Annotated in this window: 107 protein-coding genes, 1 tRNA gene, 1 other RNA gene and 1 pseudogene (1 of these 110 only partly in view); 38 read left to right on the top strand and 72 right to left on the bottom strand. The window is 59.4% G+C overall.

What is annotated here, in order from left to right; all coding sequences use genetic code 11:
* Window positions 1-628 carry the beginning of a D-tagatose-bisphosphate aldolase, class II, non-catalytic subunit gene (locus tag J9788_RS22475; protein ID WP_046899031.1) on the bottom strand. 656 nt of this gene lie to the left of the window's left edge, so only the first 628 of its 1,284 coding nucleotides appear in the window; the start codon lies at window positions 626-628; the stop codon falls past the left edge of the window.
* Between the two features lie 23 nt (window positions 629-651).
* A complete protein-coding gene (gene agaR, locus J9788_RS22470; RefSeq protein ID WP_004931804.1) occupies window positions 652-1,425 on the bottom strand; it encodes a transcriptional repressor AgaR in 774 nt (257 codons plus the stop codon).
* Window positions 1,426-1,925: 500 nt separating this feature from the next.
* On the opposite strand from agaR, the gene J9788_RS22465 reads away from it, so the two are divergent.
* Window positions 1,926-3,146 (top strand): MFS transporter, encoded by a 1,221-nt coding sequence (locus tag J9788_RS22465; RefSeq protein WP_182265324.1) that lies wholly within the window; start codon window positions 1,926-1,928, stop codon window positions 3,144-3,146.
* On the opposite strand, the gene J9788_RS22460 is transcribed toward J9788_RS22465, so the two are convergent.
* The 3 genes from J9788_RS22460 to J9788_RS22450 all read right to left on the bottom strand — a co-directional run bounded on the left by J9788_RS22460 (window position 3,143) and on the right by J9788_RS22450 (window position 5,483).
* Entirely contained in the window at window positions 3,143-3,304 is a 162-nt protein-coding gene (locus J9788_RS22460) for a hypothetical protein (RefSeq protein WP_182265325.1), read from the bottom strand. The two genes, J9788_RS22465 and J9788_RS22460, sit on opposite strands and share 4 nt — an antisense overlap.
* Before the next feature lie 23 nt (window positions 3,305-3,327).
* Window positions 3,328-3,438: a YmiA family putative membrane protein gene (locus tag J9788_RS22455; RefSeq protein WP_370576372.1), complete on the bottom strand. Its 111-nt coding sequence runs from the start codon at window positions 3,436-3,438 to the stop codon at window positions 3,328-3,330.
* 392 nt (window positions 3,439-3,830) lie between these two features.
* Entirely contained in the window at window positions 3,831-5,483 is a 1,653-nt protein-coding gene (locus J9788_RS22450; RefSeq protein ID WP_182265326.1) for a multidrug ABC transporter permease/ATP-binding protein, read from the bottom strand.
* A 378-nt stretch (window positions 5,484-5,861) separates the two neighbouring features.
* Here J9788_RS22450 and J9788_RS22445 point away from each other — a divergent pair, with 378 nt between their 5' ends.
* Window positions 5,862-6,413, top strand: a complete 552-nt coding sequence (locus tag J9788_RS22445; protein WP_046899029.1) for a tyrosine-type DNA invertase — start codon at window positions 5,862-5,864, stop codon at window positions 6,411-6,413.
* A 219-nt stretch (window positions 6,414-6,632) separates the two neighbouring features.
* On the opposite strand, the gene J9788_RS22440 is transcribed toward J9788_RS22445, so the two are convergent.
* The 17 genes from J9788_RS22440 to J9788_RS22360 all read right to left on the bottom strand — a co-directional run bounded on the left by J9788_RS22440 (window position 6,633) and on the right by J9788_RS22360 (window position 25,421).
* A complete protein-coding gene (locus tag J9788_RS22440) occupies window positions 6,633-7,316 on the bottom strand; it encodes a response regulator transcription factor (protein ID WP_182265327.1) in 684 nt (227 codons plus the stop codon).
* 45 nt (window positions 7,317-7,361) lie between these two features.
* Complete coding sequence (locus J9788_RS22435) at window positions 7,362-8,057, bottom strand: response regulator transcription factor (protein ID WP_046899027.1); 696 nt, start codon at window positions 8,055-8,057, stop codon at window positions 7,362-7,364.
* A gap of 59 nt (window positions 8,058-8,116) precedes the next feature.
* Window positions 8,117-8,644, bottom strand: coding sequence for a fimbrial protein (locus J9788_RS22430; protein ID WP_227414648.1), 528 nt, complete (start codon window positions 8,642-8,644; stop codon window positions 8,117-8,119).
* 61 nt (window positions 8,645-8,705) lie between these two features.
* Entirely contained in the window at window positions 8,706-9,764 is a 1,059-nt protein-coding gene (locus J9788_RS22425; protein WP_227414649.1) for a fimbrial protein, read from the bottom strand.
* A gap of 7 nt (window positions 9,765-9,771) precedes the next feature.
* A complete protein-coding gene (locus tag J9788_RS22420; protein WP_182265328.1) occupies window positions 9,772-12,321 on the bottom strand; it encodes a fimbria/pilus outer membrane usher protein in 2,550 nt (849 codons plus the stop codon).
* A 106-nt stretch (window positions 12,322-12,427) separates the two neighbouring features.
* Window positions 12,428-13,105 carry a molecular chaperone gene (locus J9788_RS22415; protein ID WP_046899025.1) on the bottom strand — a complete coding sequence of 226 codons (678 nt, stop codon included), beginning with the start codon at window positions 13,103-13,105 and terminating at the stop codon, window positions 12,428-12,430.
* An 87-nt stretch (window positions 13,106-13,192) separates the two neighbouring features.
* Window positions 13,193-13,714: a fimbrial protein gene (locus J9788_RS22410; protein WP_046899024.1), complete on the bottom strand. Its 522-nt coding sequence runs from the start codon at window positions 13,712-13,714 to the stop codon at window positions 13,193-13,195.
* A 480-nt stretch (window positions 13,715-14,194) separates the two neighbouring features.
* Window positions 14,195-14,743, bottom strand: coding sequence for a tyrosine-type DNA invertase (locus J9788_RS22405; RefSeq protein WP_044030581.1), 549 nt, complete (start codon window positions 14,741-14,743; stop codon window positions 14,195-14,197).
* 543 nt (window positions 14,744-15,286) lie between these two features.
* Complete coding sequence (locus J9788_RS22400; protein ID WP_182265329.1) at window positions 15,287-15,529, bottom strand: acyl carrier protein; 243 nt, start codon at window positions 15,527-15,529, stop codon at window positions 15,287-15,289.
* An 11-nt stretch (window positions 15,530-15,540) separates the two neighbouring features.
* Window positions 15,541-16,803 (bottom strand): beta-ketoacyl-[acyl-carrier-protein] synthase family protein, encoded by a 1,263-nt coding sequence (locus J9788_RS22395; protein WP_182265330.1) that lies wholly within the window; start codon window positions 16,801-16,803, stop codon window positions 15,541-15,543.
* Between the two features lie 2 nt (window positions 16,804-16,805).
* Window positions 16,806-18,185: an efflux transporter outer membrane subunit gene (locus J9788_RS22390; protein WP_241427923.1), complete on the bottom strand. Its 1,380-nt coding sequence runs from the start codon at window positions 18,183-18,185 to the stop codon at window positions 16,806-16,808.
* Window positions 18,182-20,140 carry an ABC transporter permease gene (locus tag J9788_RS22385; RefSeq protein WP_182265331.1) on the bottom strand — a complete coding sequence of 653 codons (1,959 nt, stop codon included), beginning with the start codon at window positions 20,138-20,140 and terminating at the stop codon, window positions 18,182-18,184. Before J9788_RS22385 ends, J9788_RS22390 begins: the two co-directional genes overlap by 4 nt.
* On the bottom strand, window positions 20,130-21,317 hold the full coding sequence (locus tag J9788_RS22380; protein ID WP_241427922.1) for an efflux RND transporter periplasmic adaptor subunit: 1,188 nt from the start codon (window positions 21,315-21,317) through the stop codon (window positions 20,130-20,132). The genes J9788_RS22385 and J9788_RS22380 overlap by 11 nt, the downstream gene beginning before the upstream one ends.
* Window positions 21,295-23,412, bottom strand: coding sequence for a peptidase domain-containing ABC transporter (locus J9788_RS22375; protein WP_182265332.1), 2,118 nt, complete (start codon window positions 23,410-23,412; stop codon window positions 21,295-21,297). The genes J9788_RS22380 and J9788_RS22375 overlap by 23 nt, the downstream gene beginning before the upstream one ends.
* A 19-nt stretch (window positions 23,413-23,431) precedes the next feature.
* Window positions 23,432-24,376 carry an ABC transporter gene (locus J9788_RS22370; RefSeq protein ID WP_182265333.1) on the bottom strand — a complete coding sequence of 315 codons (945 nt, stop codon included), beginning with the start codon at window positions 24,374-24,376 and terminating at the stop codon, window positions 23,432-23,434.
* Window positions 24,376-25,041 (bottom strand): DsbA family protein, encoded by a 666-nt coding sequence (locus J9788_RS22365; protein WP_046899017.1) that lies wholly within the window; start codon window positions 25,039-25,041, stop codon window positions 24,376-24,378. The genes J9788_RS22370 and J9788_RS22365 overlap by 1 nt, the downstream gene beginning before the upstream one ends.
* A 176-nt stretch (window positions 25,042-25,217) precedes the next feature.
* Entirely contained in the window at window positions 25,218-25,421 is a 204-nt protein-coding gene (locus J9788_RS22360; RefSeq protein WP_046899016.1) for a DUF4762 family protein, read from the bottom strand.
* 425 nt (window positions 25,422-25,846) lie between these two features.
* Here J9788_RS22360 and J9788_RS22355 point away from each other — a divergent pair, with 425 nt between their 5' ends.
* The 3 genes from J9788_RS22355 to lldD all read left to right on the top strand — a co-directional run bounded on the left by J9788_RS22355 (window position 25,847) and on the right by lldD (window position 29,856).
* A complete protein-coding gene (locus J9788_RS22355) occupies window positions 25,847-26,767 on the top strand; it encodes a LysR family transcriptional regulator (RefSeq protein ID WP_046899015.1) in 921 nt (306 codons plus the stop codon).
* Window positions 26,768-27,090: 323 nt separating this feature from the next.
* Window positions 27,091-28,674: an L-lactate permease gene (locus J9788_RS22350; RefSeq protein ID WP_182265334.1), complete on the top strand. Its 1,584-nt coding sequence runs from the start codon at window positions 27,091-27,093 to the stop codon at window positions 28,672-28,674.
* A 42-nt stretch (window positions 28,675-28,716) separates the two neighbouring features.
* A complete protein-coding gene (gene lldD, locus J9788_RS22345; protein ID WP_033632193.1) occupies window positions 28,717-29,856 on the top strand; it encodes an FMN-dependent L-lactate dehydrogenase LldD in 1,140 nt (379 codons plus the stop codon).
* 1 nt (window position 29,857) lies between these two features.
* Here the strand turns inward: lldD and J9788_RS22340 are convergent, their stop codons facing one another.
* Window positions 29,858-30,667 carry a MoaF C-terminal domain-containing protein gene (locus J9788_RS22340; protein ID WP_046899013.1) on the bottom strand — a complete coding sequence of 270 codons (810 nt, stop codon included), beginning with the start codon at window positions 30,665-30,667 and terminating at the stop codon, window positions 29,858-29,860.
* A gap of 36 nt (window positions 30,668-30,703) precedes the next feature.
* A complete protein-coding gene (locus tag J9788_RS22335) occupies window positions 30,704-31,969 on the bottom strand; it encodes an MFS transporter (protein ID WP_241427921.1) in 1,266 nt (421 codons plus the stop codon).
* Window positions 31,970-32,639: 670 nt separating this feature from the next.
* Between J9788_RS22335 and J9788_RS22330 the strand changes: the two genes are divergently transcribed.
* Together J9788_RS22330 and J9788_RS22325 are read left to right on the top strand one after the other, a co-directional pair.
* A complete protein-coding gene (locus J9788_RS22330; RefSeq protein ID WP_182265335.1) occupies window positions 32,640-33,557 on the top strand; it encodes a TIGR03571 family LLM class oxidoreductase in 918 nt (305 codons plus the stop codon).
* A 157-nt stretch (window positions 33,558-33,714) separates the two neighbouring features.
* On the top strand, window positions 33,715-34,146 hold the full coding sequence (locus J9788_RS22325; RefSeq protein ID WP_046899010.1) for a VOC family protein: 432 nt from the start codon (window positions 33,715-33,717) through the stop codon (window positions 34,144-34,146).
* Window positions 34,147-34,152: 6 nt separating this feature from the next.
* Here J9788_RS22325 and J9788_RS22320 read toward each other — a convergent pair whose 3' ends face one another.
* Entirely contained in the window at window positions 34,153-35,697 is a 1,545-nt protein-coding gene (locus tag J9788_RS22320) for a BCCT family transporter (protein ID WP_182265336.1), read from the bottom strand.
* Between the two features lie 158 nt (window positions 35,698-35,855).
* Here J9788_RS22320 and betI point away from each other — a divergent pair, with 158 nt between their 5' ends.
* Entirely contained in the window at window positions 35,856-36,452 is a 597-nt protein-coding gene (gene betI, locus J9788_RS22315) for a transcriptional regulator BetI (RefSeq protein ID WP_046899008.1), read from the top strand.
* 9 nt (window positions 36,453-36,461) lie between these two features.
* Here betI and J9788_RS22310 read toward each other — a convergent pair whose 3' ends face one another.
* Window positions 36,462-38,231, bottom strand: coding sequence for an ABC transporter ATP-binding protein/permease (locus tag J9788_RS22310; RefSeq protein ID WP_046899079.1), 1,770 nt, complete (start codon window positions 38,229-38,231; stop codon window positions 36,462-36,464).
* A 181-nt stretch (window positions 38,232-38,412) separates the two neighbouring features.
* Here J9788_RS22310 and J9788_RS22305 point away from each other — a divergent pair, with 181 nt between their 5' ends.
* Entirely contained in the window at window positions 38,413-39,270 is an 858-nt protein-coding gene (locus tag J9788_RS22305; RefSeq protein WP_046899007.1) for a GyrI-like domain-containing protein, read from the top strand.
* 34 nt (window positions 39,271-39,304) lie between these two features.
* Here the strand turns inward: J9788_RS22305 and actS are convergent, their stop codons facing one another.
* The gene (gene actS / locus J9788_RS22300) at window positions 39,305-40,060 is read right to left on the bottom strand and encodes an amidase activator ActS (RefSeq protein ID WP_033644792.1); all 756 of its coding nucleotides are present in this window, start codon (window positions 40,058-40,060) and stop codon (window positions 39,305-39,307) included.
* 149 nt (window positions 40,061-40,209) lie between these two features.
* On the opposite strand from actS, the gene J9788_RS22295 reads away from it, so the two are divergent.
* The 6 genes from J9788_RS22295 (at window position 40,210) to J9788_RS22270 (ending at window position 46,016) form a co-directional block, all read left to right on the top strand.
* Entirely contained in the window at window positions 40,210-40,779 is a 570-nt protein-coding gene (locus J9788_RS22295; protein WP_004931723.1) for an HdeD family acid-resistance protein, read from the top strand.
* 136 nt (window positions 40,780-40,915) lie between these two features.
* Window positions 40,916-41,254, top strand: a complete 339-nt coding sequence (locus J9788_RS22290) for a hypothetical protein (RefSeq protein WP_033644790.1) — start codon at window positions 40,916-40,918, stop codon at window positions 41,252-41,254.
* A gap of 259 nt (window positions 41,255-41,513) precedes the next feature.
* Window positions 41,514-42,128: a 2OG-Fe dioxygenase family protein gene (locus tag J9788_RS22285; protein WP_223524591.1), complete on the top strand. Its 615-nt coding sequence runs from the start codon at window positions 41,514-41,516 to the stop codon at window positions 42,126-42,128.
* Entirely contained in the window at window positions 42,125-43,357 is a 1,233-nt protein-coding gene (locus tag J9788_RS22280; RefSeq protein WP_046899006.1) for a cysteine desulfurase-like protein, read from the top strand. Before J9788_RS22285 ends, J9788_RS22280 begins: the two co-directional genes overlap by 4 nt.
* A 149-nt stretch (window positions 43,358-43,506) precedes the next feature.
* Entirely contained in the window at window positions 43,507-43,854 is a 348-nt protein-coding gene (locus J9788_RS22275; RefSeq protein WP_227414653.1) for a hypothetical protein, read from the top strand.
* 164 nt (window positions 43,855-44,018) lie between these two features.
* A complete protein-coding gene (locus J9788_RS22270; protein WP_046899005.1) occupies window positions 44,019-46,016 on the top strand; it encodes a choline BCCT transporter BetT in 1,998 nt (665 codons plus the stop codon).
* A gap of 168 nt (window positions 46,017-46,184) precedes the next feature.
* Here the strand turns inward: J9788_RS22270 and J9788_RS22265 are convergent.
* From J9788_RS22265 to prfB, 3 genes are all read right to left on the bottom strand, one after another.
* Window positions 46,185-46,258 (bottom strand) — tRNA-Gly (locus tag J9788_RS22265).
* 147 nt (window positions 46,259-46,405) lie between these two features.
* Complete coding sequence (lysS, locus tag J9788_RS22260) at window positions 46,406-47,923, bottom strand: lysine--tRNA ligase (RefSeq protein WP_004931697.1); 1,518 nt, start codon at window positions 47,921-47,923, stop codon at window positions 46,406-46,408.
* 9 nt (window positions 47,924-47,932) lie between these two features.
* Window positions 47,933-49,031, bottom strand: a protein-coding gene (gene prfB, locus J9788_RS22255) for a peptide chain release factor 2 (RefSeq protein WP_099783420.1) whose coding sequence is annotated in 2 segments (ribosomal slippage) — window positions 47,933-48,955 and window positions 48,957-49,031 — 1,098 coding nt in all. Because the reading frame shifts where the segments join, the coding sequence is not laid out codon by codon here.
* Window positions 49,032-49,295: 264 nt separating this feature from the next.
* Here prfB and J9788_RS22250 point away from each other — a divergent pair.
* Together J9788_RS22250 and J9788_RS22245 are read left to right on the top strand one after the other, a co-directional pair.
* Complete coding sequence (locus J9788_RS22250; protein WP_095099094.1) at window positions 49,296-49,682, top strand: type II toxin-antitoxin system RelE/ParE family toxin; 387 nt, start codon at window positions 49,296-49,298, stop codon at window positions 49,680-49,682.
* Window positions 49,675-50,019 (top strand): DNA-binding transcriptional regulator, encoded by a 345-nt coding sequence (locus J9788_RS22245; RefSeq protein WP_046899002.1) that lies wholly within the window; start codon window positions 49,675-49,677, stop codon window positions 50,017-50,019. The genes J9788_RS22250 and J9788_RS22245 overlap by 8 nt, the downstream gene beginning before the upstream one ends.
* Before the next feature lie 51 nt (window positions 50,020-50,070).
* Here the strand turns inward: J9788_RS22245 and recJ are convergent, their stop codons facing one another.
* The 3 genes from recJ to xerD are packed head-to-tail and all read right to left on the bottom strand — an operon-like array spanning window position 50,071 to window position 53,453.
* Window positions 50,071-51,804, bottom strand: a complete 1,734-nt coding sequence (gene recJ, locus J9788_RS22240; protein ID WP_182265337.1) for a single-stranded-DNA-specific exonuclease RecJ — start codon at window positions 51,802-51,804, stop codon at window positions 50,071-50,073.
* Window positions 51,805-51,810: 6 nt separating this feature from the next.
* Window positions 51,811-52,527 carry a bifunctional protein-disulfide isomerase/oxidoreductase DsbC gene (dsbC, locus tag J9788_RS22235; RefSeq protein WP_042785306.1) on the bottom strand — a complete coding sequence of 239 codons (717 nt, stop codon included), beginning with the start codon at window positions 52,525-52,527 and terminating at the stop codon, window positions 51,811-51,813.
* 26 nt (window positions 52,528-52,553) lie between these two features.
* Window positions 52,554-53,453, bottom strand: coding sequence for a site-specific tyrosine recombinase XerD (gene xerD / locus J9788_RS22230; RefSeq protein WP_033644935.1), 900 nt, complete (start codon window positions 53,451-53,453; stop codon window positions 52,554-52,556).
* 106 nt (window positions 53,454-53,559) lie between these two features.
* Between xerD and fldB the strand changes: the two genes are divergently transcribed.
* A complete protein-coding gene (gene fldB, locus J9788_RS22225; RefSeq protein WP_033635825.1) occupies window positions 53,560-54,078 on the top strand; it encodes a flavodoxin FldB in 519 nt (172 codons plus the stop codon).
* A gap of 65 nt (window positions 54,079-54,143) precedes the next feature.
* Here fldB and J9788_RS22220 read toward each other — a convergent pair whose 3' ends face one another.
* Both J9788_RS22220 and sdhE read right to left on the bottom strand, forming a co-directional pair.
* Window positions 54,144-54,566, bottom strand: a complete 423-nt coding sequence (locus tag J9788_RS22220; protein ID WP_046899001.1) for a protein YgfX — start codon at window positions 54,564-54,566, stop codon at window positions 54,144-54,146.
* Window positions 54,547-54,813: an FAD assembly factor SdhE gene (sdhE, locus tag J9788_RS22215; RefSeq protein ID WP_019455657.1), complete on the bottom strand. Its 267-nt coding sequence runs from the start codon at window positions 54,811-54,813 to the stop codon at window positions 54,547-54,549. Before sdhE ends, J9788_RS22220 begins: the two co-directional genes overlap by 20 nt.
* 320 nt (window positions 54,814-55,133) lie before the next feature.
* Here sdhE and ygfZ point away from each other — a divergent pair, with 320 nt between their 5' ends.
* Entirely contained in the window at window positions 55,134-56,126 is a 993-nt protein-coding gene (ygfZ, locus tag J9788_RS22210) for a tRNA-modifying protein YgfZ (protein WP_099783413.1), read from the top strand.
* Between the two features lie 38 nt (window positions 56,127-56,164).
* Here the strand turns inward: ygfZ and J9788_RS22205 are convergent, their stop codons facing one another.
* Complete coding sequence (locus J9788_RS22205; protein ID WP_046898998.1) at window positions 56,165-56,662, bottom strand: DUF2165 family protein; 498 nt, start codon at window positions 56,660-56,662, stop codon at window positions 56,165-56,167.
* Window positions 56,663-56,812: 150 nt separating this feature from the next.
* The gene (locus J9788_RS22200) at window positions 56,813-57,487 is read right to left on the bottom strand and encodes a hemolysin III family protein (protein WP_033644772.1); all 675 of its coding nucleotides are present in this window, start codon (window positions 57,485-57,487) and stop codon (window positions 56,813-56,815) included.
* A 183-nt stretch (window positions 57,488-57,670) separates the two neighbouring features.
* Between J9788_RS22200 and J9788_RS22195 the strand changes: the two genes are divergently transcribed.
* Complete coding sequence (locus J9788_RS22195; RefSeq protein WP_033644771.1) at window positions 57,671-58,279, top strand: HD family hydrolase; 609 nt, start codon at window positions 57,671-57,673, stop codon at window positions 58,277-58,279.
* A gap of 40 nt (window positions 58,280-58,319) precedes the next feature.
* Here the strand turns inward: J9788_RS22195 and rbsK are convergent, their stop codons facing one another.
* The 12 genes from rbsK to J9788_RS22135 form a co-directional block, all read right to left on the bottom strand.
* A complete protein-coding gene (gene rbsK, locus J9788_RS22190) occupies window positions 58,320-59,246 on the bottom strand; it encodes a ribokinase (protein WP_046898997.1) in 927 nt (308 codons plus the stop codon).
* Window positions 59,243-60,151: an allose kinase gene (gene alsK, locus J9788_RS22185; protein ID WP_046898996.1), complete on the bottom strand. Its 909-nt coding sequence runs from the start codon at window positions 60,149-60,151 to the stop codon at window positions 59,243-59,245. Before alsK ends, rbsK begins: the two co-directional genes overlap by 4 nt.
* Window positions 60,152-60,161: 10 nt before the next feature.
* Window positions 60,162-60,833, bottom strand: a complete 672-nt coding sequence (gene alsE / locus J9788_RS22180; RefSeq protein ID WP_033644765.1) for a D-allulose 6-phosphate 3-epimerase — start codon at window positions 60,831-60,833, stop codon at window positions 60,162-60,164.
* Window positions 60,834-60,863: 30 nt separating this feature from the next.
* On the bottom strand, window positions 60,864-61,898 hold the full coding sequence (locus J9788_RS22175) for an ABC transporter permease (RefSeq protein ID WP_094144081.1): 1,035 nt from the start codon (window positions 61,896-61,898) through the stop codon (window positions 60,864-60,866).
* A gap of 10 nt (window positions 61,899-61,908) precedes the next feature.
* Window positions 61,909-62,895 (bottom strand): ABC transporter permease, encoded by a 987-nt coding sequence (locus J9788_RS22170; protein ID WP_025304132.1) that lies wholly within the window; start codon window positions 62,893-62,895, stop codon window positions 61,909-61,911.
* Window positions 62,888-64,405 carry a sugar ABC transporter ATP-binding protein gene (locus J9788_RS22165; protein WP_046898994.1) on the bottom strand — a complete coding sequence of 506 codons (1,518 nt, stop codon included), beginning with the start codon at window positions 64,403-64,405 and terminating at the stop codon, window positions 62,888-62,890. Before J9788_RS22165 ends, J9788_RS22170 begins: the two co-directional genes overlap by 8 nt.
* 2 nt (window positions 64,406-64,407) lie before the next feature.
* Window positions 64,408-65,391, bottom strand: a complete 984-nt coding sequence (locus tag J9788_RS22160) for a substrate-binding domain-containing protein (protein ID WP_025304134.1) — start codon at window positions 65,389-65,391, stop codon at window positions 64,408-64,410.
* A 48-nt stretch (window positions 65,392-65,439) separates the two neighbouring features.
* Complete coding sequence (locus J9788_RS22155; RefSeq protein WP_033644759.1) at window positions 65,440-66,258, bottom strand: DeoR/GlpR family DNA-binding transcription regulator; 819 nt, start codon at window positions 66,256-66,258, stop codon at window positions 65,440-65,442.
* Between the two features lie 380 nt (window positions 66,259-66,638).
* A complete protein-coding gene (locus tag J9788_RS22150) occupies window positions 66,639-66,956 on the bottom strand; it encodes a BrnA antitoxin family protein (protein WP_046898992.1) in 318 nt (105 codons plus the stop codon).
* Complete coding sequence (locus J9788_RS22145) at window positions 66,919-67,242, bottom strand: BrnT family toxin (RefSeq protein WP_072056098.1); 324 nt, start codon at window positions 67,240-67,242, stop codon at window positions 66,919-66,921. Before J9788_RS22145 ends, J9788_RS22150 begins: the two co-directional genes overlap by 38 nt.
* A gap of 77 nt (window positions 67,243-67,319) precedes the next feature.
* The gene (locus J9788_RS22140) at window positions 67,320-67,679 is read right to left on the bottom strand and encodes an SDR family oxidoreductase (RefSeq protein WP_182265482.1); all 360 of its coding nucleotides are present in this window, start codon (window positions 67,677-67,679) and stop codon (window positions 67,320-67,322) included.
* Between the two features lie 97 nt (window positions 67,680-67,776).
* Window positions 67,777-68,010, bottom strand: coding sequence for a hypothetical protein (locus J9788_RS22135; protein WP_033644758.1), 234 nt, complete (start codon window positions 68,008-68,010; stop codon window positions 67,777-67,779).
* Window positions 68,011-68,199: 189 nt separating this feature from the next.
* Between J9788_RS22135 and J9788_RS22130 the strand changes: the two genes are divergently transcribed.
* The 3 genes from J9788_RS22130 to J9788_RS22120 are packed head-to-tail and all read left to right on the top strand — an operon-like array spanning window position 68,200 to window position 70,809.
* A complete protein-coding gene (locus tag J9788_RS22130) occupies window positions 68,200-68,859 on the top strand; it encodes a response regulator (RefSeq protein WP_033652176.1) in 660 nt (219 codons plus the stop codon).
* 4 nt (window positions 68,860-68,863) lie between these two features.
* Entirely contained in the window at window positions 68,864-70,282 is a 1,419-nt protein-coding gene (locus tag J9788_RS22125; protein ID WP_182265338.1) for an ATP-binding protein, read from the top strand.
* Entirely contained in the window at window positions 70,282-70,809 is a 528-nt protein-coding gene (locus J9788_RS22120) for a GNAT family N-acetyltransferase (RefSeq protein ID WP_052759969.1), read from the top strand. The genes J9788_RS22125 and J9788_RS22120 overlap by 1 nt, the downstream gene beginning before the upstream one ends.
* A gap of 9 nt (window positions 70,810-70,818) precedes the next feature.
* On the opposite strand, the gene J9788_RS22115 is transcribed toward J9788_RS22120, so the two are convergent.
* The 8 genes from J9788_RS22115 to J9788_RS22080 form a co-directional block, all read right to left on the bottom strand.
* Window positions 70,819-71,784, bottom strand: coding sequence for a zinc-binding alcohol dehydrogenase family protein (locus tag J9788_RS22115; RefSeq protein ID WP_046898985.1), 966 nt, complete (start codon window positions 71,782-71,784; stop codon window positions 70,819-70,821).
* Window positions 71,785-71,892: 108 nt separating this feature from the next.
* Complete coding sequence (gcvP, locus tag J9788_RS22110) at window positions 71,893-74,772, bottom strand: aminomethyl-transferring glycine dehydrogenase (protein ID WP_015378983.1); 2,880 nt, start codon at window positions 74,770-74,772, stop codon at window positions 71,893-71,895.
* 92 nt (window positions 74,773-74,864) lie between these two features.
* Window positions 74,865-75,251 (bottom strand): glycine cleavage system protein GcvH, encoded by a 387-nt coding sequence (gcvH, locus tag J9788_RS22105; RefSeq protein ID WP_025304150.1) that lies wholly within the window; start codon window positions 75,249-75,251, stop codon window positions 74,865-74,867.
* Between the two features lie 46 nt (window positions 75,252-75,297).
* Window positions 75,298-76,395: a glycine cleavage system aminomethyltransferase GcvT gene (gene gcvT / locus J9788_RS22100; protein ID WP_004931631.1), complete on the bottom strand. Its 1,098-nt coding sequence runs from the start codon at window positions 76,393-76,395 to the stop codon at window positions 75,298-75,300.
* Between the two features lie 506 nt (window positions 76,396-76,901).
* A complete protein-coding gene (gene ubiI / locus J9788_RS22095; protein WP_182265339.1) occupies window positions 76,902-78,104 on the bottom strand; it encodes an FAD-dependent 2-octaprenylphenol hydroxylase in 1,203 nt (400 codons plus the stop codon).
* A gap of 78 nt (window positions 78,105-78,182) precedes the next feature.
* A complete protein-coding gene (gene ubiH / locus J9788_RS22090) occupies window positions 78,183-79,361 on the bottom strand; it encodes a 2-octaprenyl-6-methoxyphenyl hydroxylase (protein ID WP_182265340.1) in 1,179 nt (392 codons plus the stop codon).
* Between the two features lies 1 nt (window position 79,362).
* A complete protein-coding gene (pepP, locus tag J9788_RS22085) occupies window positions 79,363-80,679 on the bottom strand; it encodes a Xaa-Pro aminopeptidase (RefSeq protein WP_049240090.1) in 1,317 nt (438 codons plus the stop codon).
* 55 nt (window positions 80,680-80,734) lie between these two features.
* On the bottom strand, window positions 80,735-81,313 hold the full coding sequence (locus J9788_RS22080) for a YecA family protein (protein WP_046898981.1): 579 nt from the start codon (window positions 81,311-81,313) through the stop codon (window positions 80,735-80,737).
* Between the two features lie 319 nt (window positions 81,314-81,632).
* Here J9788_RS22080 and zapA point away from each other — a divergent pair, with 319 nt between their 5' ends.
* The 3 genes from zapA (at window position 81,633) to J9788_RS22065 (ending at window position 82,846) form a co-directional block, all read left to right on the top strand.
* The gene (zapA, locus tag J9788_RS22075) at window positions 81,633-81,962 is read left to right on the top strand and encodes a cell division protein ZapA (RefSeq protein ID WP_004931621.1); all 330 of its coding nucleotides are present in this window, start codon (window positions 81,633-81,635) and stop codon (window positions 81,960-81,962) included.
* Window positions 81,963-82,003: 41 nt separating this feature from the next.
* Window positions 82,004-82,186: non-coding RNA, 6S RNA (ssrS, locus tag J9788_RS22070), on the top strand.
* A gap of 51 nt (window positions 82,187-82,237) precedes the next feature.
* On the top strand, window positions 82,238-82,846 hold the full coding sequence (locus tag J9788_RS22065) for a 5-formyltetrahydrofolate cyclo-ligase (protein ID WP_046898980.1): 609 nt from the start codon (window positions 82,238-82,240) through the stop codon (window positions 82,844-82,846).
* A gap of 48 nt (window positions 82,847-82,894) precedes the next feature.
* Here the strand turns inward: J9788_RS22065 and serA are convergent, their stop codons facing one another.
* A complete protein-coding gene (serA, locus tag J9788_RS22060; protein ID WP_046898979.1) occupies window positions 82,895-84,133 on the bottom strand; it encodes a phosphoglycerate dehydrogenase in 1,239 nt (412 codons plus the stop codon).
* A gap of 292 nt (window positions 84,134-84,425) precedes the next feature.
* Window positions 84,426-85,082, bottom strand: coding sequence for a ribose-5-phosphate isomerase RpiA (rpiA, locus tag J9788_RS22055; RefSeq protein WP_025304157.1), 657 nt, complete (start codon window positions 85,080-85,082; stop codon window positions 84,426-84,428).
* Between the two features lie 204 nt (window positions 85,083-85,286).
* On the opposite strand from rpiA, the gene J9788_RS22050 reads away from it, so the two are divergent.
* The gene (locus J9788_RS22050; RefSeq protein WP_004931613.1) at window positions 85,287-86,180 is read left to right on the top strand and encodes a LysR family transcriptional regulator ArgP; all 894 of its coding nucleotides are present in this window, start codon (window positions 85,287-85,289) and stop codon (window positions 86,178-86,180) included.
* Between the two features lie 48 nt (window positions 86,181-86,228).
* Here the strand turns inward: J9788_RS22050 and J9788_RS22045 are convergent, their stop codons facing one another.
* Together J9788_RS22045 and argO are read right to left on the bottom strand one after the other, a co-directional pair.
* Complete coding sequence (locus J9788_RS22045) at window positions 86,229-86,960, bottom strand: oxidative stress defense protein (protein ID WP_031300626.1); 732 nt, start codon at window positions 86,958-86,960, stop codon at window positions 86,229-86,231.
* Window positions 86,961-87,081: 121 nt separating this feature from the next.
* On the bottom strand, window positions 87,082-87,699 hold the full coding sequence (gene argO / locus J9788_RS22040; RefSeq protein WP_004931603.1) for an arginine exporter ArgO: 618 nt from the start codon (window positions 87,697-87,699) through the stop codon (window positions 87,082-87,084).
* Between the two features lie 212 nt (window positions 87,700-87,911).
* Here argO and J9788_RS22035 point away from each other — a divergent pair, with 212 nt between their 5' ends.
* Window positions 87,912-88,610 (top strand): RluA family pseudouridine synthase, encoded by a 699-nt coding sequence (locus tag J9788_RS22035; RefSeq protein WP_182265341.1) that lies wholly within the window; start codon window positions 87,912-87,914, stop codon window positions 88,608-88,610.
* 7 nt (window positions 88,611-88,617) lie between these two features.
* On the opposite strand, the gene J9788_RS22030 is transcribed toward J9788_RS22035, so the two are convergent.
* Window positions 88,618-89,157, bottom strand: coding sequence for a DUF2058 domain-containing protein (locus J9788_RS22030; RefSeq protein ID WP_046898977.1), 540 nt, complete (start codon window positions 89,155-89,157; stop codon window positions 88,618-88,620).
* Between the two features lie 316 nt (window positions 89,158-89,473).
* Between J9788_RS22030 and J9788_RS22025 the strand changes: the two genes are divergently transcribed.
* Window positions 89,474-90,451, top strand: coding sequence for a DUF1852 domain-containing protein (locus J9788_RS22025; protein WP_033644742.1), 978 nt, complete (start codon window positions 89,474-89,476; stop codon window positions 90,449-90,451).
* Window positions 90,452-90,476: 25 nt separating this feature from the next.
* Complete coding sequence (locus tag J9788_RS22020; protein WP_033644741.1) at window positions 90,477-91,508, top strand: methionine synthase; 1,032 nt, start codon at window positions 90,477-90,479, stop codon at window positions 91,506-91,508.
* A gap of 162 nt (window positions 91,509-91,670) precedes the next feature.
* On the opposite strand, the gene J9788_RS22015 is transcribed toward J9788_RS22020, so the two are convergent.
* On the bottom strand, window positions 91,671-92,780 hold the full coding sequence (locus J9788_RS22015; protein WP_182265342.1) for a DJ-1/PfpI family protein: 1,110 nt from the start codon (window positions 92,778-92,780) through the stop codon (window positions 91,671-91,673).
* Between the two features lie 597 nt (window positions 92,781-93,377).
* Here J9788_RS22015 and J9788_RS22010 point away from each other — a divergent pair.
* Window positions 93,378-94,727 (top strand): MFS transporter, encoded by a 1,350-nt coding sequence (locus J9788_RS22010; RefSeq protein ID WP_046898975.1) that lies wholly within the window; start codon window positions 93,378-93,380, stop codon window positions 94,725-94,727.
* Between the two features lie 82 nt (window positions 94,728-94,809).
* Here J9788_RS22010 and mscS read toward each other — a convergent pair whose 3' ends face one another.
* On the bottom strand, window positions 94,810-95,676 hold the full coding sequence (gene mscS / locus J9788_RS22005; RefSeq protein ID WP_015378992.1) for a small-conductance mechanosensitive channel MscS: 867 nt from the start codon (window positions 95,674-95,676) through the stop codon (window positions 94,810-94,812).
* 204 nt (window positions 95,677-95,880) lie between these two features.
* On the opposite strand from mscS, the gene J9788_RS22000 reads away from it, so the two are divergent.
* A complete protein-coding gene (locus J9788_RS22000; RefSeq protein ID WP_033644737.1) occupies window positions 95,881-96,549 on the top strand; it encodes a DUF1345 domain-containing protein in 669 nt (222 codons plus the stop codon).
* A 222-nt stretch (window positions 96,550-96,771) separates the two neighbouring features.
* Here J9788_RS22000 and fbaA read toward each other — a convergent pair whose 3' ends face one another.
* The 4 genes from fbaA to J9788_RS21980 all read right to left on the bottom strand — a co-directional run bounded on the left by fbaA (window position 96,772) and on the right by J9788_RS21980 (window position 101,490).
* Window positions 96,772-97,851, bottom strand: a complete 1,080-nt coding sequence (gene fbaA / locus J9788_RS21995; protein WP_025304179.1) for a class II fructose-bisphosphate aldolase — start codon at window positions 97,849-97,851, stop codon at window positions 96,772-96,774.
* A gap of 116 nt (window positions 97,852-97,967) precedes the next feature.
* Window positions 97,968-99,131: a phosphoglycerate kinase gene (pgk, locus tag J9788_RS21990; RefSeq protein WP_025160206.1), complete on the bottom strand. Its 1,164-nt coding sequence runs from the start codon at window positions 99,129-99,131 to the stop codon at window positions 97,968-97,970.
* A gap of 70 nt (window positions 99,132-99,201) precedes the next feature.
* Window positions 99,202-100,218 (bottom strand): erythrose-4-phosphate dehydrogenase, encoded by a 1,017-nt coding sequence (gene epd / locus J9788_RS21985; RefSeq protein WP_004931582.1) that lies wholly within the window; start codon window positions 100,216-100,218, stop codon window positions 99,202-99,204.
* A gap of 312 nt (window positions 100,219-100,530) precedes the next feature.
* Window positions 100,531-101,490, bottom strand: coding sequence for a LysR substrate-binding domain-containing protein (locus J9788_RS21980; protein ID WP_182265343.1), 960 nt, complete (start codon window positions 101,488-101,490; stop codon window positions 100,531-100,533).
* An 82-nt stretch (window positions 101,491-101,572) separates the two neighbouring features.
* Between J9788_RS21980 and J9788_RS21975 the strand changes: the two genes are divergently transcribed.
* The 5 genes from J9788_RS21975 to J9788_RS21955 all read left to right on the top strand — a co-directional run bounded on the left by J9788_RS21975 (window position 101,573) and on the right by J9788_RS21955 (window position 108,286).
* Entirely contained in the window at window positions 101,573-102,658 is a 1,086-nt protein-coding gene (locus J9788_RS21975) for a tartrate dehydrogenase (RefSeq protein ID WP_046898971.1), read from the top strand.
* Window positions 102,659-103,022: 364 nt separating this feature from the next.
* On the top strand, window positions 103,023-104,633 hold the full coding sequence (locus J9788_RS21970) for a BCCT family transporter (protein WP_046898970.1): 1,611 nt from the start codon (window positions 103,023-103,025) through the stop codon (window positions 104,631-104,633).
* Window positions 104,634-104,659: 26 nt separating this feature from the next.
* The gene (locus J9788_RS21965; RefSeq protein ID WP_046898969.1) at window positions 104,660-105,784 is read left to right on the top strand and encodes an aromatic ring-hydroxylating dioxygenase subunit alpha; all 1,125 of its coding nucleotides are present in this window, start codon (window positions 104,660-104,662) and stop codon (window positions 105,782-105,784) included.
* A 46-nt stretch (window positions 105,785-105,830) separates the two neighbouring features.
* The gene (locus J9788_RS21960) at window positions 105,831-107,279 is read left to right on the top strand and encodes an NAD-dependent succinate-semialdehyde dehydrogenase (protein ID WP_046898968.1); all 1,449 of its coding nucleotides are present in this window, start codon (window positions 105,831-105,833) and stop codon (window positions 107,277-107,279) included.
* 41 nt (window positions 107,280-107,320) lie between these two features.
* The gene (locus J9788_RS21955; protein ID WP_072627026.1) at window positions 107,321-108,286 is read left to right on the top strand and encodes a PDR/VanB family oxidoreductase; all 966 of its coding nucleotides are present in this window, start codon (window positions 107,321-107,323) and stop codon (window positions 108,284-108,286) included.
* A gap of 30 nt (window positions 108,287-108,316) precedes the next feature.
* On the opposite strand, the gene J9788_RS21950 is transcribed toward J9788_RS21955, so the two are convergent.
* The 3 genes from J9788_RS21950 to J9788_RS21940 form a co-directional block, all read right to left on the bottom strand.
* On the bottom strand, window positions 108,317-109,387 hold the full coding sequence (locus J9788_RS21950; RefSeq protein ID WP_182265344.1) for an ABC transporter ATP-binding protein: 1,071 nt from the start codon (window positions 109,385-109,387) through the stop codon (window positions 108,317-108,319).
* Entirely contained in the window at window positions 109,380-111,149 is a 1,770-nt protein-coding gene (locus tag J9788_RS21945) for an iron ABC transporter permease (protein ID WP_033644727.1), read from the bottom strand. The genes J9788_RS21950 and J9788_RS21945 overlap by 8 nt, the downstream gene beginning before the upstream one ends.
* 78 nt (window positions 111,150-111,227) lie before the next feature.
* Window positions 111,228-112,316, bottom strand: coding sequence for an ABC transporter substrate-binding protein (locus J9788_RS21940; RefSeq protein ID WP_033644933.1), 1,089 nt, complete (start codon window positions 112,314-112,316; stop codon window positions 111,228-111,230).
* A 570-nt stretch (window positions 112,317-112,886) separates the two neighbouring features.
* Here J9788_RS21940 and brnQ point away from each other — a divergent pair.
* A complete protein-coding gene (gene brnQ, locus J9788_RS21935; RefSeq protein WP_182265345.1) occupies window positions 112,887-114,209 on the top strand; it encodes a branched-chain amino acid transport system II carrier protein in 1,323 nt (440 codons plus the stop codon).
* A 69-nt stretch (window positions 114,210-114,278) separates the two neighbouring features.
* Here the strand turns inward: brnQ and J9788_RS25285 are convergent.
* Window positions 114,279-114,351: pseudogene (locus J9788_RS25285) on the bottom strand (transketolase); the annotation flags it as partial.

Here is a 114,351-nt window from a genome sequence, read left to right as displayed (position 1 = left end):
CCTTTTGCCAGGCGATACGGTGTGTTTCCAGGGTTTGCGCCACCGCCTGCGGCGTGGTGACCTGCAGGCCCGCCAACGCCTCCTGCGCACCGCCCGGTACCGGCACCTCGGTGCCGATCACATAGACCGGCGCTTCGCCACCGCTCTGCGCCCAGGCGCGTTCCGCCACCGCGCACAGGCGCGCCGCACGCTCGGCGACCGCCGCATCACCCAAGGGCGAGGGATCGCCGGCGCACGACATGGAACAATCGAGATGAATTTTGCGAAATCCGGCGCGAACGTAATCGTCGATCAACGTTTCCGCCAGCGTCATCGCTTCCTGAGCCGGGCGATCTTGCCAGGCGTTGGGCCCCAGATGGTCGCCGCCCAGCCACACGCGCTCGCGCGCCAAGCCAACCTCATCCGCCAGACGCCAGAGCGCATCGCGGAACTGGGCCGCCGTTTGGCCGGTATAGCCGCCGAACTGATTGACCTGGTTGGAGGTCGCCTCCACCAATACCGGCGTGCCGCGGCTTTTAGCCTGCCGCAGCGCGGCCTTCAGAACCCAGGGATGGGCGGAACAGACGGAAAAAATCCCGACCGGCATACCGGCCTTGTGCTGCTCGACAAGCTGTAACAACTGCTGCATGAAGCCCCCATGCAGGCGCCGTGCTACCGATCGGCGATGATGACCTCTACGCCCAGCTCGGTTAACGCCCGCTCGTAATCGTCCGGAAGACGGCTGTCAGTGATCAGCCGATGGATTTGTCCAGCTTCGCGAATCATGCAAAAGCTCTTGCGACCGAATTTGCTGGCATCCGCCACTGCGATAATCTCGCGCGCCACCTCGCACATCACGCGATTGAGGTGCGCTTCACCGGGGTGAGGCGTGGTGATGCCGGCGCTCAGATCGAACCCGTCGACGCCTAAAAACAGCTTGTCGAAGCGGTACTGACGCAATTGCTGCTCGGCAGCCGGACCATAGAGCGAGTAAGAGTTGCGGCGCACGCTGCCCCCCAGCACCATGACTTCCACCCCGTCGTTTCCTGAAAGCTCATAGGCAATGTTCAGCGCATTAGTCATCACCACTAGATCGCGCCGCCCCTTCAGGAACGGCACGATCTGCGCGGTGGTTGAACCGGAATCGAGGATCAGCGCATCGCCGTCGCGCACATAGCCGGCCGCCGCGTTGGCGATCAGCGTTTTGACATCGCGATTCAACCGCCCTTTGTCCCGCAGCGGCCGATCGAAAGCGAATTGCTGATTGAGCATTGCGCCGCCGTAAGCGCGCAGCGCACACCCTTTTCGTTCCAGAAAGCGCAGATCGTTGCGGATCGTCACCGTGGATACTGCAAACTGTTTGCTGAGTTGCTCCACGCGCACGCTGCCGTGCTCGCATAACAGATCGATGATGTGTTCACGTCGCTTTGCGGTATTCACTGGCATGAGCTGCGGTCCTCAGGTTTCCGGCATCGCCGGGGAGAAGATGGCTTTCGCTCTACTGCGCTGGCATTACAGCAAAGCGAAAGCAATGAAATTGTGATCGGGCTTACAGCCCCGTTTTAGCAAAAAAACCGCCAAAAAACCTTTCGAATCGAAACGAATCGAAAAGCCAAAAAATGGAATGGGTGAAAAATGAAATGCCATGACGAGCGCGAACGCCGGAGAGCAGCCGCGCCGGCGGCGGCAGAAGTGAAAGCGCTGCAGACCCCGCCCTGCGCCATGACTTTTAGTTCACTCAGTGACCAGGATCACATAATGGGAATTATCCTGCAGCCGGCGGGAATCAGCCCTCTCCATCCCGCCGGCCCCCCTTGTCAGCGCGAGCCATCTTCCCTACACTTGCGATCAGATATCGGCTCCTTGTCGGTACGTAAGCGTTAACGTCAATCAACGCATCACGCCATGCAGCGCTGATTGTCTGCATGCCCTGGTGCGAGGAACTCATGCCGCAACCCGCTTCATCTTCATCATCCATCGCGACCCCGCGTCGCCGTTTACATCGCCCTGTTCTGCTGATCGTCGGCATCATGCTGATCGCAGCTAACCTGCGCGCCGCCCTCACCAGCGTCGGCCCGCTGCTGGAACAGATTCAGCAACAGCTGGCGTTGTCCGCCACCGCAGCCGGCCTGATCAACTCACTGCCGCTGATCCTGTTCGCCATCCTCTCGCCACTCACCCCGGCGCTGGCGAAACGCATCGGCATCGAACGCACCCTGGGTTTAGCCCTCGCGCTGCTGGTTTGCGGCATCGCGCTGCGTTCCCTGCCGCAAGACGCCATGCTGTGGCTGGGAAGCGTTCTGATCGGCGCCGCCATCGCCTTCGCCAATGTGGTGCTGCCAACGCTGGTGAAAAGAGATTTTCCTCATCGCGCCGCCGCGATGATAGCGGCCTATGCGGCGGTGATGTCACTGGTCGCCGCCATCGCCTCCGGTCTGGCGGTGCCGCTGGCTTCCCTGGCCGATCTCGGCTGGCGCTTCTCCTTGCTGTGCTGGGGATTACCTGCGCTGTTGGCGCTGCTGGTGTGGTTGCCGCAGCTGCGGCGCTCCGCCACACCCGTCGCTAAAGAGCCGCAGCCGACGGAGCCGCAACGCTATCGCTCTCCCTGGGGCAGCGCGCTGGGCTGGCAAGTGGCGATGTTCATGGGGCTGCAATCGATCGCCTTCTACACCATTATCGGCTGGTTCAGTGCCTTTGCCGTCAGCCACGGCGCCTCAGCCCAGCAGGCGGGCTTCGAGCTGTTCGTTTATCAGGTGGTGGCGATCGTCGCCAACTTTGTCATGGTGGTGATTTTGCCGCGGGCGCGCGATCAGCGGGCGATAGCGCTGGGCAGTTCTCTGCTGATCTTTATCGGCGTCGGGGGATTATTGGTGCAACCCGCCAGTTCACTGGTGTGGCTGACGTTTGCCGGGTTGGGAGCGGGGAGTTCGCTGGTGCTGGCACTGTCGTTCTTTGGATTGCGCAGTCAGCATCATCATCAGGCGACGCTGCTGTCGGGCATGGCGCAATCCGTCGGTTATCTGTTGGCCGCGCTGGGACCCACCTTATTCGGCCTGTTACACGATCTGACGGAAGGCTGGCGCTGGCCGTTGATCGCTCTGCTATGCCTGACCGTCTTGCAAATGCTGTTCGGCGCGCTGGCCGGCCGCAGCCGCGTGATCGGCTAACGTCGCTGAGCGATGGGCCGCGCCGCTTCGGGGGCGGTATCCTGCCATAAATCTTCAATAAAGGCGCGCTGCTCATCGCTCAGCACCCATGAAGGCGGAATTTTTGACTGCGCGCGACGCTGAGCGCCCTCACGGTTTTTAGCCTGCTTCTTGTTCACGAATCGTCTTCCTGCTTAACCTGCTAACTCAGTAACCAGTAAATCACGGCAGCGGTTAGCAGCCAGAACAGCCCACTAACGATAAACACGCCTAGCCATGCTTTACGTTTGATATTTGGTCCATCCTTGCTCACCACAGCGCCCCTAACCAATAGATTAAACCATTCAAAATAAAATTATTGATACATTTCAACGATCAATAAAGTCGTTTTTTCCTATGGAAATTTAAAAAAACTCTGCTGCCCATAGATCTGCATTGCCGTATCAGCCAGAACGGCACCGTGGATATCACTGTTATCGGCAGGCGAGAACGTGTTTTGATAGGCGAACGAATGCGCAGTGTGCCACACCTCTAAAGGTCAAAATTAAACCACTGGTAAACAATTAAAACATCAATTATTTGACTGGTCGTAAGCCAAATCGGCAGCAGACAGCATTGGATGAGGGAGAGAAAATGAAGCGACGCACTGAAATAATGCGGGGGCGAAGCGCCGGCCCGTTTTGGTCTGGCACGGGCCGACGTAAGTTAACCGATTCTGCTGACGGAATCCCGGCTGGCGTGTTCACGCTCGCTGCCGGTCAACTCGCGTAAATGGCCTGAGCGCATCTCCAGCAACCGATCGGCGTGTTCGAAATAGTGATCGTCATGGCTGATGGCGAACACCGTTTTGCCCAACGCGCGCAGCGCCGGCAACAGTTCGCGATAGAAAATGCGCCGGAACTGCGGATCCTGATCGGCGGCCCATTCATCCAACAGCAAAATATCGCGTTGTTCCGCCACCGCCAGCAACAGGGCCAGACGTTTGCGCTGCCCCTGCGACAGTTGCGGGTTGGTCACTCTGGCGCCGTCGAACTGCAATTTGCTTTTCATATTCAACCGTTCAAGCCAATGCGTGACCAGCGCTGCATCAGGTTCGCCGCCTTCCGGTCCTTGTAAACGATCGAACTGATGAAAATCGGTGAAAATCGCTGAAAACAGCCGGCGATAGTCCGGCATATCCGCCGCGGTCTGTGCGACGCCATCCAGAACGATGTGCCCGCTTACCGGCCGATACAACCCGGTCAACAGCATCGCCAGCGTTGACTTGCCACTGCCGTTGCCGCCGATAAGAAACACCAGCTCACCGCGCCGCAGCGTCAGATTGAGCGGCCCGACGGTAAAACCGGGCTGTTGTTCCGCATCTGCATAGTGAAAAACCACGTCGCGCAGCTCCAGCGTCTGCCAGGAACGGCCAACGGCGGCTGGAAACCCCGGCTGATACTCGGCCAAACGCAGCGCTTTCAGCTTGTTGAAGGCCACTTCGGCGCCGACCAGCGTCGGAAACGCCCCCACGGCCTGCAGTAAGGGCGTGCGCAAGAACAGCAGCGTCAGCGAGTAGGTCGCGGCCACCGTCGAGTCCGCCCATCCCAAACTGTTGGCCATAAAGAACACCAGCCCGATCGCCCCCAACATCATGATGTTTGACCAGTTGAGCGCACTCAAATGGAAGGTATCGGCGCGAATGATATGGTAGCGATAGGCTTGCGCGTCGGGCTGATAGGCCTGCTCGTATAACGCCTGAGCCCGTTTGCGGTTCAACGTCAGTTCCTTACGGCCATCAATCACCGATTCATAACGATGATAGAGACGCTCTTCTGACTCGCGCAAACTGGCCATATGGCGATAAACCCGTGACACCAGGCAACCGCTGCCCACCACGGTCACCGCCACCCAAACCGCCGTGACCGCCAGCATTTTCGGCGATAGCCACCCCAGGTAGGCCGCTGCCCCCAGGGTCAAAATCACCCCTTGCACCAATTCGGGCAAGCGCACGAAGGCGATGGTGATATTGCGGATGTCACTGGACAGACTGGCCAGCAATGAGGCGCTGCCTAACTGTTCGAGGCGCTCGATCTCGGTATCCAGAATGCGCTTCACCAGTTGCCCACGCAGCCGATAGACGAAGTAATGGCCCAATGTGGTCAGCGCCAGCTGTGAACCCAGCGTGACCGCTATCAACAATGCCAGCAGGGCGAGAAACATCGGCAACACGGCCAATGGGTTGCCGCTGACGTCCATCAGATATTGATTGATAAAAGCAATGATACCGATGCCTAAACCGGCGCTGGCCATGGTCAATGCCATAACCGCCAGAAATGGCCAACGATACTGCCGATAAACCACCCGTAGCAGTTCCATGAAAAAACCTCTGAAGTCGCGATCTGGCAGGCATTGTAAGCGGCGCGAGAATGAGATCAAGACGAATTCTCATCACAGCTTATCAAGCACCGATATGAGAGAGAGGATATCTCATGGCTGTCTGACGGATGGAAACTCTCCATGGGGCTCTTACAGAGATGCTAAATATTCGCTAATTAAATAGCCTCATGAAAAAAAAATTAAATAATCATATAAAAAACAATATATATTCACTTGAAAAATGAAAAAATAGAAAAGATAAAAAAACCATCTATTAACAAATGAAATTATTTATTTCCTTTGCTGCCAATTATGCTCCAATGCTTTAATAAAACTTCATGATAGAAATCACCAACATCAAAGATGCAGGAAAGAAAAATGAAAAAAAGGAAATTTCTCAGTCAGGTTGAAATTGAGCAACTGATTGCCGCCGTGCATGAGGGGAAAAATAGCATTCGAGATCGTTGTCTACTATTAATGTGCTTTATTCACGGTTTGCGGGTTAGCGAACTGCGTGCTTTGCGCCTGGAGGATATTGATCTTACCTCTAATCGGATCCATATATCCCGACTGAAAAACGGGTTTTCCGTTCAGCATCCGATCCAACCGCGAGAACGGCAGGCGCTGTTACATTGGTTGACCCAGCGGACGAGCTATCCTGATGCAGAGGCTCCATGGTTATTCCTGTCGCGCCACGGCGGACAAATCTCACGTCAGCAGCTGTATCGATTAATGAGAATGTATGGCGAAATGGCCGGTATTAGCGTTCAGGTTCATCCTCACATGCTACGACACTCCTGCGGCTACGCGCTTGCAGATAACGGGGTCGATACGCGCTTGATTCAGGATTATTTAGGGCACAAAAATATCCAGAATACGGTGATCTACACCGCAACCAATGTAGAGCGATTCCGCACGATCAGCATTTAATTTTACGATGTAAATAACGATGCAGGCACTCATCTTCTTTTAACGTGCGCATCGAGTACGGTAAAAAATATCGGATGGGAAAATGCAGCCCGGCACGCCAACAACGCTCTAATTCAGCACTATTCCAACGCCGAGCTGCTTTCATCCACCCGCCCAGGGGACACTTGTTTGATTATTTTTCAACGCCCAGACTACCGGTTTATACCCTGTCATTAACGATTAAGTCCCCTTTGACCACTTCCCGCCAAATTGTCGCGTAATATTGCCGTGCAATGAAAACAGTTCACTGTCATTCTTCACCTGCAGTTTGCGCATGGCACTGCATTTATGCGCGCTGATCGTCTTGATGCTGCGGCGTTGCAATTCGGCGATTTGCCGCAGGCTCATGCCGTTGAACAAAAAGGCCAACACATCAGTCTCGCAGCGAGTCAGCTTTCGGGTGAACACCTCATCTCCGCTAACCGAGGGGGCCAGAAAAGTCCCTATCTGTGGGCTCAACACTCGCTCCCCAAGCAAGACCCGATTAAAAAACTCCGCCACCAGCGGCAAAGCGTCATCCCTGGCGACGATGCTGACATTGGGCTGAGACAACAATCGCCCCAACTCTTCTGCATTACGGCAACGGGTATAGGCAATCACCCGTAATTCGGGCAGTTGCGTACACAGGGCCAGCAACGCTTCCCTGCCCTTAGCGGTCGTCTCATCTTCACCGTCCAGTTCGGTAATCAGCACGTCGGCCTGCTGATAGACCACGCTATCCACCACCGCACGTACGCTGGTTTCCTTTACGACGACTTTTACCTGGGTTGGCAGCGTTTTTAAAAAACTGGCCAACCCTTCCAGCGTCAATGGACATCTGTCCATTAATGCTATGTTCAGCGGTTGCTGACGCCATAAATGCATAATCTGCTCCTATGCTTGCTTGCCCGCGAGACCTCGTGCGCTTGCCTAGCGAACCAAGGATGAACCTTGCGCAGCCATCCATTTCCCCTGAAGATACAGTTCCCCATCGCTGTGAAACCCCAGCTTCAACATCGCATTGCGTTTATGGGTGCTGACGGTGCGGATATCACGGCACATGGTCAGCGCCACATTGGTCACGCTCTTACCGGAAAACAGTTGGGTCAACACATCCAGTTCCTTCGCCGTCAGCGGTTTATCGGCGCCAGCCTCATGCAATTGACGTTGGCGTACCCGGTGGCTGAAGCTGCAACTGCCCGTCAGGACTTGCTGAACACAGTGGGTCAATGCAATAGCCGGTTCCTGCTTCAGCATCAGGCCGCGAATACCGGAAGCGATGAGCTGCCGCAACAACCTCGGTTCATCCAATGCCGTACAAATGACAATCGCGGTGTCCGGCGAGTTTTCCCGCACCTCGGCGATCAGCTTGAATCCCTCCAATACCGACTCTGATTGTCCACACAGCTCCATCACCAATAAACGATGCGGATGTTCAGTCAATAAGGCTCTCAGTTCCACCAGATTCGCCACCTGCCGAATGTTGCCAGGTTGGAGACCGCAGGATTCAATCAGCCGGTTTCTCATCCCCAGAGCCGTCATGGCGCAGGGTTCCATGACAGCCACGGCACCCGCCGCTTCATTGCCCGCCGCCAAGGTCATTCCATCGGGATAATTGATTTTCATATCATCACCTTAACTCTGTCGTTAGCCTTCCGCCCACGCTGGCCCTTTTGTCCCATTGCCTACTGATAGACAAAAGTGACCTGCAGAGCGCCGTCTATTGAACCAGGCGTCGATCCGCCATGGGTGCTGTATGCCCGCGCCCGCAAATTGAATTTGGCTTCATGCGTCGCCTGGTTAACTGACTGGGTCATGTTCTTGCCATTACCCAGATTTGCTCCCTGGTTGTCTTGCAATTCAATTTGTACCCGACGAGAACTGCCGGTGCTTTTGTATAAGCTGGTGCTTTCCTCAGCGACGGTTCCGCTGAAGGTCGCGACAACCGACGTGGTGGTGCTCGGGCAGTTTTTTAACGTCAGGGGGAACTCCACCCAAGGGCTGAAGGCGCCGGAGGTCGCCAGCGTGGCGGCGGAAATATCGTCCCCCAGATTGACCGTAACGCTAGCGTTCGCACTGTCGATTTCGCAGGGAGCAGCTTTAATGTTGCCGGAAATCACTATTTTCGATACCGCTTGTGCCGTCGGGATCGTCAAAATCAACATGCTGCTCAGCACCAGGTTGCAGCCAAAACGATTAAACATTTTCACCATAATCTGTTCCTTCTCGTTAAACGCAGGGGCCCGCCCACCCCACTGCCGTTGAAATATCCGTTTATTGGATTTCTGCCTGAATGGTCGCCGTGGCATTGAACTTGCCCATCGCAGGCGCCTTCCCGGTGGTATTGATGGGATAGACGCTGATCCCGGTTCGCCCTGACTGACTCGGGTATTGAAAATCGACCGGCAACCGGCCGTTTTGCGGTGCAATCGGGTTGCCAAACAGATCCTTTATCATCACCCCGATGCTGTCGTTGCTGGTCTTCAGCGCCTCGGGCATGTTGCCGTCGGCTTCGCCGCGAAATGACAGGCTGACTTTGACGCCATTGGAAATGTTGCTACAAGCCAGCGTCAGCGTTTTCTCATGCGGGGTGAAGCGGGACGGCATCGCCCCTTTGGTTTGAAAGTCCGTGGTCAGGATATCGCCGAAATCCACCGTCACCGTCTGAGGGCTGATTTCGCAGCTTTGCGGCACGGTGACGGTGCCGCTCATTGAGACGGTAGACACCGCCACATCACTGCTCACACCGCTCACGACCGAGACATAAGTTTCCACCAGTTTGGTGCTGGGTATCGTCGTCACCCCCACGAAAGGACGGCGGAAATAGAGATGGATTCGCCCTTTAGCGCCGCTGTTATAAGGTGTACTGGCGCAGGACTCATCATCGCCATCCATATCGGTCTTTTTATTCGACTCATTCTCAAACGGTGCGGCGATATACTCTTCGCGGTAGCCCGCCACGTACACTTCACTGGCGACGCCCAGATATTCATTCAGCGCGTAATAGGTTAGTCCCCCCTCACTGAATACCTGGTCACTCAGCAGTACTTTGGCGGTTACGTAAGACGCCGTACGATACTGGCATTCACACTCAACCAGATAGGAGCCGGCCAGATTCCATTTACCGCCGTCGGCGTTCTTGATAATTCGCCCCGCCATGTTTTGAGACGGATCAACCAATTTCGGCGAGAAAACAAATGAGAATCCTTTAGTGCCGGATTTCGGCTTGCATTGCCCAAAAACGGCCTGCGCTTGCTGAGCGTACAGCATCATACTCAGCAGCAATCCCCCGGCGCTGACCACACGTTTAATAGATATTCCCTTAACCATCATATGCACCTTATAGACACTGCCCATTCACGAGGCGTATACCGCCGCTCTCAGGCTGATTAGCCAATTGATAGTTAGCCTGACATTGCTGAGCGGCATCATTGCCCCACTTAACCAGCAGCCGGCCACTCTCCGCCATGCCGGCCAAATAAACCTGCCCACCATCGCCGACAATGCTGCCCTTATCGGAAGGGCTGTTGAGATCGCTGACGGTGGCGCCGAAGGGCACCGGATCACCGCTACGCGTCAGCAACGTCAGCAACACTCGGGCTCCGACATCTGGATTGAAGCTGGCGCGCACTACGGCGCCGCGAGTTGGAATCACCGTTTGGCTGCTTAGCGTCATGTCGACATCCTCGGCGAAAGACTCACCGTCCAGCCCGACGATATTGCGCCGGTAAGGCGTCAGATAAGGGACAACCGCATAGCCACGCCAGTCCGTGCTGACCCCGGTCTGGTTCAGGACATCGATCCCTGCGGCGCCAGGTGCCTGCACCAACGCCACCGTATCGCCCAGCGGCTGCGACAACGTGACGCCGTTTTGGTGCACCAGCACACCGCCCTGCACGCCGTAGTTCACCTGCCGGCGATGGCGCTCGTAGCCATAGCCCAGGTTCCACTCGGCGAGGGCGCCTTTATAATCCGCCTGAATATTCCCGTTCGCCCCCACGCCCCTGCCGGTATAACCTTGGCTGATGCTGTAGTTCAGGTTGTCGCCCGGCAGAGCAGTACCGCTCAACCCAAGGTTGTTGCTGGTGGCGCCATTGCGGCTGGCGTTCATGCCGTAGGTGGCGTAGCTGCCCGGCAGCCATTTGCTGAGCGGCACGCTGACGTTGAAGGCAACGATGTGATCGCGGATATTGCTGTGGTTGCCGTTGCTGTCGTAACCATTTTGGCTGAAGGTATAATTCAGCCCATAACTGATGGCTTCCCAGCTGTTGTTGTAGCTGAGGCTGACCGACTGCGAGCGGCGATTGTCATTCCAGTAATCCTCGTTAAACAGGCTGAGCGACAGCGTTCCGCCCAGATCCCACAGGCTCTGGCTCATCGTCAACTCGGCTCGGCTCTTTTTGCGGTCGTTATAGACAGCACTGTTGCCACCGTAACTCTCCAGCGCCTCTTGCAGGTTATAAAAACCGCGCGTGGAATAGCGGTAGCTGGCCAAGCTGAAGTTAGTGCCGGTTTCAATGAAGTTTTTGCCGTAACGCAGGCGCCATGATTGCCCTTGCTCTTTCGGCCGAGTTTCCTGCTTGGTCCATGCCTGAGTGACATCTGCGGACAGCGCCCCCACCGCCCCCATGTTCTGCCCCCACCCCAGCGCCAGAGACTGGTACTTACTGGCCGCCTGCACGCCGCCATACAGGGTAGCTCCCCACGGCAAACCGTAGATGCCGGTGGCCTGGCTGAACGGACGTTCATCAACGCCGCCACCGTATGAACGGTATTTCCCGCTGGTCAGGCTGTATTTGAAACGCCCTTCGCGCTGAAGCACCGGCACCACAGCATAAGGCACCACGAAATGTTGCTCCTGCCCGTCAGCCTCGCGCACGCTGACGTTCAGATCGCCGCTGCCGCCCGTGGGGTACAGATCGGTAATTTCAAACGCACCCGGCGGTACATAGCTTTGATAAATCACGTAGCCGTTTTGCCGGATCACGATTTGCGCGTTAGTGCGCGCAATCCCGCGCACCACCGGCGAGTAGCCCTTCATGCTGTCCGGCAGAATGTCATCTTCAGAAGCCAATTGCCCACCGCGGAACTGTACGCTGTCGAACACCTCGCTGGACGTTGTGCTGTCCCCCAGCGTCAGGCGGCTTTGCAACGCAACAATATCGCGCTGCAGATAGGTATTGATTGAACGCCAGGATGAAGCACCGCCGGTGTAGTGATTCCAGATGGAATAGTTACGCAAACGCCAGGCGCCCCAGTTAATGCCCGAGCGCAAATTGAGGTAATAGTTATTGTTGTTCTGCCGCTGCGTGTCGCGCATCTGACTATTGGCGCCGCTGAAGTTGTAATTGACCAATAACGCGGGTATGCCGGAATCCCATTTATCCGGGGAGACATAATCGCGTGCATTCAAGCGCAATGCCGCCTGAGGAATGCTTAGGTTCAGTCTCAACTGATTGAACTGGAATACTGCAGAGGCCTGTGGAATGGCCTGCGCCAGGTTGACGCAGCTATCCCCAGGCACCATCGCTGGGAACATAGCCACCCTCACGCCTAGCTCAGCCCATTTTTCCGTGCTGAAACAAGGCTGCAGCGTTTGCTTACCATCGGCTCTCGGCATCAGCTGGAACTCGACGTCAAGGCTGTCGATCTGTTCTCCGTTCAAGTAAAGATCGACCCGATAGCGCCCGGGCGCCTGGCTGCTGTTCTCTTCAAATACGGAGAGGTCGGCGCCACGCAGCGCCGGATTATCAATCTCCAGCAGCGCCGGGTTAAAGTAATCGCGCGCATGCGCTGCACCGATTGGATAAAGCAGTGCCACCTGGCAAGACATCAAACCGGCCAGAATCGATCGGCTCCCTGGTAAACCAATGCAATTCGGGTTATTCATCCTTTTAACTCCCTGTCCCGATTGGCTTAGCCCGTCGAAAGCTCAGGTAAGCCGAACGCCGGCCCCGGCGTACTCCGGAGCCCAAAAAACACGCATCGCTGCCCGGCTATAACGTGCCAGTAAAAGTCTGGCCGGTTCCGCCATAGTCGTTGATGATTTGCCAGCTCAGGCTGCCGCCCCCAGCGTGCGCCGTCGGCAACGGAAAACTGGCGGTAGCTTGCGGCGCGACCATGGTGTTGCCGGTAATGGCGCTGCCGTTCAGCTTCAAATTAAAAAAAGTGAGGTAATAGGGAGAAGGATTGGTCACCTGCAGCCGGTCGCCGCTGCGCCGCCATGTCACTTTACCGGCCGCCTCTTCCGGATTGCCAACCAGCCCCTGGGGACGATAAATCAACTTGATGCGGGTCTTGATCGCAATTTGCAGCGTGTTCTCTTTCTTTTCCACCGAAGGGATTGCCTTCACATTCAGCCAATACAGCGATTCTCTGTCCGTCGGCAAATTGCCGCCCGCACGCACCACGCGCAACAGGTTATTTTGGCCGCCGTCCAAACGAAACAACGGCGGCGTGATGATAAAAGGCGCTTTAACGCTGTCGCCCTCTTGCCCATCGACCCAAGATTGGATCAGATAAGGCACCGCATCCGGATTATTGATATTCAGTGCAGACTCTTTTTTGCCGCCATCGTAAATCAGACGTGTCCCACCCACGATCACGCCGGCCTGTACCGGAGTCCAAAGCGCCATCAATAACGCTGCCGCCAGCGCAAAATATCCCGCTTTCATTTTGTTACCTTCCCCGATGGATAAAGAGCCAGAGGCGCAGCCTCTGGCCCAGTTTTCTAACGCTTACGCCAGAATGACGACGTGAATTTACTGATAAACGATGGTGAAGTTGGCGGTGGCGTTCGCGCTACCGACAGAGACTGTGTCGTAAGCGAAGTAGCGCGCCACAAAGCCCAGAACGTTGTCTTTGTTCTCTGCCAACGTATACACGCGGGAATCGTTGCCGATGTTGAGTACGTTGCTGCCGTCATCCAGCAGCTGTACGCCAATGCCGCCTGCCACTCCAGCGGTGCCGGCGCCGGTCAGTTGCAGAAGCCCGGACTGCCCCTGCACCTGCGTGCCGTCAAAGCGTACGGTCGCCCCGGTGACGGTGGCCGGGCAGTTTTTCAGCACCAGGTTGAATGCTTTGGCACCGGCAGTTTTAGACAGGGTGAACGCATCTTTAGCGATTTTGCCCAGAGCAACCTGCTTGTTCTGGGAATCCGGATCGACGGTGCAAGACTGATCGGTGATGGTACCGGTGATATTCAGCGCGCCGTCAGCGGCAAATACAGAGGTGGTAAATGCAGACGCGGTCAATACAGCTACAGCCAGCAGATTCTTTTTCATCCTACTTTCCTTAAAATTATGCAAAACATGCATGGTTTTATTTCCGACATATCCTTAATGTCATTCCTTTTATTTAGTTCCATGAATGTAAAGGGCCTTAGCCAGACTGATTAGTGGCTTCGGACTTATTCACCCAAACGATTCATTTTGAACTAAAGTGACTCCTTTGGCTTTTAAAACCAAAAAAAATATATTTAACAGAATTTAAAACCAACTTGATAACAAATGGACAATAAATCAGACTAAAAAACCAAGGTGTAAACTCAATGATTTAAATCTGCGGATCTTTGATTAGGATTTTGCTTAGATGAAGAGGTGGGGTTCGACAAGAAATAAAATCACAACACACTGTTTTTAAAGGCAATTAACCTTTGTTCGGGAAAGAGAGCATAGGAATATTGACATTGTTTTTACGCGTCCTTACAGTATGTTTCAGTTTAGTTCAAAGTGACTCCTTATCGTTATTAACTTAAATCACACTTACCAAATTTCCTTAAAGCGCTGTGCATTGCTGGCGGTATAAATCACCGTATTCTGAATATTTCTATGCCCGAGGTAATCCTGAATTAAACGGGTGTCGATACCGCGGTCCGCCAATGCAAATCCGCAGCCATGCCGCAGCATATGTGGATGAGCGTTGACCTCCAATTTGGCCACCTTGCTGTAATGGCGAATCAACCCGTAAATACGTTGGCGCGACAGACGGCCACCGCGGTTGGACAGGAATAACCACTCTTGATCGGCCCAGCGGTGCCGTTGACGCTTATCCAACCAACGCCGCAGACATTGCCTTTCGCGCAGATAAAGCGGATGCACCGTGGAAAAACCATTCTTCAAGCGATGAACATAAATGTTGCCGCCTTCCAGATCGATATCCGACAAACGCCATCCCCCTATTTCGCTGGCGCGGCACCCATGGATAAAACACATATAAATCAAGCAATAATCGCGTTCTGGATTCTTTCCCTGCAGCGTGACCTCAAGCAGTCTCTCCACTTCGGAAGGCGTCAGATGTTTACGATTAGACATACAACCTCTATTACTTTGATCGGAAAAATGTGGCTGTCATTTTCCTTTTACATCACCACAATGGACACTCAGGGTTTCCCCTGGCTATGGATAGGTTCCTGCATCCAGCGCGGAGTATAACGGATTTGCCAAACGCGAACAGTGCACAGGGATTATTCACCGCTTCAGCGCTCCCCTTGAGGACCCTCGTTAATGAAAACCGCAGCTCAACTGCCACTATCAGAAATAATAAGGATGGCATACTTCCTGATTCACTTTAGTTTGCGTTAATACTTCCATTTCACACATGCGCTGAAATTGGCAAACAAACCGACAAAACAAAGAAAAATCCTAATAAAATCGCGAGGCGTCATGGGTTTCGAAGCGTTATACGGCACGTAAAAAAACGAAATAAATCCGCCGACGCAAACGTAACTTAACCAAACAGATAAGTATTAATCTTTATGTGAATCGATAAGAGGAAAAATCAGGGCAGGAGGAAATAAAGTCACGATGGGGAATAGCCCAGGCCTGGCCGCAGCACACGGCCGCCTGGGGGGAGAATTATTGACTGGTCATAACGTGACACAGCTCACCAAGGGTCAGGTCAGGCCGTTCGATAAACATTTCCGCATTGAGCGTAATGCCGAACTCACGCCTAACCAGCAGCATCAACTCCATATAATCCAGGCTGTCCAACCCCAACTGTTGCAGCGGCATATCGGCCGACATCAGCGTTCTGTCCAATCCTTTGGCTTCATACAACAAGCCGCAAATCGCCTCATACAATCGATGATACTTTTCCATATGCCCTACCATTATCCATTGTGATTGCCGAATACCAGCGCTGCATTAGCACCGCCGAAACCGAAGTTGAGACTCATGACATTGCGCAAACGACCGCGACGATGCCCCTCGCGGATATAATCGAGATCGCATTCGGGATCGGTCTCGTGCAAATGGCAGGTTGCCGGCATCATTTGCTGCTGCAATGCCTGTAGGCAGACGATCGCCTCAAAGCTGCCGGATGCGGCGAGCAAGTGCCCGGTATAGGATTTCGTACTGGAAATCGGCGTGCGATAAGCATCGCGCCCCAAAGCCGCCTTGACCGCAGCGGTTTCGTTTACGTCGTTTTGCGGCGTAGACGTGCCATGCGCATTGATATAGTCGATCTCATGGCTGCCGAGCCCCGCCTGCTCCAGAGCACGTCGAATGGTTTTCACCTTGGCCTGCGGATCCTCCGCCGGCGCGGTAAGGTCAAAAGCATCTGAAAAGTTGCCGTATCCCTTGATCTCCCCCAATATTGTCGCACCGCGCGCTAAAGCCGCCTCTCGCTCCTCAAGACACAACACGGCGGCCCCTTCCGCCAACACGAAACCGCTGCGCTCCCGGCTGAACGGGCAACTGGCCTTGGTAATATCCTTTTGCTCCCGACTCAGCAAACGCAGCGCGTCGATATTCCAGATCGCGCCATTGCCGCTCAGTGATTCCGACGCGCCGGCCAGCATCATTGAAGCGCGACCGCTGCGGATCACCTCAAACGCATCGCCAATCGCGATGCCGCCGGTCGCGCAGGCCGCCGCCGGCGAGCCTTGATAACCCCGCAGCAACCAATGTTGGGCGCATATGGCGGTCGCGATATTGGGCATCGCGTGAAAACAGCCAAACAGCTGTCCCAGCCCGGATTGCAGATAGTCCGCATTGTTTTGCATGATCTCATCCTGCCCTCCCCAGCCGCTGCCGATAATCGCCCCGCATTCCAACGACGAATAAAAGTGCACAGGCCCTCTGTAAGAGGATGAAAACGCCATTTCGATCGCCTCCGCGGCGGCGGCAAGCGCCAGCCTGGCGAATCTGGGCAGCCGGCGGCTTACCCGTCCGGCAACGCCCTCCAGCTGCGGTTCAGACTCCAGCAAAGCAAAAAAGCGCGCATGTATTCCCGCCGCCGATTTATCGTGATAGCGATAGGCCAGGCGGTTGGCCATGATAGCCTGCCAGTTTTGCTGCGCGTTGCCACCCAGCGCGGTGACGGCGCCGTAACCCGTGACCACCACACGTCTTGTATTCCGTTCTCTGTCCATGCTTATTCCCCTTGCCCGGATGCGAAAGCCTCGTTGCCGCCCAGCGCCAGCCAGAGCTGCATCGTGGCGTTCAGGTAGCGATATTGCAGTGCCGACAGCGAATTCTCGCTGGTTAACACCGCCTCTTGCGCGTCCAGCAACGTTTGCAGCGCGACGGAACCGGCCTGATATTGATGGCGGGCCAATGCCACGGCTTGTCTCCCCATCGCCAGATGTCGCTGTTGATTGCCGATTTGCCGCTGCGCTTCCAGACGTTCCCGCATGGCGTTGTCTACCTCAGCCAGCGCGCGGTAAACCGCATCGCGAAATTGAATCTCCGCGCGCTGCGCCTGCAACGCCGCTTTGTCGCTGGACAAGCGCATCTTGCGCCACTCAATGAACGGCAGCGTCAACGTCGCGCCCAGCGAACGCGAAGGTTCACTGAACCATTGGCGGAAAAGCCCGCTGCCGGCATCCAGTGCGGCATCCAGACTCAGCGCCGGATAAAAACTCAATTTAGCGGCCTCCGCACCGGCCAGCGCCGCCCTCAGGCGCCGCTCCGCCGCCTGCACATCCGGCCGTCGCGCCATCACCGCCGCCGGCAGACGTGGCGCAATGGGCACCTCGTTGATCGGTAGCGCTCGCCTTTCGCTGTATCGCAGCAAGGGTGAACGGCCGAACAACAGCGCCAGCGAGTTGCGAGCGTCTTCCCGCTGCCGTGCCAGTTCATCCCGTTGATTCTCCCGCGCCAATAGGTTTTGCTCCGCCTGCAACAACTCGAATCGGCCGACGTCGCCGGCGGTGTGACGTGCCGCCACCAGCCGTAAAGTCTCACGCGCGAACGCCACCGCCTGCTGTTGATGGGTGACTTGCTGATTCAAATCGGCGATCTGCCAATACCCGCGAGCGGTAGCGCCGATCAAGGTCAACGCGGTATTGCGCCGATCCAACTCCGAAGCGACGGCCAGCCACTGAGCCTGCTCGCGAATACGCGCCAGCTTGCCCCATAAATCCAGTTCATAACTCAGTGACAGTCCTGCGCGGTAACTTTCTTGCGGCCGCGCCGCGCCGCGCAATGCCTTGGTATTGCGGCCACTCAGGCTGGCGGCCAGGTCGGGGGTCGCATTGCCGGCTATCAACCCGGCCTCCAACATCGCCTCACGCCACTGCAATCCAGCCAGCGCCAGATCCTGGTTCGCGATGAGCACGCCATCGATCAGCGAGGAAAGCTGCGGATCATTGAAGTTTTCCCACCAGGCGACGCCTGCCCGCAATGAACCGGAACGTTCATCAACCACGCGCCACTGCTGCGGCAACGACGGTGGCGCCGTGGCGTCGATCGGCCGCCCTCCGCAAGCGCTCAAAGACAGCATGACCAGCCCGTAAATCAAAAGTCGGTTCATTCTCGCGCCAACGCCTCCACCGGCTGCAGGCGCGCGGCGGCACGGGCCGGAAAGAAGCCGAACCCGACGCCGATCAACGCCGAGAACCCGCAGGCCAGCAGCAATGGTGGCCAGGTAAAGATCATCGTCACCTGCGGCGCCAAGCCGCTCAGAATCCCTTTAACCAGCGCGGCGCAGGCGATCCCCAACACGCCCCCCAGGCTGCAGATCACCACCGCCTCAATCAAAAATTGCCGCATAATGTCTTTCTCAGCGGCGCCCACCGCCAATCGAATGCCGATCTCATGGGTTCGTTCCGTCACCGAAACCAACATGATGTTCATCACCCCCACCCCGCCGACCAGCAGCGAGATGGCGGCAATCGCCGTAATCAGCAATCGCATGGAGTCGGAGGCACGCTGAATGGATTGCGTCAGCTGATCGTCGGTCAGCGTGAAAAAATCCCGCCGGCCATGTTCTATGGTCAAACGCCGGGTCACATCCCGCCTTGCCGCTTCCAACGTCAATTTTTCATTCACTCGCATCACAATCGATTCCAGCGGCATATCGCCGGCGATGCGGCCAGTCAGGGAGGTATGGGGCAGCCAGGCAAGCGGTTGAGAGCCGGCGTATTGGGCGCCGCGGCGCTGCGCAACGCCGATCACCCGATAAGGCACACCCGCGATCAGCAAAACCGCGCCCACCGGATCTTGCCGGGAAGAAAACAGAGCCTGTTGCAGCAAGGGATCGATCACCGCCACCGGTGCGCGCTCACTCAGATCCTGCGCAGTAAACAGGCCACCGGAAAGCAGCCGAATACCCTGCGTGCGGAAATACCCTTCGCCGACGCCCATCACGGCGAGCGGCACCTGCTTGCCTTCGCGCACGGCCGACAGTTGAGTACTGATAACCGGCGAAACGCTGTCGACATAAGGCAAGGTCGCCAGCAGCGCAGCATCCCGCGCACTCAGCGAACGCGCAAAATCGGGACGCGTTTTTTCCCATCCCAATCCGGGACGAATGTCCAACGTGCTGGAGCCGAGCTGGCTGATTTCCCTGAGGATGCTTTGACGCGTGCCTTCACCGATGGCGATGGCGGAAACGACCGCCGCAATGCCGATGATGATGCCGAGCATCGATAATAATGCCCGGACCCGATGCCCTAATAATGCCCGCCAAGCCATGCCGATCGCCTCTCGCAGCGCCGCCCAAAGGCTCATGCGTTTCAGCGGCGCAGCCAGCGCCAGCGGCCTCTCGAACGCAAAACGCTGCCGGGCGGCATCGTGGCGACGATCCGCCACGATCTCGCCGTCGCCGATCTCAATGATCCGCTGCGCCTGCTCGGCGATCCGCCGATCGTGCGTCACGATGACCACGGTGTGTCCGACAGCGTTCAGCTCATGCAAAATGGCCATCAGCGCCTGACCGCTGGCGCTATCCAACGCGCCGGTAGGTTCATCGGCCAAAATGATTTCCGCGCCGTTCATAAGAGCTCGGGCAATACTGACCCGCTGCTGCTGCCCACCGGAAAGCTGCGCCGGACGATGGCCACCGCGCAACGCCAACCCGAGGCGAGCCAACAAATGCGCGGCCCGCAGGCGGCGCTCGGCGGCCGGCATCGCGGTATACAATGCAGGGATAGCCACGTTCTCACCGGCCGTCAGATAGGGCATCAGGTGGTAGCGCTGAAAAATAAAGCCGATATGCCGACTGCGGAGCCGCGCCAGGCGATTGCCGTCGGCTTGCCCAATCGCCACCCCGTTGATGTAAACATCCCCCTGAGAAGGCTTGTCCAGACAACCGATAATATTCATCAACGTCGATTTTCCGGAGCCGGAGGCGCCGACGATAGCGACCATTTCTCCCCGCTGAATGCTCAGGGAAACGCGTTTGAGGACCGTGATTTTCTGCTCTCCGGCTTGAAACTCGCGTGAAACGTTATCCAAAACGATAATGGGATCCGTGCTAACTGACATGCTCACCCTCCGTATCTGGCTGGTGTTCCAGCAGCACTTGCTCACCCACACTCACGCCGTCCAACACTTCCGCATAGCGGCGATCGCGCTTCCCGATGCGCACGCTGCGCGCGACAACCCGCTGGCCTTCCAACACTCTGATCTGATAGCGCTCGCCATCCAGAGCCTCTCCCAATGCCGCCGTCGGCAGCCGCGCCACCCCCGTGGCGCGTTCGGTAATAATGAATACCTGCGCCGTCATCGAGGTGCGTAATCGACGTTCGCCGTTGGCGACGGCAAACACGCCGTTGTAATACACCGCCGCCGTTTGCTGGCTTGAATTTCTGCCCAGCGGGTCGGCTTCCAGCGCTTCTGCCGGCGCTTGCTGTATCGCGCCCATGGCCCCCTCATATCGGCGGCGGGGATCGGCGGCGACATAAAACCACAGCGGCTGCCCCGCCCTCACCTGCAAGATGTCATTTTCCGATATGCGGGTATGCACCATCATCGTATCCACGTCTGCCATCACCAAAATGGTCGGTGCGCTTTGCGATGAGACGATGGTTTGCCCTTCCTGAGTGACGATGCCCAGCACTTCGCCGTCGATAGGCGCGGTAATACGGGTAAAAGCCAGGTTGGCCCTCGCCGTTTCCTGTGCGACTTCGGCCTGAACGATCTGCGACTCATTCACTTTCAACTGCGCCAGCTGCGCGTCGTGCTGCGCCTGCGCTTTTTCCAAATCGCTGGCCACGCCGGCACGATCTCGCGCCAACGCCCTTTGCCGCGTCAGCTCCAGTTGATACTGCTTGAGCTGCGCCTGACTCGCCAATTTCTGCGCCTGCGCGCTGCGTAATTCAGCCTGCGACTTGCGCAGTTCGTTAAGTTGCAACGTCGGATCTATCTCGGCCAACAGCTGGCCCTGAGCCACTCTGTCCCCCTGTTTAACATACAGTTTTTTCAGTTGACCGTTGACCTGCGCGCCAACGTTCACCTGCCGGGCCGGTTTCAAAATGCCGGTAGCCAACACGCTTTTTTCGATGTCGCCGCGATCGACGCGCGCCGTCTGCGGCGGTAATACCTCTGGCGCTCGATTCAGCCATAACAGCCCGCCAGCCAGCCCCCCCAACACGATCGTCGCCAGCGCCACACGCCGCCAGCGTCTCTTTCCGGGCACGTCACTCCACCTCAGCACAGTCATTCATCCTGGTGTCGACGGCAGCCACCAACCGGCCCTGCGACAAGTGCAGCACCCGATCAAACAACGGCAGCAGCCGCGGGTTATGCGTCACGGTCACCAGGGTTTTACCCTTCTCGCGGCAATGCGCTACCAGAGCCGACATCACCGCCGCAGCGTTTTTTTCATCCAGATTCGCCGTCGGTTCATCCAGCACCAACACCGGACAACGGCTGTACATGGCGCGCGCCAGCAACAGACGCTGCCGTTGCCCCAGCGACAACCCCGCATGGCTCTCTCGCACCAGAGCGTTCACGCCTCCGGGCAGCTGCGCCACCGCATCCGCCAGCCCCAAACTGCATAGCGCCTGCTCCACCTCCCTTTGCTGACCCGGCGCCGACGGGGCGAACAGCGTGATGTTTTGCAACACAGAGGCATTGAACAGAATGTCCTCCTGGCTTTGCAGGAAGAACAGCCGCTGCGCGGCGGCGTTAGCCAGCACGCGGCCATCCAGCGTCAGTTCCCCCCGCTGCGGCGTCAGCAGACAGGCTAGCACCTTCAGCAAGGTGCTCTTGCCCGCGCCGGAACCGCCGCAGATGGCGATGCACTCGCCCCGTTCCAGCGTCAGCGACAGGTCGCGCAAAACCGGTTGGCCGGCGTCGTAAGCGAAGCTCATCCCCCGATACGCCAACTGCACATCAAAATGGTTCACGCTTTCGTCGCCAGACCCGGTACGCAGAGAGACGGCAGGAAACAGATCCCGCGCGCGCTCATCGATAACGTGCAGTTGGTTTTTCTGCAGGACGGCAAAAAAGATTTTGCTGGTGTAAGAGGTAAAAATTTCGCGCAGAAAGCTGTAGGCGAAGAATGCCCCCAGAGTGAGTTCGCCGCCCTTTAGCAGCGGCAGCGCCAGCAGCATGAACACCACCATTTCCAGGCTGCCAATCAGTTGATAAATGCTGCCCTTGACCTGCTCATAGACTTTTTGCCGCTGCAGGCAGTTGAACAGCGAACGGGCATGCTCGGCAAAGCCCTCTTGCCGCTGGCCGGCGAGCCCGGCGGACTTGATGGTCGAAAACCCCTGAATGGTTTCCAGAATAAAATCATTCTGCGCCGCCCCTCTCACCTGTAGCTGCTGGGTGAAGTGGCGATCGCGATAAATGGCCCAAACGCTGATCGCCCCCATCAGCAGTACGCCGACAATCGGCACCAGCGCCAACATCGGGCTCAAATAGCCCATCACCGCCAGCGCGATAGCACCGATGATCCAGTCGGTGCGCAGGCCGTTATCCAGCTCGATTTTCTGGCCGGCGGCCATCTGCCAGCTGGTGAAACGGCTGAAAATCTCGCCGGGCGCGCGCTTGCTGAAGAAATTCAGCGAATTTTCCAGCAGGCGGGAAAACCCGGCGGCGCCGTGCAGCAACACGAAGTTTTTGATAAAACGCTCGGTGATGATGCGCGCCATCAGGGCCAGCGCCGTGGATGCCACAAACGCCAGCAGATAGTAGGCGTAAGGGAACGCGACCTCTCCGGCCATGGCGAACACCTGATTGATCGCGCTGGCGACCATCATCGGCATGATGAACAGCGTCAGCGAAATAAGAAACGTCATCGCCGCCAGGCGATAAATGCCGGCGATGCCAGCGGTATCCTTCAGGCTTAAACTGGCGAAAGCGCCCCGTCGGCGGCTCCGCGCGGCAGGGGCGGTGGACGGTAAATCGTCGCGATCGAGCACCAATGCGTAGCCGCTGATTTCCGCTTTCAGGGCGGCGTAGGGTAGTAGCTGTTGCCCCAACGCCGGATTCATTACGCACACGTAACCGCCCTGACGATATGCCAGCAGTACATAGTGGCCCGCGCCGTAATGCAGAATCGCCGGTAAAGGCAGCGCCGCCAGATCCCGGTGCTCGAACGCCACCGGATAAGCCGGCAGCGCCAGCTCCCCTAAAATGGCGCACAGCGTCGCCAGCGAAGTGCCATGTTGCGAAGCGGGGTAACGCTCACGCAGTTCCGTCAATGGCGCGCGAACGCCCTGCGTTTCCGCCAGCATGGCGATGCAGGCCAGCCCGCATTCATTGATTTCGCTCTGCAAGACCGGCGTAGGGAGGGTGTTTTCCATGCGTAGTGATATCCCTGACTTATTCGTTGATAAAAAATAAAGAGTGCGAATGCCACAGCAGCCAATCATCCGCATGTCGCCGCAGGGTGCGCTCAACGATCGCCGGCACGGCACGGCCGACCTGCTCTGTAGCAATCGGTTCTTCTATGTGAATGCGAACGCCGCGCTCGTAATAAAGCGAATAGCACACCACTCGAGCCCGCATCGCTCGGGATAATCGAACGATGCCGCTATGCAAATGCGCTGGCCGGTTGAACAAACGGCAAGCCAGTTTGGCCGAGGCGTCCCGGGTGCTGTTCAAGGTGTAATCCGGCGTGATGTCCGGGAAGAGGATGATGTTGCGCCGATGCTCCGTCGCCTCCAGCAACGCCTGCGACAAGGTGCCGGCAATATGCCGGGGATCGTCGTGAATCGAGCAATAGTCGAGCCGCTGCCGCCATTCCCCCTCAGGCGCTCGCCGTGCTAACGTCTGTGCGTCGCCGGAAACGATCACCGTTGCCCGCCCCGGATAAACGCCCGCGCCGACCAGCGTCGCCAACACATCGGAAACCGTGTGCATCGGCGCCAACAACACCGGCACCCCGGCGCGATGCAGCGGCTCCACCACCTGATTGAGCTGTGAGGTGCACTGCGCCAAATGTTCCATCAACGCGGCGTTGTGGGCCTGGATCGCCGCCAAATCCAGCCATTGCCGCCGCTGCATCAGCCAGGCGAAGTCCAGCCTGCCGTAGCCCAACAGGCTTTGGCGATTCGCCTCAGCGACCGCTTGCCGGTGGCGAAAACGGCGTTGCTGCAGACCCCACCTCAACCGCCTCTGCATCTTTAGCCACAGGCGATAATCCACGCGCCGCAGCAGAGCGCACGTCAGACTCCGGCTCACCCCGGTGCGGACAGCCGAGAGACGCGCCACGGCGTCCAGACCGTTACGCCAGGCCAGATAGCCCCGAACCGCGAGCAGGCGCATCAGGGGGCCAGCGGCTTATCGTGCTGCAACAGCGACAGCAGTTGCTGGCTGAAAGCGGAAAACTCGCGGTCTTGCAACGCCAGCCATTTGCGATTGACGATAAAGCTGGGGGTCGCGTTGACCTGGTAATAGCGGCTTACCGCCGTCATATACGCCAACAGCTCTTTGACCCGTTCTGAATCTCTGGTCCGCTGATAGGCGGCCTCATCGATGCCGTTGGCCGCCAACCAGGCGCTGAGCTGCTTTTCATCCGCCAGATTGAGGTTTTCTTTGATAATGGCGCGGTAAGCGGCGGAACGATGCTGCGCCTCGATCCCCATGACCGTCAGGGTGGCGAAGAGGGGCGCAAAGGCCGCCATGCCGGCGCGATCGTCGTCGCTTAGATGCAAGCGCACCAATTTGGCCCCCGCCGGTAAGCGTTTTTCCAGCTCGGCTACGCCGCTTTCGTTGACTTCACAATAGTGACAGGCGTAGGAGAAGACTTCGACAATGGCGTTATCATCTTGCAATGGGCTTTGCTCTATTTTTTCCGGAGAGATAAAACTCAGGCTTTCCGCCGCCGGCGAGGCCATAACGTAATGCTGGAAATAAAGCGCGGTCAAAAAAGAAGAGGCGAAAATAATGACGAGCGTGTAACTGATAAAAAGCAAGGGACGTTTATACATAACGGACGCATCCTGCGCATTAATTGATATTCACTTGGCAGAGTGAACGAGTGAAAAAGAATTAACACCGTAAATAATAAAAAGCTAAAGACGACTGCTTCGCCCGGTATCAGGCGGAACAGCGCGAACGCTGCCCGCCTGTCCACCGCTATTCTAGATGCTGGTGGCCACGCACATTAGCTTGGCGTGGTTGGGTTGCTCGGGCAGCTCGCCGCCGGTGCCGGATAATAGTACTTCTGGACGCCACCGAATTTATTCGCGCAGGTTTTCACCAGCTGGCAGGTTCTATTGTTGCCGCTACCCACCCAGGCGAATTCCTTGGTACACACAAAAGTACCGCCGACGATGTTTTCCGCTTCAGACAGATTGATTTTCTTCATTACAATATCCTTATATATATTAAAATATAAACACACTACCCATCACTCTGCCTGCAAGACAGAGTAATTCTTCAATACATTGAAAAACATTTAATTGATAACAATGAGAGCGCCGCGGGAAAAAGAATAGCCCTCTCACACAAGCAGATCAATACAATTATTTACACTGCACCGCAGGCTTAATGGAATAAGTAACGTTTGATATAAGGATTATTCTAATTTAATTGCTGATAAAAACATGGAAGTTAATTTCACCCCCGGAATAGCCACGATTTATTTGAAGGATAATTCTCAGTTTAAGAGGTAATTAACCAAGAAAATTTCAGATCCGACCAGTTAACCGGCGCTGGAAACAGGCTGAAAAGATTGCTTCCTGCCGCGCCGGACTTACACTGGGCAACAGGACTCTCACTCTTAGGATGCCCATGCTCGCGACTCACGAATACGCCAACGACCTGATTCTGTTTGCCCTGATTGTCGACTGCGGCTCGTTCAGCAAGGCGGCGGAGAGCGCCGGCATTACCAGTTCGGTGGTCAGCAAACGCATCGGGCGGTTGGAAAAATCGCTCGGCGCCCGCCTGTTGTACCGCACCACCCGCAGCCTGACGCTGACCGAAAGCGGGCAGGCGCTCTACCAGCAGGCCAAGGAGATCGGCGCCAAAGTGCAGGAAGCGCTGTACGCCGTCAGCGAAAAGAGCGAAGAGCTGACCGGCACCATTCGCATGTCGGTGCCGACCATTTCGGGTGAGCTGCTGCTGAGTGAAAGCGTGGCGGAGTTTTGCGCTCAGCACCCCAGCCTGAAGGTCGAGATGCGGCTGGAAAACCGCTTCGTCGATCTGGTGGAAGAAGGCATCGATCTGGCGATCCGTACCGGCACCATGCCGGACTCCAGCCTGATTGCGCGGCCGATCTTCGATTCCCGCTGGGTGATCGTCTGCTCGCCGGGCTATCTGGAGAACCACCCGGAGCCGCGCAATCCCGACGATCTGCTTAGCCACAACTGCCTGACCTATACCTATCAAGAGAACGGCACCGCCAACTGGCTGATGAAGCGGCCAGGGCGCAACGAAATCTACGAGCTGCAGGTTAACGGCAATCTGTCGGCCAACAATGCGCGGGCGATCCGCAAAGCGGTGATCGGCGGCCACGGCATCGCCATGGTGCCGCGCTGCATGGTGTACGAAGATTTGCAGGACGGCAAACTGACGGAGATCCTGGCCGGCCACTGCGGCAAGGTATTGGGCATTTACGCCGTCTACCCTTATACCCGCAATCTGCCGTTAAAAACTCGCCTGCTGATCGAACATATCATCGGTTCCTATCAAAATATCAGCCACTACTTTTAAGTTTCCACTCCTGATTATTTCCACGCGGCGTAAAAGACCGCGTGGATTACCGCATTTTTGGACATGAACTCGTGAACATTAACGCCTAATTAATGTGATCCAGCGCATTCATTACACAAAATAAAAACCCATCCAATTGATTTTAAATAAATTTAATTCAGCCTCAACAGCCGGCATTTTTCCCGCCGTCGGCGCCATTCGCCGATGTTAAAAAATTATCGCGTGGCATCATCGCCAACGTTGTGATTAGAATGAAAATGTTGCGGCAATTAACCTTTCAGTTACATATCTCTGCCCATAAAAATAATAACCCTGAGGATCTTATGCCCCTGCTTTTCAGTATTGCGCCCATCGTCCTGCTGATATGGATGATGACCAAAAGGAATGGCGTGCCCTCTTATCTGGCCCTGCCGCTGACGGCCGCCGTGGTATATGCCCTGCAGCTCTGGTGGTTCGATGCCTCACCGCGGCTGCTGCATGCCAATATCATCACCGCGCTGGTCTCGACGCTGACGCCGATCACCATCATCGCCGGCGCCATTCTGCTCAACAAACTGATGCAGGTAAGCGGTGCGGAAAACGTGGTGCGCCGCTGGTTGGAAACCGTTAGCCCCAACCCGGTGGCCCAACTGATGATTATCGGCTGGGCGTTCGCCTTTATGATCGAGGGCGCCAGCGGCTTCGGCACCCCGGCCGCCATCGCCGCGCCGATTCTGGTCGGGCTAGGCTTCAACCCGCTGCGCGTCGCCCTGCTGACGCTGGTGATGAATTCGGTGCCGGTTTCCTTCGGCGCCGTGGGCACCCCTACCTGGTTCGGCTTCGCCAATCTCGGCCTGTCGGACGCCAGCCTGCTGGAGATCGGCCGGCAAACCGCGCTGATCCACGTTGTCGCCGGCTTCGTCATTCCTCTGCTGGCGCTGCGCTTTATCGTTTCCTGGCAGGATATCCGCCGCAACCTGCCGTTCATCTTGCTCAGCGTGCTGAGCTGCACCGTCCCCTATCTGCTGCTGGCCCAGATGAACTATGAGTTCCCGGCGCTGGTCGGCGGCGCTCTCGGCCTGGCGCTGTCGGTGCTGCTGGCGCGCGGCGGCATTGGCCTCGCCCGCGCGGAAAAACCGCAGAGCGCCGCGCAGGCGGTGCCGTTCATGCAGGTGGTCAAGGCGATGACGCCGACCCTGCTGCTGATTGCTATCCTGATAGTGACGCGCATTCACCAGTTGGGCCTCAAGGCGCTGCTCAACACCACCACGCTGCTGTGGCAGGAAAACCTCGGCTGGCTCGGGGAGCTGCGCATCAGCCAAGCGCTGATCGTCGAACTGCGGCAGGTGCTGGGCACCTCCGCCGCGGCCGGCTACAAAACGCTGTATGTCCCGGCGCTAATCCCGTTCCTGCTGGTGGTGGTGTTGTGCATTCCGCTGTTCCGTCTGAATGGCGGCCAGGTGAGGCAAATGTTTAGCGAAACCGGCGGGCGCATCGCGCGCCCCTTTATCGCCCTGTTCGGCGCGCTGGTCATGGTCAATCTGATGATGCTGGGCGGCGACAACGCGCCGGTGATCCTGATCGGGAAAGCGTTGGCGGCGCTGACCGGCGACAGCTGGCTGCTGTTCTCATCGTTCCTCGGCGCGCTGGGCTCGTTCTTCTCCGGTTCCAACACCGTTTCGAACCTGACGTTCGGCGGCATTCAGCAATCGATCGCCCAGAGCAGCGGCCTCGACGTCAATCTGACGCTGGCCTTGCAGTCCGTCGGCGGCGCCATGGGCAACATGGTATGCCTGAACAACATTATCGCGGTCTGTTCGATCCTGGGGATCGGCAACGCCGAAGGCAAAATCATCAGAAAGACCGCGCTGCCGATGCTGGCGTACGGTGGGATCGCGGCCGGTATGGCGGCGATCCTCTCGCTCTGACTGACAACTCGCTATTTGCAAGAAGACAAGAAGGTAAACACTATGATCATCTCCGCGTCAACCGACTACCGGGCCGCCGCCCAGGCCAAACTGCCGCCGTTTCTGTTTCACTACATCGACGGCGGGGCCTACGCGGAGCATACGCTGAAGCGCAATACCGCAGATCTGGCCGATATTGCCTTGCGCCAGCGCGTGCTGCGCAATATGTCTGAACTCAGTCTGGAGACCACGCTGTTCGGCGAGCAGTTGGCGATGCCGGTGGCGCTGGGGCCGGTGGGGCTGACCGGCATGTACGCCCGCCGCGGCGAAGTGCAGGCCGCGCGCGCCGCGGCCAAAAAAGGCATTCCGTTCACGCTGTCCACCGTGTCAGTCTGCCCCATCGAAGAGGTGGCCCCGGCGATCGATCGGCCGATGTGGTTCCAGCTCTACGTGCTGAAAGACCGCGGCTTTATGCGCAACGCGCTGGAGCGCGCCAAAGCCGCCGGCGTGAAAACGCTGGTGTTCACCGTCGACATGCCGGTGCCCGGCGCCCGTTACCGCGACGCCCACTCGGGGATGAGCGGCCCCAACGCCGCCCTGCGCCGCGTGCTGCAGGCGTTTACCCATCCGCAGTGGGCCTGGGATGTCGGCCTGTTCGGCAAGCCGCACGATCTGGGCAACGTCTCGGCCTACCGCGGCAAACCGACCAGCCTGGAAGACTACATCGGCTGGCTGGGCGCCAACTTCGATCCGTCGATTTCCTGGAAAGATCTGGAGTGGATCCGCGAATTCTGGGACGGCCCGATGATCATCAAAGGCATTCTGGATCCGGAAGACGCCAAAGATGCGGTGCGCTTCGGCGCTGACGGCATCATCGTCTCCAACCACGGCGGCCGCCAGCTGGACGGCGTGCTGTCGACCGCGCGCGCCATGCCGGCGATCGCCGACGCGGTGAAAGGCGACATTACCTTACTGGCCGATTCCGGCATCCGCAGCGGCCTGGACGTGGTGCGCATGATCGCGCTGGGCGCCGACAGCGTGCTGCTGGGGCGCGCCTTCGTCTATGCGCTGGCGGCGGCCGGCGAAGCCGGGGTGGCTAACTTGCTGGATCTGATCGACAAAGAGATGCGCGTCGCCATGACGCTCACCGGCGCGAAAACCATTGCGGAGATCAACGCCGGATCGCTGGTCAGAAACGCCTGACTCACAGCGGCTGCACGCCCTCCGGATAAGCGTTGTAGCTCATCTTGCTGATGAAGGCCCCGGCCGGTGACACCAACACCCGGCCGGCGGCGTCCAACCCGAGGAAGGTGCCGGTGCAGCGCCCGGAGATAAAGTCGAAGAAGAACACCGAGCACACCGGGATAATCTTTTCCCGGAAGGTGAACAGGAACATCTCGTCCTCAAACTTGTAGTAAGTGGCGTAATCCATGTCGCCGTGCCCGAACTGCTCGCCGCGCAGGTTTTGCCAGGCATAACGCTCGGTGTTGACGTAGAAGTGCTCGTAGTAATGGTTGGGGCTGTAAATGTTCAGCGTGCGATAACCGATCAGCTCGCGGGTCAGATGCGGCGCGATGCCGCCCGGCGTAACGCCGGCAATCAGCCCAACGTGGAAGCTTTGCTTGAGGCGGGATCCCTTTTCCACCGTTTGTTCGGGCAACAGCGTACTGCGCACCAGCAGCGCCCGGCCGCTGTCGCGGTTGAGCACCAGCGTCAGGCATTCGTTGCCCGGCGACTGCAACGGAATATTGAAGAAATAGCGCGCGGCGGAGGTTTGCACCTCTTCGTAAGCGTCCTCACCGCTCTCCCCGCCCCAGGCCCACAGCACCCGTTGCCGGTCGGCGCTGAAACGCAGCGTGATGTCCCCGCCGTCTTCAAAGGCGATCTGCAGCGTTTTGCCGCGCCAGTCCTGGGTGCCCGGCAACCGGTTGGTATCGATGCCGCGCGCGAAATCGTCGTAATTCTTCCAGTCCGGCTCGGCATTTTGATTCAGTACGGATGGTTCTGCTGACATCTTCGCTCTCCTTGATTGAATGGGATAAAACTCGTCTCAAACGTCGGCGACGCCCGCCGGCTTCACCGCTCGGCGGTTCACCACGGCAGGGGCGGTTTCATCGAGAAAACAACTCAGTACCCCGGCACACACGGCGCCGGCGGCCGCCAGCCACATTACGCTGACCAGGCCGTAGCGATCGGCGATCAGCCCGGCGATAAACGGTGCCAGGCAGCCGCCAATCACCTCGCCGATCCCCATCACCAGCCCCAACGCGGTGGCGATGCGCGCCGGCGACACCGTTTCCGACGGGATGGTGGCCATAAACAGCGTGAAACAGCCAAGGCCGGTATAAGACAGGAACACCAGCACGCCCAGCAGCCACGGGTTGGCGACGTAGCTTAGGAACAGCGGGCAGCACACCGCCAGCAGCGAAAAGAAGATCAGCGTCGGTTTGCGCCCGAGGCGATCGGAGATTGCCGGTACCGCCACGCCCCAGAAGACCCAGGCGGCGCCGATGGCGCTCATGATGCCGCCCATCGTGCCTTCACCGAAGCCACGGTCGGACACCAAAAAGTTAGGGGTGAAGGTTATGATGATCATGAACCAGGTGACGAACACGCAGGAGATCAGGATGCACAGCGCCACGTTCTTGATTTTGAACAGCTCGCCGTAAGCGGCCTTGCCCGCCGACTTACCGGCCGCCGGCGCGGCGCTGAAAGCGGGATCCTTTTTGCCGTTCACATAGCGATAGATCAGCCACGCCAGAATGATGCCCGGCACGGCGGTCAGGTGAAACGCCATGCTCCATCCCCACTTCTGCGCCAGATAGATGATCAGCGGCGGCGCGATGATGCCGCCCAACAGCCCCGGCGCCGCGCCCTGGATCAATCCCATATTGAAACCGCGGCGCTGCGGCTGCGATCTTTCCACCATCAGCGACTGGGCGATCGGCAATACCGGCCCCTCAGCAATCCCCATCAACGCCCGGAAGATCAATAACATGGCAAACCCGCTGACCAGCCCCGACAGCGCGGAGAACAGCGAAAACACCAAGATAGACAGGATCAGCATCGGTTTACGGATATTAAAGCGGTCGGCTATCGCCCCCAACCCGGCGCCGGACAGCGCCCAGGTTAGCGCCAGCACCGCCGACAGCGTGCCGAGATGCACGTTGCTTAACTTGAGGTCGGCGGCAATCATCGGAAACAGAAACGAGATGGTCAGACGATCGACGAATACGCAGCCGAACACGAAAAACAAAATAATCAGCAACCGATTCTCTTCACTTAATGCTCTGCGTGCCGCTGGCGATGTATTCATAGCGTCATTTGTCCATAAGTTAACTTATGAATGGCGACCCGCCATGGCATAAGTGTGTTAAGCGCTCGGCCAAGAGAGAAATTGGCCCTCCGTCACGACAACAACTCATTAACATGTTAATGACATAAAATTATCGCAAGCCGGCGGTCTGTCAACCGGCGCGCTCCGAGAGACAAATGAAATTCTGAACGGGTACTATTTCAATATCGCATTATCACCTTCAGGTTATTTATCCTTCTGTTCTTGATACATATAAAATAATGTCCGGTACTTTCTTGCGATTAAAAAAAGCCTGTTTGCGCGTTATTTGCGAATAATCCCATCGATGACGCTTCAGGATTATTAATTTTTCATCGGCATTGAATGATCGCCGCACGCGCTTCAGAGCCATTTTTATCTATTGAATCATCTCGTTTTATTTTAAGGCCGCAGAAAAAACTAACTCTTACGAGGGAAATGCCAACGACGGGGTTATATAACCCCGTCTGGACAATAACAAAAGCGCAGAGCGTGACGTAAATCACGACAAGCATGCCGCATCCTGCAAAGCAATTATGCTCGCAACAGCAATTATCTATTGCGATTAGGGCTGTTTATCTCAATTAAGCGCCATGCAACACTTCGTGCCATCGTTCGACACCGCGCCGCAAGGCCTGAGACGGAGTGACACATGAGCATCGAAAAATTAACCCGGGAGCCGCTTTCCATCGGCATCGAGTTGCCGCTGGACAACGATTGGTCCACTAGCGGGCAGCTGAAACGCCAGCAGGACGGGCGGCCGTTCGGCGTGCCGGACATGAGCGAACACGCTGCGCGCATCAAGCTGGCCGATGAGCTCGGCTTTCGCGCCGCCTGGGTTCGCGACGTGCCGCTGTACGATCCGGACTTCGGTGACGCCGCGCAGGTGTTTGAGACCTTTACCTACCTCGGCTACCTGTCCAGCCTGACGCGCAATATTCTGCTCGGTACCGCGGCCGTGGTGCTGCCGCTGCGGCAGCCGTGGCTGGTGCGCAAAGCGGCTTCCACGCTGCAAACGCTGAGCGGCGATCGTCTGTTGCTCGGCGTCGCCAGCGGCGATCGCCCCGTGGAGTACCCATTGTTCGGCGCCGATTACGCCGCGCGCGGTGAAAGCTTCCGCGCCAGCGTCGGCATTATCAAAGGGGAAGCCGACAGCGCACTGCAACCGGGATTGCGCCTGCTGCCGGCCACGCCACCGCCGCCGCTGCTGGTCGCCGGGCTGGCGCAACAAACGCCCGAGTGGGTGGGTAAAAATATGGATGGCTGGCTGTCGTATCCCGGCACGCCTGCGGACCACGTTTCGCGGGTCAAACTCTGGCGCAACGTAGCCGGTGACAAGCCCTACGTCAGCTTTATTCATCTCGACCTCACCGATAACGCCGACGCGCCGATTCAACGCCATCGCTTCGGCATCAAGAGCGGCCGCAATGGATTAATTCAGGAACTGAGCGCCATGCGTGACGCCGGGGTCAATCACATCGGCCTGCATTTTCGCCGCAACCAGCGGCCGCTGGAAGAGACGATGCAGGAGATCGGCCAATGGGTGTTGTCGGAATTCCATCGCGCCTGACACCCGCTTTAGCCCGCTATTCCGACCTGAGCAGGTATTTGCCCCATTATCGGTTTTTTTTATTTCCGCCGCTGCTGGTTCATAACAACTCGGTCTAATCCCTGCCGTCAAACGGCGGCATGATGACAAGGAAACGAGCCACCATGAGGAATGAGCAATGACGGCAAAACTGACAGAAGCGGGCTTTTGGCGCAAAACTGCCGACTCTTCATCGCTACGCGAGCCGCGCGTGCTGATCCGGGTCTACGTCGACGAAGGCGAGATTGACCGCGCCATCGCGTTTTACGAGCAGCTGCACGGCGTGGAAGCGGATATGCGTTTCGACTTCCCCGAGCATCGGCTGGTGCTGGCGGCGGTAGGGCCGTTTCTGATCCTGGAAGGCTCGGAAGAAAACCTGCGTCCTTTTCGCAGCACCGTCGGCACGTTGCTGGTCGATAACATTTATCCCTACCACCAGCGGCTGCTGGCCGCCGGCGCCGATATCTTCTTTGGCCCGGTGGAAGTGCCCACCGGCGCCTGTTTCAATGCGCGCCTGCCGGACGGCACGATTATCGAATACGTGCATCACCGGCCGCGCGCGGACGAATAAGCCGCCTCAGGGGTGCGCCGGCTTCATGGCGTAACCGCGCAGATCTTTACGCAGGCTGAGCATGTACAGCACGATCACCGCCGAGAACGGCAGGCCGCACAGCACTACCGCAGTCTGCATCGCGCTGAAACTGCCGGCGTACAGCAGCCCGGCACACACCAACGTGGTGACCGCCGCCCAGAACACCCGCAGCCAGGCCGGCGCGTCATCGTGGGCGGAACCGCCCTGGCAGGACAGATTCGCTATCATCAGCGTGCCGGAATCGACCGGCGTCAGGAACAGCACGAAGCTTATCACCACCACAAAACCGGCGGTCAGCTGGGTATAGGGCAGGTATTCGAACAGCTTGAACACCGCCATCGGCGGGTCGCTTTGCGCCACCTGCCCCAGAATCGCTTGCCCGCCCTCCAGCACCAGACTGATGGCGGTATTGCCGAAGATCGACAGCCACGCCAGCGTGAACCCCAGCGGGATCAGCAACACGCCGAAGATCAGTTCGCGGATGGTACGGCCTTTGGAAATACGCGCGATAAACAGCCCGACAAACGGCGCCCACGCCACCCACCAGGCCCAATAGAACAGCGTCCAGGCGCCCTGCCACTGGCGCGCCTTGCCGTACAGATACATATCGAAGCTGCGGCTGACGAGCGAGGTCAGATAATCCCCAATGTTCTGCAACATGCCGTTCAGCAGGTTCAGCGTCGGGCCGGCCAGAAACACGAACAGTAACAGCAGGCACAGGAAGCCGACGTTAATGTTCGACAGCATCGCGATGCCCTTCTCGACGCCGGTGACCGCCGCCAGCGTGGCCACCACCATCATCACCACGATCAGCGCCAGCAGCACGCCGGTGCTTTGCGGGATGTCGAACAAGTAGAACAGCCCCGAGTTCACCAACAGCGCGCCGATCCCCAGGTTGGTCACCATCGAGATAACCGTCACCAGAATGCCGAAACTGTCCACCAGATGGCCGACGCCGCCGTGGATGCGCTCGCCGAAGATCGGGTACAGCGCCGAACGCAGCGCCAGCGGCAAACCGCGACAATAGGCGAAATAGGCGAGCGCGGTGGCGATCAACGCATACAGCGCCCAACCGTGCAGCCCCCAGTGTAAAAAGGTGAGCGCCATCGCCTGCCGCGCCGCCTGCACGCTGCCGCCGTCGCCTTCCGGTGGCGACAGGAAGTGATCCAACGGCTCATAGGCGCCGTAATACACCAGCGCAATGCCGATGCCCGACGAGAACAGCATCGCCACCCAGGAGGGATAGCTGAACTGCGGCGGCTCATCATCCTGGCTGAGGCGAATATGGCCAAAGCGCGACAGCGCCAGCCAGAACACGAACACCATGCAGGCGACCATCAACAGCATGTAATACCAGCCGAACACGTCGGCCACCCAACTTTGCGCGACATTCAGCCACTGTTTGCTGGCGGCGGGAAACAGCGCAATCAGCGCCCCCAGCAGCAAGATCACCGCGGCTGAGCCGAAAAATACCGGGGCATTCAATCGGACAGGTTCTTCGTCAAGCGATGGAGGAGTTTTTATTGTCATTGGCAGGCTTCCATGGTGCGAAAGACAGACGATTTGAATGCAACTTTTAGATAACATTTTATCGTCATTTATTTGACATGATTGCAGCATAGAGAGTATTGATTGACCGTTCAATCAATCAAATCCAAAGTGTGATTGGCCTATCAGTTGGGGAAAATATGTACCGCAGAGAGATTCCTGAGCAGCGCAAGGAGCAGCTGATTAACGCCGCCTTCGAGACCATCGGCGTGGTGGGGCTGGCCAGCGTCACCCTGTCGCAGGTGGCGAAAGAAGCCGGGCTGTCGACCGGCATCGTCAGCCACTATTTTGGCGACAAGGAAGGATTGTTGAGCGCGACCATGCGCAAGATCCTGCGCGATCTGCGCGACGCGGTGGCCGAGTGCCGCGCTCAGGCGGCGAGCGACAGCCAGTCGCAGCTGTGCGCCATCATTCAGGGCAACTTCCACCCCAGCCAAACCAACGCCATTTCCATGCGCGCCTGGCTCGACTTCTGGGCCGCTAGCATGCACCAGCCAGTACTGCGCCGCCTGCAGCGCGCCAACGATCGGCGGCTCTATTCCAATATTTGCAGCCAGTTCCGCCGCGAGCTGCCGCTGCAGCAGGCGCGCGACGCGGCGCGCGGGCTGGCGGCGATGATCGATGGGCTCTGGCTGCGCGGCAGCCTGGCCGGGGATGACACCGATCTGCAGCAGGATTACCGCATCGCCTGCGACTACGTGATACAACGGCTCAAGGCCGCGCCATCGATGGTGTGAACGGCAGCGTCAGCGCGGTTCCTGCTCTTCGCTGTACTGGGTTTGCCACATGGCGGCGTAGCGGCCGTTCGCGGCCAGCAACGCCTCGTGCCCTCCGCGCTCGACGATCTCCCCCGCCTCCAGCACGATAATTTCATCGGCATCCACCACGGTGGAGAGCCGATGAGCGATCACCAGCGTGGTGTGGTTGCGGCTCACCTCGCGCAGGTGTCCCTGGATTTCGCGCTCGGTCTGGGTATCCAGCGCGCTGGTCGCCTCGTCGAATACCAGGATGGCCGGATTTTTCAGGATGGTGCGCGCGATCGCCACCCGCTGCTTTTCACCGCCCGACAGCTTCAACCCGCGCTCGCCCACCCGGGTGTCGTAACCGTCGGGCAGACCGACGATAAAATCATGGATATGCGCCAGCCGCGCCGCCCGCTCGATTTCTTCATCGCTGGAGCCGGTTTTGCCATAGCCGATGTTGTAGCGCAGCGTATCGTTGAACAGCACCGTATCCTGCGGCACGATGCCGATCGCCTGTCGCAGGCTGGCCTGGGTCATTTGACGAATGTCCTGGCCGTCGAGGGTAATGGCGCCGCCCTGCACGTCGTAAAAGCGGAACAGCAGGCGCGACAGCGTGGACTTGCCCGCGCCGGAGGCGCCGACCACCGCCACCGTGTGGCCCGCCGGAATGGTAAAGCTCACCTGCTTGAGGATCGGCCGACGCGTGTCGTAACCGAAGCTGACCGCGTCGAACCGCACTTCGCCGCGCTCGAGGCGCAGCGGCTGCGCATCCGGGCTATCGACGATCTCACGCTTTTCCTGCAGCAGATCGAACATGTTCTCCATGTCGATCAGCGCCTGGCGCACCTCCGAGTAGATAAAGCCGAAGAAGTTCAGCGGCTGGTACAGCTGCAGCAGGTAGGCGTTGACCAGCACGAAGTCGCCGACCGTCATCGTCCCCTGCCTAATGCCCTGCGCCGCCATGGCCATCATGACGATCAGTCCGATCGAGATAATGGCGGTTTGCCCCAGGTTGATCGCGGTAAAACTGAATTGGTTCTTGATGGCGGCGTATTCGTAGAGCCGGCGCGACAGATCGAAGCGCTCAGCCTCGAACGCTTCATTGCCGAAGTACTTCACGGTCTCATAGTTCAGCAGGCTGTCGATGGATTTGCTGTTGGCGTCGGCGTTGGCTTTGTTGAGCTCGCGGCGAAAGCGGGTGCGCCAGCTCACCGCCAGCACGGTGAACAGAATGTAGCAGCCGACCGTGGTCAGGATCGCCAACGCGAACCAGCCATTCAGCATATGCCACATGATCGCCGTGACCAGCGTCAGCTCGAACAGGATCGGCACGATGGAGAACAACAATCGCGACAGCACCGTGGACACCGCCTGGGTGCCGCGCTCGATAGACAGCGACAGCCCGCCGGTCTGGCGCTCCAGATGAAAGCGCAGGCTCAGCGCATGCAGCTGGCGAAACACCCGCACGCCCAACAGGCGCGTGGCGTTTTGGCTGACGTGGATAAACATCACGTTGCGCAGCTCCTCAAACAGCGCGCCGCCCACTCGCGCCACGCCGTAGGCGACGATCAGCCCCAGCGGCACCGCCAGCATTTTCGCCGTCTCGCCGCTCAGCGCATCGACCATCGCTTTGTAGGCCAGCGGCACCAGCGTGGTGCTGACCTTGGCCACCACCATGAACACAAAGGCCACCACCAGATACCAACGCAGCCGCGGGTTGTCTTTCGGCCACAGATAGGGCAGCAGGAATTTCAGCAAGCGGGAACGATCCATCATGTAATATTCATCTTCTCGGTCGGGCTCGCGGCGCATGGCCGCGCGGGAGTTATGAGTTTGGCCTGGTCGGCGGCGAACGCCGCAGCCATTCCGTTTTCCTGCGATGGCAACTCAGCATCATCCGTCAGGAGAAGCGGCAGCGACTCGGGCAAAGTTCAGGCATGGAGGAGACAATCACATGACCCAGACGTATGCAAAGCGCTTTGCGCAGGTCTTTGACTATATCGACCGCCACCTGGACGAGGCGCTTACCGTCGACAAGCTGAGCGAAGTGGCCCATTTTTCGCGCTTTCACTTTCAACGCCAGTTTAGCGCGTATTGCGGCATCTCGGTGTGGCGTTATATCCAGTGGATGAGGCTTAAACGCGCCTCTTACCGCCTGGCGTATAACCCGCTGGAGCCGGTGATTGACATCGCGCTGGACGCCGGTTTTCAGAACCCGGAGTCCTTCAGCCGCGCCTTCAAACAGGCGTTCAGCCAAACGCCGAGCCAGTTTCGCAAACAGCCGGCCTGGATCGATTGGCAGCAGCGCTTTCCCGAACCTAAACACAGAAGGAAACACCCCATGAAGGTAGACATTGTCGATTTTCCGGCCACGCCGGTGGCGATGATCGAACATAGCGGCCCGCCCGCGCTGGTCAACGAAACCGCCGCACGCTTTATCGAGTGGCGCAAAACCAGCGGCCTGTCGCCGGTCAGAAGCAGCCGCACTTACGGCATCGCGCCGCACGATCCGGCCACCACCGAAGCGCAGGACTTCCACTTCTTCATTTGCGGCGAAGTCACTACGCCGATCCCGGAGGACAACGCCTTCGGCGTGGTGAACGGCACGCTGCCGGCCGGGCGCTGCGCGGTGCTGCGCCATCTCGGATCGCTGGATGGGCTCTCGGAAAGCGCCCGCTATCTGTACCGCGAGTGGTTGCCGGCCAGCGGCGAGGAACTGCGCGATTTCCCGCTCTATTTCCACTACCACAACTTCGTGCACGAGGTGGCGGAATATGAACTGGTGACCGATCTTTATCTGCCGCTGAAATAGCTGACATCCGGCTCCGCAAGGAGCCGGATTGACGTTAACAGGACGGCGACGATCCCTGCGGCGGCAGATAGCGCTGCGGATCGAGCGCGGTGGCGCGGTAGCGGATCTGGAAATGCAGGAACACCGAATCGGTGCCGGTGCTGCCCATGGTGCCGATCTTCTGCCCCGCTTTCACATCCTGGCCATTGCGCACCAGCGTGGTGTCGTTGTGCGCATAGGCGGTAATAAAGTCTTCGCCGTGCTTAATCATGATCAGGTTGCCGTAGCCGCGCAGTTGGTTGCCGACGTACACCACTTTGCCCTTGGCGGAAGCATAGATCGGCTGGCCGCGTTTACCGGCGATGTCGATGCCCTTGTTGCCGCCATCGGCATTGGAGTACGCCTGCACGATCCGGCCACTGGTCGGCCAGCGCCAGCAACGTGCGGCGCCCGGCGGCGGCGTCTGCTTGGCGATCGCGGCGGAAGACGAGGATGTTTTACGGCGCGTGGCGGCGGTTTTGGTCGGCGCGCCGCCGCTCAGCCGCAGTTTTTGCCCCACTTCCAGATTATAGGGCGGGCGTATCTTGTTGATTCTGGCCAGATCGCCGACTTCGCTGTCGGTTATCCAGGCGATGTAGTACAGCGTATCGCCCCGTTTGACGGTGTAGGACTTGCCGGTGTAACTGCCCTTCGGCAGTTTGTCGTAGTCGCGGTTGTAGGTGTTTTTACCCGAACACCCGGCCAACAGCAGCCCCAATGTCAGACACACCGCGATGCGGCGCCACCTTGCCAGCTTGCTTCCTGTGCTCAAATCCTGTCCCCAATCGTCTTTTCGGTTCTGATACGCGTCAGCCGCACAGTGTAACATTTGCGCCGGGTCAGTCAAAAACCCCCAGACGGTCTATGCTAAACAGGTAAGGATGACTGATTAATTTCCCAACGACGAAATGGAGTACTGTCATGTTGAACCTCGACCGCAATAATCTGCCCCTCCTGAGCGAAGAGCTGCTCAAAAAGCAACGCACCACCCTGCTGATCATCGCCTTCCTGCTGCTGGCGGGCGGCATACTGTGCCTGGTGAATCCTTTCGCCTCCGGCGCAGCGCTGAGCATCGTGGTGGGCGTCCTGCTGCTGTTGAGCGGCGCCGGGCTGATTATCGCCATGATCGCCAACCGGGCGCAGAATACCTGGCCGATGATCGGCGGCATTCTGCTAGGCGTGGCCTACCTGATTATCGGCTATGTGTTCATCACCAGCCCGCTGGCGGGCATTCTGGCGCTGGCGGTCTACCTCGCCGTGCTGTTTGCGCTCGGCGGCATCGCGCGCCTGGCGGCAGGCTATATGCGCCGCGGCCTGCCGGGCAACTGGCTGCAGTTCGTCATCGGCGTACTCGATTTGATCATCGCCTGGATGCTGATCGGCTCAGGCCCGGCGGCGTCGGTGACGCTGGTGACGGCGATCGTCGGCATCGAGATGCTGGTCAGTTCCTTTGCCCTGTTCCAGGCAGCGAATCTGTTTAAACGCGCCTGATCGTAACGGCCCGCCGACGGCGGGCCGCTATCCCCTCCCCATTTGCAAACAAAACAAGGCGATACCCCCTCAGCTTGTCCGTGGTTATCTTCATCGGTAAGTGCCAATATAGGCGAAGACAAGGGAGCTGAAACCGATGACAACCCATTCCAAACCGTTGAACTCGCGGGAAGTCTGCCTGCAATTACGCCACTTCAATCAGGTAATCGGGCAACAATGCCGCAATATGGCGCGCCAAAAAACCGCTTGCCCGTGCTGCCTGACGGACATCGCCACCGGCTGCGACGCCGGTATCAAACTGTGTGGACAGCAGTTGGCCAAACCCAACCCGCAAACCCCGTTATTCCGGCAGATTCGCAACCTGCTGCTCGACCTGCGCGCAGAAGCGATAGGGGTTCACAGAATAGACGTCCTAAACCGCACCAATAACGAAATCTCCTGGCTGTTGCGCGAGCTTTATTTCGAGACATTCTGAACACGAGGGACGCGCGCCCATCGCTTGATACCTGCCGGTGCGGGCAAGATGCCGCGCCGTTTCACCGCCGCGCCAGCCGACTTTTCGCCACTTTATCTTTTTGCGTTCTCCCCACTTTACGACCGCCATCACACCTCGCCAACCCCACATTGCGTTGGTTATAGAGTCGTCTACAATTCAATCGAATTACCCCCTACAACATCAGAAATTATTATTATTAGAGGTGATTATGTTACAGAAACACGAAAACGTAATAAGTATGACTGTACTAAGCCCGCAAGCCACCCAAGAGCTGATGCCCTCATTTTCTTCCTTGCCCCACACGCAACATGCCGACGGCAAATATCGCCTGCGCCGTTATTCCGTCGTGAAATACCTCAACCCCAACATCGCCGAAGTGGGGCCGCGCACCTTCATGCAATCGGATCAGATCAACCATTTCCAGGGCAACGTGGTGCGCCGCTTCGAGCCTATCGACAGCGCCGTGCTGCAGAGCGCCGGCATGGCGGAGATGTGCAACCTGTTTGCCGAAAATAACGAACTGCCGGAAGGCGCCGAGATAGAGATCCACCAGATGCGCGTGGTCGCCATCCAAAAAGATACGCTGGTGGCGCCGGAAGGCATTCACCAGGACGGTTTCGACCATATCGCGATGATCGCCATTCACCGCCACAATATCGTCGGCGGCGAAATCATGCTGTACGACGACAGCCGCCACGATCCTTTCTTCAAAAAAGCGCTGGCCGACGGTGAAGCCGTGCTATTGGCGGACAGTAAACTGTGGCACAACGCCACGCCGATCAATACCGTAAGCCCGAATGAAGAAGGCTATCTGGATCTCTTCGTCCTCACCGCTCGGGGAGAGAAAGCATGACCTTTACCCCCGAGCTCGCCCGACGCCAGTTCAGCGCCCTGTCCCGGCAGATCGACGGCAAACCGGCGATCTTTTTCGACGGCCCCGGCGGTGCGCAAGTTTCCCGGGGCGTGCTGGAAAAAATGACCGACTACCTGGGGAAGTACAACGCCAACCTGGGCGGGCACTACTTCTCCAGCCGGGTTACCGGCGAGGTGATGAGTCAGGCGCGCGAATCGGTGCGCGCCTTGTTAAATGCGCCGTCGCCCGACAACATCGTCTTCGGCATGAACATGACCACGCTGACCTTTCATCTCAGCCGCATCATCAGTCGCGATTGGCGGGACGGCGATGAGGTCATCGTCACCGCGCTGGATCACTACGCCAACGTCTCCAGCTGGCAGCAGGCCGCCGCCGACAAAGGTGCCGTGGTGCATCAGATAGCGCTGGAGAGCGCCGATTGTTCTCTCGACGCGACAAAAGTGTGCGCGCGCATCAATGCCAACACGCGTCTGGTGGCGGTCAGCTACGCGTCCAACGTCACCGGCAGCATCGTCGATATCAAAACCATCGTTGAAGCCGCGCATCGGGTGGGCGCGCAGGTGTATGTCGACGCCGTTCATTACGCGCCGCATAACCTGATCGACGTGCAGGCGTTGGGATGTGACTTCCTGGTGTGCTCCGCCTACAAATTCTTTGGCCCGCACGTCGGCATGGCCTACATCGCGCCGCAGTGGCTGCAGCGCCTGCGGCCGTACAAAGTCGAGCCGGCCACCGACGTCGGCCCCGGCCGTTTCGAGACCGGCACGCAGAGCTTCGAAGCGCTGGCCGGCGTCGCGGCCGCTATCGAGTATTTGGCGCAGTGGGGCACGCCCGGTGCGCCGTTAAGGCAGCGCTTGCAGGAGAGCTTCGCCGCCTACCACCGGCATGAAGAGGCGCTGTGCCGCCACTTTTTGCAACGGCTGCAGCAACTCGACGGCGTGCGGCTCTACGGCAATCCGCAGGCGGACAGCGCACGCCGCACGCCGACCTTCGCCCTGACCTTCAGCGGCCAGGCGCCCGACGCGATCGCCCGCCGCCTGGGGCAGCACAACATCTGCGCCGGCAGTGGGCATTTCTATGCGTTGGGCTTGGTGCAACAGCTGGGGTTGCAGGACGGCGGCGTGCTGCGCATCGGCATGATGCACTACAACACCCTTGATGAGATCGATACGCTGTTTGAAATACTCGCCAAGGAGATCCTCGGTTAATGCGCCATAACGGCCCGTTCGGTTTTCCGGCGGGCCACACCGCATGAATAGCCGTGCGTGTCGCCGGAGGCGTTAAACGAGAATAACGCTCCCCCTGTTTGAGGGGTTGGGTAAAATAGGCGGGATTTTTTTGAAAAGGAATTTTTACGTTGAGAAAATATGCCGTTATCACCGCCGTGTTGATGATGTCTTCTTGCGCCACGCCGGAAAAGTGGGAAGCGCAAACGGCGGCTCCGACACCCCTTGAGGCCGCCAGAGCAAGCTGCCGACAAGAAGCCGAACAACGCTATCCCGTGAGCCTGTCTTTAGACACCCGCTCGCCTGTATTCTCCTCCATGACTATCAACGGCGCGGAGATTCCCCACACCGGCGGTGGCGCTTATCCCTCGGACAGCAATGAAATGCGCAGAAAAGAACACGTTAATGCCTGCATGAAATTGGAAGGATGGGAAAATAAGAATAAGGTGACGGGGTTATTGGCCTTTTTATTTAACTAACGGCAACGTGAATTATTCGGAATTACCGCACAGAGACAGCGGTAATTCCGCTCTATAGAGCGGCGTCGGCCTCCTGCGCCAACCCAACTATTTTGCTACGATATTACAGTCACCACCTTTCCTCCATTCAGGGCGATAATCAAACAAATGGAATAAATCAATTTATGAGTGAGAAAGACACCTCCTTAAATAAGCCGCAAAGCCATATCAACAAAGCGGTATTCTTCACCTCTGCAGTCCTCATTTTTCTTCTGGTCGCCTTCGCCGCCTTTTTCCCCGACGTCGCTGACAAAAACTTCAAGCTTCTGCAGCAACAAATCTTCACCAACGCCAGCTGGTTTTATATTTTGGCCGTGGCGCTCATATTGCTCAGCGTGACGTTTCTGGGGCTTTCTCGTTACGGCGACATCAAACTTGGCCCCGATCATGCGCAACCCGATTTTCGCTACCACTCCTGGTTTGCCATGCTATTTTCGGCGGGGATGGGTATCGGTCTGATGTTCTTCGGCGTGGCGGAACCGGTTATGCACTATCTCTCGCCGCCGGTCGGCACGCCCGAGAGCATCGAGGCGGCCAAACAGGCCATGCGCCTGACCTTTTTCCACTGGGGGCTGCATGCCTGGGCGATCTACGCCATCGTGGCGTTGATTCTGGCCTTCTTCAGCTATCGGCATGGCCTGCCGTTGACCCTGCGCTCCGCGCTTTATCCGATCATCGGCGATCGCATTTATGGCCCTATCGGCCACGCCGTCGATATCTTCGCCGTCATCGGCACCGTATTCGGGGTCGCGACCTCGCTGGGTTATGGCGTATTGCAGGTCAACGCCGGGCTTAACCACCTGTTTGGCGTGCCAATCAACGAAACCGTTCAGGTGATATTAATCGTGGTGATTACCGGGCTGGCCACCATTTCCGTGGTTTCCGGGCTGGAGAAGGGCATACGCTTTCTGTCGGAGCTGAACCTCAGCCTGGCGCTGTTGCTCCTGGCCTTGGTGTTGCTGTTGGGGCCAACCGTTTTGCTGTTGAAATCCTTTGTGGAAAATACCGGCGGCTATCTGTCCGAGCTGGTCAGCAAAACCTTCAACCTGTATGCCTATGAACCCAAATCCAGCAACTGGCTAGGCGGATGGACGCTGCTCTACTGGGGGTGGTGGCTCTCCTGGTCGCCTTTCGTCGGGATGTTCATCGCCCGGGTTTCCCGCGGCCGAACCATCCGCGAATTTGTCACGGGCGTGCTGTTCGTCCCGGCCGGCTTCACCCTCATGTGGATGACCGTGTTCGGCAACAGCGCCATTTACCTCATCATGGAAAAGGGCGCGACAGATCTCGCCGCTACGGTACAACAAGACGTGGCCTTGGCGTTGTTTAACTTTCTGGAGCATTTCCCATTCTCCAGCGTGCTTTCGTTTATCGCCATGGCGATGGTTATCGTCTTTTTTGTCACGTCCGCCGACTCCGGCGCCATGGTCGTGGATACCCTGGCTTCGGGCGGCTCCAGCAACACGCCGGTATGGCAACGCATTTTCTGGGCGTCGCTGATGGGCATCGTCGCCATCGCCTTGCTGATCGCCGGGGGGCTCAGCGCGCTGCAAACCGTCACCATCGCCAGCGCGCTGCCTTTCTCGGCCATCTTGCTGATATCCATTTACGGTTTGCTTAAGGCGCTGCGTCGCGATCTGACCAAGCGCGACAGCCAGAATATGGCCACCATCGCCCCTACCGCCGCCCGCAATCCTATCCCCTGGCAGCGCAGGCTGCGTAATATCGCTTATCTGCCAAAGCGCTCGCTGGTTAAGCGCTTTATGGACGAAGTCATCCAGTCGGCCATGACGCTGGTGCAGGAGGAGCTGAGCAAGCAAGGCACGCTCAGCAGCATCAACACCGACGCGGAAGATCGCATTCGTTTCGAGGTTGATTTAGGCGATGAGCTTAACTTTATCTATGAAGTCAGACTGCGCGGCTACAGCTCGCCGACCTTCGCCCTGGCCGGGCTGGATAATGATGAACAGCAAGCCGAGCAGCACAAATATTATCGCGCGGAGATCTACCTGAAAGAAGGCGGCCAGAACTACGATGTCATGGGCTGGAATCAGGAGCAGTTGATCAACGATATTCTCGACCAGTACGAAAAGCATCTGCATTTCTTGCATCTGGTGCGCTGAATGCCGACATGCCGTCCCCAGGGGCGGCATTTTTTTGCCCTGCCTTCCTCCCTGCGGCGCTGATGATGCGGGTGGGATGGAGGGCGACCAGAAATAATGCTTACATGTGCAAAGGATTGGGTTGGGGTAACGTTTTGGAGAATCAGGATGCTTTCACGAGGAGGGTACTGGAGCGGGTGAAGGGAATCGAACCCTCGTATGCAGCTTGGGAAGCTGCCGTTCTACCATTGAACTACACCCGCATCGATGTGCGACAGGCATTATAACCGGTTATCGGCGGCGGGCAAGCGGAGATGGCGCGTAACTGTCGATGTTTTAAGCGGTTAAGTCCTGCAGACGAAAAAAAACCGGCGCAGTTGCCCGCACCGGTTGTTGCACGCTAAACGCGATTATTTCTGCGGGCGCATCGCCGGGAACAGAATCACGTCGCGGATGGTGTGGCTGTTGGTGAACAGCATCACCATGCGGTCGATGCCGATGCCCAGACCGGCGGTTGGCGGCAGGCCGTGCTCCAGCGCGGTGACGTAGTCTTCGTCGTAGAACATCGCTTCGTCGTCGCCGGCGTCTTTGGCGTTCACCTGATCGGCGAAGCGCTGCGCCTGGTCTTCGGCGTCGTTCAGCTCGGAGAAGCCGTTGCCGATTTCACGGCCGCCGATGAAGAACTCGAAGCGGTCGGTGATTTCCGGGTTCACGTCGTTGCGGCGCGCCAGCGGCGACACTTCAGCCGGGTACTCGGTGATGAAGGTCGGCTGAATCAGATGGCTTTCCGCCACTTCTTCGAAGATCTCGGTCACGACGCGGCCCAGGCCCCAGCTCTTCTCAACCTTGATGCCGATGGATTCCGCGATGGCCACCGCTTTGCCCATGTCGGCCAGGTCAGCCAGATCGGTTTCCGGACGGTATTTCTTGATCGCCTCGGTCATGGTCAGCTTCTCGAACGGCTTGCCGAAGTCGAACACTTCGTCGCCGTACTGCACCTGAGAGGTACCCAGCACTTTCTCGGTCAGGGTGCGGAACAGCGTCTCGGTCAGCTCGATCAGGTCTTTGTAATCCGCGTAAGCCATGTAGAGTTCCATCATGGTGAACTCTGGATTATGACGCGGAGAAACGCCTTCGTTGCGGAAGTTGCGGTTGATTTCGAACACGCGCTCGAAGCCGCCGACCACCAGACGCTTCAGATACAGTTCCGGCGCGATGCGCAGGTACATGTCGATATCCAGCGCATTGTGGTGGGTGATGAACGGACGCGCCGACGCGCCGCCCGGGATCACCTGCATCATCGGGGTTTCGACTTCCATGAAGCCGCGTTCCACCATGAAGTTACGGATAGCCGACATCACCTGAGAACGCACCTTGAAGGTGTTGCGCGATTCTTCGTTGGCGATCAGATCCAGGTAACGCTGGCGGTAACGGGTTTCCTGATCCGCCAGGCCGTGGAATTTGTCCGGCAGCGGACGCAGCGCTTTGGTCAGCAGACGCAGTTCGGTGCAGTGGATCGACAGTTCGCCGGTCTTGGTTTTGAACAGCTTGCCGCGCGCGCCGAGGATATCGCCCAGGTCCCACTTCTTGAACTGCTCGTTGTACACGCCTTCAGCCAGATCGTCGCGCGCGACGTACAGCTGAATGCGGCCGCCCACGTCCTGCAGCGTAACGAAGGATGCCTTGCCCATAATGCGGCGGGTCATCATGCGGCCGGCGACGGTCACTTCTACGCCCAGCGCTTCCAGCTCTTCGTTGTCTTTATCGCCGTACGCGGCGTGCAGTTTGTCGGAGGTGGAGTCGCGACGGAAGTCGTTCGGGAACGCAATGCCGTTCTCACGCAGGCCGGCCAGTTTCTCGCGGCGGGACTGCAGCTCGTTATTGAGATCCAGCGCCTGATCGGCGCCCTGTACTTGTTGTTCAGACATTTCTATTCCTCATAACCCGGCTTTCAAACTTGCCTCAATGAATTTATCCAGGTCGCCATCCAGTACGGCCTGCGTGTTACGCGTTTCGACGTTGGTGCGCAAATCCTTGATGCGGGAGTCATCCAGCACGTAAGAACGGATTTGGCTGCCCCAGCCGATGTCGGACTTGTTGTCTTCCATCGCCTGTTTATCAGCATTTTTCTTTTGCATCTCAAACTCGTACAGCTTGGCTCGCAGCTGTTTAAACGCTTGATCCTTGTTCTTATGCTGAGAACGATCGTTCTGGCACTGCACCACGATGTTGGTTGGCAGGTGAGTAATACGTACGGCGGATTCGGTTTTGTTGACGTGCTGACCGCCCGCACCGGAGGCGCGGTACACGTCGATGCGCAGATCCGCCGGGTTGATATCGATGTCGATATCGTCGTCCACTTCCGGGTAGATGAACACCGAGCTGAACGAGGTGTGGCGACGGCCGCCGGAGTCGAACGGGCTCTTGCGCACCAGGCGGTGAACGCCGGTTTCAGTGCGCAACCAGCCGAACGCGTAGTCGCCGATGATCTTGATGGTGGCCGATTTCAGGCCCGCAACGTCGCCGTCGGACTCTTCGATCACTTCGGTCTTGAAGCCCTTGGCTTCGGCCCAGCGCAGGTACATGCGCAGCAGCATGCTGGCCCAGTCTTGCGCTTCGGTGCCGCCGGAGCCGGCCTGAATGTCCAGATAGCAGTCGGCGCTGTCGTATTCGCCGGAGAACATGCGGCGGAATTCCAGCTGCTCGAGCTTGGCGATCAGTTGATCGAGTTCGGCGACCGCTTCGTTGAAGGTCTCTTCATCGTCGGCTTCCACCGCCAGCTCCAGCAGACCGCTGACGTCTTCGCTGCCCTGCTGCAGGTGATCGATGGTTTCAACGATGGCTTCCAGCGCGGCGCGCTCTTTGCCGAGCGCCTGTGCGCGCTCCGGTTCGTTCCAAACGTCCGGCTGCTCCAGCTCGGCGTTGACTTCTTCTAGGCGTTCCTTCTTGGCATCATAGTCAAAGATACCCCCTAAGAACCGCAGTCCGCTCGGACAGGTCCTGAATTCGGTTTTTTACCGGGTTAATTTCAAACATGGTTTTGCGTTCTTTTACGTTGATGTCGTCGATGGCGGAATGCCATTGGAACCGCTAATTCTAACGGATCCGGGCGGCAGTTTATAGCGAGTTGGTCAGTTTTTGTGGCGATCGGGCGCCAAAGCGTGTAGCGGGGAGAGCTGGCGTTTCGTCCGTGTTTTCTTGTCGGCGCCAACCAAGCCACTAAGCTGTTCAAGTATTGAGCAGCTTAGTCATTAAGACTATAGTCACGACGATGACTCAACAGGGATAGGCGGTGCCAACATGGACATTTTCGTTACGGATGATTTCGACAAATTTATGAAGAAAAATCGCATCGTCGATCAAAAAATTTGCACGGCAGCTCACGAACTCGAACATGGCAACCATGACGGCGATCTGGGGGGCGGCGTCTACAAGAAACGCCTCCCGCTCAATCGGGGTAAACGGGGCGGCGCCCGATCCATCGTGGCATTTAAACACGGACGCCATCAGTATTTTGTTGATGGATGGCTAAAAAACACCGTAAAACAGAACGGTGCAAAAGAAATTAACGATGATGAATTAGCAACCTATCGCGAGCTCGCTAAAGACTTTCTTGCCATGCCGCCAGAAATTATCAAACGAGCCATCGATAGCGGTTACCTGCGAGAGGTGAAATGCGATGACTGATAATCGCCTACTCAGACTGCAAAAAATGGCGCAACGATTCAATGAAATTGGCGCAGTGTCAGACGACACCATGCGCAGCATCGATGCGCGCGTTCAGGCGCAAGAGCAAAATGCCCAGCATGAACAGCGTGAGCAAATGGACGGCGCACGCATCAAAATGCTACGCAAACGGCTTGGCTTAAGTCAGGCCGATCTGGCGGCCGTGGTCAATATGTCGACCACCAGCGTACAGAAATGGGAACGTAATGCGGTGAAACCCCAGGGTTCCGCGCTCAGAATGCTGGAAATTATCGAGCAGAAAGGCGTCGCCAGCCTGATTATTCCGCCACGAAACTGATGGAACGTTCGTACACCGGTCACTTACCGCTACACGAACGCCCATTTCGCCTCAGCGCGGCCAAAGGTGCTGGATCAGCAGTTGCACGTTGCGGTTGCCGCGAAACTCGTTGAAGTCGAGTTTGTAGGCCAGTTCCACTTCGCGCACGCTGCTGTCCGGCCACAGCGTGGTGTCCACGTTGAACGCAATGCCGTCGAGCAACGGGCCGCCGCCAAGCGGTTCCACCATCAGCTTCAGGTGTTTCTCACCCACCAACCGCTGCTGCAGGATGCGGAACTTGCCGTCGAAGGTCGGTTCCGGGAACGCCTGGCCCCACGGGCCGCCCTCGCGCAGCAGCTCCGCCGTCGTCAACGACAGCTCCTGCATCGCCAGTTCGCCGTCGGACCAGATCACCCCTTCCAACATCGCCGGATCGAGCCATTCGCCCACCAGCTCGCCGAAACGCTGGCGGAACTCGTCGAATTTGGCCTCTTCCAGCGACAGCCCGGCCGCCATCGCGTGGCCGCCGAACTTCATCATCAGCCCGGGGTTCAGCATATCCAGCCGCTCCAGCGCGTCGCGCATGTGCAAGCCGGGCACCGAACGCCCGGAGCCTTTCAGGATGCCGTCACCCGCCGGCGCGAAAGCGATCACCGGACGGTGGAAACGCTCTTTGATGCGCGAAGCGAGGATGCCCACCACGCCCTGATGCCATTCCGGATGATACATCGCCAGCCCGTAAGGCAGCTCGGTGCTGGTGCGCTCCAGCTGATCGCACAGCTGCAGGGCTTCCACCTGCATGCCCTGCTCTATCTCGCGTCGCGTCTGGTTCAGCGCATCGAGATCGTTGGCCAGCATGCGCGCCTGCGCGATGTCGTCGCTCAACAGCAGCGCCACGCCGATCGACATGTCGTCCAGCCTGCCGGCGGCGTTGAGCCGCGGGCCGAGGGCGAAACCGAGATCGTTGGCCGCCAGTTGGCGGGCGTCGCGGTTGGCCACTTCGAGCAGCGCGCGGATGCCCGGTCGGCATTTGCCGGCGCGGATGCGGTTTAATCCCTGATACACCAGAATGCGGTTGTTGGCGTCCAGCGGCACCACGTCGGCCACGGTGCCGAGCGCCACCAGATCCAGCAGTTCCGCCAGATTCGGCATCGCCAGCGCGCGCTGCTCGAACCAGCCGCTGTCCCGCAGCCGGGCGCGCAGCGCCAGCATCAGGTAGAACGCCACGCCTACCCCCGCCAGCGATTTGGACGGGAAGGCGCAGCCGCGCAGGTTGGGGTTAACGATCGCTTCAGCCGCCGGCAGGGTCTCGCCCGGCAGGTGGTGATCGGTCACCAGCACCTGCATGCCTTTGGCGTGCGCCACGTCGACGCCGGCGTGGGAGGAGATGCCGTTATCGACGGTAACAATGAGTTCTGCGCCGCGCGCCGCCGCCTGCTCCACCACTTCGGGGCTCAGGCCGTAACCGTCTTCGAAACGGTTAGGCACCAGATAGTCGACGGCTGCGCCGCCCATGCTGCGCAGCGCCAGCACCGTCAGCGCGGTGCTGGTGGCGCCATCGGCGTCGAAATCGCCCACCACCATGATGCGGCGACCGTCGGCCAGCGCTTGCTGCAACAGGCTGACGGCGTCGTCGATGCCGTCCAGCTGTTGCCAGGGCAGCATGCCCTTAACGCCGCGCTCCAACTCTTGCTCAGCCTGCACGCCGCGCAGGGCGTAAAGCCGGCGCAGAAGCGGCGGCAAACTGGCGGGCAGATGCGTGTCGTCCGCCGCCGGGCGGCGGCGTAGTTGCGTTTTGATACTCACCGGCGATTAACCACCGGCTTTGGTGGCGGCCTGATGCGCGTCCAGCATGGCGGCCATCTCTTTCGGCCCCTGATAGCCCGGGATCATCATGCCGTTTTCCAGGATGATGGCCGGCGTGCCCTGAATGCCGAACTGCACGCCCAGCTCGTAATGCTTGCTGATGTCGGTTTTGCAGGTCGCCGGAGAAACGGCGTCGCCCTTCATGGCGGCGTCGAACGCCTTGGCCTTGTCGGCGGTGCACCAGATCGACTGCATGTCTTTTTCAGCCTGGGAAGCCAGCCCCTGGCGCGGGAACGCCAGGTAACGCACGGTAATGCCCAGATCGTTGTACTCTTTCATCTGCTGATGCAGCTTGTGACAGTAACCGCAGGTGATGTCGGTGAACACGGTGATCACGTGTTTCTCTTTCGGCGCTTTGTAAACGATCATCTGATCTTTCAGCGCTTCCATCTTGGTGCTCAGCAGTTGGTTGGTCACGTTGACCGGCTCTTTGCCGCTGACGTCGAACAGCGGGCCCTGCAGGATGTGCTTGCCGTCTTCGGAGGCGTACAGCACGCCACTGTCGGTCAGCACGGTTTTCAGGCCGTTGACCGGCGAAGGCTGCACGTCCGCCTGCTGAATGCCCAGGCTGGCGAGCGCTTTTTTGATCGCCGCGTCATCGGCATGGGCGGCGCCGGCCACCGAAGCCACCAGCAGAGAGAGCAGCATTAAACCTTTTTTCATTGTTCCAATCCTTTCGAACCCGCCGCTCAGGCGCGCGGGTGATGCTGTTGATGTAGCTGTTTCAGTCGTTCGGTCGCTACATGAGTATAAATTTGCGTGGTCGAGAGATCGCTGTGGCCTAACAACATCTGTACGACACGGAGATCGGCCCCATGGTTCAGCAAATGGGTGGCGAACGCGTGCCGCAACACGTGCGGCGACAGACGCTCGCTGTCGATGCCCGCAAGGATGGCATAGTGTTTGATGCGATGCCAGAACGTCTGTCGGGTCATTTGCTGACACCGGTTGCTTGGGAACAGCACATCCAGAGTCTGGCCGTTGACCAGCCACGGGCGACCGTGCTCCAGATAATTTTCGATCCAGTAGACCGCTTCTTCGCCCAGCGGCACCAGCCGCTCCTTGTTGCCCTTGCCGATCACCCGCACCACGCCCTGACGCAGGCTGACGTCGCTGATGTTCAACCCCACCAGCTCAGAGACCCGCAGCCCGGTCGCGTACAACACCTCGAGCATCGCCTTGTCGCGCAGCTCCAGCGGCTGATCGACGCAGGGCGCCTGCAGCAGCGCATCGACCTGCGCCTCGCTCAGATCCTTCGGCAAACGCTGCGGCAGCTTCGGGGAAGCCAGCTGCGCGGTGGGATCGTCGGCGCGCAGCTTTTCGCGGTACAGATACTGAAACAGGCGCCTCATGGCGCTCAGCAAGCGCGCGGAGCTGGTGGCCTTGTAGCCGCCATCCACCCGCTCGGCGAGAAACGCCTGCAGATCCAAGGCCTGCGCCTGCAGCAAGTCGGTGTTTTGCTGGCCAAGCCAGGCGCCCAGGGCCTGCAAATCCAGCCGGTAGGAGGCCAGCGTATTTTCCGCCAGATTGCGCTCAAGCCACAGCGCATCCAGGAATTGTTCAATCAGCGCATTGTCTTGCTGTTGCACGCGGTCCTCTCTTCGTTGCATTTCCACCCGCGCCATTATGCCTTAAGCCGACGCAAATCAGGTATACTCGCTGCAATTCTCTAAACAGCAACGTAACGGTTTACACATGAAGATTGGTCTGTTTTACGGCTCCAGCACCTGCTACACCGAGATGGCGGCAGAAAAAATCCGTGAGATTCTGGGTGAAGACCTGGTCGACCTGCACAACCTGAAAGACGTCTCGCCCAAGCTGATGGAGGACTATTCCATTCTCATCCTCGGCATCCCGACCTGGGATTTCGGCGAACTGCAGGAAGACTGGGAAGCTATCTGGCCGCAGCTGCCGGCGCTGGATCTGAAAGGCAAGATCGTCGCCATGTACGGCATGGGCGACCAGCTCGGTTACGGCGAGTGGTTCCTCGACGCGCTGGGCATGCTGCACGATCACATCGCGCCGCTGGGCGTGCAGTTCATCGGCTTCTGGCCAACCGAGGGCTTCGAGTTCACCAGCCCCAAACCGCTGAGCGCCGACGGCAAACACTTCGTCGGCCTGGCGCTCGATGAGGTCAACCAATACGATCTGAGCGAAGAGCGCCTGCAGCAATGGTGCGAACAGATCCTGTTGGAAATGGAGCCGCTGCTGTAGCCGCCGTCGGGCGATCTTCCCCAAACGCCGAGCGCCGGCGGCATGATTCGCGCCGGCGCCCCCTATCAGTCTTGTTCGCCGTCACTCGCCGGCGGATACAGCAACAGCTGCCGCAGGTGGCGCCACTCCTCTTTGCTCATGCAGTCAGAAGCCAGCCACAGCCGACGGCGCTTTTTGCCCTCCATAGGCTGTAGCGTCAGCAGCAGGCCGTAGCCCGGCATCCAGGGCTTCTTCACCAGCCGCCATTCTCGGCCGTGCCAGCTGAAACGCCTGTCCGCCAGCAGCCGCAGTTCACCCTGCACCGCGGCGATGCGCTTCTGGCTGCGAATGCACTGAAACACCACCAGCGTCAGCAACACCAGCCAGAGCGGACCAAAGCCTTCCGGCCAGGGCGAAATCAGGATCAGCAGGATCAGGACGCCGTGGGTCAACAGAGAGAACAGCTGGGTGCGCCAGGAAATGCGGATATCACATCGCCACTGGGCCACGATCTTTATTTCGCGTTTGGATCAGGGTCACCATTCTTTGCAGCTCGCTGTCCTGCGGCGCGCCATGATTCATCAGCCAGTTGAACAAATCGGGATCGTCGCACTCGAGCAGACGGATGAACAGCGCCTTGTCCGCGTCATTCAGGCTGTCGTATTCGTATTCGAAGAACGGCATGATGGAGATGTCCAGCTCGCGCATGCCACGACGGCAAGCCCAGTGAATACGTGCTTTGTTGTTAATATCCATGTTGTTATGACTCACCTCTTTTCAGCGCGGCAGCGCCAGCGCAGGGTTCAAATGACACACTGTATGGCAACGCCGTCGCAATATAATTCCATCAACCGGGGATCTGTCTGCAAGGGTGCCCTGGCCGCAAGCCTATAGAGTAACAATTTGACATACACGCCGGGAAGGCGCTTTGTGGCGGAAAACGCAATAAAGCGCAAAATGCCAAAAAAAGCGCCCCCCGGCGCCGCGGCGCGAATAACAGTTTGCAAAGCCCGCCGCCTCTTTTACCATGGGTTCAATACCCTTCAGGTAAGCTAAACGTTGAGCAGGAACTTACTATGGCGCATAACATTCCATTCCCACCCCGTCAGCCCTCCGCTTCCACCCATCTGCCCCTGACGCTGATCTCGCTGGAAGATTGGGCGCTGGTGACGCTGAACGGGCCGGACGCGGTGAAATATCTCCAGGGCCAGGTGACGGCGGACATCGACGCGCTGGCGGCCGATCAACACGTGCTGTGCGCCCACTGCGACGCCAAGGGCAAAATGTGGAGCAACCTGCGTCTGTTCCACCGTGGCGAAGGCTTCGCCTATCTGGAGCGCCGCAGCGTGCTGGACAGCCAACTGGCTGAAATCAAAAAATATGCGGTGTTCTCCAAAGTCACCATCGCCGCCGATAATGACGCAGTATTGCTGGGGGTCGCCGGTTTCCAGGCGCGCGCCGCGCTGGCGGGCCTGTTCGCCACGCTGCCGAGCGCCGAGCACCCGGTGGTGCAGGAAGGCGAAACCACGCTGCTGCACTTCGCTGCGCCGGCGGAACGCTTTCTGCTGGTGACCCGCCCCGCCGTGGCCGAACAGCTGATCGGCAAACTGCATGATCAGGCGGAACTGAATGACAGCAGCCAGTGGCTGGCGCTGGAGATCGAAGCCGGTTATCCGGTTATCGACGCCGCCAACAGCGCGCAGCTGATCCCGCAGGCCACCAACCTGCAGGCGCTGGAAGGCATCAGCTTCAGCAAGGGCTGCTATACCGGCCAGGAGATGGTGGCGCGCGCCAAATTCCGCGGCGCCAACAAACGCGCGCTCTACTGGCTGGAAGGTAAAGCCGCTCGCGCCCCGCAGGCGGCGGAAGATCTGGAGCTGCAGCTGGGTGAAAACTGGCGCCGCACCGGCACCGTACTGGCGTCGAGCCAATTGGCCGACGGCACGCTGTGGGTGCAGGTGGTGATGAATAACGATTTAGACGCCGACAGCAAGCTGCGGGTGCGCGACGATGCCGCCAGCCAGCTGGCGATCAAACCCTTGCCCTACTCGCTGGCCGAAGAGAAATAATCCGTCGGCCGCAGGCGCCCTGCCTGCGGCCATCTTCGTTACTCGTCCAGCTCCCCGTCGCGCTGCACCAGATAAATCAGCACCAAAATGATGGTGATGAAGAAACGAAAGGCATCGGGAACGCCGTTCCACTGCTTCGACATCCACATGCCGAACCACTCACCGCCTATCGACATGAAACCGACCTGCCAGGTGAGGAAGCCCAGCGTCAGGCCGATCACCGCCAGCGTTTTGCGACCGTTAAAGGCCCTGGCGGGCAGTTTCAGGCCGCCCAACAGTCGCAGGCCGCCGATCCAGCACAGCAGCGCGGTCAGGCTTTCCAGCGCAATGATGAAAATATAACCGGCGTGATGCAGCCACGGCGTCTGTATCGAGCGATAGCCGATGGTGGCGTCGGGGAAAATTGTGTCCATCATAAAGACATGGCGCACAAAGGCGAAGTTGGAGCCGTAGTCGGTGATGTTGCCGAAGGCGACCAGTGAAGCGAACAAAGCGATAGCGCAGACCAGCAGCGCTTTGGATAAGCGAACGATCATCTTGGTGAGTCCTGAACAGAGGTTAAAGAAACGGTATGCGGGCTCAGAAATGAAGGAACGGGCTTGCTGGATACCCGAAAGAAGCAAGCGCCTCTTTTTTAAAACAAAAGAGGCGCCAGTTCAATACGCATTCAGACGTAGCGGCAAGGCTTAGACGTACAGGTAGATCGCCATGAAATGGCAGGCGCTGCCGCCGAGCACGAAACCGTGCCAGATGGCGTGGCCAAAGCGAATGCGCTTGGAAGCGTAGAAAATCACGCCCAGGGTATAGACCACCCCGCCGATCGCCAGCAGCGTGACGCCGCCGGCCTCCAGCCGCGTGACCAACTGATAAATCACGATCAGCGACAGCCAGCCCATCGTCAGGTAGGTCACCAACGACAGGGCTTCAAAACGGTGGGCGAAGGCCAGTTTGAACAGCACGCCGAGCAGCGCCAACCCCCAGATTACCGCCATCAATCCCTTCGCCAGCGGCGAATCCAGCCCCACCAGCAAAAACGGCGTGTAAGTGCCGGCAATCAGGAGATAAATGGCGCAGTGATCGAACTTTTTCAGCCAATGCTTGGCCTTCTGATGCGGAATCGCATGGTACAGCGTGGAAGCGAGAAACAGCAGGATCATGCTGCCGCCGTATAGGCTGTAACTGGTGATGGCCGTCGCATCGGCGCCGGTATTCACCGCCTGCACCAACAGCAACACCAGACCGACGATGCCGAACACCAGCCCGATGCCGTGGCTGATGCTGTTGGCGATCTCTTCCGCCCACGGATAAGCCGCGGCGACAATCTTATTGGTCCCGGCTTTCACTACGTCCGTTTTCCCCATAACGCGCAACCCCTCAAAATGCCCTGCTTTGTTCGAAATTAACGCAAAGCAGCTTAACTGAGAATAATTCCAGTGTACACGTGTACGCTAAAATAAAAATGTGAACGCGTGTAACCATCGAAATCCCCTGCCCGGTGGTCTACAATCCTCAGGCTTCAACCCACCCACCTTGAGGTTTACACCATGTCATCCGCTGTACCCGCGTTAGATTTCGGTTCAATGACCCAGGCCATCCAGTTCCTGATGGAAATCGATAAGTTGAAAGGCGTGCAACGCCGCACCAAAGTGCTGGGCACCCAGCGCCAGGAAAACTCCGCCGAACACAGTTGGCACTTCGCCATCGCCGCCATGAGCCTGGCCCCGTACGCCGGTGATGACGTAGACATTCAGCGCGTGATCCAGATGGCGCTGCTGCATGACATCGTGGAAATCGACGCCGGTGACGTGCTGGTCTACGATCTGGCCGCCCGCGCGGCGATCCACGATCAGGAAGTGGCGGCGGCGCGCCGTCTGTTCGGCATGCTGCCGCAGACACAGCGCGAGTATTTCACCGCTTTATGGCAGGAGTATGAAGAGGGCGAAAGCGCCGATGCCCGCTTCGCCTTGCTGCTGGATCGCACCATGCCGATGCTGATGAACCTGCACAACGAAGGCCAGAGCTGGGTGGAAAACGGCATCAGCCTGGAGCAGGTACTGTCGCGCAATGCGGCGATCGCCGACGTGCATCCCGAGCTGTGGCGCCACCTGGAGCAACATCTGCGGGATGCGCAGCGCAAAGGCTGGTTGAAATAAGGGAACCGGGCTGCCGCCTCCGCGCCGCAGCCCGTCATCGTCAAGCAAACGCCCGTTGGCGCGCCAGCGCCTCGTCATAGCTCGGCATCGACACCGCCGCACCGGCGCGCTCCACGCAGACCGCCGCATAGGCGGCGGCAAAACGCACCGCCTCGGCTAACGGCACCTGATTCGCCAGCTGCGCCGCCAAGGCGCCGTTAAACGCATCGCCCGCGCCGGTGGTGTCTTTCGGCTGTGCCGGAAACGCCGGGATCAGCTCGCTGTTTTCCCCGTCCGAGAACAACGCCCCCTGCGTGCCCAACGTCACAATCAGCAAACGAATGCCCTTGGCGTGCAACACCTGCGCCGCCTGACGCGCCGAAGCCACATCGCGCACCGGCACGCCGGTCAGCAACGTGCACTCGGTGGCGTTGGGCGTCAGCAGATCGACCTGCGCCAACAGGCTGTCCGGCACCGGCTGAAACGGCGCCGGGTTGAGTATGATGAACGTTTGCGCTTCGCGGGCAATGGCGATCACCTGCTCGATCGCCGGCAGATTGTTCTCCAATTGAGTCAGCAGAATATCCGCCGCGGCGATCGCCGGCCGGCACTGACGCACCTCGTCTTCGCTGACCGTCAGATTGGCGCCGGGATCGACGGCGATCATGTTTTCCGCATCCTCGCCGGCAACGTAGATAAGCGCATTGCCGGTGGGGCAATCGCCGGTAGAGAACAGCGTCACCGCATCGAAACCGGCGGCGGCGAGGTGGCGCCGGGCGAAGGTGCCGAAGTCGTCGCGCCCCACCTTGCCGATATAATGCACCCGCGCCCCGGCGCGCAGCGCGGCGGTCGCCTGGTTGGCGCCCTTGCCGCCCGCCCCCATCATGCTGTTGCGGGCGATCAGTGATTCGCCGGGCTGCGGAAAGCGCGCCATACCGGCGACGATATCCAGGTTGAACGAACCGAACACGCAGACTTTGCCTTTCATTGCGGGTACTCCCTGCTCAATTGGAGGTGGCGCCGGGCGGCCAGACAGGCGCCTTTGCTGCCGGTTTCATCGCCGAGGCGGCTGACGGAGATCGTCAGCCCCTGCGCCGGCTGCGGCGCGCGCAGATGACGGCGGATCTCCTGCTCCAACCGCACCAACGGAAAACCGCGCATGGCGATCACGCCGCCGCCCAGGATCAGGCACTGGGGGTCGATCACGTTCATTTCGACGGCGATGGTCTGCGCCAATCGCTCGACGAAGCGCTGCAGATCCGGATGCTCGCCGTGGCGTTCGAACAGCCGGTCAAACGGCGTTTGCGCCGCGTTGGCGCGCGCCCAGCCGGTTAGCCAGTGACCGGAGGTCAAACTCTCGACGCAGCCCCGTTTACCGCACGGGCATTCGCCCTGATGGCCCGGCCAGGGAATGTGCCCCAGCTCGCCGGCGGCGCCGTGCGCGCCGTGGTAAAAATCGCCGTTCAGCCACAGGCTGTTGCCCATGCCGGTGCCCAGATACAGCCCGACCGCCACCTGCGGCAACGCCGGCAGCTGCTGCAGATCCCACCACAGCAGATGATTGACGTCCTTGTCCATTCGCACCGGCAGCGCCAGCAAATCGGCCAACAGCGCCGCCACCGGCTGAGCGTCCAGCGCCGGGATAAACGGCAGCGACAGCACCCGCGAGCGATCGCGGCTGAGGATCCCCGGCAGCCCCAGCATCACCTGCGCCACCTGACGATCTTGGCAATGCCCGGCGATCAGCCGGCCTAACGCCGCCAGCGGATCGGCCTGCCGCGCCCAGTCGGCGGTCGCTATCTTGCGGTAACCGCTGAATTCACCTTCATCATCCATCAACAGCAGGCGGGTATTGGTGCCGCCGACGTCAACGCCAAGAAAATACCGCATCATGTCCCCCGCCTCAGGCCGCCTGCCGCATCTGATCCAGCATTTTTTCCCATGCCGTCTCCAGATCCGGATCAAGATTGAACAGCCCGGAGCTGCCGACGATCAACACTTCTGCACCGGCGCCCATCAGATCGCGGTAAGTGCGCTGGTTGCAGGATCCGTCGATCTCGATCAGATAGCGCAAATTTTGTTGGCTTTTCAGGTCGCGCAATTGGCGGATCTTTTCCAGCATTTCGGGAATGAACGGCTGCCCGGCATAGCCCGGATCGACGGTCATGACGGTGACCTTGTCCAGCAGGTGAAGGTAGTGGCGAATAAACTCCACCGGCGTGGCCGGGTTCAGCACCACCCCCACTTTTTTGCCCAGCGCGCGGATTTGATTGATCACCCGAAACGCGTCGCGGTTGATGGTTTCAGCGTGCGGGCAGATAAAGTCCGCGCCTGCGCGGGCGATCGGCTCGATAAAGTCGGTCGGGTTCTCCACCATCAGATGCACATCCAGCAACAACGAGGTGTGCGGGCGGATCTGTTCGATAAAGAACGGCGACAGCGTGATGTTTTTAACGTAGTGCCCGTCCATGATGTCGATATGCAGCATATCGGCGCGGCGGTTCAGCACCGCCAACTGTTGGCGGATATCCATCAGGTTCATGCACATCAGTGAAGGCGAAATCTGGTATTTCATTAGCGTTATCCTGCGCAAAAGGGAAAAGGATCAGTGGCCCGCCGCGGTTCTGGCCTGGGCCGCGCTGCGGCGCATCGCCCGCCGCTGCCGATAGCGATGCCGGAAAAACTTCAGCGCCAGCACCGCGATCAGCACGGCGCCCCACATCGCCAGACTGAAATGCGGGCTGACGTTCATCAGGTTCAAACCGGTCGCGATCACCTGCAGCACGATCAGCGCCAGCACCACGCCGCTGACCCGGCCAAAACCGCCGAACGGATCGGTGCCGCCCAGAATGATCGCCAGCACCGTCAGCAGCAGGTAAGAGTCGCCGTAACCCATGCGCGCCGAGTTGAAGCGCGCCATCATCACCAGCCCGGCAATGACGCACAGCAGGCTGGAGAGGGTGTAAATGGCGATCAGCACCCGATGGGTATTCACGCCGCTGAAATGGGTGGCGTTGATGTTGCTGCCGCTCATGTAGATGCATTTGCCGAGCCGGGTTTTCTGCAGGAACAGCGCCAGCAGCGCGGCGACCGTCAGGAAGATCCACAGTGGCACCGGCACGCCCAGCACGCTCTCGGCGCCGATAAAGCGCACGATCTCCGGCATGCCGCTCAGGGCGGCGCCGCGCGTCAGGTAGATGCCGATGCCGTTGACCGTGGTCATGGTAGCCAGCGTCACCAGAATCGGGTGCGCGCCGACGTAGGCCACCAGTGCGCCGGTCGCCGCGCCGATAAGCCCGGCCAGCAGCATCGCCGCCGCCAGCGCCAACGCCAGCCACAGCGCCTGCAAGCCCAGCCCGGCGTCCGCCGGCAGGTAGCTGATGAACAGCCAGGCCATCAGCAGGCTGGTCAGGTTGGCGCTGGCGATAATGCACAGGTTCAGGCCGCCGCTGAGGATCGGGATGAACATCGCCAGCGTCAGCAGACCCAGTTCCGGCAGCTGGAAGGCCACGCTGGTGAAAGTGGCGCCGCTGAAGAAGCGCCCCGGCATCAGCAAGCTGAAGGCGAGCACCACCGCCAGCAGCAAGGCCAGCAAACCGACGGCGGCCCCGTCCGGACGAAATTTCAGGTTGTTGCCCATCAAGCGCTCCTCAGGCGAAACCGACGTCGGTTTCTTTGCGTTTCTTGTAGTGAGTGACGGTGATCGCCGCGACGATCACCAGACCGATCACCACGTTCATGAAGTAGCTGGACACGCCGATCAGGTTGAGGCCGTTTTTCAGCACGCCGATCAGGAACACGCCCATCAGCGTGCCGACCACGCTGCCCTTGCCGCCGTTCAGGCTGGCGCCGCCCAGCACCGCCGCCGCCAGCACGTCGAGCTCGCCGCCCACCAGCGCGTTGGGCACCACTTCCCCCATGCGATACACCTGCACCAGGCCGCCGATCGCCGCCATCGCGCCCAGATAGCCATAGGCGAACAGATGCAGCAGGCCGACGCGAATGCCGATGCGCCGCGCCGATTCCGCATCCCCGCCCACGGCAAACAGCTGGCGCCCGAGGTGCGTTTTGTTCAGCAGCAGCCAGGTCAGCAGCGCCACCGCCAGCATCACCAGCGTCGGCAAACCGAGCTGATAGCTCTGCTCACCCAGTTGGAACGGCAACACGCTGCGCGGCAGCGTCCACCAGTCCGGCAATGCGTACAGGCTGCGGCCGTTGGTCAGCCACATCAGCATGCCGAACAACAACGCCTGCATGCTGATGGTGACGATGATCGAGACGATGCGCAGGCAGTAGATCAACAGCGCGTTGACCATGCCGAGCGCAGCGCCGATCGCCAACGCCAGCAAAATGCTGCCCGCCGGGCTGGCCAGGCCGTAATGCGTCGCCAGCGTGGCGATCAGGTACTGCACCACCGAGGCGACTGCGGCGAAGGAAATGTCGATGCCGCCGGTCACCAGCACCACGAACAGGCCGAGGGCGAATATGCCGCTCACCGCGTAGCTTTCGCTGAGATCGAGCAGGTTTTGCACCGTCAAAAACTGATCGCTGAGTAGCGAAAAGACGATGACCGTCAGCAGCAGCACCCAGGCCAGGTAGCCTTCGTTGCCGCGCGGTTTCAGACTGAATCTACGCATTAACCGCCTCCGCCAGCTGCAGCTGGCTCACCTGCCCCGGCAGGTACTCGCCGATCACGCTGCCGCCGCTGAAGTGCAGCACCCGATCGCAGTTGTAATACACTTCGGGCACCTCGTCGGAGATCAGCAGAATCGCGATCCCCTCCTGCGCCAGCAGATGGATCAATTGGTAGATGCTGGCCTTGGCGCCGACGTCGACACCGACGGTCGGCGAGTCGAGGATCAGGATCCGCGGTTGGGTCAGCACCCACTTGGCCAGCACGATCTTTTGCTGATTGCCGCCGGAGAGCGTCGAAACCGCCTGATCCGGATCCGCCACCCGCACGCCGAGTTTGGCGATCCACTCCGCGACGATGCGATTCTTACGGTAATCGTCGATCAGGCGAAAACGCCCGCGCAGCTTATCGAGAATGGTCAGCACCGCGTTGTCCGCCACCGACTGTTGCTGCACCAGCCCCAGCGTCAGGCGATCCTCCGAGACATAACCGATGCCGGCCTTGATCGCGTCCTCATGGCCGCGAAAGCGCACCGGTTTGCTGTCGAGGTAAAGCTTGCCGCTGTCCGGCCGGGTCATGCCGAACAGGCTCAGCGCCAGCTCGGTGCGCCCCGAGCCGAGCAGTCCGCACAGCCCGAGCACCTCGCCCTGATGCAGGCAGAAGCTGACATCGTGATACTGCCCGGCGCGGCTGAGACGATCCGCCTCCAGCATCACCCGATCCTTATTCATGCTCGGTGACTTCAGGCGATAGTCCAGCGTCAGGCCGGTCATCAATTCGGTCAGGCGATCGCCGGTGATCTCCGCCGCCGGCCAGGTGCCGATCTTGTTGCCGTCGCGGATCACCGTGACGCGATCCGAGATCTCCAGCACCTCGTCCAGCCGGTGGCTGACGAACACCACGCAGATGCCCTGCGCTTTCAAATAATCCACCGTGCGCAGCAGCTGATTGACCTCGGTGCGGGTCAGCGAGGCGGTCGGTTCATCCATGATCACCAGCCGTGCCTGCGCCACCAGCGCGCGGCAGATCGCCACCTGCTGGCGCTGGGCGATCGGCAGTTCCGCCACCGGTTTGTCGAGATCGAGATTGAAATTCAGCTCCTGCAGCAGGCGTTCGGCGGTGCGCCGCAGCCTCGCCGGGCGGTGCCATCCCAACAGCCCGCGCAGGTTGTGCTCAAAGGCGATGTTTTCCGCCACCGTCAGGTTGGGAAACAGCGACAGATCCTGATAGATCACCTGAATGCCGAAGGCGCGCGCCTGATCCGGCGACAGCCGGCCGAAGGTTTGCCCATCGAGGGTAATGCGGCTGCCGTCATCCGGTTGATACACGCCGGCGATCGCCTTGATCAACGTGCTCTTGCCGCAGCCGTTGGTGCCGGCCAGGCAGTGCACCTCCCCCGGCATCAGCGCCAATGAGATATCGTTCAGCGCGCGCTGCCCGCCGAAGGTCATCGACAGCTGTTGCAGTTCGATAAGCGGCGCGCCCCGCGTTGCCGTATTGCCGGAAATCGCCATGATTACAGCCCCATCTTCACCAGCTTCGGCAGGTTTTGCTTATCCAGGCTTTCGGTGGCGTTGCCAAGAATGGTGTGCTGCTGCGCATCCACCTGCACCTTGCCCATGCCTTCGATGGTCATGCCATCGGTGATTTTTTCGCCCTTGTGCATCATGTCGGCGATGCGCACGAACACTTCGCCCGCCACCATCGGGTTCCAGATGTAACCGCCCTTGATGGCGCCGCGATTGACCAGCGAAGCACCCTGGCCCGGGCTGAACGGCCCGATGACGCAGATATCGTTGCTTTTGCCGCGGTTGAGCACCGCGCGCCCGGCGCCGATCGGCCCCTGCGAACCGAACGCCAGCACGCCTTTCAAATCGGGATATTTGGCCATCAGATCGTTGGTGGTGCGCACGCTGTCATCCAGCGACTCCCCCACGCCGAACTTGTCGCCCACCAGCTGCATGTTCGGGTAGTGCTGCTTCTGGTAATTGATCGCCGAGTCCGACCAGGTGATGTGCAGCGGCACCGTCAGGCTGCCGACGTATACCGCGTACTTGCCCTGCTCTTTCATGCAGGCGGCCAACGCTTTCATGTGGTTGACCCCATGCTGCGAGGCGTCCACCAGCTCAAAATCCCAGTCGGCGTACTTCTGACCGGGGGACTCGTGCACGATCACCTTGATGCCCGCCTCCTGCGCGCGCTTGAGCACCGGTTCCAGCACCCGGGCGTCGTTCGGCACCACGCCGATGATGTCCACCTTCTGCGCGATCAGATCCTCGATGGCGCGCACCTGCAGCGCCGGATCCGCCGCCGTCGGCCCGACCATCCAGGCGTCGATGCCGCGTTTGGCGCTCTCGCTTTTGATACCGGCCTCCATGGCGTTGAACCAGGGAATGCCGCCGATTTTCACCACCACGCCCATTTTCAGCTTGTCCGCCGCCTGCGCGGAGACCGACAGCAGCAGCGAGGCAAACAGACCGACCAGTACGGATTTTTTCATTGTTCTCTCTCCACAAGTGTTGGCTGTAATAAAAGGTTTTCGTTGTTGTTATCGCGCCGCCCTTTTCGCGGCGGGTGAAACTTCAATCACATCGACGTTGTTCCAGGCCAATTCCTGACGAAACTCGTCATCGCCAAGCCTGTCGGTGATCAGCGTATCTATTTCCCGGTAATGGCAAATGCGGGCGAACGAGCGGCGGCCGAACTTGTTGCTGTCCACCAGCAGGAACTTGCGCTCCGAGGCCAGCAGCATCTGTTGCTTCAGCCGCGCATGGTGCTCATTGCTCTCGCGGATGCCGCCGTCCTGGCAGATGCCGTGGCAGGAGAAAAACAGCTTGTTGATCACGAACTCTTTCAGCATCTGCTCCGCCAGCACGCCGATAAAATCCTCGTACTTGGCGGAATACTCGCCCCCCAGCCCGATGGTGCGCACGTTGGCCTTGCAGGCCAGCGTCTGGATGATGTGCAGCGAGTTGGTCAGCACCACCAGCGAGATATCCGGCAGCTGGCGCGCCAAAAACCAGCTGGTGGAGCTGCTGTCCAGCAGCAGGCAATCCCCCGGCGCGATAAACTCCAGCGCGCGTTTGGCGATGCGCGTCTTCTGCTCCGGCGACTCATTGCTGCGCTGGCGGAAGGACTCTCCCTGATCTATCTCGGCGGGCACATAGGTTTTTTCCACCGCCGGCGGCTCGACGAAGACCGCGCCGCCGTGGCTGCGCAGCAGCAGGCCGCGCCGTTCCAGCAGGGCCAGATCACGCCGCGCCGTCTCGATAGAGATATGGCACAGCTGCGCCACCTCCTGCACCATCACGCGGCCGCGCTGGCTCAAGACTTCGGTAATAAAGCGATGACGTTCTACAGGCAGCATGTTTCTTTTCTCCTCCACGACGATGATTACGATATCGATTTGCCGCGCCGCGTTTTGCGCGCAGACGCAAAGCGCATCGCCCCGCGATCGGTCAACGATCGCGCTGTGATAGTTGTCAAAAAAATCGGGAAGGAAATGAAATGAATAATTACGAAAGTGTGGAGTAACAGACAGTTATGATGCGCGTACGCCTGAGACAGACAGGAGAGAAACGATAAACGGTCACAATTCCACGTTCCGCGGCATGACCGTTAATGACCGTTTGTGTGGTTTTGACCGAGCGCCGCAAGAAGACAGCCGGCGTTGATAACGCATTACCTGAAAAAAAAGCAAAAAAATCCGGTGAGAATCTCACCGGATCGTTAGCCGCCTGGCACAAATTATTCCTCGTGCTCATGCTCTTTCAACATCGCCTCACGCAACACGGCGTTCAGGCGTTTCTGATAGCCTTTGCCTGGTCGCTGAAGCCAGGCCAACACATCCGCATCGATTCGGATGGTTTTTGATACTTTCATCGGCTTATAAAAACGCCCCTGAACCGCAGTCTGCCACGCTTCTTCCCCCAGCGCCGGCGCATCGGCATAATTGATGTCCTCGTCCGGCAACGCACTCAGTGAAGCAATTTGCGCTTTCTGCTCCTCCGTCAACGGCGGGAGTACGCTATGGGCCAGATTTTTGGCGGAATTTTTGCGCTTCATATCTTCCCCTCTCTTTGGCATCGGCCTTGCGTGCTGAAATGATACGCACGATCTCTACTGTATCGCCTTCGACATCCGTTTCGATCGTCGTATGTGCCACCAGCAACAGCAAACAAGAGCCAACCATACCGATCGTTTGCCAACGTTCTTCTCCACCCTCGATCCTTTCCAGCACAGCCAAATGGTTGGGATCCAGAAAAACCCGTTGCGCAATCTCAAAACTGACACGGTGTTTGCGCTGGTTACTGTGATTTTTATCCTGATTCCATTCAAAATAAACATACATTTTTGTAACTACATTTTGATTATTATTTAATCAAAATACATCGCCTCCGGAGGGATGTCAAAATTCTCCGGATGCGTTCAACGCCCGCCTGCGGTCTCGATAAAGGTGCCGGTCACGTAAGACGCGGCGTCAGACAGCAGCCAGGCGATCGCCTCCGCCACTTCCTGCGGCTGGCCGCCGCGCTGCATCGGCAAACTGCTCTTCACGCGATCCACCCGGCCGGGTTCGCCGCCGCTGGCGTGTATCTCGGTATAGATAAGCCCAGGCCGCACGCCGTTGACGCGGATGCCCTGCGCCTCAATCTCCGCCACCACCTGCCGCGCCGCGCTTTCGTCGCGCAGGTAATTCACGCCCACCGCATAGCCCTGCCGGGCCAGCAGCAAAGCGGTCGCGCGGCCAATTCCCCGGCTTGCGCCGGTCACCAATGCCACTTTCATCATCGTATTTTTTCTCTGGTTGGCGATGTCGACAACGGCCTGCGCACAGGCCTTCCGTTTGCCCGTCAGAGTATAGAGCGGCGCCCTAAAAAACGCTTCAAAGCTGAGCCAGGCGGCGCAGCTGCTTTTTAATGCGCGACTTGGCGCAGCCGTAAGCGTCCGTCGCCGCCGCCTGATGCACCCGCTGCAAAGCGGAAGCATGATGGCCGCCGTGGCTATGGCTCTGCGCATCACCGCGAAAAGACAGCATCAACAGAACGAGCAGTATCGCCACGCCTGAATACATCAGCCGCCGCGAGGCGCCCGCGTTCGGGAAACCTTCAGTCTGCATGTTTCGCTCCCTCAGCCATGATTTCGAATGGCAGCAAAATAACTGAAATTCCCCCCCGCTCCCTTAACGCGAGATTAAAGCCAGATTAAGGTTTGCTTAAGAACGCGCAGGCAGAGCGGTTTTCCTCGTTGTCTTCCCGCCAGCGTTATAGTTAGATAATCGCGACTCAAGGCTCTCAGCGGAAATAACGTGAACATACTGTTGGTGGAAGACGACCTGCAATTAGGCAAGGCGCTGTGCCGAGCATTGGAGCTGGCCGGCTTTAATTTGTGCTGGGTGCGCCTGCTCACCGACGCGGAAAATAAACTTTCACCCGGCGGGTTCGATTTGATGCTGTTGGATCTCACGCTGCCGGACGGCGACGGTTTGCAGAAGCTGATCGCCTGGCGCGCCGCCGGACAGAATATCCCGATCATCATCCTGACCGCCCGCGATCGCATCGAGAGCCTGGTGAACAGCCTCGACTCCGGCGCGGACGACTTTCTGGCCAAACCTTTCGCGCTGCCCGAACTCATCTCGCGCGTCAAGGCAGTCAACCGGCGCATGGCGGGCTTCGCGTCTCAAACCTGGAGCCTCGGCGCGCTGTATCTCGATCCGGTCAACCATCAGGTCATGCTGGATAACGAACTGCTGATGCTGTCGAAAAAAGAGTATCACCTGCTGCACGAACTGATGCGCTGCGCCGGCACCGTGGTGCGCAAAGCGGTGTTGGAACAGCGGCTGTTCGGCCACGGCGATAGCGTGGAAAGCAACTCGCTGGAAGTACACATGCATAATTTACGCCGCAAGATTGGTAAAGAAAGAATCATTACAGTACGCGGCATTGGCTATTTGCTGAAGAAAGAGTAGCGGGATGATCGGTTTCAAATCCTTCTTTATGCGCACCATTATTTTCCAGGTCCTGGCCATTTTATTATTATGGGGGATCCTCGTCGCCTGGGTGAAGTACTGGTATTACCCCGACATGGAGAAATATTTCGATAACCAGCAACGCATCGTCGCCGCAGGCATCGCCAATATTCTCGATGAAACCGGCACCGATAATATTGATTACCGCGGCATCATCAAAACCATCGAAAGCATGTACATTGATTCCATCAATAATGGCATGCAGGATCAATTCGACTATCATCCGCTGTTCGTGGTTTACGATCGGGATAACCGGGTGCTTTACTGCTCACAAACGCAGGAAGAACCGCTGCGCCTGCCGCCTGCGGTGCTGTCCGGATCCGTCAATTACGCCGGCGCCAACTGGCACCTTGCCGGCAGCTGGAGCGAAAAGCGCCAGTACCGGGTGATCGTCGGCGAGTCTTTCAACGATCGCACCACGATATTCGGCAATCCGGCGGAAAGCACCGCCGTACCGCTGTTGGGCATTCTGGCGGCGATCATCATTACCTTGCTGTTTACCGCCTACTTCAGCCTGCGGCCACTGCGCCAGATCGCCCGCACCATTTCCGATCGTCAGCCGGGCAACCTGTCGCCGCTCAACGTCAGCGAGCAGTATCAGGAAATCCGGCCGGTGGTGATGGAGGTCAACAAACTGATGGCGCGCATCGACGCGGCCAATCAGCGCGAGAAACGCTTTATGGCCGACGCCGCGCACGAGCTGCGCACGCCGATCGCCGCCGTACTGGCGCAGCTGCATCTGCTGACCCAGGTCAGCGAGCAACAGGAGCGCCGGGAAATCATCGGCGACATGCAGCAAGGGCTGGATCGCGCGGCGTCGCTGTCACGCCAGCTGATCAACCTGGCCAAGCTGGAGGCAGAAGATTTTCCGCTGAAGATTGAGGCGGTGGACATCTATGCGGAGATCGGCAAATGCATCGCACAGCACGTCCCCTATGCGCTGGAGAAAGATGTCGAACTGTCGCTCGACGGCAGCGAGGATGTGGTGGTGAGTACCGACCGCCATGCGCTGATCGCCATCTTCACCAACCTGCTGGATAACGCGCTCAAGTACGCGCCGCCCGGCAGCCGCATCGAGGCTAATATCCGCTCGCTGGCGCCGCTCGGCTGCTATATTACGTTGCGCGATAACGGCCCGGGGGTGAGCGAAGAACACCATTCCCGCCTGTTTGAACGCTTTTACCGCGTGCCCGGCACGCAGCAAACCGGCAGCGGGCTCGGATTGGCCATCGCCCGAAACCTGGCCGACAAAATCGGCGCGCAGCTGCGCGTTACCGAAGGCCTTGACGATCGCGGCATCGGCTTCATCATCGATTTGCCGGAAAGTTATCGGCCACAGACTGAGAGTGAACAACGACCATGATTGCCCCTGTTCTGCTGCAACGGCAGCAACTCGACCGGCTATGGGATATCGACCGCAGCGAAATTATCGACACGCTGTATCGCCTGCAGGACGGCAAGTTGCAATCCTATGCGGAGTACTACGACGTGCGCGGCTGGGATCCGCACGATCGGGAAACCTATACGCCAATCCACGAAGCGTGCTTCGATCGCGGCGGCGCGTTTTTCGCGCTGTTCGAAGGCGAGGAGATCGTGGCGGCGGCGGCGCTGGACACCGAGCCGCGCGGCCCACAGCGGGATCTGCGCCAGCTGCTGTTCTTTTACGTCAGCGCGCACAAACGCGGCCAGGGGTTAGGCAGGCAGCTGTTCCAGCTCTGCCTGCGTCAGGCGGCGCAAGACGGCGCCGCCGGGCTGTATGTCTCCTCCATCCCCAATAAAAGCACCGTAGACTTCTATCTGGCGCAGGGCTGCCGGCTCATCGAACAGCCGGATACCGAATTGTTCGCCCGTGAGCCGGAAGACATTCACCTGGTCTGCCCTTGCCGCTAGCGGCCGGGGTTAACGGGCGATGCGCATCACCGAACGCACGTCGCTTTTCTTGTTCAGATCCCACACCTCGGCGATCTCCGCCAACGCGTGCTCCTGCGTCTCGATAGTGAGCGCTCCGGTCGCCGCCAGCGCCAAAATCTCGGTCGCGTAGCGCTGCATCTCCGGGATCGGCGGGAAGTTGCCGGTGCCGCTGCCGAGGATCTGCAGCTGGTTGCTGCGCAACACCGCCGCCGGCAGCCGGATGTCCGGCGCGGCCATCGAACCGACGTTGACCAAGCGAATGCCGCGTCCGCCGGCGTAAGACGAGAGATCGTGATTATTGAGCGTCGCCAGCAGCGCTTCCGTCGCCGGGCCCCAGATGTAATCGACGATCACCTGATAACCGCCCGGCCCCGCCGCCGCCGCGAAGGCCTGCGTCAGCGCCTCGCCCTGCAGGCTCAGATCCACCGTGGCGTCTACACCCAATGCCTCCAGCACGCTCAGTCGACGGCCGGCGGCAACAATACGCCTGGCCCCCGCCTGACGCGCCGCCGCGACCGCCAGCTTGCCCGAGGTGCCGGTAGCGCCAATGATCAGCACCGTTTCACCGGGCTGCAGATCCGCCCGCCAGCGCAGCGGCAGCCAGGCGGCGAAGGCCGGATTGATCAGCGCGGCCGCCGTGGCGTCGTCCACCGCCTCCGGCACCGGCACCGTCCAGGACGCGACGCTGCGCTCTGCCATCGCGCCGTAAGGGCGACGGAAAGAGGCGAAGTACACCCGTTGCCCGTCCGCCGTACGGCCCACGCCATCGGTGCCGGGCACGATCGGCAATTGCTTCGGGCTGGAATAGTGGGTGCCAGCGACGGTGGCGCGATCCAGCTGTTTGATGCCGGCCGCCAGAACGTCGATCGGCACTTCATTCGCCTGCGCCTGAGGCTCCTCAAAGGTGCCGAAAACCGGGGGTTGCCCCAGCGCTGTTACTATTGCCGCTTGCATGGTGACTCCTCAAATCGTGGGAACGTACAGGAAAGAATAGGCCGCGATAAAATAAAAAGGGACACCGCATGATGCGGTGTCCCCCGAACACAAACTTTGCCGAACGTGTTATTCGTAATCGCTCATCGGCACGCAAGAGCAGAACAGGTTACGGTCGCCGTACACGTCGTCCAGACGCTTAACGCTCGGCCAGTACTTGTTCTCGCGTACGCCGGCCACCGGGAACACCGCCAGCTCGCGGCTGTACGGATGCTGCCAGTCGTTGACCAGCTCCGCCTGCACGTGCGGCGCATTCACCAGCGGGTTGTCTTCCAGCGGCCATTCGCCCTTGGCGACGCGGTCGATTTCGCTGCGGATCGCCAGCATCGCATCGATAAAGCGATCCAGCTCCACCTTGCTTTCCGACTCGGTCGGCTCGACCATCAGCGTGCCCGCCACCGGGAACGACATGGTCGGGGCGTGGAAACCGAAGTCGATCAGGCGCTTGGCGATGTCCATTTCGCTGATGCCGGTCTCTTCCTTCAGCGGACGAATATCGAGGATACATTCGTGCGCCACGCGGTGATCGCGGCCGGTATACAGAATCGGGTACGCGTCTTTCAGACGGGTGGCGATGTAGTTGGCGTTCAGTATCGCCATCTGGCTGGCCTGCTTCAGGCCCTCCGCGCCCATCATGCGAATATACATCCAGCTGATAGGCAGGATGGAGGCGCTGCCGAACGGCGCCGCGGAGACCGCGCCCTGCTGGGTGGTCACGCCGTCGATCTGCACCACGCTGTGGCCCGGCACGAACGGCGCCAGGTGCGCTTTCACGCCGATCGGGCCCATGCCCGGGCCGCCGCCGCCGTGCGGGATGCAGAAGGTCTTATGCAGGTTGAGGTGCGAAACGTCCGCGCCGATGTAGCCTGGCGTGGTGATGCCCACCTGGGCGTTCATGTTGGCGCCGTCCAGATATACCTGGCCGCCGAACTGATGCACGATCTGGCACACTTCGCGGATGGTTTCTTCATACACGCCGTGGGTCGACGGGTAGGTCACCATGATGCAAGAGAGTTCTTCGCCCGCCTGCTCCGCCTTGACGCGCAGATCGTGCAGGTCGATGTTGCCGTTCTTGTCGCAGGCCACCACCACCACGCTCATGCCTGCCATCTGGGCGGAAGCCGGGTTGGTGCCGTGTGCCGAGCTCGGGATCAGACAGACGTGGCGGCCCGCTTCATTGCGGCTTTCGTGGTAGCGACGGATCGCCAGCAGGCCGGCGTATTCGCCCTGCGCGCCGGAGTTCGGCTGCATGCACACCGCGTCATAGCCGGTCAGCTGCACCAGCCACTGAGACAGTTGACCGATCATCTGCTGGTAACCGGCCGCCTGCTCCGGCGGGCAGAACGGATGCAACTCTGAGAATTCAGGCCAGGTGATCGGGATCATTTCCGCCGCGGCGTTCAATTTCATGGTGCAGGAACCCAGCGGGATCATCGCCTGGTTCAGCGCCAGATCCTTGCGCTCCAGACGATGCATGTAGCGCATCATCTCGGTTTCGCTGTGATAGCGGTTGAATACCGGGTGGGTCAGGATCGGATCCTGGCGCAGCATGGCGGCCGGGATCGATTGGCTGTTTTTGCTCACCGCCGCGTCCAACGCGTCGATGTCCAGACCGTGATTGTCGCCGGCCAGCAGTGCGAACAGCGTTTGCACGTCTTCACGCGAGGTGGCTTCATCCAGCGTGATGCCCACGGCGCCGTGGATGTCGGTACGCAGGTTGATGCCGAAGCTCAGCGCGCGCTCCAGCACCGCCGCCTTGTCCTTCACTTCGACGGTCAGGGTGTCGAACCAGGTGTGGTGACGCAGCGTCAGGCCGGCCTTCTGCAGCCCGGCGGCCAAAATGTCGGTCAGGCGATGGATGCGCCCGGCGATGCGCTGCAGGCCTTGCGGGCCGTGATACACCGCATACAGGCTGGCGATGTTGGCCAGCAGCACCTGCGAGGTACAGATATTCGAGTTGGCTTTCTCGCGGCGGATATGTTGCTCGCGAGTCTGCATCGCCATGCGCAGCGCGGTGTTGCCGGCGGCATCGCGGGAAACGCCGATGATGCGGCCCGGCATCGAGCGCTTGAACTCGTCGCGGCAGGCGAAGAAGGCGGCGTGCGGGCCGCCGTAGCCCATCGGCACGCCGAAGCGTTGCGCGGAGCCGAACACCACGTCGGCGCCCTGCTTGCCCGGCGCGGTCAGCAGCACCAGGGCCATGATGTCGGCGGCCACGCTGGTGATGATTTTGCGCGATTTCAGTTCGGCCAGCAGCGCGCTGTAGTCGTGCAGTTCACCGGTGGTGCCCACCTGCTGCAGCAGCACGCCGAACACGCCGTCCAGCTCCAGCACTTTTTCCGCTTTATCGACGATGACGTCGAAGCCGAAGGTTTCGGCGCGGGTGCGTACCACGTCCAGCGTTTGCGGATGCACGTCGTCAGCCACGAAGAAACGGTTGGCGTCTTTCAGCTTGCTGGCGCGTTTGGCCAACGCCATCGCCTCGGCGGCGGCGGTCGCTTCATCCAGCAGCGAAGCGGAGGCCAGATCCAGACCGGTCAGATCGAGAGTCACGGTCTGGAAGTTCAGCAGCGCTTCCAGACGGCCCTGCGACACTTCCGGCTGATAGGGGGTGTAAGCGGTGTACCAGCCCGGATTTTCCAGCATGTTGCGCAGGATCACCGGCGGCGTCAGCACGGCGCTGTAGCCCATGCCGATATAGGATTTGTAGCGCTGATTCTGGGAGGCGATCGCCTTCAGCTCAGCCAACGCCTGATGTTCGGTCGCCGCGTCGCCAACCGGCGGCGGCCCCGGCAGCTGAATGTCCGCCGGCACGATCTGTTGGATCAGCGCGCTGAGCGAGCGAGCGCCCACCGCTGCCAGCAACTCCTGGCGTTGTTCCGCAGAAGAGCCGATGTGGCGTTCAATGAACGCTTCGCTGTGTTCGAGTTGGCTGAGTGTCTGAGTCATTGCTACAAATTCCTGAATGCTTGCGTGATACGGGATATAGCTTGAACGGTAACTAAAACGCCCCGGCCGAAAGGCCTGGGGCGTGGGCACGATTACTCGTCGATCGAGGCCTGATAAGCCGCGGCGTCCAGCAGGTTCGCCAGCTCGCCTTCGTCGGAGGCTTTAATCTGGAACAGGAAGCCGTCACCGTAAGGTTCGCTGTTCACCAGCTCCGGGGAGCTTTCCAGCTCGCCGTTCACCGCCACGATTTCGCCGCTGATTGGCGCGTAAATGTCCGATGCCGCCTTGACGGATTCCGCCACGGCGCAATCTTCACCGGCGGCGACGCTGCGGCCCACTTCCGGCAGATCGACAAACACCATATCGCCCAGCAGTTCCTGCGCATGTTCGGTGATGCCTACGGTGTAAACGCCGTTACCTTCTGCACGAACCCACTCGTGGGAGGATGCGTATTTCAATTCTGTTGGCACATTGCTCATCGCCGGTTACTCCTTCGAAGAAATAAAAGAATCAATCAATAAAAAATCAATTTGTCAGCGGCTTGCCGGCGCGAACGAAACCGGGCTTGGTCACTTTAACCGGCATTTCACGGTTGCGGATCTGCACGATAGCCTGCTCGCCGATGCCTGCCGGCACGCGCGCCAGCGCGATGCTGAAGCCCAGCGTCGGAGAGAACGAGCCGCTGGTGATCACGCCTTCGTGGGTTTGCCCCGCCGCGTCGGTGAAACGCACCGGTAGCTCATTACGTAATACGCCTTTTTCCGTCATGATCAAGCCGACCAGTTGCTCGGTGCCCTGCTCGCGCTGTTGTTCCAGCGCTTCGCGGCCGATGAAACGGCGATCTTCCGGCTGCCAGGCGATGGTCCAGCCCATGTTGGCGGCCAGCGGCGAAACGCCTTCATCCATCTCTTGCCCGTAGAGGTTCATGCCCGCTTCCAGGCGCAGGGTGTCGCGCGCGCCCAGACCGGCCGGCTTGACGCCCGCGGCCAGCAATTTTTGCCAGAAATCCGCCGCCTGCTCTTTCGGCAGCGCGATCTCATAGCCGGCCTCGCCGGTGTAACCGGTGGTGGCGATGAACAGCTCGCCGGCCTGCACGCCGAAGAATGGCTTCATGCCTTCGACCGCGCTTTTTTGCTCCGGGGTGAACAGGGTGCCGGCGCGCTCTTTGGCCTGCGGGCCCTGCACCGCGATCAGCGCCAGATCGTCGCGCACCGTCAGCGCGACGCCATACGGCGCGGCGTGCTCTTCGATCCAGGCCAGGTCTTTGTCGCGGGTGGCGGAGTTCACCACCAGGCGGAAATAGTCTTCAGTGAGGAAATAAACGATCAGGTCGTCGATCACGCCGCCGGAGGCATTCAGCATGCCGGTGTACAGCGCTTTGCCGGGTTGGGTCAGTTTGGCGACGTCGTTCGCCAGCAGGTAGCGCAGGAACTCGCGGGTGCGGGCGCCGTGCAGATCCACAATGGTCATGTGAGACACGTCGAACATGCCGGCATCCTGACGCACCGCGTGGTGCTCATCGAGCTGCGAGCCGTAGTGCAGCGGCATCATCCAGCCGTGAAAGTCTACCATGCGCGCACCGCACGCCACGTGCTGGTCGTACAGTGGGGTTTGCTTTGCCATCTTTTCCCTCTTTCCACTCGTCGCTAGAAGTTAGGGTGCTGCCACGCAATGCGGCGGAGCCTGGCTCGCGGCCCGATCGCCATGGCGCACTGACTGCTCAACACAAATGCTGCGCCGGGACGGGCGGAAACTGCGTGCAACCGCCGTGACGCAAACGATACCTTTCCCTCGAACTTATCACCGAACGACCACATTAACCATAAGTTAAAATAGGCTCATCGCCGTTCCGGGGCGGTAAAACGCCGGGCTAGTGTGCAGAGTTTTTCACTGGAAAAATGCGCCTTAAGGCACAAAATTAACAATTAAAGCGGCAAAACACCGAACTTATATAACAAACCTATGGCCTCACATGGGATCCGGACTTTTGATAACCGAACATGGAATTAGAAAAAGTAATGATAAAAAGCGGCTGAAATTAGATTATTTCAAATGAAGGGTTATATAAGGAAAAGCGATGGAATAAGGCGAGAAGCGCGAGCCCGATGCGGGCCCGCAGAAGGAAGGGATCAGGCAAGCCACTCGGGCAGATCGTTCAGGCCCATCGCCTGACGCACCAGCTTCGGTTTGACGCCCGGCAGGCTGTCCGCCAGCCGCAGGCCCACGTCGCGCAGCAGCTTTTTGGCCGGGTGATTACCGTCGAACAGTTCGCGGAAACCCTGCATGCTGGCCAGCATTACCGCCGCGCCATGTTTGCGGCGGCGTTCATAACGGCGCAGATAGAGGTGCTGGCCGATATCCTTGCCCTGCCGCTGCAGGCGGCGCAGTTCGGAAATCAGCTCGGCGGCGTCCATAAAGCCCAGGTTCACCCCCTGCCCGGCCAGCGGATGCACGGTATGCGCCGCATCGCCTACCAGCGCCAGGCGGTGCGCGGCGAAGCTGCGCGCATAGCGGCCGGTCAACGGGAACGCCAGCCGTTCGCTTTCCAGGCTGCAGGCGCCCAAACGCATATCGAAGGCCATCGCCAGTTCGCGATTGAATTGTTCCGGCTCCAGCTGCTTGAGGCGTTCGGCCTCTTCCGGCGCGACCGACCAGACGATGGAGCTCAAATGCGGATCGCTGAACGGCAGGAACGCCAGAATGCCGTCGCCGTGGAAAATTTGCCGCGCCGTCGCCTGATGCGGCTCTTCGGTGCGAATGGTGGCCACCAGCGCGTGGTGGCGATAGTCCCAGAAGGTCAGCGGGATATCGGCGTGCTGACGCAGCCACGACTGGGCGCCGTCGGCACCAATCACCAACCGGGCGGTCAGCATGCGGCCGTCCTCCAGCGTGACGAAGGCGTCGTTCTCGCCCCACGCCACCTGCTTGAGCGCGGCCGGGGTAATCAGCGTAATGTCCGACAGGCTTTCGGCGCGCTTCCACAGCGCCTGCTGGATCACCGCGTTTTCGATGATGTGGCCGAGATGGCTGAAGCCGCACTCGTCGCCGCGGAAGGCGATTTTGCCGAAGCTGTCGCGATCCCACACTTCCATCGCGTTATAGGCGCTGGCGCGCAGCTGGAGAATGTCGTCCCACACGCCGATGTGCTGCAGCAAACGCTCGCTGGCGGCATTGATGGCGGAGACGCGCAGAGCCGGCTGTTCCGACGGCGGCGCCATCTCCGGCTGGCGCTGCTCCAGCACCGCCACGCGCAGCCCGCTGCCCTGCAGGCCGCAGGCCAACGCCAGCCCCACCATACCGCCACCGGCGATAATCACGTCAAATGATTGCATGCTGCTCGATTTCCTTAAATAACGCGCGACGCCTTGCCGCGCCGCGCTTTGGGCGCGTTAAAGCGCCCGACCATGTCTCTAACGTTCCACCCAGCCCAGCGTACGCTTGGCGAAGGCATCGCGTATCGCCGGCAAACGTTCCATCGCCATCAGCGCCAGATTGCGGCCGATCACCAGCGGGCCATAACGGTTGGCGAACAGATGAATCAACCCGTCGGTCACGCCGATCGTCGCCCGCTGATCGTTTTGCCGCCGCTGCTGATAACGGCTCAGCAGTGCGTAACCGCCGGCGTCTTCGCCGCTGTCTGCCGCTTCCGCCAGCGTTTCCGCCAGCGACATCACGTCGCGCAGGCCAAGGTTGAACCCCTGCCCGGCGATAGGATGCAGCGTTTGCGCCGCGTTGCCCACCAGCGCCAGCCGGTGGCTGACATGGCGATCGGCGGTCAGCAGACCGAGTGGGTAACTGTGCCGTTTACCGGCTTTGAGAATGCGCCCCAGCCGCCAGCCGAAGGCTTGTTGCAGCTCGGCGATAAACCGCGCGTCGTCCCAGGCATCCACCTGATCGCGATCTTCGCGCGCATGGCACCATACCAGTGAACTGCGCCCCTGCGACATCGGCAACAGCGCCAGCGGCCCATAGCGGGTAAAGCGCTCAAAGGCGCGCCCCTGCGGATCTTCCGCCGTGGTGACGTTGGCGATGGTGGCGAACTGCGGATAGTCCTCCTGCCGCCACTGCATATTGCAGGCTTGCGCCAGCGCAGAGCGCGAGCCGTCGGCCGCCACCAGCAATTGCCCGCGCAGACGCTGGCCGTTGTCCAGCAGCACTTCCGCCCGCTCTGCGGTGCGAATCACGTCCACCACCCGCGCCGGGCAGTGCAGCGTAACGCCGGGCGCCTTGGCCAGCAGCGCGAACAGCCGCTGCCCGGCGTCGTGCAGTTCGATCACCTGGCCGAGCGCATCGACCTGATAATCTTGCGCCTGCAGATTCACAAACCCGGCGTGGCCGCGATCGCTGACGTGCACCTGAGTGATCGGTGTAGCGCAATCGCGCAGCGCCGGCCAAACGCCGATGCGCGCCAGCTGTTGGCAGGTGCCCTGCGCCAGCGCGATGGCGCGAGCGTCAAAGCCCGGGTGGCTGCGGTCGTCCGGCCGGGTCGCCTCGACCAGATCCACCGCCATTCTTCCCTGAGTGAGCGACGAAATGGCCAGCGCCAACGTCGCGCCCGCCATCCCGCCGCCAACGATAATAACGCTCATGCTACGACCTTGCCGCCGCCATCAAGGCCTCGATGGCATCGGCGTCTTTCACCACGGTGGCGGTCAGGTTTTCATTGCCGTCGGCAGTGATCACGATGTCGTCCTCGATGCGGATACCGATGCCGCGGTACTCCGCCGGTACGTCCGCATCCGGCGCGATGTACAGCCCCGGCTCCACGGTCAGCACCATGCCCGGCTCCAGCAGCCGATCGCGGCTCGGCGTGCCATAGTGGCCGACGTCGTGCACGTCGAGACCCAGCCAGTGGCTCAGCCCGTGCATAAAGAACTGACGGTGGGCCTGCTCGGCGATCAACTGGTCGACTTCACCTTTCAATACGCCCAGCTCCACCAGCCCGACCACCATGATGCGCACCACTTCGTCATTGACTTCGCGGATGCTGGTACCGGGTTTGAACAGTTCCAAAGCGCGCTGCAGCGACGCCAGCACAATGTCATACACCGCGCGCTGCGGCCGGCTGAACTTGCCGTTGACCGGGAAGGTGCGGGTGATGTCGCCGGCGTACCCCTGGTACTCGCAGCCCGCGTCGATCAACACCAGATCGCCGTCGCGCATCTGGCTCTCGTTCTCGGTGTAGTGCAGGATACAGCCGTTTTCGCCGCTGCCGACGATGGTGTTGTAAGACGGGTAACGGGCGCCGAGGCGGGTGAACTCATGATGAATTTCCGCTTCCAGCTGGTATTCGAACATGCCCGGACGGCATTTTTCCATCGCGCGGGTGTGCGCCAACGCGCTGATCTCGCCGGCGCGGCGCATCACCGCCAGCTCTTCCGGCGACTTGAACAGCCGCATGTCGTGCAGCCACGGCCGCCAGTCGGTGACGGTGGCCGGCGCCTGCAGGTTCTGGCGGAATCCCTTGCGCAGCTTGTCCAGCGCGCCGAACAGGATCTGATCGGCATAGGCGTATTCGCCCTGCGCGTGGTAAACCACGTCCAGGCCATTCAGCAACAGGTGCAGCTGGTCATTGATTTCATCGAACGGCAGCGCGCGATCCACGCCCAGCTTCGCCGGCGCGGCGTCTTGCCCCAGACGGCGGCCAAACCAGATTTCCGCCGTCAGGTCGCGCACCCGGTTGAACAACACGCTGTGGTTGTGCGTTTCATCGCTTTTGATCAGCACCAGCACCGCTTCCGGCTCATTGAAGCCGGTCAGGTACCAAAAATCGCTGTTCTGCCGGTAGGGATAGTCTGAATCTGCACTGCGCGTCGTTTCCGGCGCAGAGAAAATAACCGCCGCGCTGGCCGGCGCCATTTTCGCCAACAGCGCCTGGCGGCGGTTGTTGAATTCCTGCTGAGTCATTACCTTCTCCTGAAATCATGCCGTCCGCACCGCCGGCGGAAGGGCGATAGAACGTTTAGTGCAGCGTCGGTTTGATATTTTCCGGCGCCGTCGGTTTCTGACGGGTGAATTCGCCGTGGCACATGATGGCGGCGACCCGCACATACTCCGCCACTTCTTCCAACGACTGTTCCAATTCTTCCTGATCTTCGTCTTCGTCGTAGCCCAGCTGCGCGATGTTGCGCAGATCGTCAATCGCTTCACCGACTTCGTCTTTCACCTGAGCCAGCTTCGGTTGCATCATGCCCAGACCGAGCAGGAAGTGGTTGACCCAACCGGCCAGCGCATCGGCGCGATCGAACACGCTGACGATCTCCCCTTCAGGCAGCATCAGTTGGAACAGGAATTCGTCATCTTCCAGCGTGTCACGCGTCGCTTCATACAGCTGCTGCAACGGTTGGCTGAGCGCCTGCGGGAAGGCGACGCCTTCGTTGGTCAGATCGTGCACCAGCGCCTGCCAGCCGGCATCACGGCTGCCGCCGCACAGCAAGCCGCTGATCAGGCCGTGCATTTCTGCCGCGGTCAGCGCCACCGACTGCTGGTTGAGGGCCACGGTCAAAGATTGGTAACTTGGAAATGTATTCTGTATAGACATGCGCATTCGTCATCGTTGGCAGGATAAGTTCGTGTTATGCTACCACCAAGGTCCGTCGCTATACCAGATAAGCGCGACACCTCAGTGGCTAGTTATAATCGCGATGTGGCAGGTTTCACACTGCGCCGGCGGGTGACGAAAGTGCGGTAAATACGCATTTTGAAACCCTTTTTTGACTGGCAATGTCCGCCACAGTAGATTACAACCAGGTACTGAAAAAGGGGTTGTATCTTGGTACCGAGGTATATATAGTGGCGCCCGCTTTGACGGCCCGGCCCGGGCGGACAAGGCTGGCGCGAAATTTAGGCAGGAAGGTGGCATGTCTGCACAACCGGTAGATATTCAAATTTTTGGCCGCTCGTTAAGAGTCAATTGCCCGCCAGAACAACAAGATGCGTTGAATATGGCGGCGGACGATCTTAACCAACGGTTGCAAGATCTTAAAGTTCGCACTAGAGTCTCCAATACTGAGCAACTGGTTTTCATCGCGGCATTGAACGTCTGTCACGAACTTGCTCAAGAACGGTTGAAAACCCGTGACTATGCGTCCAATATGGAACAACGCATACGGATGCTGCAGCAGACCATTGAACAAGCGCTGCTTGAACAAGGTCGCATCTCTGAACGTCAGGATGCACAATTCGAATAACTTAAGTTGTTGAAAGCCAAGTTTTCGGCAACGAGTACAAAATTTCTCTGAGATGTTCGCCAGCGGGCCAGTCCCCTGAGCCGATATTTAGTACAAACAGAATGTGTTGCTCCGCGATCGGTGAGCACGCTCGGTGCGCCGAGAAGCCTTAAGATTGCGACGGCACGTTCACCTTGAACCATGGGTTCAAGGGTTACAGCCTGCGACGGCATCTCGGAGATTCCCCTTCTCAGCGGTTTTGTGTGCTGAACGCCACACTGAGCAAGCCTGATACGATGCCTTTTCAACCCCAATTCGCGCAGCAGCGCCAAGCCATTCGTCAACTCATTCGCCAACGTCGGCGCGAGCTTACGCCCGAGCAGCAACGCTTTGCCGCAGAAAAGATAACCGAACGTCTCGTCGCGCACAGCCGTATTCAAGCGGCGCACAGCATCGCGGTCTTCCTGTCGTTTGACGGCGAACTCGATACCGGGCCGCTGATCGAGCGTTTGTGGACGCTCGGTAAACGGGTTTACCTGCCGGTGCTGCATCCGTTCAGCCCGGGACACCTGTTGTTCCTGCGCTATGCGCCGGAAACGCCGCTGGTGCGCAATCGCTTCAATATTCTCGAGCCGCGTCTCGATGTGCGCCAGGTGTTGCCGCTGGGTGAACTGGAGGTGGTGCTGACGCCGCTGGTGGCATTCGATCATACCGGACAGCGTCTGGGCATGGGCGGCGGCTTTTACGATCGCACCCTGCAAAACTGGCGCAGCGGCGGCCCCTATCCCATCGGCCTGGCCCATGATTGCCAACAGGTGGAGCACCTGCCGACCGAGCACTGGGATATCCCGCTGCCGGAAATCCTCACCCCGCTCTGCAGCTGGGCGTGGCGGGAGCCCAAATAGCAAAAGGCCGGATCGCTCCGGCCTTTTTCATTGCGGCGAGCCGCCGAATCAGAACAGCAGACGAGCGCGAATGGTGCCGTCGATGGCCTTCATGCGCTGCAGCGCAGCATCGGCGCGCGCGGTTTCCGCTTCGATGTCGATCACCACATAGCCGATTTCCGGCCCGGTTTGCAGATACTGCGCGGCGATGTTAACCCCCTCTTCGGCGAAGATCTGGTTAATCTGCGTCAGCACGCCCGGACGGTTTTCATGGATGTGCAGCAGACGGCTGGCGTTCGGACCATGCGCCGGCAACGACACTTCCGGGAAGTTGACCGCCGACAGGGTCGAACCGTTATCGGAATATTTCGCCAGCTTGCCGGCCACTTCGTCGCCGATGTTCTCCTGCGCTTCCTGCGTGGAACCGCCGATGTGCGGCGTCAGCAGCACGTTATCGAACTCACACAGCGGCGAGTTGAACGGATCGCTGTTGGTCGCCGGCTCTTCCGGGAAGACGTCGATCGCCGCGCCCGCCAGGTGATTGCTGGTCAGCGCGTCGCACAGCGCGGGGATATCCACCACGGTGCCGCGCGAGGCGTTGATCAGAATAGCGCCCGGTTTCATCAGCGCCAGCTCTTCCGCCCCCATCATGTTCTTGGTCGCCAGCGTTTCCGGCACGTGCAGCGTCACCACGTCGCTCATATTGAGCAGATCGGACAGATGACGCACCTGTTGTGCATTGCCCAGCGGCAGCTTGTTCTCGATATCGTAGAAGAACACCTTCATGCCCAGCCCTTCGGCCAGAATGCCCAGCTGGGTGCCGATATGGCCGTAGCCGATGATGCCCAGTTTTTTGCCGCGCGCTTCATAGGAGCCCACGGCCAGTTTGTGCCACACGCCGCGGTGCGCCTTGGCGTTGGCGGCCGGAATGCCGCGCAGCATCAACAGCAGCTCGCCCAGCACCATTTCGGCCACGGATCGGGTATTGGAGAACGGGGCGTTGAAGACCGGAATGCCGCGTTTGGTCGCCGCTTTCAGGTCAACCTGGTTGGTGCCGATACAGAAGCAGCCCACCGCCACCAGTTTTTCTGCGGCGGCGAACACCTCTTCGGTCAGATGCGTGCGCGATCGGATGCCGACGAAGTGCGCATCGCGGATGGAGGCCTTCAGCGATTCGGTGTCTAACGCACCCTTGTGGTATTCGATGTTGGTATAACCGGCGGCACGCAAATTATCGACCGTGCTCTGATGAACCCCTTCCACCAACAGGAATTTAATCCTGTCTTTCTCCAATGATACTTTTGCCATTTACCCGACCCTATGTTCAGACTTCAGAAGCGGCTGTGACGACACAGCTCCCATCCAACATAACAAAAATAACGCGGGCGGCAATACAAACGATTGCCTGCCCGGCAGGACAAGGCGCAGCGTTGATGGCGGTTTACGGCAGAAAATGCCATAGGGAAAGTTTTCGGCAGAAGCTTTGGGGAGTCAGTTTTCACAATGTGACATAAGTCACCAAATTTGCCGTTTTTCAGAAAAGATATTTTAACCGAAGAATTATGCGGCCCGGCACTGCCGGGCCACAGGCCGCAGAGGCTTATTTGACCACTTTCACGCCTTCCGGGGTGCCGACCAGCGCCACGTCCGCGCCGCGGTTGGCGAACAGCCCCACGGTCACCACGCCGGCGATGCCGTTGATCTTGTTCTCCAGCGCGATGGCGTCGGTGATGCTCAGGTTATGCACGTCCAGGATCACGTTGCCGTTGTCGGTCACCACGTTCTGGCGATACTCCGGCAGGCCGCCCAGTTTCACCAGCTCGCGCGCCACATAGGAGCGGGCCATCGGGATCACTTCCACCGGTAGCGGGAATTTGCCCAGCACGTCCACCTGCTTGCTGGCGTCGACGATGCAGATGAATTTCTTGGCGATGGCGGCGATGATCTTCTCGCGCGTCAGCGCCGCGCCGCCGCCTTTGATCATCTGCATATGACCGTTGATTTCGTCCGCGCCGTCCACGTAGATATCGAGCGAGTCCACTTCGTTGCTGTCGAACACATGGATGCCGAGGCTTTTCAGCTTGGCGGTGGAGGCGTCGGAGCTGGACACCGCGCCTTCAATCTGGTGCTTGATGGAGCCCAGCGCGTCAATAAAGTGGGCAGCGGTAGAGCCGGTGCCAACCCCGACAATGGTGCCCGGCGTTACGTATTCCAGCGCCGCCCAGCCTACCGCTTTTTTCAGTTCATCCTGCGTCATAATATGTCCCTTGCCTCTGTACGAAAACGTGTGCGTATTATAGGGTAAAACGCTGTTTTTCACGCCGGCAGGATCACACTTATTTACCGCAGCCCGCATTTTTACCCGCTTGGCGGCGAGTTGGTGGCGTGATTTTTCCACCTGCGCCGCGCGCAAAATGTGGCATAGTGCCGGTATCATTCTAATTTAAGGGATATCTTTCCGATGAAACGCCCAGACTATCGTACGCTGCAAGCGCTGGACGCGGTGATCCGTGAGCGCGGCTTCGAGCGCGCCGCGCAAAAACTCTGTATCACGCAATCGGCGGTATCCCAACGCATCAAACAGCTGGAAAACCTGTTCGGCCAACCGCTGCTGGTCCGCACCGTGCCGCCGCGCCCGACCGAACAGGGGCAAAAGCTGCTGGCGTTGCTGCATCAGGTAGAGCTGCTGGAAGAAGAGTGGCTGGGCAACGATACCGGCGTCGATACGCCGCTGCTGCTGTCGCTGGCGGTCAACGCCGACAGTCTGGCGACCTGGCTGCTGCCGGCGCTGAAACCGGTGCTGGCGGACTCCCCCATTCGTCTGAATCTGCAGGTGGAAGATGAAACCCGCACCCAGGAGCGGCTGCGCCGCGGCGAGGTGGTGGGCGCGGTGAGTATTCAGCCACAGCCGCTGCCGAGCTGCCTGGTGGACCGGCTGGGGGCGCTGGACTACCTGTTCGTGGCCTCCAGCGGCTTCGCCGAGCGCTATTTCCCGAACGGCGTCACCCGCTCCGCGCTGTTGAAAGCGCCGGCGGTGGCCTTCGATCATCTCGACGACATGCACCAGGCATTCCTGCAGCAGAACTTCGATCTGTCGCCGGGCAGCGTGCCCTGCCACATCGTGAACTCATCGGAAGCCTTCGTGCAGCTGGCCCGTCAGGGCACCACCTGCTGTATGATCCCGCATCTGCAGATCGAAAAAGAGCTGGCATCCGGCGAACTGATCGATCTGACGCCGGGGCTGTACCAGCGCCGTATGCTGTACTGGCACCGCTTCGCGCCGGAGAGCCGCATGATGCGTAAAGTGACCGACGCGTTGCTGGAGCACGGTCACCAGGTGCTGCGCCAGGATTAAAACGAAAAAAGGTTCGCCGCAGCGAACCTTTTCTTCATGGCAACATCTTTACTGCGCGGCGTTGCGCTGCAGTTCGAACACCACATCCACCTGATCGTCGAAGTGAATGCTTTGCTGTTCATAGGTTTGCGCCGCGTCGTTTTCCGCCGCCGCGCCGGCCGCTTTATACATCCGCGCCACCGGCATCGGCTGGTAGTTGGCGACCCGGTAGCGAATGCTGTACACCGGCCCCAACTTGGCGTGGAAGCCCTTGGCCAGGGATTCGGCCTGCTGAGTCGCGTTCTCGATCGCTTTTTGCCGCGCCTGTTCGCGATACACGTCCGGCTTGGCGACGCCCAGCTCCACCGCGCGGATCTCGTTCAGGCCGGATTTCAACGCGCCGTCCAGCAGCTCGTTCAGCTTGTCCAACTGGCGCAACGTCACCTGCACCTGACGCACCGCACGGTAACCCTTCAGCACCGACTCGCCGGTTTTCAGGTAGTCGTATTCCGGCTGGGTGCGCAGGTTGGCGGCGCTGATGTCTTTCTTCTCGATGTTATTTTTCTGCAGGAAATCAAAGTACTGCGCCACGCGCTCATCCACCTGCTTCTTCGCCTGGGCGGCGTCTTTGGAGGAAACGCTCACTTCGATCGCCAGGGTGGCGATATCCGGCGTGGCGTCCACGCTGGCGGTGCCGGAGGTGACGACGTGCGGCCCTTCAGGCAATTCAGCCGCCTGCAGCGCCATCGGTAGCGTCCCTAATCCGACCATTGCGGCCATAGCCAATGCTTTTAGCTTCACAGTGTCTCCTTAATGACAGGCTGTCTCTGATCGCCGGCTTTTCCCTGCGAGAACCGCCGGATTCCTGGCATCAAACGTAGCATATCGCACGGCGTTTTGAATTCGGATTAGTGACAAATTCTTATAAATTTGCCCCCTGCCAGGCCAGCTGCAGCGCGATGCCCCACATCACCAGACCGACCAGCGCGTTGATGATGCGCTGCGCCCGCTGGGTGTTCAGCCACGGCGCCAGCCAGGAGGCCAGCAGCGCCAGGCCAAAGAACCACACCGCCGACGCGCTGACCGCGCCAAGCGCGAACCAGGAACGCACGTCCGCCGTCAGCTGTCCGCCCAGGCTGCCGAGCACCACGAACGTATCCAGATAGACGTGCGGATTCAGCCAGGTGACCGCCAGCATGGTGACCACGATGCGCCAGCGGCTCTGCGCCAGCTCCTGCGCCGCGGCCTGCGCCGGTTGCGGGCTGAAGGCGGAACGGAACGCGCCCCAGCCGTACCACAGCAGAAACGCCACCCCGCCCCAGGTGACTAGCGCCAGCAGCAGCGGCGAGCGGGTCAGCAACGCGCTGCCGCCGAAAATACCGGCGCAGATCAGCACGATATCGCTCAGCGCGCACAATGAGGCGATCATCAGATGATACTGACGGCGAATGCCCTGATTCATCACGAATACGTTCTGCGGGCCCAGCGGCAGGATCATGGCGGCGCTCAGGGCAAAGCCCTGCAGGAAGACGGCTAGCATGGGAAATTCCTCGAATGATAAAAGGCGCCGGACGAGGGCGCGTGTCGGTCAACACGCGCATCATACGAGGAAGCGATCATTAGGTGAAATTGATGTTTCTAATCAAGTATCAGAGATGCTAATACCCTGTGGGCGCCAGGCCAGCGCCGCCAGATTCGCTCATCGGCAGAAAATTCGCTATCATCCGCTCCTCCTCTGCAACCGGCCGCCCGATGTCTACGATTACCGATACCTTTATCGCTCCGCCCTGTCATGACCAGATAGAGATCCTCTATCAGGACGATCATCTGGCGCTGATCAATAAGCCGGCCGGGTTACTCAGCCTTTCGGGCAAGAATCCGCAAAATCTCGACTCGGTGCACTATCGGCTGGTGCAGATCTTCCCCGGCTGCACGCTGGCACACCGCCTGGATTTCGGCACGTCCGGGTTGATGGTGGTGGCCCGCAATAAGGCCGTCAACGCCGCGCTCTGCCGGCAGTTCAGCGAGCGCACCGTCGGTAAAGTCTACAGCGCGCTGCTTTGCGGCCATGTGGCGTATGACGAAGGGGTGATAGACGCGGCGATCGCCAAAGATCCGGCGCTGTTCCCGCTGATGTCGATTTGCGCCCTCCACGGCAAGCCCGCCCGCTCCCGCTATCGGGTCGTCGAGCGTTTTTATCGTCACGTGGAGGATGGGACATCGCTGCCGCTGACGCGGGTGCAGCTCACCCCGGAGACCGGGCGCACCCACCAGCTGCGTATTCACAGCTGGCAGTTGGGCCACCCCATTTTAGGCTGCGATCTGTATGGCGGGCGTCTGCTGCCGGGTGCCGAACAGACGCCGCGGCTGATGCTGCACGCCAGCGAACTGGACTTTGTGCACCCCATCAGCGGAGAGCGGATAACCGCTCGTCACGCCGCGCCGTTCTGAACGCGGCTTACCACATCAAATCGTCAGGCACTTTAAAGTCGGCGTACGGATCGTCTTCATCCTGCTCTTCCTGACTCAGCGCGCTGTGCAACACAATGCTGCCCGCATCGCGCTGCGCGATTTTATCGGCGACGCTCGCGGGGATAATCGCGTATTCACACTCTTCCCGGTTCTCGATCAGCAAACGCGCAATGGCGAGACGGCCATTGATCAGCTGGGTCTGGGTCGCTTTATCCACCAGGATTTTCTTGATCAGGTTGCCGTCGGTGAAGTTAAAACCGATATCGCCTTTCGCCAGGACGATGCGGTTCATCTCGATCAGTTGCTTCACCTGCGCCTTGTATTCTTTGGACAGCGCGGCTTGCTTTTGCTGCTCGCTCAGCTGCTTATCGCGTTCAAGCTGCGCCTTTTTATTCTCTTCCACCGCCTCTCTGGCCTCACGGGCCTGAACGCGTGATTTTTTAGCCGTTCTTTGGACTTTGGCCATTTTCTTGCTGGTTACCAAGCCCGCTTTGAGCATCTGCTCTTGTAAGGTGAGTTTTGTCATGTTCGTGTCTGAAGCCGTGGGATCATGGAGGGATTATACCCGTAATGTTTCAGGCTGCACCAGGTTGCTGGCCCAACCCACCGGCGGTTTGCGCCGCAGAGCAACGGCGGTAAAACGGCCCGAACGCCCGATCATGAATACCGCTCATGTGGTAATGAAATTAAGTCTCTTTCACTCCCTCCGGGACTCTGGCAAAAATAGACCTCATTAACGACAGATAATATGAAATCGGCTGAATAAAAAAATAGAAAAACAAGCCATTGAAAGAAATGGATAAATCCAGCCTTCATATCATATAACAGGATGCTATAAGACGATGAATACAGACTTTACCTTTACGATTAAGAGCAGTTCTTTCGACGAAGATTATAACCCTTCTGAAAATACGCGTATCACCACCAACTTTGCCAATTTGGCCAGAGGGAAAAACCGCCGGGAGAACCTGCGCAACACGCTGGTGATGATCGACAATCGCTTTAATGCATTAGCCTATTGGGATAACCCCAAGGCCGATCGCTACTCCGTCGAGCTGGAGATCATCTCGGTTGAGATGCGCATCGAAGATCAGGGCGCCAGCTTCCCGGTGATAGAAATCCTGAAAACCAACATCATCGATAAAAAAACGCAAAAGCGTATCGAGGGCATCGTCGGGAACAATTTCTCCTCTTACGTGCGCGATTACGACTTTAGCGTCTTGCTGCCGGCGCACAATAAAAACACGGCGGAATTTACCATTCCGGATGATTTCGGCGATTTGCACGGCAATATCTTTAAGCACTTCGTCAATTCAAACGAATACCATGAAAATTTCAGCAAACCGCCGGTGATCTGCCTCAGCGTATCCAGCAAAGACACCTACCATCGGACGGGCAATCAACACCCGGTCTTGGGTGACGAGTATCGGCAAGACGGCGCTTCGCTGACCGACCGGTATTTTAAAAAAATGGGCCTGCAGGTGCGCTATTTCATGCCGAAAAATAGCGTCGCGCCCCTGGCCTTTTATTTCCCCGGGGATTTGCTGAGCGATTACACCGACCTGGAACTGATCGGCACCATCAGCACGATGGAGACCTTCCAGAAAATCTATCGGCCTGAAATTTACAATGCCAACTCGGCGGCGGGGCAATGCTATCAGCCAAGCCTGAATAACCAGGATCATTCATTAACCAAGATTGTTTACGATCGCGAAGAGCGTAGCCAGTTAGCGATTGAGCAGGGGAAATTTACGGAAGAGCAATTTATCAAACCCTATAAGCCTATTCTTGAGCAATGGTCTGCTCACTACGCGCTTTGATTCACTTAAATACAGGTCACCTATCATGAAAATATTGCTCCCCACATCGACCGCCGGCAGCTTGCCCAAACCGGTCTGGCTGGCCCAACCGGAAACCCTGTGGTCGCCCTGGAAATTGCAGAATGAAGAACTCATCGAAGGGAAACAGGACGCCCTGCGTTTGTCACTGGCAGAGCAACAACAGGCCGGCATCGATATCGTCAGCGATGGCGAACAAACCCGTCAGCACTTCGTCACGACGTTTATCGAGCATCTTAGCGGCGTCGATTTCGAAAAACGCGAAGTGGTTAAAATCCGCAATCGCTATGAGGCGAGCGTGCCGACGGTCGTGGGGGCAGTCTCGCGTCAAAAACCCGTTTTCGTTGAAGACGCCAAATTTTTACGCCAGCTGACCACACAGCCGATTAAATGGGCCCTGCCGGGGCCGATGACCATGATCGACACGCTCTATGACAACCACTATAAAAGCCGCGAGAAATTAGCCTGGGAGTTCGCGAAGATCCTCAATCAGGAAGCCAAAGAGCTCGAGGCCGCAGGCGTCGACATTATTCAGTTTGATGAGCCCGCATTTAATGTGTTCTTTGACGAGGTGAATGACTGGGGCATCGCCGCCCTGGAAAGAGCCATTGAAGGGCTTAAGTGTGAAACCGCCGTACATATCTGCTATGGATATGGGATTAAAGCCAATACCGACTGGAAAAAGACGCTGGGCTCGGAATGGCGACAATATGAAGAGGCGTTTCCGAAACTGCAAACGTCCAACATCGATATCATCTCGCTGGAGTGCCATAACTCGCACGTGCCCATGGATCTGCTTGAACTGATCCGCGGCAAAAAGGTGATGGTCGGCGCCATCGACGTGGCGAATCATGCCGTTGAGACGCCGGAGGAAGTGGCCGACACGCTGCGCAAAGCGCTGCAGTTTGTCGATGCCGACAAACTCTATCCGTCGACCAACTGCGGCATGGCTCCTCTGCCTCGTCAGGTCGCCCGCGGCAAGCTGAATGCGTTAAGCGCAGGCGCCGAGATCGTGCGCCGAGAGCTGTTAGCCAAATAACCTTGTCGGGTTGCGCCAAGACCGGAACGGGTCGGCGCAGCCTGGCGCAATAGTGAACGCATGTTTTTAATGCATTCATAGGTTGAATAATACTTATCTACTCAACCGAGGGAGTTGTCTCAGTACCGGCGATAGCGTTATAAACGTCAAAATCGGTTTTTCCTAATTGTCGCCTTTATATTCAAGCTGTAGCGCCACCAATGCCGCCGTGCGAAAACCGTAAGTGTCGCCAATATCCCGCAGAGTGCGATTTAACGTTTCCATGGCGGTTTCATTATCAATGAGAGAAATCCAACGATCTACATTCTCATTACGCCCTTCGACTCTGTCCGGCAAAAGCGTTAATCCGCTTTTCAGTTTCACAGGGTTCATATCCTTCGCATAAGAGAACACCTGCGTCTGGTAGGTTCTTGAATATGAATCTGCACTAAATGCCAACTTAATATCATCGTCTCCCGTGGAAACCTGTATGCCATAAGTATCATGCTGCCAAAAGGACACATAATTTAATGCCACCGTAACCACATTGGAGGTTTTCAGCGCAAAGGCGCGGCTGTCATGTTTAACAGACCAGTCCGAAGCGCCCACCTGTGCGGCTAGCGTGACTGCCTTTTTTTCACCCGCAATCGCCTCTATCAAAGCCAGTGTCACGGGCACTGAGGCGGTTACTCCGGTCGTGGTGACGATCTTTCCATCAGCAACATAGCGGCGGTCCTGTACCCAAGAAGCTTTCGGGTACTGTTCTTCCAGATCTTCTCGTGAATACCAATGCCCCGTAGCATAATGCCCATCAAGGAGCCCCGCGTGGCCCAAGACCCACACGCCATCGCAAATCCCAACAATCGTGCTTCCCTTCGCTTGCTGCTCCTGTATCCATCTTAACAGTTCAGGATTGTCCGTTTCGTGCACGGCAGGAACAAGGATGTAATCTGCGCCAAGCGGATAAAGCCGATCAAAATTACTGGCCGTCATATCGGCCTCAACTTTAAACGCAGGAAACAGCTGTATTGGACCAGGCCGAATGGCGACGGTGAAAACATCCGCGACGTTTGCTTCTTTAAGCAATGCGTAGGGAATGACAAAGTCTGTCAGTTCCGTGAAAGTATTTTCGCCGACAACGGCAATGAGCGGTTTTTCTCGATTGTCATGCGCTTTCCACGGCGCAATTTTTGTCATTACGCCTTGAGGAAGCGTGAGCTGAGACGCCGCGACAGAAAAAGGCAATGTCGTGGCTAACATTAATACGAGAAAAATTCTTAATCGGTTACGCATCAATCCTTTCCACCCACTGATATAAGGCTGGCAAGCTTACCAATTTGCTCTTTTGGCGCAAGATGAGCGGACTCATACAGGCGTATTGGCGACCCTTTTCCATTTTTTCAGCGATAATAACCAATTGTATAAATGCCGTTGAACGCTTCACCTAAAAATAAAAGTGAATCCAATTTATTTCACTTCAGATTTATATTCGACAGTTCAGTCGATGACGAGGCGAAAGCTGAATATTCGGCGCCAGACAGGTGAAAACCATCGACTGACGCCTGCGCGACAGGCCGTTATTATTCCGCAGGTGGCGGAAAGCCACCGTATTTAAGAGAATGGACGCAGATAAAATGACCTTCATCTTGTTTGCCTTATTTCCACCCATTTTCCCGCGCCTTAGACATGACGATAAAGCGCTGCAACCGATCTGCGCTCACCGCCCCTCCCCACTTATCATGTGGCCCGACGCTGACTGTCTGCCCAGATGCGGCGCATCCCCCACTGCCCCCGCGCTGGTGTATACTCGGATTTCTACGCGATGCCAGCCAAAGCGGCCTGAACGGCCCCTCAGCCAGCCCACACCAGCTTAATAAAAGTGGAACCCTCATGAGCCCAAATACCGCTCGCATCAGCGAAATCATCGATCGCGCCAAGATCTCGCCTTATCAAATCCTGATCCTGACCCTGTGTTTCCTCATTGCCCTGCTGGATGGCTTCGATACCGCCATCATCGGCTATATCGCGCCGGCGCTGCGCGAAGAGTGGGGCCTGCAGCCAGCGCAGCTCTCTCCCGCCTTCGGTGCAGGATTGTTCGGTCTGCTGCTCGGCAGCCTGCTGTTCGGGCCGCTCGCCGACGCCATCGGCCGCAAGCGCGTGCTGCTCGTCGCGGTGCTGGTGTTTGGCGGCTGCACCCTGGCTTCGGCCTATACGCATTCGATCGAATCCCTGACCTGGTTGCGCTTCATCACCGGCATTGGCCTCGGGGGCGCGATACCGACCTGCATCACCCTCAGCTCGGAATACTCACCGGCGCGCCGGCGCATGTTGATGGTCACCCTGAGCTGGAGCGGCTTCACCGCCGGGTTGGCCCTGGGCGGCCTGCTGGCCGGGCAGATCATTCCGACGTTCGGCTGGCGCGGCCTGCTGCTGGTCGGCGGTATCGCGCCGCTGGCGCTGCTGCCGCTGCTGGCCTGGCAGATGCCCGAGTCGGTGCGCTTTATGGCCGCCAGCGCCAAACACGCCGATCGGCTGCGCCGGGTGGTTGAGCGCATCACCGGCCAGCGTTGGGCCGGTGTGACGATTGTCGATGACGAGCGTCCGGCGCAGGCCACATCGCCGATATCACACCTGTTTATCGAAGGCCGCGCCGTGCGCACCCTGCTGCTATGGGCGGCGTTCTTCTGTTCGCTGTTTGTGTTCTACCTGCTCACCAGCTGGCTGCCGACCCTGCTCAAAGACGCCGGTTACGACATCGCCCACGCCTCGCGCATCGGAGCCATGGTGCCGCTCGGCGGCACTCTGGGCGCCATCCTGATGGCGCTGCTGATGGACCGGATCGGGCCCTACCGCGTGCTGGCCGTCTCCTACCTGGGTGCCGCACTGGTGATTGGCGCGACCGGTTACCTGATGGGCGACGTCTACACGCTGGCCGCCGTCGTGTTCCTGATCGGCTTCGGCGTGGCCGGCGCGCAAAACGGCCTGAATCTGGTTTCCGCCACCCTCTACCCAACCGCAGCCCGCGTCACCGGCGTCAGCTGGGCCATGGCCAATGGCCGCTTCGGCTCAATTGTCGGCTCGATGCTCGGCGGCTGGATGATGGCCGCCGCCGGCTCGACGGAAGTGTTCTTCCTCTGGCTGGCGCTGCCGGCGCTGCTGGGCGCCGCCGCCATCTTCCTGCTCTATCGCCTCAGCCTGCGCCGCCGCACGCCACTCACGGAACCGGCGGCCGGCGTCTGACCTCGCGGAAAATAAAAGGCCGAGACGCCATCGGTAGCGTCTCGGCCTGCAATAAAAAAGAGGGCCAAGGCCCCCTTCTGCGTTATTCCGCCTTGGCGGAAGCGTCTTCGGTGCGGTACAGGTGCACGTCCATCTGCGGGAACGGAATGCCGATGTTGTGGGCATCCAGCGCGCGCTTGAAGTTTTCCATCAGATCGAAGTACACGTTCCAGTATTCCGCGTTGGTGGTCCAGGAACGGGTCACGAAGTTCAGCGAGGACGGCGCCATCTCGTTCAGACGCACGGTCACGCCTTTGGCGTGCATGATGCGTTTGTCGGCGGCGATCACGTCGCCCAGCACCTTCTTCACCACGTCGATATCGGCGTTGTAGGCCACGCCCACCACGATATCCACGCGGCGGTTCGGTTCGCGGGAGTAGTTGATGATGTTGCCGGCGATGATTTTACCGTTCGGCACCACGATGGTTTTGTTGTCGGCGGTGCGCAGGGTGGTGGAGAAAATCTGCACCTGATCGACGGTACCGGCCACGCCGCCCAGATCGACATATTCACCCACGCGCAGCGGACGGAAGATCACCAGCAGCACGCCGGCGGCGAAGTTGGACAGCGAGCCTTGCAGCGCCAGGCCGACGGCCAAACCGGCGGCACCCAGCACCGCGATCACCGAGGTGGTCTGCACGCCGACACGCCCCAGCACCGCGATGAAGGTGAACGCCAGCACGCCGTAACGAACGATCGCCGACAGGAAGTCGGCCACCGTGGCATCGATGCCGCGCAGCTTCATCACGCGGTTCAGCGCATTGCCGACCACGCGGGCCACGATCGAACCGATGATCAGGATAACGATGGCGGCGACGATATTCACCGCGTACTGGATCAACAGATCCTGATTCTTCACCAACCAGTCGCCGGCACCGTTGATGCCGTCTACTACATTCAAATCTTTCATTCGTGTCGTCCTAACTCAGTCCCTAACGGGAGAAACTCGCAAAAATACACTGGCCTCGGCGGCCAGTAGGAAACCACGCCTAAGGGTAACCAACATTAAAGGCTCATGCCAACCATCAGCGTTAAAAATAGCCGAAACCGCCCGCCGCTTCTTCTATGCTGAGAACAGCGCGTTGGCCATTTCACGACAAGGGATCCGTTCTTCATGCACATTCGCTCTTCGCTCAAACACTATTGGCAAGTGCGGCCCAGGCTGCTGTTTTCCGTCGGCGCCGGGCTGCTGTGCTTTCTGCTGCTGCCCGCCCAGCTCTCGCTGCTGCAACGCTTGATGATCGGCTGGAATACGCTGGCCTGGCTCTACCTGCTGTTTCTCTGGCGGCTGATGCTGGTCAGCACGCCGCAGCACATTCGCCAAATCGCCCGGCGGCAGGACGAAAGCGCCAGCATGGTGCTGGCGTTAGTCAGCCTCGGCTGCCTGGTCAGCTTACTGGCGATCCTGTTTGAATTGAGCAGCGCCAAACAGGTGGCCGGCTCGCTGAAAACGCTGCATTTGCTGCTGACCGGCGCCACGCTGGCGGTCTCCTGGCTGCTGCTGCCGACCGCCTTCACCATGCACTATGCTCATCAGTTTTATCGCCAGGGCGCACAGCAGGATCCTTTGCCGCTGCTGTTCCCCGGCAATCTCGCCGATCCCACCTATCTGGATTTCGCCTACTTCTCCTTCACCATCGCGGTGGCGTCGCAAACCGCCGATGTGGCGGTCGGCGCGGCAGAGGTGCGCAAGATCACCCTGTTGCAGTCGGTGATCTCCTTCGCGTTCAACATGCTGATCCTGGGGCTGTCGATCAATGTCGGCGCCGGCCTGTTGGGCTGAAAACGAAAAAGGCTCCCCGCAGGGAGCCTTTAAATTGCAAACAAAGGAGGAAAAAACGTGGTTTTTCCTCCTTTGTGATCATCAGTCGAAATCAATAAATTGATTTTCCTTATTTTTTATATATTGCCAACGGCAAGCCAAGCCAAGCCACGCATCAGGCTTGCCATAAACAAAAAGGCTCCCCGCAGGGAGCCTTGTACATCATGCAACAGGTGCCGAAGATTACAGAACGTCTACCGCGTTCAGATCTTTGAAGGCCTGCTCCAGACGCGTCACCATGCTGGTCTGCGCTGCGCGCAGCCATACGCGTGGATCGTAGTATTTCTTGTTAGGCTGATCGGCGCCTTTCGGGTTGCCCAGCTGGCCCTGCAGGTAAGCTTCGTTCGCTTTGTAGTACTGCAGGATGCCGTCCCAGGTCGCCCATTGGGTGTCGGTGTCGATGTTCATCTTGATCACGCCGTAACCCACTGACTCTTTGATCTCTGCGTCGGTAGAACCGGAACCGCCGTGGAACACGAAGTTCAGGCTGTTGTGCGGCAGGTTGAATTTCTTGGACACGTAATCCTGAGAATCGCGCAGGATGGTTGGAGTCAGCTTAACGTTACCCGGCTTGTACACGCCGTGCACGTTACCGAACGATGCAGCGATGGTGAAGCGCGGGCTGATGGCGTTCAGTTTTTCGTACGCGTAAGCCACGTCTTCCGGCTGGGTGTACAGAGCGGAAGCGTCCATATGGCTGTTGTCCACGCCATCTTCTTCACCGCCGGTGCAGCCCAGTTCGATTTCCAGCGTCATGCCGATTTTGGCCATGCGCTTCAGGTAGGCGCTGCAGATCTCGATGTTTTCTTCCAGAGACTCTTCAGACAGATCGATCATGTGGGAAGAGAACAGCGGTTTGCCGGTAGCGGCGAAGTGCTTCTCGCCGGCGTCCAGCAGGCCGTCCAGCCATGGCAGCAGTTTCTTCGCGCAGTGGTCGGTGTGCAGGATCACCGGCACGCCGTAGTGTTCAGCCATCTGGTGAACGTGGTGCGCGCCAGAGATAGCGCCCAGAATCGCTGCGCCCTGAGGCACATCGGTCTTCACGCCTTTGCCGGCGATGAATGCGGCGCCGCCGTTGGAGAACTGAACGATGACCGGCGCGCGCACTTTAGCCGCGGCTTCCAGCACTGCGTTGATGGAGTCGGTACCCACGCAGTTTACCGCTGGCAGCGCAAAGTTGTTCTCTTTAGCAACTGCGAAGACTTTCTGAACGTCATCACCCGTGATGACACCCGGTTTTACGAAATCAAAAATTTTAGACATGTTACTTTGTCCTGTTTCGTCGGCCGTAGATGGATGTAAATCGATGTTTTCACGCCGCGCAGCATTTGCCGCGCGGTATAAAACAAACGGGCGGCTTTCGCCTCCCGTTGTCTGAATTACTGCTTAGCGCGCTCTTCCAGCATCACGACTGCAGGCAGCGGTTTCCCTTCAACGAATTCCAGGAATGCGCCACCGCCGGTGGAGATGTAGGAGATTTTGTCAGCGATACCGAACAGATCGATGGCTGCCAGAGTGTCGCCGCCGCCAGCGATAGAGAAAGCGTCGCTATCGGCGATCGCGCGGGCGACAATTTCGGTGCCCTTACGGAAGTTAGGGAACTCGAATACGCCAACCGGGCCATTCCACAGAATGGTTTTGGCGTTCTTCAGGATAACGGCCAGACGCTCGGCAGAGACGTCGCCCATATCCAGAATTTGCTCGTTGTCCTGGATCTCGTTGGCCTGCTTCACGGTCGCGGTCGCGGTTTCAGAGAACTCGGTCGCCACGCGCACGTCGGTCGGCACCGGAATGTCGCAGGTTTCCAGCAGTTTCTGCGCGTTCGGGATCAGATCCGGTTCGTACAGGGACTGGCCCACGTTGTTGCCCTGCGCCGCCACGAAGGTGTTGGCGATGCCGCCGCCGACGATCAGCTGATCGGCGATTTTGGACAGGGAATCCAGCACGGTCAGTTTGGTGGAGACTTTAGAACCGCCCACGATGGCGACCATCGGACGGGCCGGATTGCCCAGGGCTTTGCCCAGCGCTTCCAGCTCGGCGGACAGCAGCGGGCCGGCACAGGCGACAGGCGCGAACTTGCCCACGCCGTGGGTGGAAGCCTGCGCGCGGTGCGCGGTGCCGAATGCGTCCATCACGTACACGTCGCACAGCGCCGCGTATTTCTTGGACAGGGTTTCGTCGTCTTTCTTCTCGCCCTTGTTGAAACGGACGTTTTCCAGCACCACCAGTTCGCCTTCGGCGACGTCGACGCCATCCAGATAATCCTTCGCCAGACGCACTGGAGATTTCAGGTGATCTTTCAGGTAGTTGACCACAGGCAGCAGGGAGAATTCTTCGTTGTACTCGCCTTCGGTAGGACGACCCAGGTGGGAGGTTACCATCACGCGGGCGCCTTGCTTCAGCGCAGCTTCGATAGTCGGCAGGGAAGCGCGGATACGCGCGTCGGAAGTCACTTTACCGTCTTTTACCGGCACGTTCAGATCGGAGCGGATCAGTACGCGTTTACCCGCCAGATCCAGATCGGTCATCTTAATTACAGACATGGTGAACCCTCTTTATTGAATCTCTATAAAATTGCCTGAGCAGCGCGCCAATCACGCCGGCGCCGCCGTACTAGAAACCGCTGGCGGCCATTGCCCGTGTTGTATCCAACATCCGATTGGCAAAGCCCCATTCATTGTCGCACCAGACCAAGGTCTTTATCAGGTGCTGCCCGCTGACCCGGGTCTGCGTACCGTCGACGATAGCGCTGTGCGGGTCATGGTTAAAATCGATCGAGACCAATGGTAATTCCGTGTAGTCAACTATACCACGAAATGATTCCCGTGCGGCCTTTTGCAACAGCTGGTTGACCTCCGCCACCTTCACCGCGGCGCTCACGCTGACGCTCAGATCGATAGCCGTCACGTTGATGGTCGGCACGCGCACCGAGATCGCCTCGAAGCGATCGCAAAACTGCGGGAAGATGCGGGTGATGCCCGCGGCCAGTTTGGTATCGACCGGAATGATCGACTGGCTCGCCGCGCGGGTGCGCCGCAAATCCGCGTGATACGCGTCGATCACCGGCTGATCGTTCATCGCCGAGTGAATGGTGGTCACGGTGCCGGATTCGATGCTGTAGGCGTCGTCCAGCAGCTTGATCACCGGAATAATGCAGTTGGTGGTGCATGAGGCGTTGGACACGATGCGATGTTCCGCCAGCAGCGTCTGATGGTTGACGCCGAACACGATGGTGGCGTCCAGATCGTTGCCGCCCGGATGGGCGAACAGCACTTTCTTCGCCCCCGCCGCCAGGTGGGCCTCGCCATCCGCCCGGCTGCCGTACACGCCGCTGCAGTCCAGCACCACATCGACGCCCAGCTCGCCCCAGGGCAACTGCTCCACCGCCGGCTGATGCAACAGGCGAATCGCGTCGTCTCCGACGCTCAGCGTGTCGCACTCCTGCCGCACATCCCAGGCGAAGCGGCCATGGCTGGAGTCGTACTTCAGCAGATGGGCCATACCTTCGGCGTTCGCCAGCTCGTTGATCGCCACCACGGAGATTTCCGCCCGTCGGCCCGATTCGTACAGTGCGCGCAATACGCTGCGGCCGATGCGGCCAAAGCCGTTTATCGCTATGCGGATGGTCATGCTGCTCCTGAAAAAGGGCCGTCCACGCCGGGTTGACTCACCGGCGCCGCCCGGCGCTGACTGGTTGTCTCACTAACCCGCATAGAGTAGTGGATCGTACCGCCCGCTGTGAATCGCCGAGTTTGCATTATTCCCGCGCTTCAGCGGTTTTTCACCGCCGTCACATCGGCATTTCTGTCGAAGAGTGCTTCAACTGAAACGCTTCAGCTGAGCATAAACCAAAGTTTTGGCAAAAGGAACAGGTGCAACAGCTCCTCAGGTAACGGAGGGGAGTTTTACGAGCATAAGATGATCTGGCGCACATTTTTGGCCTCAAGACCGCGACGGATTTTCGCTCGCCGGCTCCGTTTCGCCGTAGTGCTCACGGAAATAGTCGCGCAAAAATTCGACGGTCACCCGCACTTTCGCCGACGTTGCCAGCCGGGAAACGTATACCGCCCAGATGTTGGCCGGCTGATAGTACTCCGGCAGGATATGCACCAGTCGGCCGCTGTCGATGTTCTCTTTCACGTCCCAGGCGGAACGCAGCGCGACGCCCTGCCCGTCCAGGCACCACTGGTGCACGATTTCGCCGTGGTTCGACGCCAGCGCGCCCGTCACCTTTACCGTTTCTTCACCGCTCGGCCCCTGCAGCCGCCACAGCCCGAACGGGTGATCGCGTTCCTTGATCACCAGACAGGAACGGCCCGCCAGCTCAGCCGGATTTTTCGGCACGCCGTGGCGCTGCAGGTACGCCGGCGAAGCGCACAGGATGCGCTGATTGTCCGCCAGCTTGCGCGCAATCAAATTGGGGGCGATATCGTCGCCGATGCGGATATCCAGATCGAATCCTTCGCTGACCAGATCCACCAGCCGATCGGACACGTCGAGCCGCAGTTCCAGCTGTGGGTACTGCCGCGCCAGCGCCGACAGCGCCGGCGCCACGAAACGCCGGCCGAAGCCGAAGCTGCTGACCACGCGCAGCATGCCCTGCGGCGCCTGGCGCACCTCGGACAGTTCGTCCATCATCTGATCGACATCGTTGAGAATGCGCTGCGCCCATTCGTAGATGCGCTCGCCGTCTTCGGTGATCGCCACCCGCCGCGTGGTGCGGTGCAGCAACGACACGTCCAGCGTCTTCTCCAACAGCGCGATGCGCTTGCTGATAAAGGCCGGCGAAACGCCCAACTCTTCGGCGGCAGCGGCAAACCCGGCGCGGCGCGCCACCAGCACGAACACCCGCAGGTCACTCAGGATCGGCATATTGTTCATGATTCGTGTTTTATGTTTCACCGTTTTCAGGATTGATTAACAGTTAGTCAATTATAGGATAACAGTGTTGTCAATCTCCCCTACCTACAAATGAGACCTCTGTATGAGCAAAACTTACAAGATTGCCGCCATCCCCGGGGACGGTATCGGGCGGGAAGTGTTGCCGGAAGGCATACGAGTATTGCAGACGGCGGCGGCGCGCTGGGATCTGTCGCTGGAATTCGCCACCTTCGAGTGGGCCAGCTGCGACTACTACCAGCACCACGGCCAGATGATGCCGGACGACTGGTTCGAGCAACTGAAAGGCTTCGACGCCATCTATTTCGGCGCCGTCGGTTGGCCGGACACGGTGCCCGATCATATCTCGCTGTGGGGTTCGCTGCTGAAATTCCGGCGCGACTTCGAACAGTACGTCAACCTGCGTCCGGTGCGGCTGTTTCCCGGCGTGCCCTGCCCGCTGGCGAACAAGCAGCCGGGCGATATTGATTTCTACGTGGTGCGCGAAAATACCGAAGGGGAATACTCCTCGCTCGGCGGACGGATGTTCGAAGGCACCGAACGCGAGATGGTGATCCAGGAATCGGTCTTCACCCGTCAGGGCGTGGACCGCATCCTCAAGTACGCCTTTGAGCTGGCGCAACAGCGCCCGCGCAAACGCCTGACCGCCGCCACCAAGTCCAACGGCATGGCCATCAGCATGCCGTACTGGGATGAGCGCGTGGCGGAGATGGCGCGCCAATACCCTGATATCGCCTGGGACAAACAGCACATCGATATTCTGTGCGCGCGCTTCGTGCTGAACCCTGAACGCTTCGACGTGGTGGTCGCCTCCAACCTGTTCGGCGATATTTTGTCGGATCTCGGCCCGGCCTGCACCGGCACCATCGGCATCGCCCCCTCGGCCAACCTGAACCCGGAGCGCAATTTCCCGTCGCTGTTCGAGCCGGTGCACGGCTCGGCGCCGGACATTTTCGGCAAAAACATCGCCAACCCGATCGCCATGATCTGGAGCGGCGCGATGATGCTGGACTTCCTCGGCGACGGCGATGCCCGCTACCGCCAGGCGCACGACGGCATCCTGCAGGCGATTGAGCGCATTATCGCCGACGGGCCGCGCACGCCGGACATGCGCGGCGACGCCTCCACCCAGCAAGTCGGCCAGGCGATCGCCGCCCTGCTGCAACGCTGAACGCCGCAGATTTTCCCGCGCAGGGCGCCCTTCCGCGCCCTGCTTTGCCACGTCCGTTTTTCCGCATCGATCGCCGCCGCAAATCCGCTGAAAACCACCGCAGAAAGCACGCCAACACCCCGGTCAAGATCACAACAAATTGTTTACATACTGTGTTTTATCCTTTTACAGATGCCCTAATTGTGGCCCTCCTGTAATTTGTGCACACTCGAAAATGTTAATGAAGAGTAAATATTCCCGGCAGCGTTCAGCCGGGGCGTTTGCTCCTCGCGGTGTAACAAAACAAAGGGTTCAAACCAATAAGGCCCGGGCGCCCCCTACGCTTTGCGCACCGGCCCACCACCGATAACAGGAGTTCACTCCCATGCAGAGCAATCCCAAAAAGGATGTCACGCTCATCGCCATCAGCCTGTGCAGCATTGCGCTGATCGCCCTTTGCCTGATGCTCTTTCCGGCCCAATCCGCGCTTATCGCCAACACCATTTTCAACGGCGTCACCCGGCTGTTCGGTTCAACCATTCAAATCCTGGTGCTGCTCGCCCTGCTGGTGGTGCTGTATCTGGCGTTGAGCAAATACGGCAACATCCGCCTCGGCGAAGGCAAACCACAATACTCCACGTTGGCCTGGCTGTTCATGTTCATCTGCGCCGGCCTGGGCTCGTCCACCTTGTATTGGGGGGTGATGGAATGGGCGTATTACTACCAGACGCCGGGGCTGAACATCGCGCCGCGCACCCCGAAGGCGCTGGAATACAGCATCAGCTACTCCTTCTTCCACTGGGGCCTGAGCGCCTGGGCGACCTACGCCCTCGCCTCGCTGATCATGGCCTACCACTTCCACGTGCGTAAGAACAAAGGGCTCAGCCTGTCGGGGATCATTGCCGCCATCACCGGCGTGCGCGCCAACGGCCCGGTCGGGCGGGCGGTGGATCTGATCTTCCTGGTCGCCACCGTCGGCGCCCTCACCATTTCACTGGTGCTGACCGCCTCCACCTTTACCCGTGGGCTGACGGCGCTGACCGGCATCCCGGACAACTTCGCGGTGCAGGCGACGGTGATCCTGCTGGCGGCGGTGATCTTCTGTCTCAGCTCTTACATCGGTATCGACGGTGGCATGCAGCGCCTGAGTAAAATGGTCGGCTGGGGCGCATTCGCTTTCGCCGGGCTGGTGCTGCTGGTCGGCCCGACCGAATTCACCATCAACAACACCATCAACGCCATCGGCCTGACGGCGCAAAACTTTCTGCAGATGAGCCTGTTCACCGATCCGATGGGCGACGGCAGCTTCAGCCGCAGCTGGACAGTGTTCTACTGGCTGTGGTGGATCTCCTATACCCCGGGCGTGGCGATGTTCGTCACCCGCGTCTCGCGCGGCCGCAAGATTAAAGAAGTGATCTGGGCGCTGCTGCTCGGCAGCACCCTCGGCTGCTGGTTCTTCTTCGGCTCGCTGGAAAGCTACGCCATGCACCAGTTCATCAGCGGGCAGCTCAACGTGCCGGAGATCCTCAGTACCCAGGGCGGCGAAACCGCCGTGCAGATGCTGCTGACGGCGCTGCCGCTCGGCAAACTGTTCCTGGCCGCCTATCTGTTCATCATGATCATTTTCCTGGCCTCGCACATGGACGCCGTGGCCTACACCATGGCCGCCACCAGCACCCGCAACCTGCAGGAGGGGCAAGATCCCAGCCCGATGCTGCGCCTGTTCTGGTGCGTGGTGATCACCCTGATCCCGCTGTCGATCCTGTTTACCGGCGCCTCGCTGGACACCATGAAAACCACGGTGATCCTGACCGCGCTGCCGTTCCTGCTGGTGCTGCTGGTGAAAACCTACGGCTTCGCCCGCTGGCTGAAGCAGGACTACGCGGCCATCCCGGCGCACCTGATCGAAAGCAGCCCGCCAACGCTGCCCGAAGCCCCGCCGGCCGCCGAACTCTCCGCTCCATCGTCGTATCAACCGCGCCCTATGGCGAAATGACAATAAGAAAAGAGGAAGTTTAACTTATGAGCACTCTGATCCCTGAATTTACCTTACCGAAAGATTTCTGCGCCGACGCCCGCGAGGCCTACACCATACCGGCCCGGTTCTACACCCACCAGGCGGCGTTCGAGCACGAAAAAGAGCAGGTGTTCGCCACCAGTTGGCTCTGCGTGGCGCACCGCAGCGAGCTTGCCCAACCCAACGACTACATCACCCGCGAGATCATCGGTGAAAACATTCTGGTGGTGCGCGGCCGCGATAAAGTGCTGCGCGCCTTTTACAACGTCTGCCCGCACCGCGGCCACCAACTGCTGGCGGGCGACGGCCGGGCGAAGAACGTCATCACCTGCCCTTATCACGCTTGGGCGTTCAAGCTGGACGGCGAGCTGGCGCACGCGCGCAACTGTGAAAACGTGCAGAACTTCGATAAAGAAAACTCGCACCTGGTGCCGGTGCGGGTCGAAGAGTACGCCGGGTTTATTTACGTCAATCTGGACTCGCAGGCCGGCACGGTGGAAGACCAGCTGCCGGGCCTCGGCGCCAAAGTGCGCGAAGCCTGCCCGCAGGTCGACGATCTCAAGCTGGCGGCGCGTTTCGTCACCCGCACCCCGGCCAACTGGAAGAACATCGTCGACAACTACCTCGAGTGCTACCACTGCGGCCCGGCGCACCCCGGTTTCGCCGACTCGGTGCAGGTCGATCGCTACTGGCACACCCTGCACGGTAACTGGACGCTGCAGTTCGGCTACGCCCGCCCTTCCGAGCAGTCGTTCAAGTTTGAAGAGGGCAAAGAAGCCAGCTTCCACGGCATCTGGCTGTGGCCGTGCACCATGTTCAATATGCCGCCGCTGGAAGGCATGATGACGGTGATCTATGAGTTCCCGGTCGATGCGGAAACCACCCTGCAACACTACGACATCTACTTCACCAACACCGATTTGAGCGACGAACAGCTCAAACTGATCGACTGGTACCGCGACGTGTTCCGCCCGGAAGATCTGCGGCTGGTGGAAAGCGTGCAAAAAGGCCTGAAGTCGCGCGGCTATCGCGGCCAGGGGCGCATCATGGCCGACGGCGCCGGCAGCGGCGTCAGCGAACATGGCATCGCCCACTTCCACAACCTGCTGGCGCAGGTTTATCAACCTTGATGCGACGGGGCCCGCGGGCCCCTTTCCCCTGACTTGTGAGGTTCTTGTGAATATTTCCGATCGGGCGCTATTCCGCCAACAGGCCTACATCAACGGGCAATGGCACGATGCCGACAACCAGGAAACCGTGCCGGTGAGCGATCCCGCCACCGGCCAACTCATCGGCGGCGTGCCCAACATGGCGACAGCCGAAACCCAACGGGCGATCGACGCCGCCCAGCAGGCGCTGGAAGGCTGGCGCGCGCTGCCGGCGCAACAGCGCGCTCAGCTGCTGCGCCGCTGGTTCGAACTGATGCTGGAACACCAGCAGGATTTGGCCAGCCTGATGACGCTGGAGCAAGGCAAGCCACTGGCAGAGTCGCTGGGCGAGATCCGCTACGCCGCTTCCTTTATCGAATGGTTCGCCGAACAGGCCAAGCGCGCCAACGGCGACATCATCCCTTCACCGAGCAGCGATAAACGCCTGATGGTGCTGAAGCAGGGCATCGGCGTGTGCGCGGCGATCACGCCCTGGAACTTTCCGGCGGCGATGATCACCCGCAAGGCTGCGCCGGCGCTGGCGGCCGGCTGTACGCTGGTGGTCAAACCCGCCAACGAAACCCCTTATTCGGCGCTGGCGATGGCCGAGCTGGCCGAACGCGCCGGCATTCCCGCCGGGGTATTCAACGTGGTGACCGGCAATTCGCAGGCGATCGGCGCCGAGCTGACTCGCCACCCGCAGGTGCGCAAACTCAGCTTTACCGGCTCCACACCGGTGGGCAGGCTGCTGATGCGCCAGAGCGCGGACACCATCAAGAAAGTGTCGCTGGAGCTGGGCGGCAACGCGCCGTTCATCGTATTTGACGATGCGGACATCGATGCCGCGGTGGAAGGCGCGCTGATCGCCAAGTATCGCAACGCCGGGCAGACCTGCGTCTGCGTCAACCGGTTCTACGTGCAGCGCGGCGTTTACCCGCAGTTCGCCGAGAAGTTTGTCGCCCGCGTGGCGGCGCTGCAGGTCGGCAACGGCTTCGAAGCCGGCGTACAGATTGGCCCGCTGATCAATCGCAAGGCGCGCGATAAGGTGTTGGAGCTGCTTGATGACGCGCTGAGCAAAGGCGCTCAGGTGCTGACCGGCGCCACGCCGCACGCGCTGGGCGGCAATTTCTTCACCCCGACGGTGCTGGGCGACGTGCAGCCCGGCTCGCTGCTGCTGGAAGAAGAGATCTTCGGCCCGGTCGCGCCGCTGGTGGTGTTTGATGACGAAGCCGAGGCGATCCGCCAGGCCAACGACACCATTTACGGTTTGGCCGCTTACTTCTACACCCGCGATGCGGCGCGCATCTGGCGCGTTTCGGAACGGCTGGAGTACGGCATGGTCGGCATCAATACCGGGCTTATCTCCAACGAGGTGGCGCCGTTCGGCGGGGTGAAACAGTCGGGGCTGGGGCGTGAAGGCTCCGAATACGGCATCGAAGACTATCTGGAGCTCAAATACCTGTGCCAGGCGGTATAACTTTTTCATGCGCGGGGACGCCCGCGCTTTGGAGCCAATGAATGACCAGCTATCAGATGCTTGATGTCCGCGTCGTCGACATCGAAACCGTCACCGCACGGGTCAAGCGCTTTACCCTGGCGGATCCGAAAGGCCGGCCGCTGCCCGCCTTCAGCGGCGGCAGCCACATTATCGTGCAAATGCAGGACGGCGAGCAGCGCTACAGCAACGCCTATTCGCTGCTCAGCTCACCGTTCGAACTCGAGCATTACCAGATCGCCGTTCGGCGCGAGTCTCCTTCCAAAGGCGGTTCCGACTTCATGCATGACCGGCTGGCGGTCGGCGATACGCTGACCATCAGCACCCCGAATAACCTGTTCGCGCTGGCGCCGGAAGCGCAACATCACGTGCTGATCGCCGGCGGCATCGGCATCACGCCGTTTATGGCCCATCTGCATGAGCTGCAACGCAGCGGCCAACGCTACCATCTGCACTACTGCTTCCACAGTGAAGAACACAACGCCTTCCAGCAGCAGCTGATGCAAGCGCCGTTCGCAGACAACGTCAGTTGCCATGTCTCCAGCCTTGGCGGCCGGTTGGATCTGGCGCGCACGCTGGCCGATGTGGAACCCGGCGCCCATATCTACGTCTGCGGCCCGGCGGCGCTGAACGAAGCGGTCTACCGGATCGCCGCCGAACGGGGTATCGATGCCGGTCGCTTGCACAGCGAAGCCTTTGCCGCCGAAGACACGGCGGGCGGCGCCTTTACGCTGGTGCTGGCTCGATCGGGCATTGAGCTTGAAGTGGCGCAAGACATGACCATCCTGCAGGCGCTGGAAAACAGCAAGGCGGCCAGGGTCGAGTGCCTGTGCCGCGAAGGCATTTGCGGCACCTGCGAAACCCGCATCGTCGAAGGGGAAGCCGATCACCGCGATCAGTATCTCAGCGAGGAAGAACGCGCGGCGCAGCAGACCCTGTTGATCTGCTGCTCGCGCGCCAAAGGCAGCCGGCTGGTGCTGGATTTGTAAAAGGAGCGCCCGCATCGGCGGGCGTCCTGGTTAAGCTTTCGGGAATATCCACAGATGCTCGGCCGGCAGGGAGAGCCGGCACAGCGCCCGATCGCGCGCCTCGTGGCCATAGGCGCGCACCACGAAATCTTCGGCCACGGTGCGGAACAGGTATTCCCAGCGATCGCCGAGATACATGCTGGTCAGCAACGGCAGCTCAAGCTGATTACCCTGTGGATCTTCACCCAACCGCACGCGCTCCACGCGGATCACCGCCGTGCCCTCCTGTCCGACCTGCACGCCTTCGCCTGCTTTGCCCCACAGCGCCCAATCCTTACCTTCGATGCGCGCCCGACCGTCTTCCAGCGCCACGATCTTGCCCGGCAACCGGTTGTTGCTGCCCATGAATTCGGCGGTGAACAGCGTGGCGGGCGAACCGTACATCTCCTGCGGCGTGCCCTGCTGTTCGATTTTGCCGTTATTGAGCAGCAGGATGCGATCGGAAATGGCCATCGCCTCGTTCTGATCGTGGGTCACCATCAGCGCCGACAGACCGAGCTTGATGATCAGCTCGCGCAGAAATACCCGCGCTTCTTCGCGCAGCTTGGCGTCGAGGTTGGACAGCGGCTCATCCAGCAGGATCACCGGCGGGTTGTAGACCAGCGCACGGCCGATCGCCACGCGCTGCTGCTGGCCGCCGGAGAGCTGGTGCGGATGGCGCTTGGCCAAATGCCCCAGCCCAAGCTGATCCAGCACCGCCTGTACCCGTTGGGCGATTTCCGCCGAGGCGGTCTTACGCAGCTTCAGCGGATAAGCGACGTTCTCAAACACCGTTTTGTGCGGCCACAGGGCATAGGACTGAAACACCAGCCCCAGGTTGCGCTCTTCGGCGGGAATTTCGCTGCGCGCGCTGCCGTTGTAAACCGCGCTGTCGCCGATGACGATTCGCCCCTGGCTCGGCTTCTCCAGCCCGGCCACCGCCCGCAGCAGCGTGGTTTTGCCGCTGCCCGACGGGCCCAGCAGCGAGACCACTTCGCCCCGTCTCAGATCCATCGACACCCCTTTCAGCACCGGGTTGTCGCCATAGGTCAAATGCAGGTTCTCTACCGAAAGTTCAATCATGTAATTTCACTCCAAAGCGCAAGGCGATCCCTAGCCCCAGCACCACCAGCAGGATATTGATGAACGACAGCGCGGCGACGATATCGATGGCGCCCGCGGCCCACAGGGAAACCAGCATCGAGCCGATGGTTTCCGTGCCCGGAGACAGCAGATAAACCCCGGTGGAATATTCGCGTTCAAAGATCAGGAACATCAGCAGCCAGGAGCCGATCAGGCCGTAGCGCGACAGCGGAATGGTAACGTGTCGGGTGATCTGGCCGCGGCTGGCGCCGGCGCTGCGCGCGGCTTCCTCCAGTTCCGGCCCCACCTGCAGCAGCGTGGAAGAGATCAGCCGCAGGCCATAGGCCATCCACACCACGGTGTAGGCCAGCCAGACGCTGAAGATGGTGCTGCGCAGCGAACGCAGCCAGACGATCACGTTCTCGCGCAGCCATTCGGCCATCGGCAGCACGGACAGCCAGCCTTCCTTGAGCGATTTATCCAGCCACATCGGCAGGAACAGGAACACCCACAGGAACGCCAAACCGGCCAGCAGCCCCGGCACCGCGCGCGGCACCAGCACGCTGTAGTCGAGGAAGCGCGTGGCGCCGTCCGGCTTGCGGTGCATCGCGATACCGATAAACAGATAGCACGCGACCGCCAGCGCCCCGCCGATCACCCCGATCGCCATCGAGTTGACGATGGCGCGCAGCAGGTTGGGCTGCGCCCAGATGGTGCGGAAGGTGTTGATCGACAGTTCGTCCCAGACAGACACGCCCACGCCCCAGTTGGAGATAAAGGCGCGCAGCACCACGCCGATCAGCGGCACGCCGATGGTCACGGTCAGCCAGAACATCACCACCGCGCCGGCCACCCAGCGCCATTTGCCCAGCGGCAACGCGCGCGCCTGCGAGGCTTTGCCCTTGACGGTGACGAAACGGTTGGCGGTGCGCATCAGCCTGCGCTGCAGCATCACCAACGGAATGGTGATGCAGATCAGCACCACCGCTACCGCCGCCATCAGGTGGTAAGACGGCGTGCCCAGCTTGTTGGTCAACTGATACAGGTAGGTCGCCAGCACCAGGTTGCCTTCCGGATCGCCCAGCACCAGCATCAGGCCGAACACCTCCAGCCCGAGGAAGAACAGCAGCACCCCGGCGTACAAGATAGACGGCCGCACCATCGGCAGGCTGACGGCGGTCATCACCTGCAGCGGCGTAGCGCCGGCGGTGCGCGCCGCTTCTTCAACGTCGGAGCCCACGCTGCGCAGCGCCGAGGAGATGTACAGGTAGGCGTGGGGCACGTGCGTCAACCCGGCGATCACCACAATGCTGGCCATCGAATAGATGTTCCACGGCACGAAGCCCAGCAGCGCCTCCGCCCACAGCGAGAAGAAGCCCACCGGCCCCGCCGCCACCACGTAACCGAAGCCCAGCACCATCGGCGACACGAAGATCGGCACCAAAATCAGCGGTTCGATGATCCGCCGCCCCGGCAGATCGGTGCGCACCATCAGGAAGGCCAAAATGCCGCCGAGCGGGATAGCGATGATCACCAGGCCGAATGCCAGGATAAAGCCGCTTCTCAGCGCCTTGTAGAAATCCGGATCGGTAAAGATGAACTCGAAGGCCTCCAGGCTGAAGACCTTGGAGGGAGAGAAAAACGGAGCCGAGAGGAAGCTTTGAATGATGATAAACGACAGGGGGACATAGATAACCAGCGCGGTTATCAACACCACCAGGCCGCGCGGCAGGCTCTGCCACTTTCTGCGCCATGCTTGCATAAATGCTCCCTATGGTTGTAAACGACGACCAAAGGGCGCGCGCCTGTACGTCAGGCGCGCGTCCGAATGCAGTCCCTGTTATTTCGCCGCGGCGGCGCGCCATTGTTTGATGTAGTCGAGACGCTTGGCCGGCTGCAGATACTCCAGCAGGCTGTCGTCGACCGGGATCGGCTTGAGCGCGTTGCCCAGCAGCTTGGTCATGCCGTCGATGTCGTTCTTGCCTTCGACATCGTTGCGGATCGAAGGGATATCAGCCTGATTGGCGAGAATATTTTGCCCTTTCTCCGACAGCACGTAGTCGAACCACAGCTTGGCGGCGTTAGGGTGACCGGCTTCTTTGCTGATGAAGCTCACGCGCGACAGCACCAGGGTATAGTCTTTCGGATAGACGATGCCGAGCGACGGATCGCTCTTGGCGCGGGCCTCGGCGTACGAACCGAGGATGTTGAAGCCGATCAGGTTTTCACCGGAGGAGACGCGCTCCATCATGGTGCCGGTGGAGGATTGCACCGCCAGCCCGCCCTTGGCCACGTCGGCCAGCGTTTTGAAGTAGTTGGGATCGGCCTTGAAGTCCTGCACCGACAGCATGAAGCCAACGCCGGATTTTTCGATGTCGTAAGTGGTGACTTTCTTCTTGAATTTGTCCGTCTGGCTGGCGATCAGCTTGGCCAACGCCGCGTGCGAATCCGGCACATCGCCCTGCGGGATCAGGCGTTTGTTATAGATGAACACCACCGGCTCATAGGTGGTGCCATACACTTTATCTTGCCATACCGCCCATTTCGGCAGCTGAGCCCGCTCCGGAGAGGCATACTCCTGCGCGTAATCGCCCGCCAGTTTCAAAATGGTGTCCATCGACGAACTCCACACCAGGTCGCCGCTGGTGCCGCCGGCCGCCTGCTCGCTGATGAAGCGGTTATACAGTTCGGTGCTGTTCATGTCGTTGTATTCGACCTTGATGCCCGGATACAACGCCTCAAATCCCTGGATCAGCGGCGCCGCCGCTTTGGTATCGGTGGTCGAGTAAATCACCACCTTGCCTTCTTTCTTCGCGCCGTCGACCAGTTTCTGATAGTCGGCGGGGTAGCCCGCCGGGAAGGCCGCATAGGCGGAAACGGAGCCTAGTAAGGTGATTGCCGCCACGGTAGCGCTGATTTTTTTCATCATCATCCATCCCCAGATCACATTTAATAAACCAAAAATTAACATACAGTTAATAATTGCGACGAGGCAACGGCGTTGCTTGTTATCTTTCGGTTTTGTGAGGTTGGACGTTTTTCAGTCAATACCCACGCCCGGCGGCGCGGGCTTTGCGGTCATCCGTGTCGCAGACTATTCTGCCAGGCGTGAGCGCTGCAGCAGGCGAATTCGCTGTACGATGGCGCCCCGGCAACGTCAGAACAAAGCCGGCATTCGACCCGCGATATGCCGATCTTTTTCCCCCGTAAACCGGTCGAAGACGGCCACGTCTCTTTCAAGCCGCACATCGAAATTCCGCTGTCGATAGACAGGGTGGCGCGCTAGCGCGCTGCCGGGCCGGCCGCCATGATCCCTCTGTGCGGCCGGTTCACGCCAGGATAAACAGCGCTGGATTAATCAGGTTTTTGTCGCCGAATTATTATATCCTGCCGGACGAAAATTTTTGCGGGCGTACGCAGCCCCACGCGCCTCCTTCTGCAGCGCTTCATTTCGCAGCCAGGCCGTTTATTTCATGAATACAGGCAGTGCCATACCGTTATGACCAAGAGTTTATCCCCGAAAGACATTATCGCCCTGGGCTTTATGACCTTCGCCCTGTTTGTCGGCGCCGGCAACATCATTTTCCCCCCGCTGGTGGGGCTACAGTCCGGTGAACATCTGTGGCCGGCCGCCCTCGGGTTTATGGTGACCGCCGTCGCTCTGCCGGTGATCGCCGTGATCGCGCTGGCGCGCGTCGGCGGCAGCATCAGCCTGCTGACCGGCCCCATCGGCCGCACCGCCGGCCTGCTGTTGGCGACCGTCTGCTATCTGGCGCTCGGCCCGCTGTTCGCCACCCCGCGAACCGCCAATGTTTCTTTCGCCCTCGGCATCGCGCCCTTCACCGGCGACGGCGACCTGCCGCAGTTCATCTACAGCCTGCTGTTCTTTACCCTGGCGATGATCGTGTCGCTGTATCCCGGCCGCTTGCTCGACAACGTCGGCCATATTCTGGCGCCGCTGAAAATTCTGGCGCTGGCCGCGCTCGGCATCGCCGCCCTGGTGTGGCCCGCCGGTGCGCCGGTCTCCGCCGTCGGCAGCTATCAGACCGCGGCGTTTTCCACCGGCTTCGTGCAGGGTTATCAAACCATGGACACGCTGTCGGCGTTGATGTTCGGCTCGATTATCGTCACCGCCGCCCGCTCGCGCGGCGTCAGCGACAGCGGCCTGCTGCTGCGCTACACCCTGTGGGCCAGCCTGATCGCCGGCGTCGGCCTGACGCTGGTCTATATCTGCATGTTCAAGCTCGGCGCCGGCAGCGGCAGCCTGGTCGGCAGCGGTGCTCAGGATGGCGCAGCGATCCTGCACGCCTATGTGCAGCACACCTTCGGCGATCTGGGCAGCGTCTTTATGGCGGTGCTGATGTTCATCGCTTGCCTGGTGACGGCGGTCGGCATGACCTGCGCCTGCGCGGACTTCTTCTCCCGCTACCTGCCGCTCTCTTATCGCGCGCTGGTGGTCATCCTCGCCCTCTTCGCCATGCTGGTTTCCAACATGGGGCTGGCCAATCTGATCCGCGTCTCACTGCCTGTCCTGACGGCGATCTACCCGCCCTGCATCGCGCTGGTGTTGCTCAGCTTCAGCCAGAACCGCTGGCGCAGCGCCAGGCGCGTCTTCGCGCCGGTGATCGCCACCAGCCTGGTGTTCGGCCTGGCCGATGGCCTGAAGGCTTCAAGCTTCAGCGGCCTGCTGCCCGCCTGGTTCGATAAGCTGCCGCTGGCCGAGCAGGGTCTGGTCTGGCTGCAGCCTACGCTGTTGGTGCTGTTGCTGGCGGCGGCTTACGACCGGTTGCGCAGCGCCGAAAGCGTCAAGGCCGCGTCGTAATCGCGATTTCCGCCCATAAAAAAAGCCGGTCATGATGACCGGCTTTTTTATCGGCTTGCGCCCGGCGGCTTACTTCAGCAGCGCCTGCGCCTTGGCCACCACGTTGTCCACGGTGAAGCCGAACTCGGCGAACAGCTGCTCC

It is taken from the genome of Serratia sp. X10 (assembly GCF_017811775.1).
Taxonomy (GTDB): Bacteria; Pseudomonadota; Gammaproteobacteria; order Enterobacterales; family Enterobacteriaceae; genus Serratia; species Serratia ureilytica.
This window is presented reverse-complemented; position numbering and strand designations above follow the sequence as displayed.

What these genes read in the sequence shown, in the direction of transcription:
- agaR (WP_004931804.1), bottom strand. Translation starts at nt 1,425, where the DNA reads ATGCCAGTGAATACCGCAAAGCGACGTGAACACATCATCGATCTGTTA.
- J9788_RS22465 (WP_182265324.1), top strand. Translation starts at nt 1,926, where the DNA reads ATGCCGCAACCCGCTTCATCTTCATCATCCATCGCGACCCCGCGTCGC.
- J9788_RS22450 (WP_182265326.1), bottom strand. Translation starts at nt 5,483, where the DNA reads ATGGAACTGCTACGGGTGGTTTATCGGCAGTATCGTTGGCCATTTCTG.
- J9788_RS22445 (WP_046899029.1), top strand. Translation starts at nt 5,862, where the DNA reads ATGAAAAAAAGGAAATTTCTCAGTCAGGTTGAAATTGAGCAACTGATT.
- J9788_RS22440 (WP_182265327.1), bottom strand. Translation starts at nt 7,316, where the DNA reads ATGCATTTATGGCGTCAGCAACCGCTGAACATAGCATTAATGGACAGA.
- J9788_RS22435 (WP_046899027.1), bottom strand. Translation starts at nt 8,057, where the DNA reads ATGAAAATCAATTATCCCGATGGAATGACCTTGGCGGCGGGCAATGAA.
- J9788_RS22430 (WP_227414648.1), bottom strand. Translation starts at nt 8,644, where the DNA reads ATGGTGAAAATGTTTAATCGTTTTGGCTGCAACCTGGTGCTGAGCAGC.
- J9788_RS22425 (WP_227414649.1), bottom strand. Translation starts at nt 9,764, where the DNA reads ATGATGGTTAAGGGAATATCTATTAAACGTGTGGTCAGCGCCGGGGGA.
- J9788_RS22420 (WP_182265328.1), bottom strand. Translation starts at nt 12,321, where the DNA reads ATGAATAACCCGAATTGCATTGGTTTACCAGGGAGCCGATCGATTCTG.
- J9788_RS22415 (WP_046899025.1), bottom strand. Translation starts at nt 13,105, where the DNA reads ATGAAAGCGGGATATTTTGCGCTGGCGGCAGCGTTATTGATGGCGCTT.
- J9788_RS22410 (WP_046899024.1), bottom strand. Translation starts at nt 13,714, where the DNA reads ATGAAAAAGAATCTGCTGGCTGTAGCTGTATTGACCGCGTCTGCATTT.
- J9788_RS22405 (WP_044030581.1), bottom strand. Translation starts at nt 14,743, where the DNA reads ATGTCTAATCGTAAACATCTGACGCCTTCCGAAGTGGAGAGACTGCTT.
- J9788_RS22400 (WP_182265329.1), bottom strand. Translation starts at nt 15,529, where the DNA reads ATGGAAAAGTATCATCGATTGTATGAGGCGATTTGCGGCTTGTTGTAT.
- J9788_RS22395 (WP_182265330.1), bottom strand. Translation starts at nt 16,803, where the DNA reads ATGGACAGAGAACGGAATACAAGACGTGTGGTGGTCACGGGTTACGGC.
- J9788_RS22390 (WP_241427923.1), bottom strand. Translation starts at nt 18,185, where the DNA reads ATGAACCGACTTTTGATTTACGGGCTGGTCATGCTGTCTTTGAGCGCT.
- J9788_RS22385 (WP_182265331.1), bottom strand. Translation starts at nt 20,140, where the DNA reads ATGTCAGTTAGCACGGATCCCATTATCGTTTTGGATAACGTTTCACGC.
- J9788_RS22380 (WP_241427922.1), bottom strand. Translation starts at nt 21,317, where the DNA reads ATGACTGTGCTGAGGTGGAGTGACGTGCCCGGAAAGAGACGCTGGCGG.
- J9788_RS22375 (WP_182265332.1), bottom strand. Translation starts at nt 23,412, where the DNA reads ATGGAAAACACCCTCCCTACGCCGGTCTTGCAGAGCGAAATCAATGAA.
- J9788_RS22370 (WP_182265333.1), bottom strand. Translation starts at nt 24,376, where the DNA reads ATGCGCCTGCTCGCGGTTCGGGGCTATCTGGCCTGGCGTAACGGTCTG.
- J9788_RS22365 (WP_046899017.1), bottom strand. Translation starts at nt 25,041, where the DNA reads ATGTATAAACGTCCCTTGCTTTTTATCAGTTACACGCTCGTCATTATT.
- J9788_RS22360 (WP_046899016.1), bottom strand. Translation starts at nt 25,421, where the DNA reads ATGAAGAAAATCAATCTGTCTGAAGCGGAAAACATCGTCGGCGGTACT.
- J9788_RS22355 (WP_046899015.1), top strand. Translation starts at nt 25,847, where the DNA reads ATGCTCGCGACTCACGAATACGCCAACGACCTGATTCTGTTTGCCCTG.
- J9788_RS22350 (WP_182265334.1), top strand. Translation starts at nt 27,091, where the DNA reads ATGCCCCTGCTTTTCAGTATTGCGCCCATCGTCCTGCTGATATGGATG.
- lldD (WP_033632193.1), top strand. Translation starts at nt 28,717, where the DNA reads ATGATCATCTCCGCGTCAACCGACTACCGGGCCGCCGCCCAGGCCAAA.
- J9788_RS22340 (WP_046899013.1), bottom strand. Translation starts at nt 30,667, where the DNA reads ATGTCAGCAGAACCATCCGTACTGAATCAAAATGCCGAGCCGGACTGG.
- J9788_RS22335 (WP_241427921.1), bottom strand. Translation starts at nt 31,969, where the DNA reads ATGAATACATCGCCAGCGGCACGCAGAGCATTAAGTGAAGAGAATCGG.
- J9788_RS22330 (WP_182265335.1), top strand. Translation starts at nt 32,640, where the DNA reads ATGAGCATCGAAAAATTAACCCGGGAGCCGCTTTCCATCGGCATCGAG.
- J9788_RS22325 (WP_046899010.1), top strand. Translation starts at nt 33,715, where the DNA reads ATGACGGCAAAACTGACAGAAGCGGGCTTTTGGCGCAAAACTGCCGAC.
- J9788_RS22320 (WP_182265336.1), bottom strand. Translation starts at nt 35,697, where the DNA reads ATGACAATAAAAACTCCTCCATCGCTTGACGAAGAACCTGTCCGATTG.
- betI (WP_046899008.1), top strand. Translation starts at nt 35,856, where the DNA reads ATGTACCGCAGAGAGATTCCTGAGCAGCGCAAGGAGCAGCTGATTAAC.
- J9788_RS22310 (WP_046899079.1), bottom strand. Translation starts at nt 38,231, where the DNA reads ATGGATCGTTCCCGCTTGCTGAAATTCCTGCTGCCCTATCTGTGGCCG.
- J9788_RS22305 (WP_046899007.1), top strand. Translation starts at nt 38,413, where the DNA reads ATGACCCAGACGTATGCAAAGCGCTTTGCGCAGGTCTTTGACTATATC.
- J9788_RS22295 (WP_004931723.1), top strand. Translation starts at nt 40,210, where the DNA reads ATGTTGAACCTCGACCGCAATAATCTGCCCCTCCTGAGCGAAGAGCTG.
- J9788_RS22290 (WP_033644790.1), top strand. Translation starts at nt 40,916, where the DNA reads ATGACAACCCATTCCAAACCGTTGAACTCGCGGGAAGTCTGCCTGCAA.
- J9788_RS22285 (WP_223524591.1), top strand. Translation starts at nt 41,514, where the DNA reads ATGACTGTACTAAGCCCGCAAGCCACCCAAGAGCTGATGCCCTCATTT.
- J9788_RS22280 (WP_046899006.1), top strand. Translation starts at nt 42,125, where the DNA reads ATGACCTTTACCCCCGAGCTCGCCCGACGCCAGTTCAGCGCCCTGTCC.
- J9788_RS22270 (WP_046899005.1), top strand. Translation starts at nt 44,019, where the DNA reads ATGAGTGAGAAAGACACCTCCTTAAATAAGCCGCAAAGCCATATCAAC.
- lysS (WP_004931697.1), bottom strand. Translation starts at nt 47,923, where the DNA reads ATGTCTGAACAACAAGTACAGGGCGCCGATCAGGCGCTGGATCTCAAT.
- J9788_RS22250 (WP_095099094.1), top strand. Translation starts at nt 49,296, where the DNA reads ATGGACATTTTCGTTACGGATGATTTCGACAAATTTATGAAGAAAAAT.
- J9788_RS22245 (WP_046899002.1), top strand. Translation starts at nt 49,675, where the DNA reads ATGACTGATAATCGCCTACTCAGACTGCAAAAAATGGCGCAACGATTC.
- dsbC (WP_042785306.1), bottom strand. Translation starts at nt 52,527, where the DNA reads ATGAAAAAAGGTTTAATGCTGCTCTCTCTGCTGGTGGCTTCGGTGGCC.
- fldB (WP_033635825.1), top strand. Translation starts at nt 53,560, where the DNA reads ATGAAGATTGGTCTGTTTTACGGCTCCAGCACCTGCTACACCGAGATG.
- sdhE (WP_019455657.1), bottom strand. Translation starts at nt 54,813, where the DNA reads ATGGATATTAACAACAAAGCACGTATTCACTGGGCTTGCCGTCGTGGC.
- ygfZ (WP_099783413.1), top strand. Translation starts at nt 55,134, where the DNA reads ATGGCGCATAACATTCCATTCCCACCCCGTCAGCCCTCCGCTTCCACC.
- J9788_RS22205 (WP_046898998.1), bottom strand. Translation starts at nt 56,662, where the DNA reads ATGATCGTTCGCTTATCCAAAGCGCTGCTGGTCTGCGCTATCGCTTTG.
- J9788_RS22200 (WP_033644772.1), bottom strand. Translation starts at nt 57,487, where the DNA reads ATGGGGAAAACGGACGTAGTGAAAGCCGGGACCAATAAGATTGTCGCC.
- J9788_RS22195 (WP_033644771.1), top strand. Translation starts at nt 57,671, where the DNA reads ATGTCATCCGCTGTACCCGCGTTAGATTTCGGTTCAATGACCCAGGCC.
- rbsK (WP_046898997.1), bottom strand. Translation starts at nt 59,246, where the DNA reads ATGAAAGGCAAAGTCTGCGTGTTCGGTTCGTTCAACCTGGATATCGTC.
- alsK (WP_046898996.1), bottom strand. Translation starts at nt 60,151, where the DNA reads ATGATGCGGTATTTTCTTGGCGTTGACGTCGGCGGCACCAATACCCGC.
- alsE (WP_033644765.1), bottom strand. Translation starts at nt 60,833, where the DNA reads ATGAAATACCAGATTTCGCCTTCACTGATGTGCATGAACCTGATGGAT.
- J9788_RS22175 (WP_094144081.1), bottom strand. Translation starts at nt 61,898, where the DNA reads ATGGGCAACAACCTGAAATTTCGTCCGGACGGGGCCGCCGTCGGTTTG.
- J9788_RS22170 (WP_025304132.1), bottom strand. Translation starts at nt 62,895, where the DNA reads ATGCGTAGATTCAGTCTGAAACCGCGCGGCAACGAAGGCTACCTGGCC.
- J9788_RS22165 (WP_046898994.1), bottom strand. Translation starts at nt 64,405, where the DNA reads ATGGCGATTTCCGGCAATACGGCAACGCGGGGCGCGCCGCTTATCGAA.
- J9788_RS22160 (WP_025304134.1), bottom strand. Translation starts at nt 65,391, where the DNA reads ATGAAAAAATCCGTACTGGTCGGTCTGTTTGCCTCGCTGCTGCTGTCG.
- J9788_RS22155 (WP_033644759.1), bottom strand. Translation starts at nt 66,258, where the DNA reads ATGCTGCCTGTAGAACGTCATCGCTTTATTACCGAAGTCTTGAGCCAG.
- J9788_RS22150 (WP_046898992.1), bottom strand. Translation starts at nt 66,956, where the DNA reads ATGAAGCGCAAAAATTCCGCCAAAAATCTGGCCCATAGCGTACTCCCG.
- J9788_RS22145 (WP_072056098.1), bottom strand. Translation starts at nt 67,242, where the DNA reads ATGTATGTTTATTTTGAATGGAATCAGGATAAAAATCACAGTAACCAG.
- J9788_RS22140 (WP_182265482.1), bottom strand. Translation starts at nt 67,679, where the DNA reads ATGAAAGTGGCATTGGTGACCGGCGCAAGCCGGGGAATTGGCCGCGCG.
- J9788_RS22135 (WP_033644758.1), bottom strand. Translation starts at nt 68,010, where the DNA reads ATGCAGACTGAAGGTTTCCCGAACGCGGGCGCCTCGCGGCGGCTGATG.
- J9788_RS22125 (WP_182265338.1), top strand. Translation starts at nt 68,864, where the DNA reads ATGATCGGTTTCAAATCCTTCTTTATGCGCACCATTATTTTCCAGGTC.
- J9788_RS22115 (WP_046898985.1), bottom strand. Translation starts at nt 71,784, where the DNA reads ATGCAAGCGGCAATAGTAACAGCGCTGGGGCAACCCCCGGTTTTCGGC.
- gcvP (WP_015378983.1), bottom strand. Translation starts at nt 74,772, where the DNA reads ATGACTCAGACACTCAGCCAACTCGAACACAGCGAAGCGTTCATTGAA.
- gcvH (WP_025304150.1), bottom strand. Translation starts at nt 75,251, where the DNA reads ATGAGCAATGTGCCAACAGAATTGAAATACGCATCCTCCCACGAGTGG.
- gcvT (WP_004931631.1), bottom strand. Translation starts at nt 76,395, where the DNA reads ATGGCAAAGCAAACCCCACTGTACGACCAGCACGTGGCGTGCGGTGCG.
- ubiI (WP_182265339.1), bottom strand. Translation starts at nt 78,104, where the DNA reads ATGCAATCATTTGACGTGATTATCGCCGGTGGCGGTATGGTGGGGCTG.
- ubiH (WP_182265340.1), bottom strand. Translation starts at nt 79,361, where the DNA reads ATGAGCGTTATTATCGTTGGCGGCGGGATGGCGGGCGCGACGTTGGCG.
- pepP (WP_049240090.1), bottom strand. Translation starts at nt 80,679, where the DNA reads ATGACTCAGCAGGAATTCAACAACCGCCGCCAGGCGCTGTTGGCGAAA.
- J9788_RS22080 (WP_046898981.1), bottom strand. Translation starts at nt 81,313, where the DNA reads ATGTCTATACAGAATACATTTCCAAGTTACCAATCTTTGACCGTGGCC.
- zapA (WP_004931621.1), top strand. Translation starts at nt 81,633, where the DNA reads ATGTCTGCACAACCGGTAGATATTCAAATTTTTGGCCGCTCGTTAAGA.
- J9788_RS22065 (WP_046898980.1), top strand. Translation starts at nt 82,238, where the DNA reads ATGCCTTTTCAACCCCAATTCGCGCAGCAGCGCCAAGCCATTCGTCAA.
- serA (WP_046898979.1), bottom strand. Translation starts at nt 84,133, where the DNA reads ATGGCAAAAGTATCATTGGAGAAAGACAGGATTAAATTCCTGTTGGTG.
- rpiA (WP_025304157.1), bottom strand. Translation starts at nt 85,082, where the DNA reads ATGACGCAGGATGAACTGAAAAAAGCGGTAGGCTGGGCGGCGCTGGAA.
- J9788_RS22050 (WP_004931613.1), top strand. Translation starts at nt 85,287, where the DNA reads ATGAAACGCCCAGACTATCGTACGCTGCAAGCGCTGGACGCGGTGATC.
- argO (WP_004931603.1), bottom strand. Translation starts at nt 87,699, where the DNA reads ATGCTAGCCGTCTTCCTGCAGGGCTTTGCCCTGAGCGCCGCCATGATC.
- J9788_RS22035 (WP_182265341.1), top strand. Translation starts at nt 87,912, where the DNA reads ATGTCTACGATTACCGATACCTTTATCGCTCCGCCCTGTCATGACCAG.
- J9788_RS22030 (WP_046898977.1), bottom strand. Translation starts at nt 89,157, where the DNA reads ATGACAAAACTCACCTTACAAGAGCAGATGCTCAAAGCGGGCTTGGTA.
- J9788_RS22025 (WP_033644742.1), top strand. Translation starts at nt 89,474, where the DNA reads ATGAATACAGACTTTACCTTTACGATTAAGAGCAGTTCTTTCGACGAA.
- J9788_RS22020 (WP_033644741.1), top strand. Translation starts at nt 90,477, where the DNA reads ATGAAAATATTGCTCCCCACATCGACCGCCGGCAGCTTGCCCAAACCG.
- J9788_RS22015 (WP_182265342.1), bottom strand. Translation starts at nt 92,780, where the DNA reads ATGCGTAACCGATTAAGAATTTTTCTCGTATTAATGTTAGCCACGACA.
- J9788_RS22010 (WP_046898975.1), top strand. Translation starts at nt 93,378, where the DNA reads ATGAGCCCAAATACCGCTCGCATCAGCGAAATCATCGATCGCGCCAAG.
- mscS (WP_015378992.1), bottom strand. Translation starts at nt 95,676, where the DNA reads ATGAAAGATTTGAATGTAGTAGACGGCATCAACGGTGCCGGCGACTGG.
- J9788_RS22000 (WP_033644737.1), top strand. Translation starts at nt 95,881, where the DNA reads ATGCACATTCGCTCTTCGCTCAAACACTATTGGCAAGTGCGGCCCAGG.
- fbaA (WP_025304179.1), bottom strand. Translation starts at nt 97,851, where the DNA reads ATGTCTAAAATTTTTGATTTCGTAAAACCGGGTGTCATCACGGGTGAT.
- pgk (WP_025160206.1), bottom strand. Translation starts at nt 99,131, where the DNA reads ATGTCTGTAATTAAGATGACCGATCTGGATCTGGCGGGTAAACGCGTA.
- epd (WP_004931582.1), bottom strand. Translation starts at nt 100,218, where the DNA reads ATGACCATCCGCATAGCGATAAACGGCTTTGGCCGCATCGGCCGCAGC.
- J9788_RS21975 (WP_046898971.1), top strand. Translation starts at nt 101,573, where the DNA reads ATGAGCAAAACTTACAAGATTGCCGCCATCCCCGGGGACGGTATCGGG.
- J9788_RS21970 (WP_046898970.1), top strand. Translation starts at nt 103,023, where the DNA reads ATGCAGAGCAATCCCAAAAAGGATGTCACGCTCATCGCCATCAGCCTG.
- J9788_RS21965 (WP_046898969.1), top strand. Translation starts at nt 104,660, where the DNA reads ATGAGCACTCTGATCCCTGAATTTACCTTACCGAAAGATTTCTGCGCC.
- J9788_RS21955 (WP_072627026.1), top strand. Translation starts at nt 107,321, where the DNA reads ATGACCAGCTATCAGATGCTTGATGTCCGCGTCGTCGACATCGAAACC.
- J9788_RS21950 (WP_182265344.1), bottom strand. Translation starts at nt 109,387, where the DNA reads ATGATTGAACTTTCGGTAGAGAACCTGCATTTGACCTATGGCGACAAC.
- J9788_RS21945 (WP_033644727.1), bottom strand. Translation starts at nt 111,149, where the DNA reads ATGCAAGCATGGCGCAGAAAGTGGCAGAGCCTGCCGCGCGGCCTGGTG.
- J9788_RS21940 (WP_033644933.1), bottom strand. Translation starts at nt 112,316, where the DNA reads ATGATGAAAAAAATCAGCGCTACCGTGGCGGCAATCACCTTACTAGGC.
- brnQ (WP_182265345.1), top strand. Translation starts at nt 112,887, where the DNA reads ATGACCAAGAGTTTATCCCCGAAAGACATTATCGCCCTGGGCTTTATG.